Here is a 106,074-nt window from a genome sequence, read left to right on the forward strand (position 1 = left end):
GATTTGTTGGCTTTGGGGCAATCCTTCTTAAATTTGTTCAAAAGCGATGGGGGTAGTTTTTCTTCTTTTTCACACATTGATAACTACTACTGCTTCGCTTTTATTCATTTTGTCTAGCATTCAGGCCGCAGATACTTCTGAGTGACTATTTGTCCATCAAGTTCTGTCATAAGTGGGTGTTTTCAGTTTCCGTTTATGGGATATCCAGAAGCAATTTACTTCTTTTTGAGAAATCAGGACGTCAATACCAAAGATGCAGATAAAGTAGATCGTTCCAGATTCAAATTTGCTTTTTTATCAGGAATAAAGATTTCAAATATGGTTCCATGACTCGGTTGTGAAGTAATTTTCATCTCCCCTTTCAGGCTATCAACCAGATGTTTTACCAGGGCCAACCCAAAGCCATAGCCCTGCTCACCTTGTGTACCATTGGTCGAAACGCCTTCTCCCTCCAGAATGGATTGGACTTTATCCGCTGGCATGCCGATACCTGTATCCTGGACTGTAAAATGCAGCATATTCACTTCTGATCCTGATTTTACATTCAAACCTACACTTACGTTGCCTCCTGTTGGCGTAAATTTCATAGAGTTGGAAATTAAATTGCCAATGATCTGTAACAACTTGTTTTTAGGAAACGGAATGACTTCGGTCTCATGATGGGTAGTGACCACAAAGTTGATACCTTTATTAACTGCCTGTGGTGTATACAACTTTTCCAGTTTATCTTTTAAGGTAAGCTGATTAAATTGATGTGCTTCAACGCTTGCCTGATTTCTCCTTGCTGTTTCTGTACTCAATATTTCATTTGCCAGCTCCAGAATAGAATTTCCACTTTTATGAATTATTGAAATAAAATTCAGTACAGTTGCCAGTGTGTTTTTATCACCCTGTTCACAAATGATCCCAGCCAGCCCTATAATTCCCCCGATAGGTCCCCGAATGTCATGCGCTACCCGTAGTTTACTTTCGACAGCTTCATTCATAGTTGCCTGCAACGTATGAATGAGTTTATATGTCTGCAAACGGTTAACAATCTCACCTGCAATAATTTTTAGCATTTCTATTTTTTCAGGAGAGAGAGGTTTGGTTTCTTTATCCAATACACACAATGATCCAATATGGTTACCCATTGCTGTCTTCAGCGGAATCCCCAGGTAATACCGTAGTCCCAGTTCACCAGACACATATCCTTTATCTTTGAAACGATCATCAGCAGATAGATCTTTGATTTCGAGCTTTTCCTCTTCCAGCAAGGTATACTGACAGACAACCTCCTGACGAGGAAGTTGCTCAACTGCCAGCCCATGATTGGCAATAGTCCAGGAAGTATAACTATCAATCAGATTGATGAGTGAAATATGTGTACCTGCTACCTTGGCAGCCAAAGTTGTCAGTTCTTTAAACTGATTCTGAAGACTACTATAATCCAGATCCAATTCTGAAAGCTCAATGATTCTTTCCATTTCATTGGCGGGTACAGGAGGCTGTGCAGAGTGCATCATGTATAGCGGAGATTTTAGTGTGGATGAATGCTGAACACAGATTGCAGGCAGAATGTAGCTATTTGAATAGTAAATATACTACTAACCAGTTGTTTAGCTTTATAAGAAGTGCCCAATTTATTACAGAAGTATTGACATAACTACTTTATGTAGTTTTTTTGAGTTGCTGGAAAGTTAATCTGATAGGTTTAGTCCTGCAGACTTTTACTAAGGAACTTATTTTTGAAGCACGACACCACAATGGGAACATGATGTAAATAAAAATATCATACAGCATGATCATTATCTTTACTAATTTCAAAATACATTTAAGAAAACTTTTTATTTGTACAGGAAAAAAATCACTTAAAATGAAAATACCTATGTATCGTATCCTCTGTTTGTTAAGCATACTCTTTACTTCGGTAGCCTTTGCACAAAAGGCTGCTCCACAGGAAAAAAGACGACCCAATGTAATATTCATTCTCTCAGATGATCATGCCTATCAGGCCATTAGTGCCTATGGAAGCAAGCTAGCCCAGACGCCTAGCATTGATCGTATAGCCAGTCAGGGAGCCATTCTATATAACAATGTAGTGACCAATTCGATCTGTGGTCCAAGTCGAGCCGTTCTGTTGACAGGAAAACACAGCCATATAAACGGGTATAAACTCAATGAGAAACAGTTTGATGTCAACCAGCCTGTGTTCTCAGAGCAACTCCAGCAGAATGGTTATCAAACAGCATGGATCGGAAAGATGCACCTAGGTGCATTACCCAATGGTTTTGATTACCTGAATGTACTACCGGGGCAAGGCCAGTACTACAATCCGGATTTTATCAATTCAAAAAACGAAAAGGTAAAATATACTGGCTATGTAACAGATATTATTACACAGCTTTCAGAGGAATGGCTTAACAAACGGGATACAGTTAAACCGTTCTTCCTCGTAGTAGGCCATAAGGCTACACATCGTGAGTGGTTACCTGCTATCGAAGATCTGGGATATTATGACAATGTAAACTTTCCTTTGCCTCCAACCTTTTACGATGAGTATATAGGTCGTATTGCGGCACAAAAACAGGATATGACTATCGATAAAACCATGCGGTTAAAAGAGGATCTGAAGGTGCATGCAGACTATGACTCTGAAACGGGGTACAATCCCTATAATGGCTTCACCCCTGAACAGAAGACGGCCTTTTATAACTACTATGAAAAGAAGGTCAGCAAAGAGTTTGATGAGAAAAATCTGAGTGGCAAAGCCCTTGTAGAATGGAAATATCAACGCTACATGCAAGACTACCTGGCTACAGCCCGATCCCTGGACCGAAACATTGGAAAGCTACTCGACTATCTGGACCAACATGGTTTAGCAGAGAATACAGTAGTAATCTATGCCTCTGATCAGGGTTTTTATCTGGGCGAACATGGATGGTTTGACAAACGGTTTATTTATGAGCAATCGCTGAAAACCCCTTTTGTCATTCGTTATCCGGGTGTGATCAAACCAGGGACAAAAGTAGATGCAGTTGTATCTAATCTTGACTGGGCACCTACTCTGCTTAACGTGACAGGAACTTCTGTTCCAGCTCAGATGCAGGGACAATCTTTTCTACCTCTGTTAAAAGGACAAAAAACCTCTTGGAAGAGTGCAGCTTATTATCATTATTATGAATACCCCATGCCACACAATGTACCACCTCATTTTGGTATTCGTACTGAGCAATATACGTTAGCCAGATTCTATGGACCTGACAATGCCTGGGAACTGTATGATATTAAGAAAGACCCACAAAACCTGAATAACTTGTATGGGAAGAAGGGGTATGAAAAGATTATCTCAACGCTGAAAGCTCAACTCAAAAAAGAAATTGTTCAGGCCAAAGACAATGAAGCGTTAAAGATACTGGATGGAGATATTAATGAATGATTGAGGATTGGTTGCACTAGCTCGGACAGATACATTGAAAAGAAGATGGCATCGATCCGTATGGCAATATGGTGGACTACCAGAAACCGGAAAAAAATCGGGTAGAACCTGCGTCTTTTGTAAACACCTTTCGTCTATCCGGTAAAATACATTTAACCATGAACGAAAAGGTATCACTCATTACAGGAGCCAACTCAGGTATAGGCCTGGCTCTGACCAAAAAAATACTAACCGAGCAGGGAAAGGTCATTGCCCTGATCCGTTCTTCCTTTCCGACCGACGACTCGGTGCTCACTCAGGCCATCGCTCATGGAAGGATTACCATTTATCAGGCCAATCTGAGTGATTTTGCAAGCCTGAAAGCGGCCTTAAAGGCCATTAAGCAGCACAAACCTGCCCTGGACGTCATCTTCAACAATGCGGGCGTGAGTACAGCCACGCTCGAATTCTCCCCGCAAGGGCGCGAGCTGCAGTTTGAAGTAAACACCGTGGTACCCTATATTCTGCTGATGGAGCTGAAAGAATGCCTGTCGGCAAACGGAAGCAGGAAGGTGATCAATACCTCTTCAAATGCAGCCTTGTATGTAAAGAAGTTTCGGGTAGAGGAGCTGGATCGGCCCAACCACTTTAAGAAGCTCTTCGGACCGTATGCTGCCAGCAAGTTGGCACTTACGCTCTGGACCCGGGAGGTGGCTTCCTGGTTAAGCACAGAAGGAATCAGAATTGCCAGTGTAGACCCCGGTGGCAATCAAAGCAAAATGACGGCCAGCACCAGCATGCCGCTGGTGTTACGCTTGGTGGCAAAGTTCATGTTCTCTCCTGCCAGTACAGGTGCGCAACGTTTGCAGGATGCCGCACGCCAGCTGTCAGATGCTGAAACAGGTGCCTTTTTCATAAAAGGCAAGCCAGCCTCCTATCGCTTTCAGGAACAGGGAAATGCGCTGCTGAGTAAGCTTCATGCCATTTATAGGCAGGAGTATTTGTAATTAAGTACTTAACCATAAATAGTTTATATTAAAAAAGTATCTTTGTCCTTATGGGACGGGTCAATACACCACAACTCAATAAATTACAACGAGAAGAACTAGAGTTATTATTTAACACTAGTTCCAATGCCTCTTTTCGGAGAAGATGTCAATTAATTCTGCTCAAAGCTCAAGGACGAGATTGAAAAGATGTAGGGCAAATTGTAGGGATGAGTCATATCAGTGTGAATAGCTGGTTAAAACGTTATAAAAAAGAGGGTATCACAGGATTGCAAATTAAGGAAGGACGAGGTCGTAAATCTCTGATTGATAAAGAAACAGACCAGGAAGCAATCTTAACCATTGTTCAAGGGGAACGTCAACGTTTACAAATAGCCAAAGCCGAATGGGAAGCACTTAGTGGAAAAACAGTGAGCAAAACTACTTTTCGCCGTTTTTTAAAAGCATTGGCGGAACCTACAAGCGTATCCGAAAACGATGCAAGCAAACCGTAGATCCAGACTTGTATGCCTGTAAAAAAGCCTATCTGACAGAATTGGAAAAACTCTCTGAACAAAAAATGATTGATCTTTACTATGGGGATGAATCCAGTGTGAGTAGTGAGGGATATGTACCGTATGGTTGGCAATTCAAAGAGGAAAAAGTGAGTGTGCCTAGCTGTAAAGGATATAAAATCAATCTTTTTGGTTTGATCACACGTGATAATCAATGGCAATGGGCAACTACAGAGAAAACCATAGATAGCCACTTTATTATTGAGCAACTCGATCGATTTTCATTCTCTTTGGCCAAGGAAACCTTTCTAGTTTTAGATAATGCACGTATTCATAGTTGTCAGTTGGTCAAAGAGCAACTCAAGCAAAGAGCAACTCAAGGTGTGGCAAAGCAGAGGTTTATTTATTTTCTTTTTACCTCCTTATTGCCCTCAGTTAAATCTAGCGGAAATCGTGTGGAGAAAATTGAAAACCCAATGGATAAAGCCAAATGATTACAGGCACAAAGACTCACTTTTTTATGCAGTAAATCGATGTATGACCAACATTGGAAAGGAGCTTAAAATACAGTTTTCTCCTTTTAATATAAACTAATTGTGTACAACTACTTAAATACAATTCTACTATACTTATTCGATTATTATTGATTCAGTACTCATATTGAAACCAAAAGGAAAAGAACTCGCCAATTTGTTCAACTACTGGCGAGTTCTCTTTTTGAGTAGCATCGGAAAGCCAGAGTACTGGATGTGAAAGGTTGTGTCTGTTAATAGGTAATTCCTGCCATCCTTTTTTATAGTTGCTACCAATTTTATAGTTGCTACCAATCGGCAATGGTTATCGTATTAAAGATCTGTGGTTTATATTTGCCTCTTCCTAAGAGGTAAGCGTCCAAGCCAAGCCATAGTTGTTAGTTAGCCTAAATATAATATTCTGGTTGTGGTTAAGAAAGATTGTCTAGCTCGGATGCATACGCTTAACTTACTATATTTACCTGGCTTTGATCTTTAGTTATAGATACCTCAGGTCGTTGCAAATGGGTTCAAATCCTCAATTTTTATGTACCGTTCTATAATCCTGTTATTCGTGAGTGGTTTCGTCGGAGTCTGTGTAAATGCACAACTGCCTTCTCCAGCACAAGTACGACCACGTATTGTAATTACAGCCGATCCCGAACTGGATGACAATAACTCTCTTATTCGCCTTCTACTATATAGTAGTGACCTGCAAATTGAAGGTCTTATTTATGCAAGCAGTGGATATCATTGGAAAGGTGATGGCAAGGGAACAAAATGGTTCGTACCTGGAAGAGAATATACGCGTTTTGGTTTGAATCTATGCCCCTGTGAATCGTGGCGATGGGCTGATAATGAACGATTTATTCATGAGGCTGTTGATGCGTATGAGAAAGTATATCCAAACCTGAAAGTGCATAACCCCAATTATCCGATCCCATTGGAATTAAAGGCAAAAATCAGGTATGGAAATATTGAGTTTGACGGAGATATTTCCAAAGATTCTCCTGGTTCTGATCTGATTAAATCGTTGATACTGGATGATAAGCCTGGACAACTGTTTATTACAGCCTGGGGTGGACAAAGTACCATCGCGCGAGCACTCAAATCCATTCAGGAGCAATACGAGTATACAACTGAATGGGATGCAATCCGAAAGAAGATTTTCAAAAAGGTAGTGCTGCTTCCTTCAGGTGACCAGGACGATACCTATGCACTTTATATCAAACCTAACTGGCCTGGCATTGAATATAGGCAGTTTAGAAGTGGTCCTAATTATGGCTATGGCGCGCAGTTGGGAGCTAAGAAAGAAAATGCACTCTACATGACTTCCGCCTGGATGAAGGAAAATGTATCTGCTCGTGGACTCTTTGGTGCGTTGTATAGGGTTTGGGGAGATGGGAAACAGATGGTTAAAGATGATAAGCTGGATTATTTTGGTGTAGCAGGTCATACTAACGAACAACTAAAGAAAATGGGATATGTTGTATGGATGCCTGTTCAGGAAAAAGGGTCATGGCTAGGTGAAGGAGATACTTTTACATTTATGAATATGCTGGCGAATGGGCTTCGTGCCTATGAGTTAGGTTCGTACGGTGGCTGGAGTGGACGTCAGGCTACTGAAGAGGAGTTAAAGAACTCTTCCTTTCCGGTTGCGGATACATCTGCTCAAGTTATGGCAACAATGCTTGGGACTCTATCTGACCAGTCTGGTAAAAGTCTGAATGGAGCGAGCTACCCGAATTTCTTCCCTGCAGCTCAGCAGGATTTTGCAGCACGTCTTAAGTGGTCAATAACACCGAAATATACCAATGCAAATCATGAACCTGTTGTCAAGATTGAAGGACCTCTTACTATATTGGCCGGAGCAGGGGAAAAAATAAGACTAAATGGTGCAGTTTCTGATCCAGATGGAAATGTTGTTTCTATCAAATGGTGGCAGTTTCAGGTAGGAAGTTATCCCAATTCTGTTGCCATTTCTAATCCAGCATCACAACAAATTGAAGTGACAATTCCTAAAGATGCCATTCCCGGACAAACCATCCATCTGATCTTTGAAGCAACAGACAACGGTACTCCTGCTCTGACAAGATATCAGCGGGTAATTATTATAGTAAGGAATAAGTAAAGAGCAATAGCTCGTAGGAAAATAGAGATTGGGTGAACTGATTAAGGTCAAAACGTTTACTGAGGATGGTTACCAATCACGAAGACTCTACTTATTGCGGTGGTACCACTCCAATGCTTTTACACTGCTGCCACACATCTGCATACTACACCATTTTCGTTTGCCATTTTTGGTAGTGTCTATGAATAACCAACCACATTTCGGACAACTTTTCAGTTTCTCTGATTCATTTTTTAGCAATAACTCATAGGCGTCATATACAATAGGTGCCAATAGTATTCTGAAATCTGCTTTTGGAAATTTCCATTCTCTCTTTATCACATCTGGATATGATTCTAGAACTATATAAGGCATATAGTTCTGCAACATTGTATTCAGAAAAGACACATGTGAAGAACTGATCTTTTTGTGGTTGCTTCTACGTGACAGCAGAGTGTATAATGCTTGTCTGAATGCTTTCACTTCTTTGAGAAACAAGTTGGCCTCATCCGTTTCTGCTCTTGCAGATAATCTTTTATACTCTTTCTTCTCAATAATATCCGTTCGTAAGCACCAGTGAACAAGATCATTCAGGGTCTCTACATAATCTTTCTTTGACTCTTCTGTCCAGGTGCTTACAGTGTTTACAAAGTCAAGACAGAGCCTTCCACCACAAAGAATTATTTCATCTGTTAAATTATTTTTTACCATCTATTTTTATTTGAGTAGTAAAGTTATAATTTTACCATCTAAGATTATTTTAAGAGTAAAGTTAATGAAATAGAAATGTCTAATATGCTATTGATCAGAAATATTTTGTGGTTGATCTATTTTATCTTGTCCAACTATCTTTTATGTCTACAAACAGTGATTCTTTACATAAAGGTAAAAAGCTGAGTAGTATAGAGTGCCCTTCCAATCTGGGATTGGCGAGATCTTCCTATGCCAGAGAGCCAGCGGTAAGGAGGCTTCCGGAATGGTTAAAGAAATGGGGCATTCATGCTGCTATTCATCCAGATAAAACTCTCAGAGTTGAGACTCCGGAATATGAAACCATACTTGATCCTGTAACAAATGTGCTTAACGCCGATAAGATCATTAGTTATGCCATCAAACAAAGCGAGGTAATGGCAAATGAGATAGACTCCGAATCTTTTCAGCTTATATTGGGCGGCGACTGTAGCCTGCTGATTGTCAGTGCTATTTCCTTTAAGAAAAAGGGTAGCTTTGGGCTGTTTTATCTGGATGGGCATACAGACTATAGTACACCTGCCCAGTCACAATCACATGCTGCTGCTGGAATGGATCTGGCCATTGTATGTGGCATTGGACATCCAAAACTTACCAATATTTTCAATCTGCGTCCTTATATAGAGGAAAAGAATGTCTTTTGTGTATGTAACAGAGAGCATGATATAGAGGATGAAAAGCTTATTACTAACTCACAGATACACTATGTCCCCTTGGGACGGTTAAGAAAAACAGGTATACGACAAACTATTGTGCAGTTTATTGAAATGATAGAAACAAATAAGCTGGATGGCTTTTATATACACTTTGATGTAGATGTGTTGAATGATAACATAATGCCAGCTGTTGATAGTCGGCAGGCAGATGGACTCTCATTCCGGGAACTACAGCAATTGCTACTGCCTTTACTGACAAGTCCCAAAATGTATGGTATGCAAATTACCATTCTTGATCCTGATCCTGACCCGGGTGCACAGTACACAAAGGCATTTATAAGTAATATCTCTCCCCTTATTCTTAAAGTAAAGCAATGAAGACACTATGTATAAATATGGCTATATCAGGCTTTCTGCTATTGTTGAATTGTGTGATTTGTCTGGGACAAAAGAATGATGCTACCTATACCTACTTTAACCTGCCAGCACCTAAAGATATCCCTATTGTATTTGCCAGTGGTATTATCTCCACTCAGCACAACGAGTATAATAGTACTTTTTCACCAGATGGCAATGCTTTTTTATATACAATTGCCAACAACACCTTTTATAATAGGTTCTATACAATTTTCATCTGTAGGAAAGTAAAAGAAAAATGGTCTTCTCCGGAAATTGCTTCTTTTTCAGGGCAATATAGCGATGCTGATCCGTTCTTTACTCCTGATGGCAAAGGAGTTTATTTTATCTCAACACGACCTGTTACAGGAAAAACTGTTAGAACCGATTTTGATATCTGGTATGTTGGCTATCAGAACGGAACCTTTGGCGAACCTCAACATCTGGATAATCAGATTAACTCATCCAATGATGAATTATATCCCTCTGTTTCTGCAAGAGGAAACCTGTATTTCGCTACTAAAAATGAAAACACTGGCTATGATCTGATGATTGCTCGTTATGAGGATGGGCAGTTCCGAAAACCAGTAGGAGTAAGTGATTCAATCAATACAGACAAAACAGAATTTGATGCTTTTGTTGCACCTGATGAGTCCTATATTATCTATACTTCTATGGGAGGTAAGGATAATATAGGAAGTGGAGATCTGTATATTAGTTTTCGTAAAGGTAACTATTGGACAACTGGTAAAAGCCTCGGAAATAAGCTGAATTCTGTACATATGGATCAATGCCCTATGGTCTCTCCTGATGGGAAATTTTTATTTTTTACCAGTTTCAGAGATTCGCAACCCTATCACTTTAAGAAGCCGGTTTCAACTACTGCCTATCTGAAAATCCTTGATTCTCCTTTAAACGGCCTTGGAAATATATTCTGGGTGGACTTGCATAATATTATAGATAACCTGTAAAAAGGATGGGATGATTACCTATAAGGTAATTTGTACTTTGTTCGTTACTTTTGCTGTATATTTCATTTTTATAGTTATATGAGTAGCAAAAACGAAGGTAACCAGTAAGATAAGATCTTCAAAGAGAACCTGGAATCTGTTACTCTGGCACTCATTGAAAAAGTACTTCACATACAGGTGTCTTCTTATGAACGCCTTCCACAGGAACTACAACGTACAGTAGAAAGAAGGCCTGATCAACTCCTGAAAATTACAGACAAACAAGGCTATACTTTCTTGTTGCAGCTTGAATTCCAACTGGTAGATGAAGAGGGTATGGTGTATCGGATGTTGGAATACAGAGGTATGCTCTCCCGAAAATATGAACTGTCAGTAAAACAGTATGTGATCTTTCTTTCCGATCAGCAACCCAAGATGCAGACCCGTATTGAAGAACCCGATCTGTCTTATGCGTTTCGGTTAGTCCAATTTTCTACTATTGACTATGAGTTGTTTCTCTCTTCCGAGAAAGGAGATGAAGTGGTGTTTGCTATATTGGGTAAGTTTGGTAATACCCATCCGGAAGAGGCAGTTGCCCGGATTGTAGAGCGAATAAACCAGACTTCAGTTTCTAAAAGTGAACTACAACGTCACTTGCAACAATTACGTATATTAGCTAACTTGCGTAAACTAACGCCTTTTATAGAAATCATGATTGACTCGATTACTCCATACATCAAAAAAGACGACGATTTCCTTTTTAGAGAAGGGAAGATAGAAGGAATGGAACAAAAAACACGAGAAACTATTCTGAAATTGCTGAAAGATGGGGTGTTGACCACTCAGCAACTGGCTTCTTATTTTGATGTGACCGAAGAGTTTGTAGAAGAGTTGCGGAAGAGTCTTTCTCAATAAGCGGGTTTTATCATCAGAAAGATACCTGGTCTGGACATTCGTTCAGACCTTTTTTGTTGTAAAGGGATACATAACTGAAGTACTGAAAGAAGATTGGACTTTGGGTGAGCCATTTGAAACTCTACGCCAAAGTCAAATCTGAAGTCAAATCAAATAATGAAGATCTTCTTAACTCATCTTGTTTGGTAGTTAGGGTAACGGGAAAAATACTGAAGATAGCTCACACATTACTTATATATAGGTCTTTCCGTCTTCATATAGAAGATATAATAATAATATCCTTTGTGAGAACTGATAAAATAGTCCGGATTTAAAAAGGCTTACAGTCTACTATACCGCGAGAAGTAGTAATGATGCTGGAACAGATAGAGAAGTAGGCAAAAGAATATAACTTGCCTGTGTCAGACAGAGAATAAGCTGTCTGCATGATTACTGCTAAATAATTCATTGTTTTTTGTTAATTTATCTTTACCAATAAGGTCAGGACGTAGCACTGTTTCCGGGTGGTCAGAAAGTTGCTGGAAGTTCTGCGAGCCTGTTCTCTCCCTTCCTCTATATAAATTAACTAATTAATCGGTGGTGCTTAATTAGTAAGATGATGCAAATGTAGAGACTAATTTTTGATTTCCAAATTATATCTCTACTTTTTCTGTAGAGATTTAGAAAAAAATTTTTGATGTAAAAAGGAAGTGTTTTTAATAGGATATATAAGTGAAAATAGATAATGTTTAGTTTATTTTAATTTGTAATTATTTGATTGTCAATTGTTTTTGTAAATAATGTGTACTTTTAGTGTAGATGATTTCTAGTGGGATACATACTTGTAAAAAAGTAGTATATTACATATATCCTTATTAAATTATGGTATCTCTATAAAAAAAGTAGAGAATTGTTTGGATTTGTTTCTAGCGGCTTTAACTTTGTATCACAAATTTGTTAATCGTCAACTACTATCAGCTAGTAATGACTATAGATCCAATGTATGAAAAATAGCCATACAGCGCTTCCAATGACTTGTTGATCCATTCTTAGAGAGATTTTATCTCTCCGACAAGTAATATACACGAAAAAAATATCGGGCTGCTTCTTACACTATTTGAAGTATTTTCTGCTCTTCAGGAGATGCTGCATATAGTTGTTGGGTTTGTATTGACTATAGAATCAGTTCGATTCAGAAAACAACAGAATTACTTTCGCTGAAAAGGAGAGGTTATATACTTAAAAAACAACATCTTATGGAGTCTATTTACAGCGATACCTAGAAATGATACTTACAATACTTTAAAGAGATCGTGCTCTCATTAAAGAAATATATTATACAAAATTTCCCATGATACAAAGAAACTGGTAAGACGCGAATCTTACCAGCCTGAGCGAAGATCAGTATCGTAACGCCAATCACTCACTGATCCTCTGTTGGTTTTGGTCATGGGATACCCCTTAACCTTATAAACCGCTTAAAGATATGAAAACTTTTACAAGTAGTTTTCTGTGCGAAAAGCTATTTTCTAAAATTACACCCTCTCTTTTTATTGTCACCCTGCTAGGTGCCAATACTCTTCATGCCGAACCTAGTAGATCTGGCTCTTCTTTTTCTGTGAAAGCTTCTGCTTATCAAGCAGTTCCTATTGAAGGAAAAGTTACAGATGAAAAGGGCAACGGCCTTCCAGGTATCACCATCCTTGTTAAGGGTACTACCAGTGGTACAACTACTGATGCAGATGGTAAGTTTGCGCTTGCTGTGCCAGATGAGAATGCTGTATTGGTTCTATCCTATATTGGATATAGAACAAAAGAAGTGTCTGTGGGCAAGCAGAAAAACTTGTCTATTGCACTGGAACCCGATACCAAACAACTTAGTGAGATTGTCATTGTGGGGTATGGTACTCAGGAACGTAAAAATCTGATTGGCTCTGTAACCAAGGTAAACCCGGCCGAAACCAAGAGTATCCCCACGGGTAGTTTTGATGCCCAGTTGCAGGGACAAGCTGCTGGTTTGCAGATTAACTCCAACACAGGCGTGCCTGGTGATGGAATCTTTATACGAGTACGGGGTACTACTTCCATTAATGCAGGCAACGATCCGTTATATGTGGTGGATGGAGTATTTATAAACAATACCAGTTTGCAAACGGTCAATACCGGAGGTAGAGCTACTTCGCCTATTGCCGATATCAACCCTGCCGATATCGAAAGTATTGAAGTTTTGAAAGACGCCTCTGCTACCGCTATTTATGGTTCTCGTGGGGCTAATGGTGTTGTCATTGTAACAACCAAACGCGGGAATTACAATGCAAAGCCACAATTGAACTTCAACCACTCACAGGGTTGGGCCTGGGCTCCTGAAAACAGATTATGGAAACTGACTACAGGTCCTCAGCATGCCGAACTGATCAATGAATACTGGATTAATTCAGGTATCGATAATCCTGCACTAAAGCAAACATATGAAAATCGTCCTTTCCGGCCTAAGTCAGAAGGTGGACGAGGTTTGCCAGAAGAACAAAACACCTACGACCGACTACATGAACTTTTCCGTACAGGACGTGTCGCAAACTATGATCTGTCTTTAAACGGAGGCTCAAAAGCCACAAAATATTATATAGGAGGTGGTTATACCCGCCAAGAAGCGAACATTAAACCCATCTATTTTGAAAGAGCCAGTTTTAAAGTAAATCTGGATCAGCAGATCAATGATAAAGTCCAGATTGGAGTGAGCAATACCCTTTCACGTTCATTCCGGAATCAGGCACGTGCAGGAGATGGTCCTCAGGGTGGATTGCTTCAATCGGCATTACATACCCCTACATATCTGCCTGAATACAACGAAGATGGTACACCTGCCAGATGGGCTGGATTTGATAACCTGAAAGTATTGCTGGATAATTATGATGTAAATACTGTCAGCTTACGTTACATTGGCAATTTGTATGCAGATATAGAACTTCTGCCTGGACTAAAGTTGCACAGCAGCTTTGGTATTGACTATAATCACTATGATGAGTCTGAATACTGGAACGACAAAACACAGTTAGGGGCTTCTCCAACCAATGGCCTGGCTACTTCGTCCCTGACACAAAACAGTACGTGGCTTAATGAGCAAACTCTTTCCTACCGGAAATCCTTTGGTACACAACATACCTTTGGAGCCTTTATCGGAAATTCACTGCAGAGCAATGTGCAAAACAATACGGCCGCTCAGGGTAGCGGCTTTCCAAGCAACTCGTATAAACAGATTTCTTCAGCTTCTACACGTACTTCATCACAAAGCTGGACAAAAAGTACACTGGCCTCCTTCTTTGGGCGGGTAGATTACAACTATGCCAGTAAATACTTTATCGAATTGAGTGTACGTGCTGACGGTTCTTCCCGCTTTGGGGCCAATAACCGTTGGGGATATTTCCCTGCAATTGGAGCAGCTTGGAGAATCAAAGAAGAAAGTTTCCTGAAGGATATTGAGTTTATCAGCGATCTGAAATTGCGTGGGAGCTATGGCATTACTGGTAACCAAAACGGCATCAGCAACTTTGCTGCAAGAGGCCTATGGTCAGGGGAAGGTGGGTATCCGGATAACACTACAGGTGGAGATCTGGCCGGAACTGCCCCTCAACAGTTAGGAAATCCAAACCTGAGATGGGAAAAAACACGTCAGTTCAATGCCGGTCTGGATTTGGGCTTACTGAATGGACGTATTGGAGTAGAATTCAATGTGTACTCCAAGTATACAACGGATGTGTTACTGGAAGAGCCTGTTCGTGCTATTACGGGCTTTAACTCCTACTACAGTAATATCGGTGAAATCAGCAATAAGGGATATGAACTGGCAATTACCAGTGAAAACATTCGCAAAGGAGATTTCAGCTGGAGAACTTCCTTTAATATATCCGGAAACGTAAATAAGATTGAAAAACTGCCTGTACCAATCAATATGTATAACCGTAACTGGGTACGTATGGAACAAGGACATTCTATGTATTCTTTCTGGCTTTACAAACAGGAATATGTAGATACACAAACAGGACAAGCTGTATTTCAAGATGTAAACACGGATGGTAGTATCACCGCATCTGATCGTCAGATTATAGGAAATGCAGTACCTAAGTTTTTCGGAGGATTATCTAATACTATTACCTACAAAGGATTTGATGCAGGAATTATCTTCTCCTATCAATATGGGAATAAGGTATTCAATCTGAACCGTTTCTTTGGTGAAGGCGGTGGAACCCGTGATGCAAACCGGGTATTGTTTGCCAGTCAGCTAAAACGCTGGCAGAAGCCGGGTGATGTAACAGATGTGCCACGTCTGACCAGTGTAGGCAATAACTATAAGCTGGAACAAAACAGCCGCTTTCTGGAAGATGGTTCGTTCCTGAAGCTTTCTACAGTTACATTAGGATATACACTGCCTAAAGAATTGACAACCCGTGTCAGAATTGAGAAACTGAGATTCTATGTAACTGGTAGTAACCTGTTTATCGTCACAAAATACACAGGTGCTGATCCGGAATCTAATGTTACCAGCAGCCAGACTGTGCAAGGTCTCGACTTAGGAACTCCTCCTCAGCCACGTTCTATCCAGGTAGGAGTAAATGTTACGCTATAAACCTTAATTCTTGTTGCAAAACAGTAATTACCTATGAAGATTAACCATACCTTTCGATATATTCTGCTCATCGCATTCTCTCTGTCATTGAATAGTTGCAAGGATTTTCTGGATGTGCAGCCTCAAAGTTCTGTTTCAGACGATCAGACCATTGTAGATGAAGCTTCTGCCAAAACTGCCACACGGGGTATGTACCGTCAACTGGCCAGTGATAGTTATTATGGCTCACTCTTTCAATCTATTGGATACCTGTCTGGTGATAATATTGTTTGGACAGGTTCGCAATCCATTATCCAGGATTTTATTAACCATGATGTGAAATCTGATAATGGAAACATTGCCACTGTGTGGTCCGGAATTTATGAAACCATTAACCGGGCCAATCATATTATTGCCAAAGTACCTCTTGTAACGGATGATTCTTTTACAGAAGCAGAACGAAATGCTTTGTTGGGAGAGGCGTATTTTGTGAGAGGGCTATGCTATTTTGATCTCGCCAGAACCTGGGGTGGTGTACAGATCGTATTAACGCCTACTGTTTCAGCTACAGATAAAAATGGGATCAAACGTAGTTCCCTTGCTGACACCTATGCACAGGTATTGGCTGACCTTACTAAGGCAGAAACACTGCTGACCAATACTACCAACCGTTACCGGGCTACACAAAAGACAGCCAGAGCATTACTGGCACGTTATTACCTCTACCAGGAAAATTGGGCTCAGGCAGAAGCGTATGCTGATAAAGTAATAGGGGATACCGATTACGAACTGGTTAAGCCTTATAGTGCATTTTTCAGCAACCAGGCTGTGGCTACAAAAGAGTCTGTTTTTGAACTAGCTTATAGCTCGACCTATACCAATGGCCATCGTACCTACTGGCAGCCGCCTGCCAATGGAGGAACACGTCAATGGGCGCCCAATACTACCTTTATCTCTTTGGTAAGTGATGAAAATGTGGGAGGAAACCGCAGTGCTCTGATTGCCAAAACCACTGCTGGACTATGGTATGGCAATATGTATTACCGAAGTCCTGCCACAGATCCTGCATTTGTGATTCGTATTGCTGAATTATATCTAATCCGTTCAGAGGCGCGTGCCCATCAGGATAAATTAGCGGATGCTCTGGATGATCTGAACGCTATTCGTGACCGGGCAGGTCTTTCGGATAGCCCTGCTCAGACACAGGAGGAAATTCTGCTGGCGATTGAGAACGAACGTCGTCTGGAGTTTGCCTTTGAACCACATCGTTGGTTTGATCTGGTACGTACCCATCGGGTTGAAGCGGTGTTGGGGGTAACTAATACCAATAAATATGTACTCCCTATTCCTATCACGGAAGTTACAGTAGATGAATCCCTGGAGCAGAATACAGGGTATTGATTCTGCCTGTTTTTATCTAATGTCAAGACTTTAAAATTGATAGATTATGTCAGTCATAAACGTAACCTACCTGTCTCCTGATTTAGAGACAGACACATCCTGGACAAAAGCAGAGAAAGTTCTGTTCCGTTTCTTTTTCATTTACTTCTTTTTGCAGATAGTACCATTGGACTGGAAATTTTACAGAGACTTATTTGCTGTCAACTGGTTTGATCTACACTATCGGGATATATTTTATCTGTCCCGGTATACACCCCGTTTGTTTGCTGATAGTCCTAGTTTTGCGGATTGGGGTGTCATAGCGCTGGTGGCCTTGGCCGGAACGCTGGTATGGGGTTTTCTGGATACCAAACGTGAAGAGTATACTAGTTGGCAATATGCATTGCGGGTATTGTTGCGCTACCGGCTGGCAGCAGGTGTGATAGGCTACGGCTTTATCAAACTGTTTCCTTTGCAATCTCCTTACCCTTCACTAAGTAATCTGAATACCTACTATGGTGATTTCACAGACTGGAAACTGTTTTCGCTGAGTCTGGGAATTGTTCCATCCTATGAATCCTTTCTGGGAGGAGTGGAGATTCTGGCTGGGTTGTTATTGCTTAACAGAAAAACGACTACGGTTGCTACACTGATTATTTTACCATTCACAGGAAACGTTTTTATGTCCAATCTGGCATATTCAGGTGGTGAATATGTATATAGCTTCTTTCTGATTACCATTGCGTTATTTCTGTTATCGTTTGATATCAAGCGATTATTTACCCTACTCACTCTTGAAAAACCAACTTTTCCCAATCGTTACCACCCTGTTTTTGAAGGCAAGTGGAAAGTCATACGGATAGTTCTAAAGAGTGCATTCATTTTTCTGTTTGTATTTCTGTATGGATTTAAGAGTTATGCCGGATATCAGACAGGGTCATATCAGTATCCACAGAAAGCAGGTTTGTCACATGCCAGTGGTTTATACAATGTACGTACATTCCGGATCAACAGTAAAGAGCTTCCGTATTCTAAAAAAGATCCGGTTCGGTGGCAGGATGTGGTATTTGAGAAATGGGCTACTATCAGTGTTCGTCTTAACCAGCCTGTGTCCTTAGCACCTGAGAAAAGAACTGAAGAGTTGTATGAAAAGGACGAAGATCGTCAGTATGAGCTGGCAGGAACGACTGGCAGGACATACTATAGCTATCAGCTGGATACTACTCAGCATCTGCTGTATCTCAAAAACCGCAACAAAGACAAGCCTAATGACACGCTGATCCTTCACTATAGCAGACCTGATAGTACACAAATTATTTTGTCAGGTTTGACTCAGAGCAAGGATACACTCTATGTAGTGCTGGACAAGATTCAGAAAAAATACCTGCTGGAAGAGGTGCAACGCCAGGGAAGACAAAAGGCTTTGAAGTTATAAGAGGTGGTCTAGATTATTATTAAAGAAGCGAAAAGGGCAAAAGTTACGGGCTGAAAAATGGGTGAAATCGCAGCACATGTTTTTAGTTCTTCAAGAACTTAATTAAAACCTGACTTTGAAGCCTTTAATAATAGTCTGAGACTATCTCCTAAACAATCCTTTGACTAATGTAGCTACTTTAAAATACGTAAAAACATGTCTAAAACGGAAACTGTTCACGAAAATGTTGTTCTGGATACTTCTTCTCCGACAGAGGTAAATTCGGGCTTGAATACTATTTCCAACTGGAAGGAGTATCAAAAAATTGCTTTTCGTATTGCCTTCATCTTTTTTGTCAGCATTTCCATTCCAAACAATGCGGAGTGGTATGACCATGTGATTCATATTGATTGGACCAATTTGCATTATCGGGACTTGTATGACATAGCCCGCTTTGGTTCAGGGATCAATTTCTTTGGAAACAAAATTTTTGGAAGCCAGCTCAACGGCTATGCCAACTGGGTTATCACACTACTGGTCTCAATTGGGGTAGGTGCTATCTGGACAGTGGTAGACCGATACAGAAAGCCACAGCCAAAAGAATATAATAATCTGTATTACTGGCTTCGTGCCATTGTACGATACCGGGCAGGTATTGGTATCATTGGATTTGGTTTTACCAAATTGCTTCCTGTTCAGATGCCTTATCCATCTGTGGGGCTACTGAATACAAATTTTGGTGACCTTACAGCACAAAAAATCTACTGGCTTTCTATCGGGATTGTTCCCTGGTATCAGGTGTTTGCAGGGGTAGTAGAAGTGTTGGCGGGAGCATTGTTGTTTTTCAGAGGAACTACCACCTTCGGCGCTATCCTGTTATTTGGTGCATTGGGAGATATTGTGTTTGTGAACTTTGCTTATGATGGAGGGGTGCATGTGTATAGTTCCTATTTCGTTCTTCTGTCAGGCTTCTTGTTAGTTCAGGATATTCCAAGACTCTATAACCTACTGATTTTGGAGCGGCTCACTATCCCTGTCAATTATTATCCATCATTTTCTCAAAAATGGCAGAAGTATACCCGGGCTGCAATAAAAGTAGGGGTATTTTATGTGTTTCTGATTTTGTTGTTCTATCTGCAATATGTAAACTTCAAATACGATCCGTATAAACAACCTTCAACCAAAGGTGTAACAGCTCTTCGCGGTTTGTACAATGTAACGGAATTTAAAGTAAATAATCAAACTATTCCATATTCTCCTCTGGACACAGTACGCTGGCAACAGGCTACTTTTGAAAATTGGACAACATTGACCTTCAGAGTAAATAAGCCAACAGCACTGGATTTATCCAATGGTGGAGGTGATCCCCAACGAGACATTAACCGCACGTTTGAACTGACAGGTGTAGGTGGAGGACAACACGCGTTTCATTATTATGCAGATACGGTAGATCATGTGCTTTACCTTCAGGATAAATACAAAGCTATTCCGGATCGACGCAATCGGGTTGCAGGGGTCGGTGGTGATGGTGGAACGGAGAAAAATCTGAATGGAGGAATAGATAAGCCATTGACAGAAGGTGCTTCAACAGAAAAAGCTTCTCTGGACCCCAACTGGATAAGTCCCGAAGCTTGGAAGCATATTGGCGATGAAGTAAAAATGATTGATCCCAAAGCTGCTTCTACTCGTAGAGATCGGGAATTTGCAACCGCAAAGAAAAACGAGAAACGTAACCGGATGATTCTCCATTACGAGACTACAGATGGGAATCGGGTAATTCTGAAAGGAATCGATCAGCATAAAGACTCAATTTATGTGGTACTGGATAAGGTAAACCGATCCTATGCCTTACCTTCCAGTACACTAGAAGCTGGAAAGTATAAGTAATTTCAATATCCAGTAAGATACATCTTCATAGGAGGATAAATGAGGGACTTGAATCAACGGATTTAGTCAACATAATCGGACTTTCTGTTTCTTTTGGAGATAGAAAGTCTACTTTCTTTTTTAGGGTTTCTTAGCAATCTGCAGTTGTGAGTAAGTATACATATATTGTTTTTGTAGCCTCTCTTTGTTTAGGGCTGGTGCACTGGGCATGTAGCAGACCGGGTGTACAGACAGCAGCACATACGGCTGTTAATACAGAAAGGGCCAAAGATTCTGTTACAATGGATTCCGTTCACTGGCCAGAAAGCTTTTCTCTGGGGCATGTGGCCACCGAGGCTGAGATACAAGCATGGGATATCGATGTGCGTCCTGATGGAAAAGGCCTGCCTGCCGGATCAGGGAATTTCGTAGATGGACAGCAATTATATACTGCAAAATGTGCCGTCTGCCATGGAAAAACAGGCAAGGAAGGCCCAAACAATCAACTGGTTGGAGGTACAGACGTGAAAGAAAAAACCATTGGTAACTATTGGCCTTATTCTACTACCCTGTTTGATTATATACGTCGGGCTATGCCATTTAATCAGCCTGGTTCCTTATCAGATAAAGAAGTGTATAGTTTGACAGCCTTTTTGCTGGCAGCCAATCGGATCATTGACTCAACAACTGTACTCAACGCCGAAACATTACCCAAAATTCAAATGCCTGCTCAGAAATACTTCGTGCCTGATGACCGTAAGGGAGGAGCCGAAGTGCGATAGATTCTTATTTTCCTGGCATTAAAAACTCTATGAATAGACCCTATGGATGACAAATCATCAGATAAATCACTATTCTCCCAAAAAATCAAACGCCGTTCGCTGCTTGGGGGAGCGGCAACAGCTGCTGTAGTGTTTGTTCAGACTGCCTTTGGAAAAACAATTCAAAAGGCCATTCCGGAATCCGTTTTTAAGCCTGAAGATGATCCTACCAAACAACTGGGGCCTTTCCCCAGCGAGCTAGGTGGACGATCTGCTTTTGAGAAGCCTGTTCGTAAACCATCCGATATTTCGTCCCGGTCCCCATTGCAGGATTTCTATGGGACTATTACGCCCTCTGACCTTCACTTTGAAAGACATCATGCCGGCATTCCAACCATCGATCCGGGCAAACACAAACTGCTTATTCATGGTATGGTAGAGAAGCCACTTGTCTTCACTGTGGCTGATCTGAAGCGTTTTCCATCCATATCACGGATTGCCTTTCTGGAGTGTTCCGGAAATTTCCGCACTGGAAAAGAGACTATGACTCCACAGGAGATCTGTGGATTAACCAGCCAGAGTGAATGGACAGGTGTAAAGCTTTCAACATTATTCAGAGAAGTGGGTGTAAAGCCCGGAGCGACTTGGTTTCTGGCCGAAGGTTCAGACGCCGCTGTAATGACACGTAGCGTTCCTGTCAAAAAAGGGTGGGATGACGCTATTATTGCCTATGCACAGAATGGGGAAGCATTGCGACCAGAACAAGGCTATCCGATTCGCTTATTTTTGCCAGGATGGGAGGGCAATGCTAATGTAAAATGGCTTCGCCGGATAGAACTTTCGGATCAACCCTATATGACCCGGGAAGAAACTTCCCGTTACACAGAAACAATTCGGGACGGAAAAATACGTATGTTTAGCTTTGATATGGATGCCCGGTCAATCATAACCTTTCCCTCCTATCCTCAACATATTGAGAAAGGTTGGCTGGAGATCAGAGGGATTGCATGGTCTGGACGGGGTAAAGTGTTATATGTAGAAGTGAGTACAGATGCTGGAAAATCCTGGCATCGGGCAACCCTTCAGGAGCCCATATTGGACAAAGCCCATACTGCCTTTCGGTATCTGTGGCAATGGAAAGGAGAGTCGACAGAGATTTTGAGTCGTGTTACAGACGAAACTGGCTACACACAACCTACCCTGAAGCAGTTGATTGATGCCAGAGGTACAGACATGGGTGGATATCACCTGAACCCTGTGACAGCATGGGTGATCAAATCAGATGGAAGTGTGGTATTTAAACCTGAAAAGTTACGGTGAGAAGTGAAAAAAGCTTCCAGAATAAAACGTATAGAACCCGGAAATAAATGGCACATTATGAATATGATGCAGTAGTAGTAGGTTCAGGACCCAACGGGCTTGCTGCAGGGATAGCCTTGCAACAGGCAGGACTTTCAGTACTGCTGATAGAAGGACAGAAAACGATAGGAGGGGGCTTACGTACTTCGGAATTGACGCTACCAGGATTTAAACACGATGTTTGCTCGGCCATTCATCCTATGGCTGCCGGATCACCCTTTTTTCAAAGTCTCCCATTAACTGAACATGGGCTGGAGTATATTCAGCCACCTGTAGCGGCAGCGCATCCATTTGACGATGGCACAGCCGCTATTCTAACTTCATCAATCGATAAAACAGCTGAGTTATTGGGAAAGGATAGACTCCCTTATTTACGATTGATTGAACCTTTACTCAATGATTGGCCCAAGATGGCAGCAGATGTACTGGGGCCTTTGCAATTTCCAACATATCCAATTAAAATGGCTGAGTTTGGATTGAAAGCATTGCCTTCTGCCAGTCGCCTGTCGAACTATTTTTCTACAGAAAAAGCTAAAGGGCTATGGGCAGGAATGGCTGCCCACTCGATACAGCCACTATCTCATATGACAACCTCTGCCATTGGGCTGGTTCTGATGACAGCTGGACATTTGTATGGATGGCCTCTACCCAAAGGTGGGTCCCAATCGATTGCCAATGCGCTGGCTTCGTATTTTGTTTCGCTGGGCGGTAAGATAGAAACGGATCAGTGGATACATTCCTTGACGCAACTCCCTTCCAGTCGGGCCATTCTTTTTGATCTGACCCCCAGACAACTACTTAAAATTGCCGGAGATCAGTTTTCTCCACTGTACCGCTGGCAACTTAACAATTATAAATATGGCATGGGAGTATTTAAAGTAGACTGGGCGTTGGATGGACCTGTTCCTTTTAAAGCGGCAGAGTGCAGGCAGGCAGGAACCCTACATCTGGGAAACACTTTTCATGAAATCGCCTTGTCTGAAAAAGAAATTTGGAGTGGCAAGCATCCGAAAGCTCCTTATGTGTTACTAGCCCAACAAAGTATTTTTGACCCTTCACGCGCACCCGAAGGAAAGCACACTCTATGGGGTTATTGCCATGTACCTCATGGCTCTACAGTAGATATGACTGATGCAATTGAGAATCAGGTTGAGCGGTTTGCCCCAGGTTTCAAAGACCGTATTCTAGCCCGGCATACTATGAATACGATACAAATGGAATTGTACAATCCAAATTATATAGGTGGAGACATTAATGGTGGAGTGATTGATTTGACTCAATTATACACACGACCCGCTTTGCGTCTTTCTCCCTGTAAAACATCAGCTAAAGGCATTTATATCTGCTCTTCTTCAACTCCTCCTGGTGGAGGAGTGCATGGCATGTGTGGATATTACGCGGCCAAAAGCGCTCTGAAAGATATCTTTAAAACACCTATTATGCCTCTAAAGCCTTTTTTGAATTAAAATACATTTATAAAAATATAGCAACCTGATTTCGATGTCTCAAGTTACTCAAACTCTTCCTGAAAAAACACGATTTACCTTTACCGAAGACTGGACGGTAGTCGTACTTGGTATAAGCATTATTGCTTTGGCGTTGGCAGGATTGCCTTTGCCTGTTCCTGCCTATTCCTGGAGCAACGGGCAGGAGTTGTTTTCTAAAGTTCTTACCTCTGCCAACCTGCTTACAATTGTTATACAATTTGTACTGGTAATTGCTGTTGCAGTTCTTGGTGCTGTATTACTTAATAAGCCCTTGAAATCTTTGCTGGTGGTGTTTCCTGTAGTGTATGGAATCACTGTTCTGGCTTTGATTATTGCGGGAAACAGTCAGGTTAAGGCATGGAATCTGGAAGCGGTTATTTTTAGTCTTACACTGGGGCTTTTGATCGGTAATATTGTTACATTACCTGAGTGGTTTCGTTCAGCCTTAGGCGCAGAAATGTTTGTGAAAATTGGACTGGTATTGTTGGGGACTAGTGTTGTCTTCTCTGATATCTTGAAAGCTGGTGCATTGGGATTGGTTCAGGCATTGGTAGTTGTTGTATCTGTCTGGTATTTTGCTTATTGGCTATGTAAAAAGCTGAAGATAGATGACGAAATGAGTCTGATGATATCCAGTGCAGTTTCTATTTGCGGAGTTTCTGCTGCAATTGCTACTGCAGGAGCAATCAAAGGTGATACACGGAAACTTTCTTATGTCATTTCGCTGGTACTGGTGACTGCCATTCCAATGATGGTTGGCATGCCTTACCTAGCAAATTACTTGGGACTATCACAGGAAGTAACAGGAGCCTGGCTTGGAGGAAGTATTGATACAACTGGCGCTGTAGTAGCATCTGGTACGCTGGTAGGAGAAACAGCCTTAAAAATAAGTACTATCGTCAAATTCTCTCAAAATGTGTTGCTGGGAATTGCTGCCTTTGCCATAAGTATATACTGGACATATACTCAGAAAAACACCGAAGAAGCACGTTCTGAAAAACCTACCCTTGCCGTGATCTGGGAACGGTTTCCTAAGTTTGTATTAGGCTTTGTAGGGGCTTCTCTGGTATTCTCTTTTTTATTAAGTCCAGCTGCAGTTAGTAGTGTAAAAGATGGCCTAAAGAATATTCAAACTTTATGGTTCGTACTTGCTTTTACCAGCATTGGATTAGAAACCCGTTTTTCAGACCTGATCAATGCCAGCAACCGCAAGCCTTTGTATGCTTTCCTGACTGCTCAGACATTTAACATTATAGTTACCTTATTGATTGCTTATTTGCTGTTTCGTTAGATTTAGTGAATGTAGATTTAATAAATAATTTCTTCTTGTCCCTCTTAAAAATAGTCTAAAATAGAGTTATACCTGTTTGTGAAAAAAAATAGCTATCCAGCAGACCTTTGGAATCTCCTGAAGATCCTTCTGGAAAGAAAAATTATATATAGCTCACTGTTGATTGCGCATAGTTTGTTCAAGTAGTCTGTTGAGCATAACTATGTGCATACAACATGTCAAATTGGCTGGCTTGTTGTTGCGAATAAAAAAGTTTTTGTCTGGAGTTCACCGCAAAATTCCCCAAGTGCTGAACAAACCACAATATCTCGTCCTAAAATAAGTTTACAAAGATACAACTTTCGTGTACCCATATGGAGATGTATCTCCCAAATAAGCCCAACCTACTGAAGTCCCGTCCTTCTTTCCTGTGAAGCTGTTTTACTTGCCAATAAGGCCAGAAATAGGCTTTGCGAGTGATACCAGCTACTAAACAAATCTATCCCAATGTGCTACTTCCGGGATTTTTATTAGAAATCAATTGCTGTTAAAGAAAATACATAGTTTATTGTATGAATGCAGGCTGATCAGATATAAGATAACTGAATCTATATGCTCAACGATTCTGCAGGATGCCAACAAAATAATTGATAGTTTAACCTAATTGTTTCTCTAGAGAGGTTAAAAGATCTGTTACCTATAAAAATGAAATGATTATAGAATTTTGATCAAACAAAAATGACTGCCTTTAAGAAACACTTTTATCTTCCTGTTACCTTACTTCTTGTTTCCTGTTTAAAGCCACTCAGTACTGATGTGATTACGATTGATGCCCAAACAGGAAAACAAAAAGCAAAACAAATAAAAGAGACTTCCTCCATTCAGTTGGCTGAGGGACTAAAAATTGATCTTTGGGCTTCAGACACTTTGTCACCCGATCCGGTTTCCCTGGAAATAGACCACTTAGGCAGGGCCTACATTACGCGCACTATTCGCCAGAAAAATTCGGAATTTGACATTCGCGGGCATCGCGATTGGATGACACCCTCTATCAGCTTTCAAACAGTAGAAGATCGTAGAGCTTTTCTTCGAAAAACGTTTGCCCCTGAAAATTCCCAACAGAACACCTGGCTCAAAGATCTGAATGAAGACGGAAGTCACGACTGGAAAGATTTAACAGTTGAAAAAGATGAGATTTGGCGGGTGGAAGATAAAGATGGCGATGGAATTGCCGAAAGGGCAACAAAGGTTTTTGTAGGGCCAAGTGAAGAGGTTACTGATGTTGGTGGTGGTGTTTTGGTTAGAGAAAAAGATGCATTCTGGTGTAGTGGACCTGATATGTGGCGTTTGGAAGATAAAAATGGAGATGGCGTTTATGAGACAAAACAATCAATCAGTCATGGGTATGCAGTACATATTGGTTTTGGCGGTCATGGTATGTCAGGAGCTATTCAAGGTCCGGATGGCAAAATTTACTGGCAGATAGGCGATATAGGTGCTAATATTACAGATAAATCGGGGCAAAAACATGAATATCCCAATGAAGGAATAATGGTTCGTTCCAATCCGGATGGGAGTGACTTTGAGGTTGTAGCACATGGTATTCGCAACGATCACGAATTTGTCTTTGATGCATTGGGTAACATTATTTCGTCAGACAATGACGGGGATCATCCAGGGGAAAGCGAGCGGCTGGTACATATTGTAGAGGGTGGCGATTCCGGATGGCGCTCTAACTGGCAGTATGGCAAATACACTGATCCGCGCAATAATAATTATAATGTATGGATGAAGGAAAAATTATATACACCTCGCTGGGAAGGTCAGGCAGCTTATATACTTCCTCCCATTCAGAATTTTCACAATGGGCCTACAGGAATGGTTTTCAATCCGGGAACGGCATTGGGGAAAGAATGGACAAATAAATTTTTCCTGGTTGAATTTGTCGGTACCCCCACTGGTTCACACATCTGGTCGTTTGGATTAAAACCTAAAGGTGCTTCTTTTGTTTTGGATGGTGATAAAAAACTCACTACAGGTATCTTGCCTACAGGTATTCGTTTCGGAACGGATGGTGCTTTGTATGCAGCTGATTGGGTAACCGGATGGGATACCAAAAATTACGGCAGAATATGGAAGATTGATGTGGATAAGAATAAAAATGATCTTGAAGCTGAACGTAAGGAGACAAAACGATTGATGGCATTGAATTATACTAAGCAATCTGAGGCACAGTTAACATCACTTTTGTCTTATGCGGACATGCGGATTCGTCAGAAAGCACAATTTGAATTAGTAGCAAGAGGTGCTAAAGGTCTAGAGATTTTCAAAAAACTGATTCATCAACAAGATAATCAGTTTGCCAGAATCCATGCTATCTGGGGCATTGGACAACTGTCTCAAAAAGATAGAGAAACTGCCTCTATTCTCTCAGATTTACTAAAAGATACAGACCAGGAAATCATCGCACAAGCTGCTAAAGTGATTGGAGATGTACGTTATCAGGGCGCTAACCAAACGTTGATTTCTATGGTGAATCATTCAAATCCAAGAGTGAAGTTTTTTGCCACTCAGGCACTCGGGCGGGTAAAGGATAAAAACGCCGTTTCAGCCATCTTGAAAATGATTGAGCAAAACAATGATGAAGATGTTTATCTGCGTCATGTGGGTGTACTGGCATTAAGTCGGATAGGGGATGTTGAGTCAGTTATCAATTTAAAATCAAATTCAAGTAAAGCTCTTCGCTTGGCAGCAGTGTTGATTCTGCGAAAGTGGAGAAACCCTGAAATCGCCAGTTTTTTGAAAGAAGACGATGAATATCTGGTTACAGAAGTTGCAAGAGCTATTAATGATGATTTATCCATTGCTGATGCCTTACCTGCTTTAGCACAAATGGTGCAACAAACAAAGTTCACCAATGAACCTTTACTACGTAGAGCTATCAATGCTTGTTTACGGGTGGGTGGTGAAAAAGAATTGGATATGTTGATTGCTTTTGCCGGACGCACAGATGTTTCGGATGATTTACGGGCAGAAGCACTATCAGTGATTGGAACATGGGCTAATCCATCTGTACTGGACCGTGTGGATGGGCGTTATCGTGGTGAGCTAAAGCGTAACGCGACTATGGTCACTACCAAAATTAAGGATAAGATGGGAGATTTTCTGAAAAGTACTAATCCAACCATTTTGGTTTCTTCGATTGAACTTCTGTCTGAGTTGAATATTTCTGCTTATAATACTCAGCTTGTTTCCCTTTTGAAAGAGTCAGATAAACCGGAAGTGCGAGCAGCATCCATTATAGCTCTGGCTGATTTGAATTATGCGGGCATTGAACAGGTGATAAAATTAGGAATGGAAGACAAAGAGGGTGCTGTACGAACTTCGGCTATTAGTCTACTTACTAAGTTAAAAACCAGTAAAGAAAATTTACCTTCCATTGTCAATCCTATTTTTGAGAAGGGTAGTTTTCGGGAACAGCAACAGATGTTGAAAGTATTGGGAGAAATGCCTGTCGATAATACAAGAGTTGTATTTGAGGATTTGATTCACCGAATGGTAACAGAAAAACTGTCTGCCAATGTAAAACTGGATCTAATAGAATCAGTTGAAGGCACAAAAGATGAAAGTCTTATCCAAAAGCTTGAGCCACTAAAAGGGAAAGGATCTGAAACGGAACAATTTAAAGAAGCACTGTTGGGAGGCGATAGTCGACAAGGTAGGAATATTTTCTTGTATAACTCAGCCGCTCAGTGTATTCGTTGCCACTCCATTGGTGGGGAAGGAGGCTCAGTAGGTCCCAATTTGCAAGGGATTGGTAAAACATTAAGTCGTGAGCAAATTCTGCAAGCAATGATAGAGCCAAGTGCGCGTATTGCACCAGGATATGGCAATATTGCATTAACCATGACAGATGGACAAGAAGTGACAGGAGTACTTATGAAAGAAAGCGAAGAGGAACTTATCTTAAAAACTTCGGCTGCAGAGCCTTTGAAAGTACCTCTCTCCCGGATTAAGAGCCGAGAGAATTACCCATCTGGTATGCCTCCAATGGGAACGATTCTGTCTAAACGTGAAATCAGAGATTTAGTAGAGTTTCTATCCAATATGAAGTCAAATTGATCTGTTCTGTCGGCTTTTCTGTTTTTTAGTGTTATGTCTAATCCTGTTGACGCATTTTCAGAGAGCAAAGTGGCTATTTTATATCAGGCCCAACAGCCTCCTGTCAAAGATGGTATTATCAAACCAATGAAGACAGGAGGATATGCTGATAGTGGTGCTGATATTGCTTACGCTCTGTTACAAGAAGAAATCCATGTGGTTACTCCTGTCTCTTCTCCTAATCCCAGGAACGATCTGGATTGGGTATTTCCAGATACAGAAATAGGTATCTTGAATGCATTGGCAAAAGGGGCAACGGTTCTCTGGCTAAATACGGTTTTATATGCATGTCACCCGATAGAAAAATTTGCTGATCAGAACTTGTTTGTGGTGGGACAGATTCCAGAGAACGTAGAAAAGTATGATGATAAGATAGTCACAAACCATTTACTGAAACAAAATGGTCTACCTGTACCTGATTCAGTAATCATTACTATTGACAACCGGGATCAGGTGATAGTACCATTTTCGTTTCCTGTAGTAGCTAAACCAATCAGAGGCAGAGGGAGTCAGGGAGTATCAGTACTACATAACTGGCATACATTGACTGAAACATTGAATTTGTTGTTTGAGGAAGGACAATATGGAACAGCTTTGTACCTGGAAGAATTCTTGCCAGGACAGGAAGTTACCATTACGGTTATGCCTCCAGGTAAGTACTTTGATAAAGGCCAGGAGATAGAGTATCCTGGTTACTGGAGTCTGCCTGCTGTAAAAAGATTCAATCACGAATCAGGAATTGCACCCTACAATGGTACAGTGGCTGTGACTAATAATAGCATTGTATTAACAGAAGAAGAATTGCAGACGAAAAAGATACAAACACTTTACCTTCAATGTGAGAAAGCCGCTGCCTTGGTAGAAGCAAAGGCTCCTATCCGAATTGATTGTCGGGCAGATAAAAATGGGCAGTATTTCCTCTTTGATCTAAATATGAAACCCAACATGACAGGTGTAGCCCGAGCACACAGGCAAGATCAGGATAGTCTGAGTGCCCTGGCAGCCCGAAAGATAGGTTGGGAATTTACGGATTTACTTATCAATATGTTGAATCAACGATGGAGCTTATAAAGGACCCTGTTTGTTGTGTTAGTTCATGTAGATAAACAGTTGTGTGCACTTTCATTTAAACTAATTGTAGCTAGATATGCTAGAAAGAGTTTATTTATTGGTTACTTTCGCGCAATTATTCACCTGTCTGTAGTTGTATGAGTAGTAAAAAAGAAGGGAACCAGTACGATAAGATATTTAAGGAGAATTTAGAGTCTGTTACTCTGGCACTGATTGAGAAGGTGCTTCAGATTCAAGTGGCCTCTTACGAGAAAATGCCACAGGAACTACAACGCACAGTAGAAAGAAGGCCTGACCAATTGCTGAAAATTACCGACAAGCAAGGGTACACTTTCTTATTACAGCTTGAATTCCAACTGGTAGATGAAGCTGCTATGGTATATCGGATGCTGGAATACAGAGGTATGCTCTCCCGAAAATATGAATTGCCTGTTAAACAGTATGTAATCTTTCTTTCCGATCCGCAACCGAAGATGCCGACTCATATTGAAGAACCCGATCTTTCCTATGCGTTTCGGTTAGTTCAGTTTTCGACCATTGACTATAAGTTGTTTCTCTCTTCTGAAAAAGGAGATGAGGTCGTATTTGCTATATTGGGTAAGTTTGGCGATACTCATCCGGAAGAGGCAGTTGCTCTTATTGTAGAACGCATAAACCAGACTTCGACAAGCAAAAGTGAACTGCAACGTCACTTGCAACAATTACGTATATTAGCTAACTTGCGTAAACTAACACCTTTTATAGAAATCATGATTGACTCGATTACTCCATACATCAAAAAAGACGATGATTTCCTTTTTAGAGAAGGAAAACTGGAAGGAAAACTGGAAGGAAAGCTGGAAGGAAAGCGAGAAGCCATTCTAAAATTGCTGAAGGACGGAGTATTGACCACTCCGCAACTGGCTTCTTATTTTGATGTGACAGAAGAATTTGTAGAAGAGTTGCGGAAGACTCTCACTAAGTGAGCTGTTTTTTATTCACAAAAATATCGTTGGTCTGGACATTGGTTCAGACCTCTTTTATTTATACTATTTGCTACAGAAATACACTGCTTGAACGGTCACAAAGAAGTATATTAGTCAACCTGAAATCTAGGAAATATATAAATACATAATCTCTACAGAAAAAGTAGGGATATAATTTGGAAATCAAAAATTAGTCTCTACATTTGCATCATCTTACTAATTAAGCACCACCAATTAATTAGTTAATTTATACAGAGGAAGGGAGAGAACAGGCTCGCAGAACTTCCAGCAACTTTCTGACCACCGGAAACAGTGCTACTTCCTGACCTTATTGGTAAAGATAAATTAACAAGACGATGAAACAACTCCTATTCTCAGCATTTGTGAGACGTCTGTTGCACACAACAGGGATGTACTATTTCTTAGTTGAGCCTATGGATTATATCATAGCAAGCCACTATGAAGATAGTGAGTGTTGTTGACAGAAATTTCTATCTGCCATTAGTTATAATCACAAACGTATACTGCCTGCTTTGTCGAGCTGCCTTTTTTGGTAGAGTGGAAATATCATGTCTTTACAATAGAAAATAAGTAACCAATCAACAACTACCTATAACCAATGCTTCCAGAACCCCTGGATTGAGAGATATTCAGGGCTACTGCAAGTTTTATCTTTTGATTTACCACTAAACCAACAGTAATTATGAAACGTATTTCCTTTTTATTCCTTGCTATTATCGCTTCTGCTTTAGTATCCTTTATCGGAAAAGAAATTTCTAAGGGAGAAACAACGCTGAAAGTAGATACACAAGCCAGTAAGCTGGTTTGGACAGGCAAAAAATTTACTGGCCAGCATACAGGCAACATTGCATTGACCAGTGGCAATCTGATTGTAACAGATGGCAAGCTGAAAGGTGGAACTTTTGAAATTGATACTCGAACAATTACTGTTACCGATATTACAGATAGTGAACAAAACGCCAAACTGGTAAAACATTTAAAAGGTGATGACTTTTTTGGCGTAGAGAAATTTCCAAAAGCTACTCTGACAATCACTTCTGCTACCCCAAAGGGAGGAGATGCCTACGACCTTTCCGGGAAACTGACCATCAAAGGTGTAACTAACACAGTTAACTTCCCAGCTGTAGTGAAGATTGAAAAAGACAAAGCTACCGCAACTGCCAAAATAGTAGTAAACCGTACTAAATATGATATTAAGTATGGCTCTAAGTCTTTCTTCCCCAACATTGGAGACAAGTTTATCTACGATGATTTTGAACTGGATGTAAACATTGTTGCTGCCGGACAATCTACTGCTACTGCAAAAGCGAAATAAAACAGCTTTTAGCCTCTAAAGTAAAGTGTAAAAGTATAATTATAGTTAAAGTGTGAATGTAAGAAAGGGAATTAACCAATCTGATTTGACTTTGGGTATGGGCTTTGCCATTGCCTGCCCAAAGTCCAATCTTTCATACCTGTCACTAAAGTACAGCAACCATACAACTCTATACAGTATTGATGAAATTTTACTTCTTACTAGTTCTGCTGGTTTCCTCTGCCGTATTGGCTCAGCGTGTGAGACAGGAAGAGCATCATGCTCATTCGGGTGGAGGAGATCATAATCATCTGGCACATATACAAGCTTATCGACAGGAAACTGTATATGTTCATAATCTTCCTGCCCCGCATTTACTCAAAGGAGTTGGATCTTCTAATCTCAAAATAAAAACCTCTTCTGCACAGGCACAGGCTTATTTTAGTCAAGGGGTTGCTTTATTGCACTGCTTCTGGGATTTTGAGGCCTATCGTGCATTTAAAGAAGCTATTCGGCTTGATTCTGCCGCTCTGATGCCTTACTGGGGTTTGTACAGTGCCATCGGTGCTATTGAAGGAGATGACTTTACAGCCGATAAATTATTGGCTATTCAACAATTGAAAAAGCTAAAAGAAACAGCTTCTGAACATGAGAAGCTATATGCGGATGCAATATTGGCAAGAGATGAAGAACAAGATGGAAGTAAGAAAGAATACCAAAAGAAGCTGGAACTGATCATTCACAAATATCCGCAAGATATAGATGCCAAGTTGTTTCTGGCATTAAGCAAAATGGGAGGGTACGATGCGGCTATGAATCCACGTGAAGGACAGCTATATGCTGAATACCTGTTGCGTGATCTGCTGAAAAATTACCCTGACAATGCGGCTGCTCATCACTACTGGATACATCTGATGGAAAACTGCTGTCCGGAACAGGCGCTGGAGAGTTCTGTCAAGTTACCCACTTTGGCACCTGCCTCAGGACATATGGTGCATATGCCAGGGCATGTGTATTATAAGTTGGGTGACTACAAAAAAGCGTATGATGCCTTTGCTGCTTCGCTGGCTGTCGACTCTGTCTATATGAAAGAGCAGGGAATTGCGGAAGTAGATGCCTGGAATTATATCCATAACATCAACTATCTTTTATCTAACTGTGCCGAAGATGGACGGTATGCAACTGCACTAGTATATGCAGAAAAACTGAAAAACATGCCTGCTACCAAAGAACGCAAACGAAAATACGAAGGCCGTTTTTTTTATCAGGGGATAATTGCACCTGCCAAGATGGAACTGTGCTTTGGATTTTACAAGAAGGCTGCGGATCGTCTGTCTGCTATTCGGCTCGATCAGGATAGTTTATATACAACCAAAGCCATAGCCTACAAAGATGCTCTGTATTACTTTGCTTCAGGAATGCATGCGGTAAAAAGCAACAAAATCGCTGATGCCAGAAAGTATGCAGATGCATTGGATGCTTCGTTATGGCGCAACAGTCACCAATTGCACTCTGATGATATTATCAATACCCGTAGGCTAAATGATCTGAATGTAGCTTCTCTTGAATTACAGGGTGTAATTAAAAGTGCAGAAAATAACTATAATGAAGCTGTTGTCTTACTGGAAAAAGCAAAACAGAAAGAGGATGACCTGGGATATAGTGAACCCCCGTCTTATGCACGTCCGGTATTGATCAGTCTGGCCGAAACACATCTGAAAGCTCGTCAGTATGATAAGGCGATTAAGGCTTACGAACAACTGCTCGAAAGACACCCTAATACAGCCAATGGATTATGGGGATTATACAAAGTTTACAAACAAAAAGGTGATTCAGTAAATACCAAAAAATATGCTGCATTGCTTGCACAGGTAGTGCAATACGGCGACAAAACTCTATACCCTTTATAAACAAACCATTCCCGACTATATAATGAACCCTGAAAGAATCTGTACACTTCTGATAGCCCTTTTTCTGAGTTTATACACATTTGCACAACCCACAAAAGTAATTGTAAGAGCCAAAGCAAAAGATGCCAAATTTATTGGAACAGGCATAGGAGGAGCCTATATTGTTATTCGAAATGACTTAACCGGAGAGATACTGGCAAAAGGATTAACAACGGGTGCATCAGGAAACACGGACTTGATTATGAAGACTCCCTATACTCGTAATCTTCCTCTCACAGATGAAAAGACAGCTAAATTTGAGACATTGATCGATATCAAAGAACCAACGTTTGTGACGATTGAAGCTATTGCGCCTGTAAACCGTAAATCTGCGGCTGTAACCGCTAGTACACAACTATGGCTTATACCCGGAAAAGCAATAGATGGGGAAGGAGTTGTATTAGAGATTCCAGGTTTTATTCTGGACATTCTGGAACCACAGACACACCAGGTAATTCAGATTGCATCGTTAAAAAATAATCAGGTAAAGATCAAAATCAATCTTGTAATGATGTGTGGCTGTGTGATCAACAAAGGAGGAATATGGAATGCAGATAACATTGATGTAAAAGCTTTGGTGAAGAAAGACGGTACTCCTCAGAATGAAGTGGTACTGAAAAGTATCCAGGATAATATTTTCGAGGGATTGCTTCCTGTTTCAGACAAAGGGAATTATGAGATACAGGTTTATGCCTATGACAAAGTAACCAAAAACACAGGGGTAGATAAGATCAACTTTGTCATTCAATAGATGTAAAGTCCGTTAGAGCCACCTGACAACAATATACTTATCGTTCAACCTAAACAAGACTAGAACCATGAATGTATCAAAAAGTTATTTGCCATTTGTTTTACTTTCTCTGATTCTTGTAGCGTTCAAAGGAGAAGCTCCTTATGAAGCAGAGATTAAAGAATGGCACCAGAAGCGTATTGAGAGTTTGAAGAAAGAAGACGGATGGCTGAATTTAGCTGGATTATACTGGCTGGAAGAAGGCGAAAATACATTTGGTGGAGATGCCTCTAATGCGATAGTATTTCCTAAAGATCGTAGTAACGCCTTTTTAGGAAAATTTATTCTGAAAGAAGGCAAGGTAACACTAATCGCCAACAAAGATGCTCAGATTTTTGAAGGAGAACAGCCTGTAAGCGAACAACAGATATTTCCTTCTGAAAGTCCGAAAGTATTGAAGCATAAGTCACTGCGCTGGTTTGTGATTCAGCGTGGAAACAAATATGCTGTGCGGTTACGCGACCTGGAAAGTCCGGCTTTAAAGAATTTTAAAGGAATCAATACCTACCCTGTTGATCAGAAATGGAAACTAAAAGCCAGATTTGTACCTACAGTTGGTAAGAAGATCTCGATTGTAGATATAACAGGCAGAACATATGAGCAGGAATCTCCTGGCCAGCTGGTGTTTACAGTTCAAGGTAAAGAATATACCCTGGATGCTGTCGGTACAAAAGAACGTCTGCACTTTATCTTTGCAGATAAGACCAATGGAGATGAGACTTATGGCGGAGGTCGTTTTCTGGATGCTCCCGGCCCTGATGCGGATGGATATACTTGGCTTGATTTTAATAAAGCCTACAATCCTCCCTGTGCATTTTCTCCCTATGCTACCTGTCCGACTCCTCCCAAACAAAACAGGCTGACAGCTTCTATTCTGGCTGGTGAGAAAACCTACGGAGACCATCAGTAACAACTACTTCATCCACCAACACTGTGCTTGTGTAACCAATTTCTGTTTCTACACAGAAATTGGTACTGGCACAGGATAAATCCCCAGTAACCTTTATCGATTTGATTTTTCCGTCTGAAATTCAGATGGCAGGTCTTGCTTTATCTATATCTAACCTTTTATGAAAAAAACATATACACACATTCGCTGGTTAGCAGCCTCAGATCGTACCAGAATAGTAGTAAGTGCGCTAGGGAGCCTATTGCTTCTTACCCATTCTGCAGAGGCTAAATACGCTACATTGACAGAAAAGTCTTCTATACACACAAGTCTTATCTATTCTGTACTGGCAGATCATACAATAACCGGGAGCATAAAAGACAAACAGACTGGGGATCCATTACCTGGAGTATCTGTAGTAATTAAAGGGACTACTCAGGGAACGGTATCAGACAAAGACGGAAAGTTTAGCTTGTCTGTTCCTGATAATGCCATTCTTATTTTTTCTTTCATAGGTTATACTGCTCTTGAACGAAACGTAGGAACTGAGAACACGCTGACAATTGAACTTACTCAGGACACGCACCAGTTGACCGAAGTACGTGTAGTTGGATATGGAACCCAGACCAAGGCTGAGTTTACAGGATCGGCAGCCCGTGTCACAGGTGAGGCTATCAAAGATGTACCTGTACAAAGTTTTGATCAGGCCTTATCCGGAAGAGCAGCCGGAGTAAGTATTGCGGCTCCTAATGGTGTACTTAATAATCCTCCAGTGATTCGGGTACGGGGAGTAAACTCCATTTCTCTAAGTTCTTACCCGCTTGTGGTAGTCGATGGGACTCCGATTAATACAGGCAATGTTTCTTCCAGTACTGCTGTTCCCAATAATCCATTGGGAGATATCAACCCGGCTGATATCGAATCCATTGATGTACTGAAAGATGCTGCTTCTACTTCTATCTATGGATCGAGGGCCGCAGCAGGTGTATTGCTTATCACAACCAAACGGGGTAAGTCAGGTAAACCACGTATTAGTTACGAAGCCTGGGGTGGTGTATCCAATGTAGTACGTTTACCTAAGCTACTGAATGCCGAACAATATATCGCCATTAAAAATGAAGCTGTACTGAACGCTAAGATTCTGGGTGGAAATGAGAACAATGATAAAGTTGCCTCTGCCTTGTTTTTTGAGAATAAAAATGAGGATGGATCGCCAATCGATACTCGCTGGTATGACTATATCTATCGGATCGGTGTATCGCAAAACCACAATGTAAGTGTGTCTGGTGGTACTAAGTCTACTACCTACTATTTCTCTGCCAACTATACTAATCAGAAAGGATTTTTGGAAGCGAATGAGTTTAAACGTAAGTCCATACGGTTTAATATAGACCAGGAGGTGAATTCATGGCTTAAACTGAAAGGAAGCGTTTCCTATAATACATCCTATAATGAATCACCTTATGCAGGATCATTGCCTGGTTCAAATTTCTTTCTGGTTGGGGTCGCTCGTCTGGCTATTGCACTACCTCCTAATGTACCAGCATTTAATCCGGACGGTTCATACAACATCAGTAAGACCAATCTCAATACGATTGGTATGGGCAACAACCAGGTGGTAAGTAATTTTGGGAATCCGGTTGCGTTGCTGGAACTGAATAGATATACCTCTGAGAATGACCGGATCATTGGCTCTTTTGGGGCAACTGCCAAGTTGCTGAAAAACCTGGATTTCACTACTTCTTATGCAATAGATCGTTTGCGTACTGAAAATGTGAGCTTTGATAGCCCTACACAGGGAAATGGATATGCCAGTAAAGGGGCCGTGAGTAATGTATCAGCAGTACGTGATAACTGGAACTGGACCAATACGCTGACTTATGCAGAGACATTTGGAGGAAAACATTCACTGTCAGTGTTGGCAGGATATGATGTGCAAAAATTTACTAACTCATCCTGGGGAGCGACCCGTACTCAGGTATCAGACGCTTTTTTTGACAATTATCAGGGCAACTGGGGTGCTATCTCTGCTTCTGATAATGATCTCAGCGAACGTGCGTATCTGTCGTTCTTCTCTCGTTTGACTTACGACTGGAACAAGAGATATTTTGTTACCGTCAATTTCAGACGTGATGGAAACTCTGCTTTAGGTAGTGGTAAGAAGTATGGAAACTTTGGTGGGGTATCAGCTGGCTGGGCATTGTCTGAAGAAGCATTTTACAAAAATACTCCTTTTGCCGCTGTGTTAAGTAATGTAAAACTACGGGCTAGTTGGGGGAGAGTAGGTAACGGAAACCTAAGTAATGCCTTTAGTGCACTGGAGTTGTATAGTGGATCATTGTATGGAAGTGCTCCTACCTGGGCTCTTTCCCAGGCAGGTAATCAGAACTTAGGTTGGGAAACCAGTGACCAGACTAACATCGGTGCAGATCTGGGATTCTGGAATGATCGTCTTCAACTGGAACTTACCTATTTCAATAATAATGTAAACGGATTGATTCTAAGTGCGCCACAGGCTGTGTCCAAAGGAATACCAGGTGGGGCTATTCTAAGTAATGTCGGATCTATGTACAACCGGGGAATCGAGGTAGGTATCAATGCTACCATCATCCGGAAAGGAGATTTTACCTGGAATGCTGCTCTGAATTATACCAATCTGCGTAATGAAGTGACGGCTCTGGCAGATGGAAATACAGACATTGTGGGTACTACCCACGTATCCTATGAAACCACCAACATCACTCGTGTAGGGCATTCAGTAGGTAGTTTGTATGGTGCCAAAACAGCAGGGGTGAATCCTGAAAACGGACGCAGAATTTTTATCAATAAAAAAGGAGAGAAAGTGCAGTATAGTCAGGTAGTAGCACCTGGTCAAAGTCAGTGGACCTATCTGGATGGGACTAAAGCATCCGCTATTACCGGAGCAGATTATTATCTGATTGGCAATGCGCTTCCTAAGTGGTATGGAGGTCTAAGTAATACATTTACCTATAAGAACTTTGATCTGAGTATAAACTTTACCTTCTCAGGTGGAAACCTGATCATGAATGGTACCAGAGCTACCCTGCTTGATCAGAGAGCTTACAATAACTCAACGGAAATTCTGAAACGCTGGCAAAAGCCAGGTGATATTACAGATATACCACGATTGGTGTATAATGATCAGACTTCCAGTGGCTCTTCGTTCCCTGTATCTACCAATGCAGAAAAAGCAGATTTCCTACGTCTCCAAAATGCCTCAATAGGATATCGTTTACCAGATGTCTTATTTACAAAAACAGGTATTAGTGGTATTCGGGTATATGCACAGGGCTCCAATCTGTTTCTGCTTACTCCCTATAAAGGTACCGATCCGGAATCGTCTGTTAATGGAAATTCCAATACAACGCCTGGTGTAGAAAAGAATTCCGTAGGACAAGCAAGATCCTTCACCTTAGGTCTGAATGTAAGCTTTTAATTTAACTTTTAGTCACAATGAAAATTCAATATAACCATACCTTTATCCGTCGCTTTGTCGTTTTGGCTGGTCTCGGCTTTGCCTTATTGACCACAGCCTGTGATGAAAAGGAACTACTTAATCCTGCTTCCCAGACATCTATCACTGGAGCCAATGCTTTTGATACTCCGGACAGAATACTTGGTCTAGTCAATGGCATTTACAAGTCTGTAAAAAGCGGAAACTTTTATGGAGGCAATTACCTGATTTATAGTGAAGCGCGTGGAGACGAATTTATTAACCGTACCAGCAATACTTTTACTGCCTATGAAGCATGGAATCAGACATTGAACTCTGGTTCCAACTTTGTAGCAGGATTCTGGACAGCCGCCTATACGGCAATTAATAATGCAAATATTGTCATTCATGGTCTGGAGGAGCATCCAAATGTAGTAAGTGAAGCCCTTACCAAACAGTATACAGCGGAGGCTAAGTTTCTGCGTGCATTGAGTTACTTCAGTCTGGTTACCTTGTATGCACGTCCCTACAATGAAAACCAGGGCTCTACACCCGGACTGCCCTTACGATTACTGGCTGAAACGACCAATGCGAATAACGACCTGAAGCGAAGCTCGGTAGCAGAGGTTTATGCACAGATCATTAAGGATCTAAATGAGGCAGAGGCAGATCTTCCATTGAATTATTCAACATCATTACTCAACACTACCCGTGCTCACCGGAATACGGCCATTGCCTTAAAAACTAGAGTGTATCTGAATATTGGCAACTATGAAAAGGTAGTGGAAGAAGCGCAAAAGATTGTATCTGCCAGTGCGCCCTTTACAGCTACTACCGGAGTGGCACATCAGTTACAGAACATTGTTGAGATCTTTACAACAAACTATACTTCTACAGAGTCTATTTTGTCTGTACCGATGACCGAACTGGATAATGTAACCGGGCAATCTTCGTTTCCCTATGTCTTCAATTCCAATTCGGAGTACAATCTAAATCCGGAGGGAATCTGGGGAGATACGGAATGGAAGTCGACAGATCTCAGACGTACATTTTCACGTACTGCATCTGGTGTACAGTTTCTGACTAAATATAACAAACCTTCGCCATTCCTGGACTATCTTCCGATTATCCGGTATGCGGAAGTATTGCTTAATTATGCGGAAGCTGCTGCTTATACAGGAGATCTGGAAAAATCAGCTAGCCTGTTAAAGGCAGTTCGTAATCGGTCTGATGCTACGTATACTTTTCCTGAGAGTACTATAGGATCAAAAGAAGCGTTGATTGAGACGATCTGGAAAGAACGGAGAATTGAATTATTGGGAGAAGGGTTCCGGTCAAATGATTTGTTGCGCAATCTATTACCTTTACCTGCCAAGTCAAGTAGTTCCAATAGTGCGCCAGAGGTACTTCCATCCCAAACTAATTACATTTTTCCATTGCCAAATATCGAAATTACTACCAATAAACTATTACTTGAAGAATAACTGTCAGTAATCTGTTGTCGGGATACAATCAATCCCATTACCCTAACCGAAAGTGATTTATTGAATGCCGGATATCTGTTTATGTATGGATATCCGGCTTTTTTTATACATTTCTTTATGCAGATGCTGCATAAATAGCTGTTTTAAGCTGCATTGGCTATCTGGATAGCAAGAAAGGGTGTTTTTCCCATACTATATCCGGGAAAACACCCTTTACTCCATTATCGGAAATAAGTTGATTTGTATTATGAAAAATTAACTCGTTTCCAATGAACTATATTTTTAGAGTAAAATGTAACTATTGTGAATCACTGCTCCAGGTCATGGAGGATTCTCTAGGTATTTCAGAAAAAGCAGAATTAGAGAAAGGGTATTGTTGCGAATGTGGGGAAACCGTAGCAGAATTTATTACGGATGGTTTTATATTCGTTTCTCTTGTGAAGAAGGGAAGTCAGCTCGAATATATACAAAGTTGAAAGGTACGGCTAAGAGTAAGAATCTTATCCGATGGACTATGACACTTTATTCAAAATGTTGCTTGTTTTGGTGAAATGGGCAAAAAGCATTTGTTAGTTGATATTTTGGATATTTCAGTCTCTGGAGTAGATCATTTGAGAGTATCGGTTAGTTACGATAAATATGTTTCTTGAATTGCTTCTACCTTATATATGAGTCTGGTTTTACAGCAGTACTAAAAGCTATATGAATATGCAATAGTAGCAGTAAAGCTATCAGTGGTATTCTTACCGGAAATTTTTCTGTTTTGCCATATCGTATTTGCATTGAGATTGTGCTTTTTATAGAAAGCATAGGCAGCATTCCAGCGGAGATTTAAAACTTTCCCCTGGGTGTCACTTTCATTGATACTCACATTATAGGCTGACGAAATACCTGTAGTGATCTTTTTTTGATAAACTTTTGCCCGAATACCTAATGTTGGACCTAAAATGACAGAATTTGTACTGTTAATATAATTATAGGTAGCATTAAATGCAGTTTGAATACTAATTGCCTGTGGTACAAATATCAGATTGTATGCAGTGCTTAGGTTGTAGAATTGAGATAAATTTCCGGGCTTAATAATATCACCTTGCTTATCTGCGGCCTGCTGAAAACTCATATTTACATTCAGATTATGCTTTCTGATGTCAGACTTGCCAAAATTATAATTAGAGTTCAGAGACATATTTTGAGAAAGCTGTGTAAAGTTCAGTGTGTCCAGATTATCATAAGGTGTCTGGCCATTTATATAATCAAACTGTGACTTCAGATTCAAATAGGTTTGAAAGCTGGAATAGGAAAAAGAAGAATTTAGTTTTTCATTAGGTGTATAACTAACATTTGCCGAACTCACAAACCGTTTGGAAGTCTGCTCCTGGTTTTTGTTCAGATCATCGCGCTGGGCGCCCCAACTTAAGGCAACCGTAATTTTGTCTTTTAGAAAAGGTCTTGCATAATTTAATGTAACATTCTCATAGTCATTATTAAAGTAATAGGCTCCAAGTGTTGCATAATCAGGATCAATACGTTCATATCTGATACCCATCGTGTTTTTAAGTAATTGATAGGTAAGTTCACCCTTCAATGCAGTATAGGATTGAGTAGATGTACGTCTGGAAAATAGGTTGTTAATAAAGGAACTGCCCTCCTGAGGGGAACGAATATCCCTGGTAAGCAGACTAAGTGCATATTCTCCTGTCAAACTCAGATTGGGGATTAATTTCAATCCTCCTTCCCAGCTCATTGCTACATTTCCTTTGGGTAGAATATTTAAACTGTCTGGTTTCCATTTTAATGAGCTTACATCATCTTTGGCGCTAAAGAAAGTCATTCCTGCATAGTACCCAGCCTGATCATAGCGTATTTTAGCGCTATACCCCATACGTTGGTAGGCTGCAGGTACAAGTCGGTTGGCTGAGTCATATTCTACAGCTTTCTGGAGCCTCCCTGCCATGGCACTGAATTTCCATTTGCCTTCCGGAGTCAGATCAATACCAATTCCTCTGAACATATGTCCATTGAATGTATAGGGTGAGAAGTTCATAGAAACATCTCCAATATGCCCTGTTACCCATTTGTATGTTGGATGTATACTTAAACGGTTGGGTAAGGTAGGATAGGTAAAGTTATTGCCAAGGTTGGTAATATTAAATGTAAAAGGCAGGTTTACCTGATTGTATATATTTAAATTAATATTACCACTCAGAAAATATGTGAAGGGCTGTCTTCCCTGGCCATCATTGCCGGTATACAATACACTACTAGCCGATATTCCTCCTCCTAGTCTAAAAGGTTTTTGAGAAAATGTGTTTTTTATGTTGTTTAAATCCATTTGCTGGGCATAGCCTGACAGAGGACTCAGCAAAAAAACAATTCCAGTGAACAAAATCAGTTGGGTAAACACCTTTTCCGGATACAGGGTAATCATTTTATTCTTCGTTTTTATCCAGTTCATGGATGCTTACTTATTCGATATTGTTTTTAGTTGGACTTTTGGACTTTGATATCCGCAAGAATGTATGACTGTGCTCCATTTGCGATAAATGACTTGATTTTGATAGCTCCTTTGCGTCCATCCTGTGTTTCAAATAGTACAATATAGGGAGAAGAGGCATTAGTAAAGAACGCTGTCCCACTATCATTGACTTTAATAGCCAATTCCTTCAGAGGAGTATCCGTAGTCATTGTATCAAAATCGGATACTGTAAATTTTAGGGGGCTTTTCTCAATTGTATTCACAAAGGCTGTATGAGTGGCTCCCGGAATATCAGGAAAGGTAAAACCAGCGGCAGAGTCAGGGGACACAAACCTGCAGTAACTATACGAAGAATTTATTCCAAAAAAAGCCAGGTCAATCCACTTTCCATTCTCAGGGGTAATTTCATTTCTGGTAAAAACTTTCCGAAGCTTTGTTGAATACAAGCAACCAATGGTGTTCTGAGCTGCACTCACACCCAACCTGACATCTTTCATGGTGTACAGATTAGTATTAGCTTTTACCTGAATAGTGTGTTGTACAACCTGAGTTTGTTTGTCATTATTTGCTTCCAGAGTTATCGTATATTCTCCTGGTGAATCAAAATGAATGGAAGTATGTTGGCTGCTACTATTCGCAATAATTCCACCCGTGCTTTTCCAGTTATACTGAAGTCCACTCCGGGTCTGATTTTCAAGGGTTGCAGTAAGTGGAGCTTCATAGTCTTCATCTTCAAATACTGGAACAATAGTGAATTCCGTTTGTAAACTTTCCTTCAGATTGATTTTTTTTGAGTAGGAAAATGTTTCTCTGCCGTTAGTAACTCTTAATGTGATAACATGATCACCGGGTTGATCAAAATATACAAGAGGAGGATCTCCAGCATTGGAGGTAGCAGGGATTCCACCTTCGAAAGTCCACTCATATGTCGAAGCTCCCCGACTCTTATTCCTAATCTTCACATTTGCTGGTGCAAAATCATTCACTTCTATCTGTGTTTCAAAATTTACTACAACTGCTGAATCCAATTGCAATACAAGTTCTTTAATCTGATGCTGTGTATCATTCCAGGCCTCAAGCCTGATGGTATACGTTCCTGCATTCGGATAGATAATGCGTCCAGGTTGTTTTTCAGTAGAAGTAGCAGGAGATGCACCTTCAAATGTCCATTTATAAAAGTCTGCTCCGACAGTTTTATTTGTCAGAGTAAGTTCCACCGGGACTGTGTAACTTTTTGCCGTAATGGTATACTCAAAATCTGCATTTACTGGTATTTCCTGTTCATGAAAGCATGAAAACAGACTTATGGGTATCAGTAAAATATATAACAGAAAGAAAATTTTCTTTATCATGCTGTCTGTTAAAGAAGATAACCTATCTTCAAAAATCTATGCAAGATATTCAAGTAGCATCTATAGAATCCTTAAAAACGACTCCTGTTATTACGTAGTAAAGAATTGTGTCAAATTTGATGAAAATAGTTGTTGTTTTTTCTCTTGTTTTTGTATGAAATATCAGAGATGATCAATTAGTAAGTAAAAAAAAGCTCGAAAATTATTTTTAATGGGGTTACTATAGTTATTTAATGAGCTTTCTAATGATAGTCAAAAGAAATTCAGATAGTAAGAAAAGTACTCCATTGTTACCTAAATAAAGAGATTTCTTTCATCTCCCTTATGCAAAAGATCCAGCAATGTGATTTCAATAAGTATACTGTAACTCAAGGCCTGATAGATAAGTATCCTAATTATGTTCAAAGTGGTAATCCATTGTTGAGTGATTGGAAAACTAAATGTGTTATAATCAAAACAGCAATGTGTTCCTAAAGTCAAATTTTACATGTTGTTCAAAGTCAAAGAATTCTAGTCTATTCTGATAAATCACTACTGTATTCCATCCAGGTGCAAAGTGCTGTTTTAATTCACCTTCATTGGCTAGTTGATAAATATCCTCAAATCGTTTAATCAGGTAAGGGGCTTCTTCATATGTTAGATTCTGCACAAGAAGCGAAAACTGTTTTATTCCGTGTTTTGTCGTTACTTCGATTTGTAAAGGAAGAATATGACCATTTACAAATGGCATGATGATCACCGCTTTCTCCCATTCCTGTCCAGGAAGTAAGGCGTCTGTTATTTTAATATCTGATTCAGAATAAAGAAAAGAAAAAGCAGCCCGCAGATCTTTCATCCGAAAGTCAATATGGGCCTGCTGATCCCAGATAAACTCACTCTCATAACGTCCATCTGGGTAAATGGTGATGGTTCCCTTGTTCCACCTGGTATTTGGATTAGATTTGGATGATTCACGATTATTTGCAAGAATTTTTGCAATGGTTTGGTCATTATCAAATCCTCTGCCTGAACTGCCTTCTTTGGTATTAAGTGGTTGAGGATCAGGGGTTTCTTTCAGGTAGTAGAACAGGCCAATACCTCCTGCTACATTTATAATATAGCTTGCTTTTACCCACTGCTTATTCGAAATCGGATATTTTTGATAGGAACTTATTGCACTTGCAATCAATAGATCCATATCATTTTTTGATATCATAGAGTTAGTTATATAGATAGCCTGTGAGTTGTCCAGGTAATGACTCGGCCATTGCTTTTACATCTTCCCACCTTATTTGTTTTACCTTGTTCCATGTGTTGGATATGACATCTTTGTCAGTGGCTATATCAAGGCCAAACTGAATGAATTGCAGCTTTTCGGTTACCTCATCGACTTAAATATAGAGGTACGGAGTTTATCTTGGATCACAGCAAAAGCACTATTACAAATAAATAGCATAATCTGTTGGCTACGCTAGTAGGAAAAGAGGAAGTAAGGAAAGAAATATTACTCTCGTTCAAAGCTGTATAAGGTGCTTTTATTATCCTGTACATAAATCTGATCTTGGTTAGCTTTTATATTTACCAAGTTCAGTCCTTTTCCTTTTTCGAATAATACCTGTGACCATATAATTTTCTGACTAACGGTATCAAACACTCCAACTTGTCTGAGCGGATTCATCGGATAGTCATTTTGATTGCCGATAAAATAGATTAGTCCATTCTGATACACACTGCTTAGCCGAAACCACTGGCTGGAATCAATACCAGTACCTTGCCGAAATGTCTGATGCAATATACTGTTTCTATTGTTTAAGTCGATTTCAATAAAATAACAGCTTTCCAGAAAGTATATTTTCCTTTTTTCTGAATCCAGATGAGGTTGAAACAGCTGAACCTGATTGGAGTCTAAAAAGTCATTAAAGGGATAAAAATGCCAGTTTATTGCTCCCGTTTCTATATCAATTTCCAGTAGTTGGTTACCATGGCACCAACAATACAACTTAGCATCGAAAATATCTAAGAATTGACTTGTTTGTCCACTGTAATTCTGATTGGCAAAATTATACTTACATTTTTTACCTATGTCTATTTGCCAGAGTATTTTTCCTGTGTTTAAATCAAAAGAGATTAATACATTGTTTTTAGAATAGCCAAAACAAATCTCATTATACATATAACCTACTCCTATAGGACCTGTTTTAAACTTTCGAATCAACTCTTGTTTTTCAATATCAAATAGGCCTATATTCCATACCCAACTACCTTCATCATTATCAAAATACATATCATACGAACATATAGCTCTATTTTCGAATAAGCTTTTTATGGCTATTGGATATATTGGTTTGATGACTCGTTTATTAAAAACATCAAATAGCAGCTGTTCTCCACTTAAATTATTAAATTGAATAAAGGGCTTTTTATATTCAATAAGTTGAGGTTCCACATCCTCTAGTATTTTTTCACCATCCTGATATAAGGTATTTTCTTTACAAATGAATAATGATTTATCAAACAGATAAAAAGAGGATATTGGAGTTATAGTTTTTTCAAGCTTATACATTTACTTTACATTAATAAAATTAAACAGTCGGTTATCTAATTTATCTACCCATGAAGTAAATTCTCTCTGTGCTATATTTTTAGTAAATCCAGGCGGACGAGATGTTAATGGCCACAAATTATTTTGAAGTTCCTGATTATTCCATATGAGATTAAACATCGCATAGTTATTTTTCTTATAGATCTCTTTAAACTTTTCCTTGACTTTTGTCTGAGTTATCTCATTACGTTGCTTGAAATAATAGCGAATCTGATCAAAGCTATTAACATTTTTCAGATACTGTTCAAACTGAGAAATAAAACTGGAAGAAGACGTTAAACTGGCAACTGTACTATAGTTTTTGGTCTCTACAAATAAATTGTCAAATTTGATATCTGTTCTGAGGTTGGATTCTTCTGCATCATCTGTATTTTCATCTAATCGCTCTTCAAATCCGATAACCGTTAAGCCTGCCAAAGGCTGGCCACTTTGTAATAAAGACATTCCATATAATCCTCCTTTTATTTTACTGCTGCTCTGCAGGGTCTCATGCAAATAAGCCCCTACATTACTCGTCTGTGCATGTGTGTCAACAAACCATCCCAGATTATCCAGTTCTTCTTTCAAGGTAGCTACTCCACCCCCTGTTTCTATTGCTCTGGAATGCTTCCACAAAAACTGGGTTACCACTTCATCTGCATTCAAGTAACGCTTGGCAGAAGATTCCTGATTGCCTGTCTTAATAGGCAGCATTCGGGCCAGGAAAGTTACATCATTAAAAGGCGCTTTCTGATGAAGAGTTGAAATTTTCTCAAGCAGAATAATATCTCTTTTTCGATCTGGCTTATTTGTTAAGACTTTCGCCTCATCTATTAATTCCCAAGAGTTAACATTGTTCGCAGTTAGCTTTTCTAAGTTTTCAGCCAATAAGCTACAGTTTCCTTCACAACTGGAAAGATCCTCCTTATTTAATACATCGAGGGCAAACAGATTGATCTGAATGCTTGTCAGATCCTTATACATTTCATCGGCAATGGCAATGAGTTGTTGATCTGTCTGTTTCTTTTGGGCACACATGGCTTTGATCGCAGCTTTAACAGTTGGATTGTTTCCAGCTTTATTTAACACCTGCATGAATTTTTCACATACGATTATATCCCTTTTCTCACCAAGCTCACACTTATCCTGCTTCTCTTTGGTAGGCTCATCTGTAGGCAAAGGGAACGGCACAGGAATAGGATATTGGCCAGGATCTTTGTCTGAATCTGTTTTTGGTGTTTGCTTGGGTTTTACCTGTGCATCCAGGTCTGGGGTAGTAGAACCATCTACCGTTGGGGCATCCTCCAGTGATCCAGGCTTGGGTTTGGAATCGGGTAGTTTTCCTCCTTCTGTGATAGTATAAAATAAAAAAGATCTCCTGGAAGTATTGTGAACTTACTTGTAGGAGACCTTCTAAATTACTATGGTTTTATCTCTGATTAAGCGTTAGGCTTGTCTCTCAACTCAAATCTCTCAACTCAAAATGTACATGCTCTTCGAAGTTGAATCTGTCTTGCCGATCCTGATATATTATTACCGTATTCCATCCAGGTGCAAAGTGCTGTTTTAATTCACCTTCATTGGCTAGCTGATAAATATCCTCAAAACTTTTGATCAGGTAAGGGGCTTCCTGGTATGACAAATTCTGTACTGGGACTGAAAACTGTTTTATTCCTTGTTCGGTTGTTACTTCGATTTGTAAAGGAAGAATATGACCATTTACAAACAGTATGGTGATCACAGCTTTTTCCCATTCTTGCTCTGGAATCATGAGATCCGTGATCTTGATATCCGATTCAGAATAAATGAACGAGAAAGCAGTAGCCATATCCAGTAGTAGAAAGTCGATGTGTGCCTGCTGATCCCAGATAAACTCACTCTCATAACGGCCATCTGGGTAAATGGTGATGATTCCTTTGTTGTTTTGTTGCTTTTTCTCAAATAATAACTTTAAAAGAAGATTAATCTCCTCACCAATAGGAGCATTCTCATTTAGAGTTATTTGTTTATTGTTATGGTAATAAAATGTTTGAAAACTAAATGAGGTTATTTCTGAAAACTCATATTTTGATATAATAACTTTAGCAATATCAAATTCGTTGTAGTGCTTAATAACTTTACTTACGATATTAGTTTCTACCTGTTGAATGGTCATTTTATTCGTATTTAAGGATTAGGAATCTGTCTATTTTCTGGTTGATTGTTCCCATACTGAAATCTCACATCAAATCGAAAAGGCCTTTTAGAAGTACCATTGAACTGAGGTCTTATTTGTACTTGTACTGATTGTGCTCCTACAGGAGGATTGTTATTAGGTCTACCTGTAAGCACTTGATCCCATTCATCTTCCATTCGTTTCCAAGCACCATTTCTGTTCGTTGGTCCATCTTGAGCATGATAGTTAATCAGTTCGACAGGTCCATTAAAGCGTGCTCCGACCATATGACCACCGTTGTCTCCAGTTTTTCCATCTCTATGAGATGAGCTATTGCCCAACCCTTGTAACCTCTCATCTCTTGGATAATTAGATTTAGGAGGGGGTAATCTTTGCAGGTTAGCTTCGATCATACTCACTCTTCCATACTGGTCAATGGTATAGATTACATAGTTACTGACAAGATAGGTAGCTCCATGAAGCAGTTCGATTATATTCAGAATCTGATTGCGTTGACCGCTAGCCGTTGTTATTCCTGTACCCCCAACAGCTTCAATTCGCTTATTATCCAGTAAGGTAGCCCATAACTTCCCACCAGCATCTGTTACACTTACATTCGTTGTCCCATTCACAGTGATTGTATACTGAGGCACTTCCTTAATAGTACGCAAATATTCATAATTTTTTCTGAAATCCGATCCATATAATTTCTTCCAGGCTCTGACAATATCTGCATTCAATCTGGAAACATTTTTGCTCAGTGCTTCACTATCATCTGCAAAGTAACCATTCACATCCTGTAAGAATACTTTTACTTCTGGGTTGCTATAGGAAAGAAGCAGCCCTGCCATTTCCCGTAAGACCTCATCGGACAGGGTAATAGTAGCACAAAGTTTATTGACAGCTTCTTCTGCTTTGCCTGGGAGCATCTGTGCCTGTACAGCCTTGTCTCTAACCTGCTCATAGAGCTGGCAAATATCCTCGGATCGGGTAGTACATAGCTGACAGTTACTATTGCGAGGCTGAAGACCCACAATGGGAAGAACAGGTGTAGGATTGGGATTCGGGTTTGGCGTTGGATTGGGTGTAGTAGCCGGAGTGTTGGCAGGTGGATTTTGGGTAGTCGTATTCGTGCCTTGTCCACTACCTGTAGGATTACTGCCTCCCGGTGTGTGATTGGGGTCTGATCCAGGCTTGGGTTTAGAATCGGGTAGTTTTCCTCCTTCTCTAAACTTTTTGCCTAACTGATCTCCTGTCAGATCACCTGCCAGATCATCGGCTTGTTTAAAGTTAAAGACCAGCAGCAGCCACAGAGAACTACAACTAAAAGGGTAACATTTTTTGTTACCCTTTTAAGGAAAGAAAAGAAATATTACTCTCGTTCAAAGATATGGAGTGTTCCTTCGCTGTCAAGTACATACAATTTATTTTCAGATACTTGTGGTGCCTGATTCAGACTCCAAAACCTGCTTTGCTGGTCTGTACCCAGATTCTGATACCATTCCACTTGTAGACTTGCTCTGTTCAATACTCCTACTAGTTGGGTAAAGCCACTACTTCGGCCCTGATTTGCTGTAAAATACACATACTCTTCTGTGAATGTATGAGTCATGCCAAAGTTCCAGTCTGTATCTGCATGGCCTGTAGTGAAGTTTTTTATCCGATGGATCTGAAGTTTTGCCAGATCAAATTCCAGATAATAACGGGTGGCCAGAAAACAAACCAAACCCTGTTTCTCATCCAGATATCCATTGGTAAAGCCAGCATTGGTTAACTCCGGATGGGTTTGTTCTATTTCGACATTAGCTACGATCTGTCCATTGGAGAGCAAAATACCTAGTAATCGTCTGCTTTCCAGGTATAACCAGAGTATGTCATTCCAGATACCAAGTACCTGCCGAATGCTACCCATAACCTCTCCTTTCTCTGCAAATATGTAGCTGCAATAATCACTTAAATCTACCTCCCATTCGTATTCGCCATTTATAAGGGAAAGAGATCGTAACAATTGCCCCTTATTATGAATTTGCAAATATTGATTTCTAAACCTATACCCAGAACCTTTATATCTATGCGGAAGCTCATATAAGATTTTAAACGGATTTAACTGATTTAGAACATATCGGCTTGAATATGCACCTACTCCCTCTCTTATACGATCTTTTGAAGTCAAAAAAGTATTATTCCAATAACTTGTTCCATTAAAAATTGCAGGAATAGTTATCTTTTTTTGTGTTTCAATTTCAATCAAATCAGTAAATTCTTCATGATTCAGGCATAAAAAATTATCAAAATAAAAGTATCCCCAATTATCTTTATCTATTAACCTGTTGTTATCAAAATATAATTCTCTGTCATTACTTTTAAGTTTATAGGAAAGTAAGTTTTTATTTACTTTGAAAGTATCTACAGCTTCTATTTTTCCTCTAAGTATGTAGTTCATTTTACATTAATAAATTTGTAAAAGTTATTATTGACATCAGATACAATTTCTATAAAATCCAATAAAGCAGCATCTTTATATTGAATTTCACTATAATTAGGATCATAATCAGTTCTTGGAAATAAGCTTGCTCTCAAACCATTATTACCCCAGATAGTGTTAAATACAGTTACTCCCTGTGGCTTCAATTGCAGATTATTTGGATTAGAATCATCAACCATCATGGTTCGAAACTGACTTTTGATATCATTCACATTGGGTATTTTCTTTTTATCAAACACATACTCCAGGCTACCTCCTTGCATATCAACCACTTCTGGTTGACTCAGATAGGCAATAAACTGATCAAAATCTTTCCAGCTACCACTGCCAATACCTGTTAAATCATTTAACCCATAGTTCTCCGTATAGCTCTTGTATTCGATATACCCCTTATTTCCCTGCCTTTTCAGATCATACCGCTTTGTGCTTCCACTCAACCCCTGATCCAGATGCTCTATATCTGCCAGTGTTAAAGAACGTGTACGAATATCTGATATCATGTGATTCACCCCTGACTTAGCTACAAATCCCCAATTACCTGTACTCGGATGCAAAAACGTGTTTGTACTCAACAGATTATAGGCATCGGTCAGGCCTGCATCATACAAACCTATCATGTATTGGGCATTTAGCCAAACAATGGCCAGGGTAGGAATGCCATAGGTTGCTCCATTACCACATGTCTGACAATCAGCTATAGAGTACCGTTTCAGAAAAACCTGTAGCTTTTCCTGGGGTGTGCCTGTAATGGTTTCTCCTGTTCCACTGGCATTGACGATTTCAAACAAGTGTTCTACCTGTGTTTGTTCTGTGGTCTGCATTTTGAGAATGACCTGCAAGGTTTCAAAATCATTTCGGGGTTTTTCACCTGCCGGTTTCAATGCATCATATTCTGCCTTCCAGGCTTGTACCAGATTGGCATTTAGTAGGTCAACATTCTCACACAGATAGTTTTTTCCACCACAGGCAACAGGTGTAATGTCTGTTAAAAATATAGTAGCTACCTCTGCCGGATACTCATTGAGCTTTTGGGCCACTAATTGCAGCATAGTATCATCTTCTATTTTCTGACAGAGTTTCTCCACACCTGCTCTATGTTGTGTTTTAGTTAACAAGGTTTGGAGTTGCTTACAGGTAGCTTCAGAAAGAGGCACTTTTCGGTTAGTACACACCTGACACTTGTCCTGCTTCTCTTTGGTAGGCTCATCTGTAGGCAAAGGGAACGGCACCGGAATAGGATGTTGGCCAGGATCTTTGTCTGGATCTGTTTTTGGAGTTTGCTTGGGTTTTACCTGTGCATCCAAGTCTGGGCTAGCAGAACCATCTACCGTTGGGGCATCCTCCAGTGATCCAGGCTTGGGTTTGGAATCGGGTAGTTTTCCTCCTTCTGTGATAGTATAAAATAAAAAAGATCTCCTGGAAGTATTGTGAACTTACTTGTAGGAGACCTTGTAAATTACTATGGTTTTATCTCTGATTAAGAGTTGGGCTTGTCTCTCAACTCAAATCTCTCAACTCAAAATGTACATGCTCTTCGAAGTTGAATCTGTCTTTCCGATCCTGATATATTATTACTGTATTCCATCCAGGTGCAAAGTGCTGTTTTAATTCACCTTCATTGGCTAGCTGATAAATATCCTCAAAACTTTTGATCAGGTAAGGGGCTTCCTGGTATGACAAATTCTGTACTGGGACTGAAAACTGTTTTATTCCTTGTTCGGTTGTTACTTCGATTTGTAAAGGAAGAATATGACCATTTACAAACAGTATGGTGATCACAGCTTTTTCCCATTCTTGCTCTGGAATCATGAGATCCGTGATCTTGATATCCGATTCAGAATAAATGAACGAGAAAGCGGTAGCCATATCCAGTAGTAGAAAGTCGATGTGTGCCTGCTGATCCCAGATAAACTCACTCTCATAACGGCCATCTGGGTAAATGGTGATGGTGGCAGTGTTCCATTTTTGTAATTCCTGATTTAAACACTTCTGATAATATTCTTTTATTAGCTTATCTGCTTTTCGCATTGATTCAGGTGCAGTACGTCTGGGCTGTTCCCGATTCTTCTCATCTTTATAAAACTGAGGACGAATCTCCTGACTAGCAGAGTCAAATATTTTCAGAAATCCATTGTTTGCACTCATATTCCAATGAGCTATTACCTTACTCCATTCATATCCACTTAGATACTCAAGTATCCCTTCTGAATAAAGTTGTGAAGCTTCTTGTTGTTCTTTCATCTTATGGATTATCAATAGTTTTAAATAAATCTCCATTTGGTTGTATGGATGCCCGAACTCCATTGTAGAAGTACTCAACTCTAAACTGATAAGGCCTTTTAGATGTACTACTAAAATCAGCTGTAATTTGAACCTGAACAGATCTGGGATTAGTTGTATTTGTCAGCACTTGATCCCATTCATCTTCCATTCGTTTCCAAGCACCATTTCTGTTCGTTGGTCCATCTTGAGCATGATAGTTAATCAGTTCGACAGGTCCATTAAAGCGTGCTCCGATCATATGACCACCGTTGTCTCCAGTTTTTCCATCTCTATGAGATGAACTATTGCCTAACCCTTGTAACCTCTCATCTCTTGGATAATTAGATTTAGGAGGGGGTAATCTTTGCAGGTTAGCTTCGATCATACTCACTCTTCCATACTGGTCAATGGTATAGATTACATAGTTACTGACAAGATAGGTAGCTCCATGAATCAGTTCGATTATATTCAGAATCTGATTGCGTTGACCGCTAGCCGTTGTTATTCCAGTTCCCCCAACAGCTTCAATACGCTTATTATCCAGTAAAGTAGCCCATAACTTACCACTGGCATCTCTCACACTTACATTCGTTGTCCCATTCACAGTGATTGTATACTGAGATACTTCCTTAATGGTACGCAAATATTCATAATTTTTTCTAAAATCCGATCCATACAGTTTTTTCCAGGCTCTGAGAAGATCTGCATCCAATTTAGAAATGTTTTTGCTCAATGCTTCGCTATTATCTGCAAAGTAACCATTAACATCCTGTAAGAAGACTTTTACTTCTGTATTACTATAGGAAACAGAAAGCAGCAGGCCAGCCATTTCCCGTAAGACATCATCGGAAAGAGTAATAGTAGCACAGAGTTTATTAACCGCTTCTTCAGCCTTAGCTGGGAGCATCTGTGCCAGTATGGCTTTGTCTTTGACCTGTTCATAGAGCTCACAAATATCTTTTGAACGGCTAGTACACACCTGACAGTTGCCATTGCGAGGCTGAAGACCCACAATGGGAAGAACAGGTGTAGGATTAGGATTCGGGTTTGGCGTTGGATTGGGTGTAGTAGCCGGAGTGTTGGCAGGTGGATTTTGGGTAGTCGTATTCGTGCCTTGTCCACTACCTGTAGGATTACTGCCTCCCGGTGTGTGATTGGGGTCTGATCCAGGCTTGGGTTTAGAATCGGGTAGTTTTCCGCCTTCTCTGAACTTTTTGCCTAACTGATCGCCTGCCAGATCATCCGCTTTTCGGAAGTTGGCAAGCGTGGTTGGACCACCCCAAAGCAGACTGGCTACCACCACCACATGTTGTCCACCCTGATGCCAGGCCACACTACCCCCTTGCTTGTAATTGTCATAGCCTGTGAGCTGTCCAGGCAATGACTCGGCCATTGCTTTTGCGTCTTCCCACCTTATTTGTTTTACCTTGTTCCAGGTGTTGGAGATGACATCCTTGTCGGTGGCTATATCAAGGCCAAACTGAATAAACTGCAGCTTTTCAGTTACTTCATCAACCACCCCATCGGTCACACCAGCTGCCATAGCTGGTACACGAATCGGTGATTCGGTAAAGCCAGCTTCCGTCTCATGCCAGTATTTTTTAGGCAGAGCAGCCTCTTCGTACAGGTTCTCACCCAGTTCAACTACTTCCGGCAGAAATCCCCACAGGTCTGACTTATCAATCTTCATCTGCTCACCAGTTTCAACCGTTTTCTCAAACTTTTCTCCTTTTAGACTCCCTGCAGGCGATCCAGTGCCTTTGTTTTGATTCTGAGCTTGCTGTAACTCCTTCTCCAGACGCTTTCTGACCTCTTCTTCCAGTTGTTGCTGAGAAACATCTCCCAGCTTTGGATTTTCCTGTAATTTTTTGCCATAGCCAAAATCTTTCAGCGTCAGCTTGCCATTACATAACTGAATAGTGATTACATTCTTACCCTGTGTATTCTGCGTTCCATCTGCAGTAACGGTATGTTTGTTTTTGCCATTACAGTCGGTGAAGGTATAGGCCGTGTTCGGATATTTCTGAAGTTTTTTACCAAGTGATTCGGTCAGTCCTTTCATAAACTGATCGAGTTCACTTACCTCAGATTGTGGTTTAGGTTGCGGTTTGGCCTGTGAACCAGCCACATTCTGGGAATTATCCTTAGACTGCCCACAGGATGGCGTTACATATAGCTTTCCTGTTAGTGTAAGTTCTTTCACTTCTACCTGTTTCTCATACTTGCCGTCCTTATCAGCATGATAGGCAAGAGTAGGCAGAGGCTGGGCAAGTTTTCCTTTTTGCAGTGTTAACTCAATCAAACCTTTGTCTGGTCTTGACTGGGTGATCACATAAACCTCCTGCACATTGTTCTTCTGAATTTTGGCTTGCTCCTGACTTTGGCCATAATAGACACGCGGATTGGCTTCATCTACATATCCTTTGAAACCATACATACCCCCACTGTTCCAGGCTGCCTTAAGTGCATAGATCCTGGTGCCCACACGAAACCGCTTGAGGAACTGTGTATGTTCAAGATAATTGCCATCATCACAAAGGTGAAGTATAGTAGCTCCTTTGGGTAAGGTAATTGCATAGCCACTTGCACTCAGAAAGGTGTAATCTTCTGGTAGAGGTATCCCTTTTTCGGCTGTGGCAATGGCACTTTTCTCATCTTTTTCAAAGGCAGAGACGACCATAGCCGGATCATTCATAATGTCCCACTGCCACTTGGCCAGGTGCATACCATTGGCATAGTCCATCACATTTTGGGTCTGCTCCTGCTCATAGCCTCCATAGTGTTTGTCAAAGGTGTGATATAGCTTCCATCGCCCGTGTCCAAGCTCATGGGCAACGGTTTGCGGCTCTACCTTGTTTTCAATTTCAGAGGTAAACAGATAACCAAACTGAGCACCTCTGGGCATAAACCCAACTGCTTCCCGCTGATTGATTTTCTCGGCTCCAGTGGCTTTGAGGAAAAACAGATAACTGGCGGCTGGATCAAATTCATCCGCCCGATCCTGCTTGTATTGATTATTCAGCGCCTTCATGTCGTCATTGTAAGTCGACAATCCTGTACTACCTGACATGAGCCGTTCTACGCCTGTATACAAATAGTCTTTATCTACTTCCACATGCCAGGTAACACCAACAGGTCCATAGGTACTGTCTAGCGCCTGTTTGATTCCCTGCTCATCAATACGGGTACCGTTGACAGGAACCAGCACCACTTTATGGGTCTGAAGGTTGTAACTGACAATGCTTAACTTGCCTAATGTCCAGTATTTATTATTGGCAGTTGCATATAATGCATAAAGTTCCTGGGCATCCCCGGACGGACCACCTACAACCTGTATGGTATAGGTTTTGGTAGATGGGTCATATTCTGATTTAAACTCGGTACCGGTAGGGGTTTTAAAGATAACTTTGGTTGGATCAATAGTTTTGTCCTTGATTTCAATCGTGGCACTGACTACATCACTTTTAGTAACAGGTACTAATTTCCAGGGAACATAATAGTTGGTATAGAGCTTTTGGTATTTCTCACGAATCAATGCTACTTTATCGTAATACTCCAGCCAGGTATCAAAGGCATAATACCCTTTTCCCTTATTGAAGGTAACAATGGCTTTGTCTCCATTTAATTGGGTAGGATCGAAGCTCCCATCAGCCAGAGCTGCTCCGGCTTTGCCAACATACGTGGCTTTGGCTACAGTTGACTCTTTTCCGCTCGCATCAGTCTCGGTCACTTTTTCCACCTGATACACATTTCCGTCCTTGTCTTTAACGGTCATCGGAAACACTACCACCTTATTGCCTTCATTGCCCTGTCCTTCTTTGTCTGCACTCATAACCGTATGTGGCTCTCCACTGGCATCGGTCACGACCAGTTCGCCTTCATCGTTCAGGCTAAATGCCTCAACACCCGGAATCGAAAAGTCAAATGTGTAGTCAATCTGGCTGAGACCGGTTTTCACAGTACCAACATCAAACCCACCTTCAAACACATCATCGATATTGGCGATTTGGCCTTCATTTTTGTCATACCGGGCTTCAATGTACCCATTGGTCATCTGTCGGTCGGTATTAACTGTAATACTGGTAAAGGTTACCGCAATTTTTGCATCATTGAGCCACGGAATGATAGTCCATCCTTCACCACTGAAGACACCTCCGCCACCCGATACACGGGTAAGTGTTACCGGGAAGTCATTGGCCATAATGACCTCTCCTGTCTTCAATTCTTTGATTGGTTGCTGATTACTCAGATTCACAGCTGGCATAATACCACACTGGGCCAGACGGGAACTATCTGCCTGAGGCAATGCAATAGTCATTACAGGACCATACACTGGCTGTCCCGCCATACAGGAACTAGCTACGCGATATTCATATGTCCCACCATTTTCCAATCCATACAGCGTAATACGCGGTTCAACAGAAGTCTGCTCCTTCCATTCTGAAGGATTATTTTCACGCTTAATGCGGTAGCTTACTGTAAATCCAATGTATTCCGGAGCCGTATTCCACTCCAGATTTAGTCGTTTGCGTTCGGCTGTTGCCGTTATCACAGCTGGTGGTGCACAATTATCCTGTAGGAGAAAGGTGCGAACCTCACTATATCCATCATTCTGAAACAGGTTGACAGCATCTATTCCTTCACGTGCCTGGGCACGTACACACCAAGCATATCTTTTACCTGGTAGTAGGGGAGGCAGCAGAGCATTGTAGAGCAATGATGTACCCCGAACGGTTTCCCGGTGGATTTCTGGAGAATAAGGGAAGGCAGCCTGGGGCGTCATACCATTGTCCCATAGTTCCTTCAGGATAAACTCATACTCCACATAGGTTAGTCCCTGATGGCGCGGTGTCCATTGAAACATCATATTCAATGGATCACGGAAGGCAATACTTTCATTGTTCTGAGGTAAACTCAGTAGGGGAGGCTTCTGACTGGTAATAAATGCACGTGCACACGTAGATACAGACAGAGGTTGATTGGTATAGGCTTCTATGGCCTGAAAACAGAACTCAACCATTCCTTCCGGGAGCTTTCCATCTGTCAGATAGCCCTGGGTAATCAAATTCTGTGGCTGAAAATAGGGAGCCAGGTCATCAAGTGTAAGGCGAACAGGGGAACCTGACTCCACTATAAGTGGCTGTATAAAAGCCTGCTCATTGGTTTGGATACGCAGACCTCCGGCAGCGGTGATCGTCATGCGCAGGCGAACTGTGAGCGTAGGCTTCAACTGATCGCGGTTGACTAGTGTAACGGTCAGTTTTTCACGTGTACCACTATAATAATCACTCAGATACAGACTATGAGGCGGTAACAGGTGTGTGTTTACCTGTACTGGATAGGTAGTTTGCGCCACTACAGGGATCACACACTGAAACAACAGGAAAATAAAAAGCCTGTAATGATAAAAAGCCTTACGCATCTGTTTATTTACTAATTATTTTAAATGTTGCCAGTGCCTGTGGTGTAACCAGTTGTAACAGGTATATACCTGTTTGGATAGCAGGAGTTTCTTCAAACACCGTTTCACTGAAAGATTGATTTCGGATATCTTTTTGTGCAATAACCTGACCCTGGCTGGAATAGAGAACCAATGTAAAATCGGCCTTTTCCTTAAGTTCTACAGTGGCGGTAAACTTTCCGTTACTCGGATTGGGGCTTACCATAAACTGCTTGATATAAGGTTCATCAGGTGTCTGGTAATCTGTCAGCTCACTTTTATCCACAGCACGCACGGTCTTGTAGACAATCTTCTCACAGGCGCCCTTAAAACTGCGTAGACCAATCTGGTATTCGCCAAACTGATCAAACTGTATTTCCAGATAGGGCTGCTGTTGGTCCAGTATTTCTGTGCCTGAAGGAACAATCCACTCAATGCGGTCAGGAGCGGGATAGCTGATATTGGAAATGTGTACCCGTTCTCCTTTAGGTACTCTGGTGGCAACAACAAAATCAGCTGCAATTTCAGTATCATCCCGGCTAATTTTTATGGTATCTTCATTCGTACATCCTTTGCTGTCTGTTACGATCAGTGTATAGGTGCCTGCTGCTATCAACTGAACCGTGGCCGTGTTCGCAAAGGATACTCCATCTTTCATCCATTGATAGCGGGCATTCGGATCATTAATTGTACCATTGAGTTCGAGGATCTGATCTTTACATAATACCCGATCAGGTCCTAGTTTAACTGGTAACAGATCTGGTTGCAACAGAGAGTAACTTTTTATCAGAAAGCAGCCATTGGCATCTGTCACCTTTACTTCATACTCACCCTGACCCAGATTCTGAGCAGATGCGGTTTGTACTCCATGTTTCCACTGATATTGATAGGGAACTTTGCCACCTGTTACCATTAAAGAGATAGAGCCATTGTGGTCACTGAAACAGGTGGGTTGTACCACAGATGCGTCCACTTTCAGTCCATCAGGAACTGTTATCTGTGTTTGGCCTATGGCCGTACAACCCCGTGAGTCGGTAACTACAACAGAATACCATCCATCAGTAAGATCTTTTATAGTACTTGTAGTTTGCTCTGTACTCCAGGCATAGCGATAAGGGGGAGTTCCACCCTGGGGAATAGCGGTAGCAATACCATTCGCATCTCCATTACAAAGTAACTCAGAGGCGGTAAAGTTTATTTTCAGTACATCCGGCTGTACCAGATGAAAATCTGATGACCAGGCGATAATGCCATTTCGATCTGTCACCCTTACCCGATATACTGCGGTTGGGCGTTCTAATGCCATACTATCAGATTCTCCAAAAGCAGTTAGTGAATTATTGTCAACTACAAACCACTCATACTGATAAGGATAATGTGTCTGATTGCTTGCATAAGGCCTTCCGCCTGTAGCCTGTGCAACCAACTCTCCATCTGAGTATCCATTACAGGACACAAAGTGCTGCTCTGTAATGCTTACTTTTAATAAAGGTGGTTCATCAACCTGGATAGTTACTGTCTGATAGCAACCACTCTGGTTCGTTTCCGTTTGTGGGGAAGCCAATGCATAATTGGTATCCTGAACACGCACATAATAGGTTCCTTTACCTAGATTGGATAAAGTGCTGACCTGACTATTGCCTTCAGTTTGTGTAGCATCGGCTGTTAATGGGTTTCCATCTGAATCAGTCCAGTAGAAAGTATAAGGCATGGTACCTCCTTGTGCCCGAATCGTTATATGACCGTTTTTCAATCCATACCCTAGCGGCTCCACATTTTCTTCAACGGTTATTGCTACTCTCTCTGCCGGCTCCGCAATCGTACGTTCATACATAATTACCTGTCCGCTTCCATTTTGTGGATCACATCCATTGCTATCCTGAACTTTGATAGTATAAGTACCTGCCTTCAACTGATAAAAGCTGTTTCCGAAAGATTCTGTAAGAGTAATCGTTTGGATAACCTGGCCATTCTGAAGCAGAAATGCAGTATAGTTTCCTGTTCCTCCCAGAGCAGTTATCGCAATAACGCCATCTTCCCCGCTAAAACAATGGGCAGCAGCCTCTGTGGCGGTAAAAGTAATGGGTTTACGGACAGGAACTGTAACCAACTTTGTATGTACTATCGGATCTTCTGCATAGGTAGGTCTGCCATTAAAGCTTCCGTTAAGGGTTAATCGCTGATCTGTCAATGATTCCAGATCCTGTATAGTTACTTTATTATCTGCAGATAACTGATCAATATTGAGAGGCCCTCTCTGCATGCCATCCAGTGAAAATGTGATAGTCTCATTGGCATAAAGGCTTCTGTTAAAGACAACTGTCAGCTTTCCGTCTGTTGTATAAGAACAAGAGGGAGGGGTAGATTCTACCGAGACAATTTCAGGAGCCGACAATAAAGGAATCAATGTCATTGCCGTTGAATAATTCCCACATCCATAATCAATCCGCACTTTTACGTTTTTTGACTGCAACAATACATCATTCACGAAATCAATAGCTGGCAGATCATTTCCTGAAAAGGTTAATATGTTATTGGAGTATAGGTTTGCAGGAAAGTTCTGCCATGTGCCATTTCCAATCTGATACTGCCATCCATATACAGCATCTGGAAACCCCTGTGTAGCCTTTATCTGGATGCGATGGGCTTGGGGTAGCAATAGTTTGTCTCCATAGGTTTGCTTTTGCCCTATCCGATCAAAATAGTACAGATTGATAGCCTTTGGATGAATATAAAGCTCTAACTCACTGTTCCATTCAGGAATTATATTGGTAAAGGTTCTTCGATAACATGCCGTATACGAAATAGCATTAGAACTATTACCTGATACTCCTTTACAATTAAACGCATTATGCCATTGTCGTTCTCCATAGATGCGGAGTGTGGTTAATCTTTTATTTGCCGCTACTGGAATGGATTTGAAGATAGTTCTGTAGGGACTAGTTAAGGGAAGTACATTCTCCATCCAGATAGGGCTTGTAGCCGCACTTCCGTTATTATAGGTTGTATATATATCAAATCGGTTAGTACATCTGTCGTCATAGTTGCTTCCCCAAATCTTGATCGTAAAATCCATTGCATACTCACCTGTTTCCACATCCTGAGCATACAGAGCAGTAACCCAGACAAAGGCCAATGCCCACAAAACAATTCGTCTCATTTTTAAGTATATTACCTGATCAGAAAATCAATTTTGTACATTTACTTTTGCTACAGCGCCTGTCTTTCCACTGGCAAGAACAGTTCGGATCACATACTCATACTGCACATCTGGCTTCACATCTATATCCTGTATCTGCGTTTCAAAGGATTTGGTCACTTTCCATAATGAAAGCCCTTTTCCTGCCTCTCCCTTATACAGCTCAAATGCTTTGGCCTCCTTTACATCATGTTTCCAGCTTAAGAGTATACTTTGGTCTTTTCTATTTCGTTTTCCTGTAAAACTTGTGATCTTACCCATTTGTGAAGCCTGACCACGGGCTCGTATAGTTATGATTGGTGAAGGCTCTGACGACAGCCCATTTTTTGTAACCGCTTTGATAGTGTAACCATACAACCGATCCATTTCGGCGGTCTCATCGGTATAGCTTTGCACATTTGTGTCAGTGACTGTATAGATGAGTGTATTTTCTTTTGAACCTTTTTCTTGTCGATAGAGCTGTAGGGTCGCAATATTCTCTTCCTGACCAGTGACCCACTCCAGTTGTACACCTTTGTCGGTAAGTTTATAACTGGTAATGATAGGAGGAGAAGGAGGTACTATATCTGGTTTTTGAAGTGCTGATACTGCCGATTTCTCTGATTGGTTGTAACGTTTGTCTACAGCTGTAATGGCATAGTATACTTTGCTATTCAGGTTACGTACCTGAAGTGTATCTGTAAAGTGATTGTCCCGAATGGCTACATCTGTCAGTGGTATTAATTCTTCTTCTTTGGTTTGGCCCCGATAAATCCGATAGCCCAGCAGATCTTTTTCCTGATTAGGTGTCCACGACAAACGAACCACGCCAAGGCTATCTACAGTTCCTTGTAATCCTATCGGACTGGCAGGTGGTATAGAATCTATAGGCTGGACCAGGACTGGGAATGAAAGAATGGGTTCTCCTTCTGTGGGTATAGCCGCAATTACAAAATAGTTGGTAACATTCAACTGATTGTAGGTAAGATTTCGGATACTGGGTGTAATATTGGTCAGTACTGGTACAAAAGGTCCTTTGTTGTTATCGGCATACTGTAATTCAAATCTTTGAATATGTTCATTCCCACGTTCATCAAATTCCCAGTTAATGTCTACTCCTCCCTGGAGATTAGGTACGGCCCGCTGGATATGTGGCACATAAGCCACTGTATTTTTGCCTTCTCCACTTACAACTATAGAAGCCGGACCTTCTTCACTAAAAGTGGTCACTCCAATGATCCGGTAATAAGTGGTTAGGCTATTATTGGTAAGGGTATCCATATAATACATCCGGTCATTGGGTTTTCCATCCTTACCGTTCATATTGGCAAAGGGAGTATTGGAAAGGCGTGAGAATGTTTTACCATCTGTAGATTTCTCAATAAAGTAAGAGTTGTACACATGTCCGAGTATCTTGTAGTTCCAGGCTAGTATTACATTTTTATTGCCAAATACGGTGGCCAGATCCTGGGGCTGTGGTAACGGCTGGTAATCAGTTAGCCCCACATATACTGACCCCATCTGAACAGGTTTCATCTTTCCGGTAATTACAGGAATGATCCGATACAAATACCGCTCATTGGATTTTACCGTTTTATCTTCCCACCCCCAGCCTGCCAGTACAGCTGCGGGATACGATAGGTCCGCTGCATACATAGATACCAGATACCTTTGCTCTAACTCCTGAGCCATAGACATCATCTTCATTACTCCTCTGGCATCATCTCCGGAAAGCTGAAAGTTTTGCCCATACAGTGCCTGAGCAATAATAGCTGCATAGTTATTCTGAGTAGCAAGGGTCTGCCATTTATCCAGCGGCTGTGGCTTTACTGGCTCTGGTGTAAGCAATGTTTTCTCGGCTTGTGGTAAAATCTGTCCATTCCGAACTACCGTATACCGTTCGATCCGAAATCCGGCACGATTGGTCTGTTTCCATGCTAATGGAGAATTGACTGCCCATCTCAACTGAATAGCGTCTTTCTTTACATTGGCCCGGACACTAACCTGTAAGCTATCCTGAGCCAGGGCAGAAAAGCAGCCAGCCAGGGTTATAAGCATATACAGGAAATATTTTAACTGAAATCTGTTCATCACTGCTGGTATTATAAAAGCGTAACTGTCTGTTTTGCACTCCCTAAAACAGTCAGGTGGTTCGTTCAGGGAGTACATTGATCAGACCTACTTAAGATTATTTATATAGTCAAAATTGGCTGATGTTCCTTTTGTACCATCAGGTAAGATATACTGAAATTTTACCGTGTATGTGCCCTGCGTAAATGAAGGACATACCCCATTTACGATATTGGAAAACTGAGAAAGCCCATTGGTGTTGATGTAGCGGTTTACCAATTGGTTTTGTAGATCATAGAAGTCTCTCTGATAGACCTGGAACAGGGCATAGGTATATGGAAAATATCTGCTGGCATAGCCTGTATACTTATCATTTTCTACTTCAGTGAGATATCTGGCCAACAGATCTATTGCTTTTGCAGGAGGTACTCCGTACATAGAAGGATCTCGATGTGTTAGAGTGACTATTCCTGCCAGTGGATAATTCTTATACAGTAATGGATACATTATACTCTGATAATAAGTATCTGTTAGTGTTGAAGCTCCTTCTATCAAAGGTCTTCCTGCTGTATACTCACTTCCTCTAAGCTCTATGGGTTCAAATGGCTCTGTAACCGTTAATTCGTATGCGAGGTTGATAACCGTTGAAGACACTCGTTCCCAGGTAGACGCCTTTTGAGGATTGCCTTCCATCTTCTGGGAAAAGGTCGTATATCGGCTTGTCGCAAATGAATAGTCCAGGAGACTTTGTCCGATATCGCTACGTATTACATTGTTTGCCTGGGCATTGGCGACTGTAATATCATCAGTAGCACCTCCAATAGCCTGACGCTGATCTACTGACTCTGTTGTCTGTCCGCTTCCTTCTTTCGCCAGGGTCACTACACTCACCGAATAAGCTTGCTGTGTGACTAGTTCAGGCATCTGATAGGTAAGCTGATTGTTACCTGGGTTATAGGTAAAAGCAACAGTTTGTTTAGTTCCATCAGACTTTGTGACATGAATTTCATGTTTATAATCTGGTGAGAAGAGGTAGCTTTGTCCACGCTTTAATTGTACAATTCCACCTTTCGATTCATCTTTCAGAAAGAATTTCTGATCTATCACAGGATACGCGAACTCTACGTTTTGCAAAGGAATCGCTGTAGGAGCAGTTCCTGTTTTAAAGGCTACTTCCATCGTCTCTTCTGCCTTCTGGCCTGAGGTATATACAACCACCCAGCGACCATTCTGTAATTGTTCAAAGCCTACTTTGACAACCGCTTTCAGAGGTTTATTTGGAGGTAATACTTCATGAGAAAGGAAAGAAACCCCATCTTTATTATCAGTCCATAAAAGCTTTCCGTTTATGGCTTGTCCTGCATCCTGCACTGTAAACGAAGTAAGTTGAATCCGGTAGGTTTTGGGGCCCTGGTCATCTTCCACATCAAAAGGAACACCCACTCTCATATTGAAGGCTGCCTGAGGTGCAGCAAACACATCTACTGCGTCAGAATTATTTTTAGGTGTCAGATCACTGATCATGCGCATGTCCAGCGGACTTCCTCCTGGGACTACCAGTTCGCATTCTTCGCCAAGCGTAATTTTAAAACGACATTTTCCTCTCACCAGTCCCCCTAGTAGATCGAACTGTACCCCTAAATACCCTTTTACAAAAGTAGGATTAGGCAACTTAGCCTGCATTAACGCCGCTGCAGATCCCTTGATAATCGGTATTTTTGTTTTCAGGAACCATAAGTTTACTTTTACACCCAGTTCTCCCTGCAGGTACACATATGATTGGCCGTTTGCATACCAACCGTCAATGCCGATCTTACCGCTACGTCCCTGACATTGCATATCCTGGTAGTCTTTCAACATAATGTCGAAGCCTAGTCCAGCCTGAAAATTAGCATATAGAATCAGAAACGAAAGATCGCCTGTTGCTACTTTTAAGCTGGACCCAAACGCAAACCCTTTGCCATCTCCTAATGCATTCAGGTCTCGCATGTAATCCAGTTCCGCCATATCTACGCCTAGAATATCAGCTACTTCTTTTGGAGGAGGTGGCGAACCTGGGATACGAGATCCCAGCATCAGGTAAGAACCTGTCTCTACGCTAATACCTCCAATACCCATTTTGAGTCCTAAACGGTCAGTAGGTGTACCCATGTGTACATACCATTCTTTAGGGTCAATATGCAGTACAGCCCAACCGGCGCGGTTACCGGAAGCGGTACCCCGGATAATGCCTCCTGCTGCGTTTACATATAAATCAAAGGTAGCATGGAGAGAACTTTGAGTAAAATCATACTGAATACCCATTGCAGCTGAGAATCCTGCCTGACCTGGAGTTTCCGAAGGTTGAAATACATTTGTTGCTGCTTTATTGGGTTCATATTGCTTCAATGTTTCGAGCGACTTGGCTAGAGCCGTGTTATCCCCAACAAATTTTTTCTCCAGTTCAGCCACTTTCTTAAATTTGTCACCAACAAAGTTTTCTATGTTTTCAACACCGGGTATTTTTCCTACAAATTTGGCAAATCCATAGAAACCAATAAAGTTGATACCACCCGACTTGTTGAACGCAATTTCAAATGAAGCTTCACCATTAATGGCCGCGTCGTTGGCGACATTAAACAACACAGCCGCTTTCGCTCCAATACCAGAATTTTCATCCGGAACATATTTACAACCTGTAGGGGAGGACAGCAGATCAGCACCATCACGTTTCATTCGGTAAGAGACCCCACCACCGAATCCGTTTAGATTTAAAGGTGGAAATACAGGTATACCTGAACCAAACTTAACCCTTCCATCCACAAACCAGTATCTGAAATCTTTGCGACCAAACATGGCCCGGGCATTGATGTTACAACCTTTTAATACCTTATCAAATGTTAGTTCTACATTACCGGCAAAGCCATCTCCATAGGTAGGATCGTCTCTTAAAATACTAAGTTCTGCCTTAAGATTGAAGGTTTCAGCCACTTTTGCGTTAATGGCAATATTGCTAATATTCAGTTTCTTATACTTCCATTGCTGAGTCGACTGTGCCTCATTTCCTTCCTGCTTTTCATTCATTGCTCCTATCAGTTCGAGACGTGTACTGCCAGCAAACATATTATCACTTAATGTAAGCTTAATATCAAAACCAAGTGCTACCTCTTTTTCGCTTACCCTTAGTCCAATCCGATCAACGGAAATTGGGAAGTTCATCATCTTTAACTCCCCCTTGTATCCGAAATACTCAGCAGTAAACCGGGGTGCATCTGTTTTTAAATGGAGACTGCGAAATTCAATGCCCTTAAAATCAGCAACTTTTTTTCCTGATGAGTCTTGTGGGTTTCCTCCATCCAGACGGGCGGCCAGATTCAGACTGCCATGAAGCATGGCTTCTGGTTTAAACTTTCCATCTACTACTTGTAAGGCTACATAGGAATTGGGAAGCAGTTGTGCCTCTGCTTTGAAAACATCAAACTTGAATCCGCTGACTGGTTTAACTTTTAGTAAATACTCATTATCAGCTGTAATAATGGCATCATATCCTAATGTTGAATTTTCAGAGACAGGCAGGCCTATCATACCAGAAAACCCTGCCTCTGTTAAGCGATTAGCTTCCAGAGCAAGAGAAAATCTATCAACAGAGAACTGCCAGCCTGACGCACTTCCTTCTTTAAGAGGCAGAATATTAGTAGCTGCAAAAGTGCCACTGATACCATTATTATCAATCAGCATATTTTTGGCTCCAAACGAAACTCGTTCTTTGCCTCTCTTCGAAAATTGTTTAGGAAGGGTGACAACTAAATCACGAACAAAAATTCCTCGCCATAATGTGGGATTACCCGGAATCATGTAATTGAGTTCATATCCCTGTGGATACACAATAGAAGGATCATTGCGGAGGTCACTGAAATCAAATATAGCCTCACCTAACATAAAGGTAAAGTCGTTTAATCCTTTGATTTCGAAAGGAGGTAGAGAAATACCAACCAAAAGATCATTCCAATCCTTTACAACTGTTTTGAAAGATCCTTTTACACGTCCTGAGATGGGTTCTCCTTTTTCATTTACAGGTGTCAGTATGCTTTCCGGAAATTCAACATCTGCAGAAATACCCATCTCCTTAAATCCCTGGCAATCTACTGATACATAGGTAAGTTCTTTTGCTCTTCCTGTCTGGATATCAAAGCCACCTTTCAATGTAAGAGCAGCCGTACTGCCATTGATAGGTATAGAAATATCTCCCATCAAAACCAGAGAAGCATCACCAATAATATCTCCATTATGAGAGAGCTTTATTCCCTGTGCTCCAAAGAATAAAGGCTTCGATTCCTGAGGTATTTTGACCTTTGCAAATAGAGTGAGTTCACTATAGTTAGTTTCCCAACGGATATCACTGACTGCAATGGTTACCTGGATATTGCTAATGGTTTGTTTAATACCCATTGGCAATGTATTCATATCAGCATAGGAGAGCGACTCTGTGAAATTGTTGGATTGATCTAGCCTGGCAAAAGTCTCAACAGCTTTTCGATAATTCTCAGGTGATGATGGATTTGAGTTCTGTGAAAGCGGATCTGGGGTCTGAGATTTTACGATGTTTCCAATCGTAAAAAAACTACATGCCAGGCAGCAAAATATAATACTCTTTACCGTTCTGGTAAGCGTTTCAAATGGGCAAAAAATGCTTGCGGACATCAATGGAAAATTTCAATACAACTACAAAGAAGCAGGTTTTATTGCTTGAAAAGCTTATATGAATTGCTGTTTCTACTACTTGCGTAAGAATTGGTTAGTAATAGTTCTATTTCTGGTTATTCATGACTGATAGATCTTATTTTGAGGAATTTTGCGGTATAAAGGCTTTAGTACGATTTATTTTTAGGTGTTATTGGTTTATAGAAATAAACAGGTTGAATACTAATAATACATCTGAACTTACTCTTTTGCTAACCGAAGAATGTTGTTGGTGATTTGCCTATACAAAAGGATACATTTTTTGGAGGTGAGTAGAAACTGAATTCAATACTGTTGTTTTCAAGTATGAATTATTCAAATAGCCTATCTGTGGTTTAAATAAAAAAAAGTATCAGACTTGTTACCGAGGATAAAAGTTTTGATGTATTTGTGGCAAAGACAAAAATTGTTTAAAGTTGGATTAACTTAATTCACTAAACTAAGCTTTAGAGCTGACAGAATTATTCAATAACACGTTATCAGAAGACTTGATGCAATTCCACTAAATCGCCAAATTTACTTATTCTTGTTTAAACAAATTAGATGAAGCACTAAAAGTGTAGTTCCAGAAGGTAGGTGTTATCAGTTATTGTTTATTCAAATGCAACACAACATAATCATCAAAGCCAGAAAAAAGATTTCAAAAATCAATCTGATATTTTTTTTAAGTTAGTTGGGCAACTCGGCTACTCACATTTACTTAAGTAAAGTCAAATTCGTTTAGTAAAAGTTATTGTTTTATTTGTATCAGTTTTGTTTACATTTTTTCCTTTTTATGAATCAAAGATTAACATATATAGTTCTACTTTTATCAATCTTTGTACTAACTTGTTGTACTAAAGGAATTCCAGAGCAATCCATAGAGGGCGCAATAGCACAACAACTGGCAACAGAAGAAAAAACAGTAGTATCTTATACTGTTACAAAACAAAAAAAGGCGATAGGCGAAAACGGAGATGCCTGGTTGATATATTGGGAGGGAAAAGTGAAAGATCACAATGGAAAGGTGAATCACAGAAAAGATTCCCTGTTTTTCTATCAGACGGTTGATGGATTATGGGTAGGTCATACCATAAAGTAAGTTCTATTAAATAGCAAAGGATTATTCTGTTTTGCAGATAATAAACCCTTACATTCTACTATCTGTTTAATTATATACTTGTTTTTGCGTTTTCTGACAGGTTGTCTGTCTATTTCGTTGTAATTAGCTATGGAAAATGTTTTCTCATTGTTGATTCTTGAAGATAACCCGGATGAACGGTTTCTGCTTTCCCGCTTGCTTGACCGTCATTTTCCTCAATGGTATTATTATTTTGTAGAAGACGAAAAAGAATTATTACTTTTTCTTAGTGAGGGTATACCCGTTTCTGTATTGCTACTTGATATTCATCTTCCCGGTAAAGATGGTTTGCAAATCTTAAAAGATCTGAGAAAGATAGAAGCCTACCGGTTGATTCCGGTAGTGGGGTTTTCAAATAATGCTTCTATGGAAGCTGCCTATCAACTGGTCATTGGTGGTGCTACAACGTTATTCCAAAAGCCTGTTGTGCCAGAAGAAACAATAAGTTTGTTACGAACTCTTCCTGCCTTTGCTGCTAAGGTACATTAGTAGATTTTTTTTCAATGTTTTAGACCCTTTCTTTGCTATTTCCGAAAACGATACAGATAAGGTGCTTTGTTAGCAGCTCCTGTGAACTTCTTTTCCAAGCGGTCCAGTACATCAAGTTCCAGCATCTTCTTTTGAAAATTATTGCGGGCAAAAGGTTTGTCATAAATGGTTTCATAAAGCTCCTGTAAATCTTTCATAGTAAAGATTTCAGGAAGAAGTGTGAACCCGATCAATTTCTGATCCAGACTAAGGCGTAAAGATTGGAGGGCGTTGTCAACAATCTGATTATGATCCATAATCAGAGATGGCAATTCGTTGATAGTATACCATTCAATGGATTGGTCAATCTCACTTTTCTGTGGAACTACCTGATGAATGTCAACCAGTGCATAATACCCAATGGAGATAAACCTTCGTGTAATCCATTCCAGTTCCTTTCGGTTAAATGATTCTGCCCCTTGTTGCTCCTGATTTAACCCAACAATTTGCTCAAAGAATGGCATGTTGTTTCTACCCAGATCTCCAAAGACACGAAATTGTTCCAGGTAAATATCTTTAAGGCCTGTGCGTGCCTGCAGAATTCGTCGCGCAGCCTGGTCTATACTTTCATTTTGCAGAATAAATCCACCAGGTAAAGATGAAAAATCTCCCTTTAAGGCTAGTTTAGGCACTAACACTTTGAGTTGTTTTTTCTGATAACCAAAAATAACACAATCAATTGAAACTTGTTGAATGTAATCCTGTCCATTGAGAAACTGCATACTATAGTATGGTGGTATAAGATCAAACTTCAAATATATTTATTTCCTGTGGCTATCTGGTCAAAAGCCTGTAGAATGTGTTTCTATTGTCATACAAATCTGCTTCTCATAAAATCTCGCTATTCAATCTGTCAAAGTCAGAGATGTATAACGTATATCTCTAGAGTAAATGTAAAATATAATCTTACAAATATAGAATTGTAAAAATATTATTGTCTAATTTTTAGACAATAATATTTTGATTGATTACTTTTGCTATACACCTGTTAAACCCCTATCCTTCATGAAAGCAAAATATCTCCTGTTTAGCCCTATACTAATAGGTATATGGTTTCTGATTCTCTCTTCTTTTAGGCCAGCAACTACACTGAATGTGCTTGTGTTTAGTAAAACAACTGCTTTTCGGCACCAGTCAATAGACGCTGGAAAAGCAGCACTAGCAAAAATGGCGAAAGAAAAAGGCTTTGGTGTGAGTTTTACCGAAGATGCCACTCAATTTTCAGAGCGTAATCTCAAAAAGTACAATACGGTTATTTTTCTTAATACCACAGGAGATATTTTGAATGCCGAACAGCAAAGTGCATTTGAAAGATACATTCAGGCTGGAGGTGGTTATGTGGGTATTCATGCGGCTACAGATACCGAATATGACTGGCCCTGGTATGGACAATTGGCAGGAGCCTACTTCTTAGACCATCCGATGACTCCAAGTAATGTACAGAAAGGGAAATTTAGTGTAGTCAAAAAAAATCACTGGGCTACGCAAGGTATGCCTGATACATTCGAGCGAAGTGATGAGTTTTATAGCTTTAAAAATATCTCACCAAAGATCAATGTTGTGTTGAAGATTGATGAAAAGAGTTATATCGGTGGTAAGAATGGAAATGACCACCCAATGAGCTGGTATCAGGAGTTTGATGGAGGGCGTTCATTTTATACGGCAATGGGACATACGGATGAAACTTTCTCTGAGCCTCTCTTTTTGAATCATCTTTGGGCAGGTATTTATTATACTACTGGGGGTGATGCACCCAAACCATTAGACTTTACCAAATCTCGTCCGGAAGAGAATCGTTTTACAAAAGTAGTCTTGGCAGAGAAACTGGACGAACCTATGGAGCTTACACTATTAGATAAGGATCGTATCCTATTTATTCAACGTAAAGGTGAAGTCCGACTTTACAACAACAAGACAAAAGAACTTAAAACCATTGCGACCATTCCTGTTAGTACCAAATATGTAAGCAAGGAAGGAAAAGAATCTGTAGCAGAAGACGGCTTGCTGGGGCTAAACAAAGATCCCAACTTTGCTCAAAACCATTGGATTTATCTATACTATTCCACACCTGAAGCCTCTAAAAATATTTTGACCCGGTATGAAATGCGTGGGAACGAACTGGCAATGGAAACGAAAAAGGTGTTATTGGAAGTGCCTACCCAACGGGAAGAATGTTGTCATACAGGAGGATCTATTGCCTGGGATAAGGCAGGAAACCTATATTTATCTACAGGTGATAACACAAATCCACATGGTTCCAATGGATTTAGCCCAAGTGATGAACGCGAAGGGAGAAGCGCCTGGGATGCACAAAAATCATCAGCAAATACCAATGACCTGCGGGGCAAAATCATTCGCATTAAGCCTCAGCCAGATGGCAGTTATACTATTCCGGAAGGTAACCTTTTTGCCAAAGGCACTGCACAAACCCGTCCGGAGATCTATACAATGGGACATCGGAACCCATTCCGCATTTCTGTTGATCAGCATACTGGGTTCCTTTACTGGGGAGAGGTGGGTCCGGATGCGGCCAATGGTGATTCGACCAGAGGACCTGCCGGGCATGATGAAGTAGGACAGGCACGCAAAGCAGGAAATTACGGGTGGCCACATTTTGTAGGAGATAACAAAGCCTATTTCAAATATGATTTTGTAAACAACAAATCCTTGGAGAAATGGGACTCTGCCGCACCTACCAACAATTCACCAAATAATACCGGATTAAAGGTATTGCCTCCTGCTCAGAAAGCTTTTGTTTGGTATCCTTATGGTGAATCCAAAGAGTTTCCGCTGGTAGGTAGTGGGGGTAGAAATGCGATGGCCGGCCCGGTGTTTTATTCCGAAGATTTTAAAAATGCTCCTCATGCCTTTCCAAAATATTATGATGGCAAATTTCTTGAATATGAATGGATGAGAGGCTGGATTATGGCTGTCACTATGGACAAGAATGGAGACCTTGTCTCTATGGAGCGTTTTATGCCCAGCTATAAATTTTCTAATCCAATGGATATGGAATTTGCAGAAAATGGAGACTTATATATGCTTGAATACGGTAGTGGCTGGTTCACTGCTAATGACGATGCCCGTTTGATCCGGATAGAGTACAATGGTGGAAACCGTAAACCTCAGATTCAAATGGTTGCCAATCAGATGGGTGGTGCTGCACCATTTAATCTAAAGCTTTCTTCCAAAGGCACATCTGATGCTGATGGAGATCTATTGACCTATTCCTGGAAAGTGACTTCCAAAGACGGCTTCACAAAGCTCATTACTACGCCTAATGCCAGTTTGACTCTTACCAAGATGGGTAGCTACAAAGCTACACTTACAGTGAATGACGGCAAAGGAGGAGTAAGCACGCAGTCAATGGAAATCACAGTGGGTAATGAACCGCCTGTGTTGAGTCTGGAAATGCCTAAAAGCAATACCTCATTTTATACTGCCAATAAGCCATTCCCTTATGAGATTAAAGTAAAAGATAAAGAAGATGGAACCCTCGAAAAGGGAATAGACCCTTCACAGGTTGCCGTAACCATCGATTATCTTCCTGAAGGATATGATAAAATAGCCATTGCACAGGGACACCGCTCTGCTGACGCCAGCGCTCTCTTTGCCTCTGGTAAAAAACTTATCGATGCCAGTGACTGTATGGCTTGCCACAGCAAGGATAAAAAATCAATCGGACCAACGTATAAAGCGGTTTCTCTTAAATACAAAGATGATAAAACGGCCTTAGAGAAGCTGACAAAGAAAGTAATCTCCGGAGGAAGTGGAGTTTGGGGTGAGACCGCAATGGCAGGTCACCCACAACTGTCTACGGGTGATGCTTCGGAGATGGTGAAATACATTTTAAGCCTTTCCAACGAGACTTCCAAAGAAAAAACTTTACCGGTGAAAGGTTCCTATGTAGCAAAACTACCTCCTGCTGACAAAGGAAAAGGTGTATATATTGTACGTGCTGCTTATGAAGATCAGGGAGCAAATGGACAGCCTTCACTGAAATCCGAACAGTCTTTTATATTGCGGAATTCCAGGGTGGATGCCCATGGATTTGATCAGTATGAGAATGTCAATAAAATGGCTTACGGGGGAAACAACCTGGCTATTCCTGCCAAGTCTGGTGCGTATATGGTAATGAAACAAATTGATCTGAATGGTTTGTCTGAATTACAGATATTCGCTGTTGCGCCAAAACCTCAATTGAATGCTGCAGGTGGAAAAGCTGAGTTGCGTATTGGCAGTCCAACTGGAAAACTTATTAGTGAGTCACAGTTTCTGGAAGCGACAGACAAAATGGATTTTAATCCAACAGTTCTACACCTTCCAATCAAGTTGGATGCATCTATAAATACGCCTCAGGATATCTATGTTGTATTTATAAATCCTAAATCCGGAGGACAGTCAATGATGGTTGTTATGGGATTGGAGTTTAAACTGGCAGGAGAACAGGGGAGTGCTGAAGAGGCTGCCGTGCCTGCGAAAGCTACAGACAAAACCAGTACGGATTTCTTTGTAGGACAGTGGGAGGCTACCTTTATAGGAACTCCTAATGGAGATGCCTCTATGATAATGGATCTCGTTCGAAAAGATGGAAAGCTAACTGGTAATATTACTCCCAAAAATGCAGATGGAAAGCCAGTGCCATTAGACAAAATAGAAGAGTCAGCCGATAAGATAGTGGTGTATTTTAGTACTTCCGGTTATGATGTCAATGTAAGCTTTGAAAAGGTAGATAATGATAACCTGGCGGGTTCTCTGATGGGGATGTTTAAATCCAAAGCAGTCCGAATAAAGTAGTCAGGAAAGTATTGTAAAATACTCTAAATGTTTTCAGAGAGGCGATGATATCTATCGCCTCTCTTTCTTTTAATACCAGTCTACTAATTTCCAATAGTATTTTGGAAATTAGCTAGAGTGTAACGTCTTTAATTGATGCGATTGTTGGTAGAATATATAGCCACAAGTTATCCCGAATTTTCTCAAAAAGAATTCACCTATCTTTGCAAAAATTCTTGTCTGCGTATAATTCACCGCAAAACTTTTTTAGCCAAGACTGGGCAGTCTGTCCGCTCAATGAACAAATGGCGTTTAATTCACAGCAGTTTCGTCTTTGATCATAACTCCAATCACTTTCTATTTTGATCGGAGTTTCGATCATTTTTTCAACTGCGCATAACTCACCGCAAAAACAAAAAGTGATCGGAATTCACCGCAAGTAAACAACTGCCGTGAATTCAGCGCATGAATAAAGTTTACATTTAGTACAAGTTGTTCAGGCAGACAAGTCTCTGAACTGCTTATGTACATTTCTGCAAGGAAATTACTTAACAACTTTTAGAAGAGTTATTTCAAGTAATACTCTTGTTTGTAAAACTACATTTGTCCATCTATCTTATGGAAAAATAGTAGATATCAAATACTAAGGATGCCATGTCTGAAATACCAGCTTTACAAAATCCTACCCATATAAAAGAAGAAGATAAATTTCGCCTTTATCGCAAAGTGCCTCTATTCTCATCAGATGCCAGTTATGAAGAACTGTTCCGGTTAAAATCCTGGAATGCCTATCTGAATGGATGCCTGACTCTGGGGGATGGTAAATACTTGATACTAAATGGAGACTTTAAAGGTGAAGTCTGGAAATATAGTTCGGAGCCAGAAGGGGAGTACGCTCCAAGTAAATACCGGGAGTGCTTTACACCTGTTAGCGCCACACGTCCTCATTTGTTAGAAATTATTAGTGAGTACTTAACCGGAAACGTATAAATTATGTGAGTATAAATTGTATTTTTTAAATCTGGAGAGCATCTAGATTACTTTTATGCAACGAAGTGTATAAATAATCTGATAAAATGTCTCAAATAACTGAACTCTAATCTCAAGTGTCCTGTTCCCTTAATAAGGATTGAAAGATATACTTACAGACCCTAACTTAATTGTTAGTTGCTGACATCCAATAATTTGCTCTCAATCTTTCAGTACTAAGGAAAAGTATAATTTACTTTGTAAGTGCAAAGCGCCATTATTTGAAATATTCAAACCATACATTATCTGCTACTGGTTTTGCTAGGCTAGTAGCAGTTTTGTTATAATTAAGATCAAATGAAAAAAAGTTTATTCCCTCTTTTACTTGGAGGGCTCGGTATTGGAACTACCGAGTTTGTCATGATGGGGCTTTTGCCTGATGTTGCCACTGATCTGGATATTAGTATACCTGTTGCAGGCCACCTGATATCTTCTTACGCACTGGGAGTGGTAGTGGGTGCTCCTTTGTTGGTTATGATGACTAGCAATCAACCTCCAAAGAAAATATTGCTTTCATTGATGCTTATTTTCACCGTATTCAATGCGTTTTCTGCTTTTGCACCTGGACATATAGCTTTGCTGGTAAGTCGTTTTTTTGCTGGTTTGCCACATGGTGCTTTTTTTGGAGTAGGAGCTGTGGTAGCTAGTCGTTTGGCCGACAAAGGCAAACAGGCTCAGGCCATCGCTATGATGTTTGCCGGTTTGACCATTGCAAACCTGGCCGTTGTACCCATAGGTACCTGGATAGGGCACAATTTATCCTGGCGCTATACCTTTGGATTGGTCTCTTTTATTGGATTAGTTACCATTTTATTTATTAAATATTGGCTTCCGGAACTTCCTGTCTCACGGACAGGAGATACCCGTTCCGAATTACAGTTGTTTAAAAGTCGTGAAGCCTGGCTTGTTATTCTGATAACAGCTATTGGTACCGGAGGCCTTTTTACATGGATAAGCTACATTGCCCCTCTTATGACTAAGATTTCACATTTCTCTGAAGATAGTGTATCCTGGATCATGATTCTGGCAGGCTTTGGAATGGTTGTTGGGAATGTCATTGGTGGGAAACTCGCAGATAGATTTCATCCAGTAAAAGCTTGTGCGGGTTTGCTGGTAGCTATGGCTACAACCTTAGTGGCTATTTACTTTTTCTCTGAGATCCAATGGATTTCTCTGGTCTTAACTTTTATAGCAGGAGCATTATCAATAGCTTTGGCAGCTCCTATACAAATCTTAATGATCCATACATCCAAAGGGGCAGAGATGTTGGGTGCTGCTGTTACTCAGGCCGCCTTTAACATTGGCAACGCATTGGGTGCATATTTGGGAGGATTACCAATTGCTGCTGGATTAGGGTATAATACTCCTGTACTGGTTGGTATGGTAATGGCTCTTGTTGGGGTTTCTTTTTCAATTGTGTTGATTAGAGTTCAAAAAGAAGAGATAGTTGCTTCACAAATAGCCGACTTGCAGGAAGTAAACAGTTGATGGTTCATTGTATTGTTAGTAATACGAGCATATAAATAAATACAAAAGAGGTTCGGATGTTTATTCGAACCTCTTTTGTTTACATACTTTAGTAGTTGGCTAAAGATTTAAATAATTACCCCAAACTCTGCCTTTACTTTGTCCATGACCACATGCGTATAAAACTGTTTTACATTCGGGTTGTCCATCAGATATGTTTTAGAAAATAGTTCATATTCCTTCATATCTTTGGTATTTACTATAATGACAAAATCATAAGCCCCTGTGACATAATAACAGTGTCTTACCAGCTTGCATTCAGACATTAATTCTTTGAAACTATCAATTACACTGGAATTGCCTAAATACAAGGTAACATCCACTACACAAGTAATAAAACTATCTACTACAGACGGTGAAATGATTGATATGTCTGCTTCTATAATCTTATCCTCTCGCAGCCTTTTTAATCGTCTTTGTACAGCACTAGTGCTAAGATTCACTATATGACCCAATTCTTCCGCTGTGACTCTGTTATTTTGCTGAAGCTGATTGAGTATCTTTTTGTCAAATTCATCCAGGTCTTGCATAATTTACCCTTTTTTGATGGTAAACTTACTTGTTTTGTGCATACTCATAGCGTTATTTACCCAGAAAATGCAAAGTTCCTATCGTAGTTTTGTAGCAATAATGTAAACCACAAGAAATATATAAACTATGAAACTTCTATGCAGTGTCTTCACATTTATTATTATCTTCTACTGTCAGATAGCTGTTAGCCAGCATGTAAAAAATAACGGGACTGATATAAACCCTATCGATACTATCATTAAGAATAAAATGGGTGAATCAGGAATTGTTGGGCTTAGTGCTGCGATTATCATAGATAAAAAGCTGATATGGATGAAAGGCTATGGCTATGCAGATAAAGATAATAAGGTGCCTTTTACGCCTAATACGATTATGAATATTGCTTCTATAAGCAAAACCTTTACAGGTGTTTGTTTGCTAAAAGCTGTTGAAGACAAAAAGTTATCTCTTGACGAAGACATAAATACATATCTTCCTTTTAAAGTTATCAATCCCTTTTTTCCGGATGAAAAGATAACATTGAGGAATCTGGCAACTCATACATCTTCTATTATGGATAGGGAATCTGTATATGACAGTACCTACCATTATGGAGGGGATTCTCCTGAACCTTTGGGTGAGTTTCTGAGAAGTTATTTTGACCCTACCGGAAAACGTTATACTATGGACAACTTTCTGAATAAGAAACCCGGTTCATACCGGGAGTATTCAAATATCGCTGCCGGATTAGCTGGCTACATTGTTGAGATTGTAACAGGTAAGAAGTTAAATGAGTATAGCCGACAATATATTTTCAAGCCATTAAAGATGGACAATACAGGCTGGTTTTTGTCAGAGGTTAAGTTGGAGAATCACTCAAGATTATACGATAAACAAGGGGATACCCTTAAGACTATTCCGTTGTATGGGTGCACAACCTATCCGGATGGTGGGGTACGCACTTCTGTTTCGGAGCTATCAAGATTTTTTATTGCTTTACTCAGTGATGGCGAATACAAAGGAAAGCGGATTTTGAAAAAAGAATCTGTTGAAGAGATGCAAAGATATCAGTTCACCGATTCCAATAAACCGGAAAATATAAATCCCTCCAAACTGAATTCCGGAATTTTCTGGGCTACTAAACAAAGTGGTACTAAAATCGGACATAGTGGAACAGATCCAGGTGTAAAAACAGAGATGCTTTCAGATCTTTCAAAAAAAGTAGCAGTAATACTATTTACGAATACCACACTTACTGAAAAAGACATGCTTACGTATTATTATGCCATTTACAATGAACTTTGTAAGTATGGCATACAATTAAAAGATGCTAAAAGCTCTGCAACTCCATAATTTCTCTAATTACGTTATGCAGTAATAAGAGTGGTGTTTTACAAATGAGGCTGCTGCCTATCTCTACAGTCCCAGATTCATGGCTGCGTTATATTTCTTGATATCTTCAATACGGGTATACCGACGTATCATTACCTGGGTTTTATGTTTGGTTTGTCGCATAATGGAACCATCATCTGCTCCATTTTCTTTCGCAATAGATACGAAAGACGCCCGAAGGGAGTGCGGAGAAAAGCGTTTTCCCAGGTGTTTCTGGATCACATCATAGATATTATCATCCGGTATTCGTTTCTCTGTAGGATGATCACCTTTGCGAAATGAAACAAACAAGGGACCTGTCTGTCGGTTCAGCGACTGTATCCATTTCTGAAGTGTACGAATAGGGCAAACGCTAGGATCTGGAGAATAAAAGATAGCTTTTTCTTCATAGTCACCTAACTGATTGGTTTTACTTCGTTTCAGTGAAACAATCAGGCAATCTGTACGAAAATCAAGATCTTCAATATTCAGTGACGTCAGTTCAGAACGGCGACAGGCAGAGGCGAACCCAAGTAGTAAAATGGATTTATCACGAAGGGTAAGTAATACAGAATCGTCCAGCTGGGTAACTACCTGTTTAAAAGCTGCCAGTGTAAAAGCCGGCGCTTGTTTTTGACGGATTCCTTTCTTCCGTCGGATGCCATACATCAGTGTCCGGAAGGATTTCTGATAGGCCACATACTCATAACCCTTCAATTCATGTAATTTGGCAATGGCAGAAAGTTTACGTTCGATGGTAGATACTTTTTTCTCTTCAGCCAGAAAAGTTACATAAGCAGCTAGTGTTTCAACCGCCACAGGTAAATGTGTTACACCCTGTGATTGGCACCACTGTTCAAATGCTTTGACATCACTCTTATACGCACGTGTCGTATTGGTGGCACCTTCCAAACCAAGCCTGAGATAATCAGCTGTTTTCTCTGCCCATTCTCCAGAAATATTCTCAAAGCTGTTAATTGTATCAATTACTTTTTGTTCAGAAGTTTTGGTAACAGATATATTTTTTGATTTTCCCATATGTCTATTAGTGTATCAGAGCCTGAAATAACGGAAGATAATAATAGTTGATTCATGTTATTTATCAAATGTACTATATGATTTAACTATTTCTATGAAGGCTATTTTTAAATTTTCAGAAAGCTCTTGTGTGAAAGCGGTTTGCTTTTGTTACTCGGTTGAGGAAAGGCTAGCTCCAAACTTTTTGTTTTTAGTGTCTAGTACCAGAATATATTTCAGAAAAAGTGCATTGCCTGTCATTCCGCCAATACCCATCTTCTTCATTTGCATAACCTGTGCATTGCTAACACCGTCCATATAGGTTACAGTATGGAGTGGCAATTTATTTCCAGCTATTTCTATACTGTCTTTTGTAGGTAGGGTATTGGCCGTCAAAATCTTCTCCCATGACTTTACCTGATATTGAACTGGTGTGGAGTTGGGAACAGAAAGCGATAAACTTGTTTCTTTATCTGTTAGGAGTGGATAGGCACTTGAACCGGTATCGAAATACAGAATAGTCTTTTTGTTTTTTAACAGAGCTGGTAACAAAATGCGTTTCCCTACAAAAATAAAATCAGATAAACTAAGGCCTGAAGCAATCGTTGTGGGAATACCATTACCAATAAAAATCTTTTTTGCAGGATAGTCAATTACCAGGGTCTTATTCTCAAAGACGTCAACTCCAATGGTTCCTATAATCTCTATACTATTCTTTTCTTTCCAGTGGATGGATGTTTTATCAAATTGTCTGATGGTTATTTCTTTTGCCAGTATTTTCTGCCCACCTATTCGAAATGAGAAGTTTGTTAGTTTATCTGCTGAGTCTTTTATCTGTACAGATTTAGGATATCTGGCCTGTATAGCTTTTAGTTTATTGGTATAAAATAGTGAATAAGGAGAGCCTGAATCAAACTGCATATAAAACAATTTATCACAGTGTGGGAGGTGCACAGGAATTAGCAAGGCAGTATAAGATTGTGGCTTTGACTGAAGTGTATCTGTATACCACTGAAAGTCCATTTGATAATCTTCAGCAGGTAGTATCAGTGTATTGGTAGGTGTTTGGGGTATCTGCTGAGCCAGACATACAGATACAAAGGAGTTTATGAAGTAAATGATCGTGAGTATACTGGCTCTCAGAAGTATAGTAATTTGCATATGACTTGATGGTTTATCAGATGCAAAACTACGAAGGAGGCTAATAGACGTCTACAGACATTTACACGTCATTTCCACGAAATTAGGCAATAACAGATGTTTTTGAGGAATATGAGGATGCTAAATTAAGTTTTTGTATCCGGAAAATTTGTACAAGAATAATAATAGCATTCAGTATATAACAGATGAAAAACGTCCATATAAAATCGAGCACGTAAGGACTGGCTGTGTATTTAACCTGAAGGAAGTTAAATAGAAATGTTAGTAAAAGCAGTGCATGAAAAGATATGACCCAATAAATCTGATTGAGAATTACTTTTCTGGCAAAACGAATGATGGCAGGATGTGGCTCCTTTTGTTTCTTTAAAAGAAATGATGGTACAAGAAAATGTACAAACGGGATAATCAGATAGGCAAAGCAGGAAAGACAAAGTAATCGTAGAAAATGTTTGCTCTCTTCTATGTTGGAGGAGTCCCCTTCATGCAGATCTTCTATGGGTTTTTGTGCTGGAGAATTGATTTCCAGTAATTCTTCATAGGGTATTTCCAACACAGTAGCAATGGCTTTTAGCGTGTAATTGCGGGGGATATTTTCGCCACTTTCGATACGCTGAATAGTTCGGGCTGTAACTTTTGTTAAGGAAGATAGCTCTTCCTGGGTTAGTCCTTTGCTTTTTCGGGCATTACTGATTTTGTGATGTAGGGTCATTCTAGGTTTATTTTGTTTCTTTCAGATATAAGTAGAATAGAATTTTATAATAGATGCTCACAGTTAGTTACTCTCCTATTTTCCATTTCGCTAACTAGGCTTATAAACAAAATAGCCATACTAGAAACATACTAGATATATAACCAATCGTAAGTGAAATGTTTCTGTTTCTATATGTATCATATTCTTCATGAATAGCCTGGACTGGGAAAGCTCAACTCAGAATCCATATTGACACTAAATTTATGTAACTCCCATACCAATCCAAAGCTTACTCCCTAATCTGTTCTTTAAATTGCTCTCTGCTTGAACCCAATGTATTTGTTTGCTGCTGACGCATCTGGTTCATAAAAATGAACTTAAAAGCTTTTCTCTATTGGTTTCGAAACATGGTCTAGATAGACATTTCGTCTAAATGTGACAACATGTCAGACTGAAAGATCTTAGCAATCAGGTTGTTACAATATAGAGTCTGATAATTAAATATTATCGGGTTCTATTTATCGCGATTTTCTAAACGTACCAAAGGAATTTGAAAGGCTTGAGAATCGTGTATTTGAAAACTATCTATACATTGGTTTGCTACAGTCGATTCTGGAGCCTTTCATTTGTGAACTTGTAGCATCTAATTTTTTCAAATTAGATGGCTTAGAGAGAAGGGGTTGGTTCAAACGTACTTTCATTGCTGTAAACTTAAAGGAAAACTTATTTCTTCCTGTCCTCCTGAAAAGTTCTTATCCTCACTGTCCTTCTGTAAGAATCTTGTGACAAATAGAGCTGCGTTTGGTTTATGAGAGCGAAATATACTCCAGTTGGAAAGGCCGCCGGTCTTGCGACGAGTTCCTTAAGGAGGACAGAGAGGTTGTTTTCTTAGCAGAAGGACAAAAAAGAGAAAAAAGTTAGGACCACATTGAACGGACATTCGAATTAAATCGAATGTAATGAACAATCTATCTAATATAAAACAAAGCCTACACTTCTAAAAGTATAGGCTTTGCTTACGATTTCAATCAAAATCACATCAAAAGTCTCAAATGACTCATTCTACTACTGTTTCTCTGTAACTTTTTGTTGCTCAGCCCACTCTTCCAATAGTGTGATTGCCTTATACAATACACCTGCTGATCCGCGGAAGGTGCCTGAACCCTCGGGTTTGTTTTGAGGAGTATACCATTCATAAAAGCCCTTATTTTTGACGGCCCTGTCAGCCATAGGTTTTAGCTGTTGTACTGCCTCTTCAATAAATCCATAGCGCACCAGTTGCTGAATCATTCTACCTCCAAACCAGTCCCAGTCGCCTCCGTTCTGATAGCCATAGGGATACATTCCTTTGTTTTTGAAATACCCTTGCGGATAGGGAGGATAGATTGTAAGTCCGATGGTTTTCGCTCCACTGGCTTTTACGTTTTCGATCATGTGTTGAAGGGAAGCTTTGATTTCATCTTTGGATAGCAGGTCGGCTTCTATCGCAATAGCTGTTCCTCCATGATAGTAAATACTATCTTCATTAAACTCTTTCGGAAATGGGGAGGACGTGAGATAAATATGTGGTTTGAATTTTTGCTTCTTCGCATCCCAGAGATGTTTCCTGCAGTTAGCTGCGATAGACTGACGGACAGTTTTCCAGCGTTGTTGTTTTTGTGGTAACAGGTGAATCAGATTGTCCAGGGCAATGATAAACATGGCATTGTCATAGATGTCAAGGGTATAGTGAGTCTGATCGGTAATAAATACACCCCAGTCATGTTCCGGTTGCACATCGCCCCAGTCCACTGTAGTGGCTCCATACAAAAGTCCATGTGTTGTATCCAGGCGGTGAGTCAGAAGATAATCCATCGCTGCTTCCAACCGGTCTGCAACGGTTTTGTCTCCAATTTTTGCAGTAAGAAACGTAGTATCTTTGGTAACGGTTATGAATTTATATACAGCCTGAACCAGCGAAGATTCCTGATCGGTCTCTACCGTATTTTTATGTCCGGCATAACGGGGTTCCAGATCGGAATAGATATAATCGTAGCCTCCTGCTGCTTTTTGTCTTGGAATGAATCCATCTACGATATTGCCATCTTTGCCCTGAAGCCGGAAAAACACTTCCAGATTTTCACGCAAAGCCTGTTGAGGGGATACTTTTGCGGATAGCTCAATAAAGGTGTTGTAGTCCCGTATCCACACCTCTCCATATCCGTCTCCGGCATTGAATCCGGTTTTGACTATATCCAGCGACTGCTTTTTCACTGTCGCATACGATGGATTGGCTAGGATGGAATCTGCAAGGGAATGAGTTGGAGATTGCTTTGATTGGCACGAACTAAGCAATCCAATCCCAATAAGAACCAGTAATAATATATTTTTAGACATAAGAATGTAAAGAGTAGTTAAAATTATTCAGCAACTGGCGGTGGTATAATGCCCCAGCTTTTATTGGGTTGTGGTCCCATTTCCAGTACCAGGCTTCCTCCTTTGAGGAGTTCACTGGCTGGAAACCAGCAGGCGTTTAGTTCTTTGCCATTCAGTACAGCTTTTTGAACAAACTTGTTGGTTCGGGACGCATTGTGTGCTTCAATGGTAAACGATTTTCCCCGGCCATACTGACTGCCTAAGTCAATCACTACTTTGGAATAGAGAGGGCTGCCAATTTCATAGATAGGATCAATCCGGCAACCACCATCTGTCTGGAACAATCCCAGTGCAGCCATGATAAACCAGGCGCTCATCTGACCCTGATCCTCATCTCCCAGATAGGCATTGGAAACTCCTGATCCATAATAACGATCTATTATAGAACGGCTCCACTGTTGGGTAAGCCACGGTTGTTTTACCCAGTTAAACAAAAACGCAAAATGCATCGACTGCTGATTGCCTTGTATAACCGGATAGTCCCAGTACTGATCTCCAGGTGCATTAAACCGGAGCTTTTCACTTTCTGTAAAGCCCCAGTTGAGCCTTTTGATAAATTCGTCCTGTCCGATGATCTTAGCCAGTGCAGGCACATTCTGAGGAACAAAGAACGTGAGCTGCCATGCATTGCCTTCGACGTAATGCTCATTTGCGCCAGATTTAAAGGGATCAAAGTTTGCCTGCCAGTTACCATCCGAACCTCTCAGGTGGGCATACCCTGTTTTGGGATTGATGGCATTTTGCCACCAGCTGGCGCGATCTGAAAACTGCTTATAGGGAGCTTGCTGACCGAGTGATTTGGCAAATTGTGCCACACAATAGTCATCAAAGGCGTATTCCAGTGAGTTTGAAAAACGTCCCTTATCGTAGGGAACAAACTTGTGGGTAAGATAGGGTTGCAGGTCTGCATTACCAGCTAACCCGTTTCCTACCTTTTCAGGCAGGGTAGTTTGCGTTTTAATGGTTGCAGCCAACGCCTTATTAACATCATAGTCCCGAATACCCATCTGGTAGGCACTGACCACAAGTGGAATTTCGTGTTCGGCAACCATCACCGGAATATATTCCATTCCTGCAGGTCCTTTCGCCAGCCAACCATTGGCATCGTACATTGCCAGCTGGGATTTAACCCATCGGGATGACCATTCCGGGGTAACCAGATTCCAGAACTGGTTCAGGTTCCAGAATGTATTCCAGAAGGCATCACAACCCAAGGCTACATCTTTTGGATTGGAAAACTGGCGAACTTTCTCTGTTGCATCTACCCACTGGCCATTGACATCACTCCAGGTATTGCGGCTACAGAGAGCACGATACATATTGGTATAAAACCGAACCTTTTCTCTTCTGTCGCTGGTGCTGATCTGAAGACGGGATAACAGTTCATTCCAGGTTTTCACCTGAGCCTGACGCACTGCATTAAAGTCCCATCCAAATGGCTTGACTACCTCGGTTTCCAGATTGAGCCGGGCATTTTCCAGGCTGACCAGTGAAAGAGCCGAACGAACCTGTACAACTTTGTTTTGCTCGGTGTCAAATTCGGCATAAGCTCCTGCATGGGCAGGTTTTATGCGATGGATCTGATTGGTGTTTTGTATCGAATCATTGATCCATGTACCTAGTTGTCGTATCGGTTGATCAAACTCAATGACAAAATAAATGGTATACTCCTGATCCACTCCTCCAGACCAGGCATCAGGTGTTTTCTGCTTGCTGAATCCTTCTAGGGTGTGATCATTTTTCTGTTTCACTTCCAGTTCTTCAATATGATAGGTATACTCAGCCGGAATCTGAAAGTCGACCATCACCCGAGAATCTTTCCGGTTAGGGAAGGTATAGCGCTGAAATCCGCAACGAGTTGTAGCGGTTAGTTCGGCCTGAATGTCATAATCAGTCAGATGAACTTTGTAATAACCCAAAGGGGCTTGTTCGGATGCTTTATCCATACGGGATCGATAGCCTTGTCCCGGATGTTGGGGATCGCCTACCTGTGTTTTGAGCGGACCATTGACTGGCATAATGCCAATAGCTGCCATTGTCCATTCATGAATGTGGCTAAACGAGCCAATGCTTTCAATGCTCGGGTCATAGCCTGCCTGCCATCCGGCGGGTTGATTATCAGGACTGAGCTTTACCATGCTGAAAGGCATCCAGGGGCCGGGAGCTATCATCCAGCGGGAATGGGCTGATCCCATCTGTGTGTCAACATAGTCTGCCGGAGTGATTAGGAGTTGTGCTGAACGTGCTACTTTACCTTTTAGTAGTGTTTTGCCATCCAGCTTTATTTCATACTCACTTTGTTTGTTTTGTGTCACCGCAGGCATAGGTGCTTCCAGTTGGTAACGTCCTGTCTCAATGGTCTCTTCCTGTATTTTTACCTTATCCAGCCATACACTCAGACGGGGTTTGCCTGACAGATGTTCCAGATCTATCAGCAGAGGCTGATGTGGTTTGCCGTCTTTTTCAATCTGATAGGCGGCAGGTTGTATCGTGCGGACAAACACCTGAGAGGGTTGGGTTATCTTTACATTTTGTGGCCCTTCCAGTCGTATCTGGTCAAACAATAACCAGGAGCCTTGCAGAATGGCTAAGGTGATTTCGTTGCCTGATTGAAGCCATTCGGTACGAAAAGGTACTTCCAGTGTATATTTTTTTGCACGAACCAGATTGCCTGTCAAGGAGGAATCCCCACCACCAGCAGGAAGCTGATATGTAGTAGCATGCCCATTGATACTAACCTTGAAAAGGGGAGGATTAGTAGCTGCATTGTCAAGCAGATTCAGAATCAGTTTCCAGTTACCAGTAGCAGGCTTCTGGTCGATCCCAAACAGAATACTAAGTTGCTGATACCGCACACCGGAAGTAGGACCTGTGCCACCCCATGCATCTGCCGGACCAGGCAGCGCATAGGGCCAGTCAGTAGCAGGAGAGGAGCGACCAATCAGATAGTAACGGTCTTCCCATCCAAAATCCTGGTTGAGAAATTGACTGAAACGGGAGGGTGCCAGCGCAAACTCAGTTCCCTTGCCATCCTGAGAGCCAATCTGCCAGATTACATGGGACTGTCCCCACACGTTCAGTAGTGGAAGGCAGAGAAATATCAGATAAAAAAGCCATTTCCTTCTGGCATACGAGAAGTGTTCAGCTATAGTCATTGTGGTTAATGAGTGGTAACAGATGGATGATAGTTTTCTCAGAGAAACTTACGTTTTAGGGTATCGGATTTCTCACATACGCTTTCATTGTTGCATACATGGATGAATTCCCAATAGGACGAATGGTATATTCTCCCACAGCAGCAGGGACAACAAACGTTTCTGCATAATGAACCTCAAACGGAGCAAATGCCTGTGTTGGACTTTCCACCAGTACCTGATCGCCTTCTACCAGATTCAGTACATGGACAGTACCTTGTGTATGGTGGGATACCTTAGTCGTAAACCAGTGTCTTCGTGTTTCGATAAATTCCAGTGCATGTAGTCCGGTACGTTCTTCTTTCCAGCCTTCGCCACTAGCTAGTACTTCAATCTGATCCAGAAGCTGCTGGGCTGTCCAGTGTTGATCTCGTTCCCATTGAATCACCTTGCGTCCGTGTTCGATGTGAATTGGCCGCGGTTTGCCATCGAGTCCCATTCTTCCCCAGTCCCAAAGCTTGAAAGTAAAGATATACGGAGTGGCACTGATTTCAAGTACCATGCTGTTTTTGCCAGAACAATGGATGGTCCCTGCCGGGATCAAGGCATGATCGTGTTTTTTGACAGGCCACTTGTTTACATATTCATCGGCATCAAACGGATTACCAGAATGTTGTGCTTCCTCTAAGGCGGAAATCATCCGGTCAGGGTCAACCCCTTCTTTTACCCCAAGATAGACAAAGGCATCGGGTTTGGCATCCAGAAAGTAATAGCTTTCATCCTGCGTATAAGGCATTGAAAAGTGTTCGTGAATATATTCCCGGGTAGGATGGACCTGAAGACTTAGGTTGCCTCCATCCATGGTATCGAGCATGTCAAACCGGATTGGAAACTCCTCTCCAAAAACAGCATGTACATGCTCTCCAAGTAAAGCTTGGGCATGCAGAAAAACCAGATTGATAGCAGGTGTTTCCAGTGAGATGTCTCCAAAAGCCAGAAGCAGGCTGTTTTCCTCCGGTACACAGTCAAAACCCCAGGCAAAGTTAACTACAGAGCTATCCAGACCCATCACCTCTTTCATCCACTGCCCTCCCCATGGACCCGGATCAAAGAACGGTACAGGGCGAAAGGGTTGTTGTACCAACTGTGAAAGACCTTCTAAATACGTTGCCCCGGATACCATTTTCGGAATCTCTGCCTGTGTGGTATCCAGGTAGTAATCCAGGCGATTAAATAGTGCCTTTTTGTGCAGATCGAGTACCCGCCAGTCAATGAAGTAACTTTGTTTATACAATCGGGAAAATGCTTCCTGAGCATTGTCTACTCCCAGGTTGCTTACCTTCTTTTGCCGCATCCGCAGTTGGATCTCCCAGCGTGGCATATCCAGATACAGCAACAGATCTGGTTGTGGCACTAAATACGAAGCTCCCTCTCCATACACAATTACCAGTCCTGTCCGGATAGCCTGAATTTGTGCCTGAATAGCTGATACTTTCTCTTCCTCAAAGAAATCCTTGATTGTTAGATTGGTAATTCTACCAAACACAGGGTCATCGGTTAAGTCCGGATAGACCATTTGCCTGCATTGCTCTACGGATTTAAAGGCATCCGTACTTTTAAAAAAGGCAGTATGTGGCAAAGACCGAAAGGCGCTTTCTGCTTCTGTATTATTGACACCCTGATAGGTATCCACAACAAGGATCACCCGTTGTTTTTGCAGTGCCTCCAACTGATTGGTGAGTGCAGCTAAAATAGCAGGCCAGCCAATAATAACCTGTTGAGAATCTGCAGAGACAGTTGTTTTAGGAAATTTATCGTAATGAGATGACATAACGCCAAAAGATTAATGAGTATAGCTGGTTAGTAAATAGTCCATTCCTAGCAAAGCCGCAAACTCAATCTGTTCTGCAGCGACAATGGAGACATTATTGTTTTTACTCCAGCTGTGTTTTTGCTCCATGTGTTTTACATAAGGGATTATGATTTCACTGTTATGCATGATGCCACCGCCAACAATCACTTTTTCAGGATCATAGGCATGAATCAGATTGATAATCCCCAGTGCCCAGGCCTTCAGGCTATGATGCACTAGTTTATTGGCAAGTGAATCGCCTATTTTAGCTTGTTGAAACAAGGTTTGGAAGTTTATCTCTTCCTGTCTGGCTAATGTACTGGATGGGAAAACCGGCGAACTTTCGACCAGATCCTTTAGTGCCCAACCAGAACTTTCGGTTTCCAGACAACCAATATTTCCACAGTTGCACACACGACCATCCAGGTTAATGGTCATATGTCCACCCAGATTGCCCGCCAGGTAATTTCTGCCCCGGACCAGCCGTCCATCCATGATAACGGCTGACCCAAACCCAGTACCCAAGGTAATCAGCACCAAATCATTGGATGATTTGCCTGCTCCATATTGCCACTCTCCTACCAGGGCTGCCCGTGCATCATTCTCAATAGCCAGAGGGATATTCCAGTGGGTTACAGCCCAGTCTGTAAGATCGATATCTTTGGCATTGGGATATTTGACATAGTCAGACAGAATACGTTTGTTTGGACTGTCTACAATACCCGGAAAGGCAATGCCTATCCCATAGGGTACTATGGATGTCTGACGAATCAGATCATTGATTACCGGTACCAGTTCGTTGAGAATGCTTTCGAGACTGGCACGGGAGGAGGCGGGTTGTTTGTGAACCGTTACGATTTTTCCCTGGTGCACAATACCAATCTTAAGGGTAGTGCCTCCCATGTCAATGGTTATCGCTGCTTTGGAATTTGGTGTCATGGACAAAAAAATAGGTAGCTACAATTACTTCCACTGTTGTTCTATCTCTTCCAGTGTCAGATTCTTTGTTTCAGGAATGTTTTTCAATGTGAATAAGAAGAGCACAATAGAATTGCCCATAAAGATCCAGAACAGATAAGCTCCTCCTACACTATCCAGCAGGATAGGAGTAAATTGTGTAATAAGAAGCACTCCTACCCATACCATGCCTGTAGCGACAGACATCGCCACGCCCCGTGTTTGGGTAGGGAAAATCTCTGAAATAATAATCCAGGGAATGGGTCCGAGTGAAGAGGCAAAACAGGCGATATAGGCCAATATGGCAATCAACAACCAGGGGCCTGAAAGAAGAGAGAAGTAAAAGCAGTACCCAACTACTCCCAGGCAGATTGTCATACCTGCCACACCCCAGAGGAGCAGTTTTCTACGTCCCTGCCAGTCGACCAGCCAGAGGGCCACAATGGTAAAGATGGTATTGATAATGCCAATCAGAAAGGTTTGCATGAAGGCTGAGTCAGCCGAAAAGCCTATGCGTTTGAAAATTTCCGGGGCAAAATAGATGATGGCATTGATTCCGGTAATCTGAGAAAACAAGGCCAGCACAACGCCGATACTCAGGGCTTTCCGAAGTCCGGGTGCAAACAAGTCGCTAAATGTTCCTGTCTTTTTCTCCAGAGACTCCCGGATTTGTTCACGGATAGACTCTGCCTGTTGTGTACCATTGACGGCCTTGAGAATGTCTAGTGCCTGTCCGATCTTACCCTGCTTGATAAGCCAGCGTGGACTTTCCGGAACAAAGAACAAGAGTATGCCAAACAGAATGGCCGGAATCGTTTCAGACCCTAGCATGATCCGCCAGCCGGTTTGTGTATTCCATGCCTGATCACCCATAGCCGCAATCTGCATGTTTACATAGTAAATCAGGTTAATTCCAATCACGATGGCAAGCTGATACAAGGTTACCAGTCTGCCTCGTATATGAGGAGGGGCAATTTCGGCAATATATAATGGCGAAAGCATAGAGGCTGCTCCAATGGCTATCCCACCTACAAAGCGGGCCAGAATAAAGAGAGACAGACTGTTGGGCAATGCCGTTGCAATCCCTGAAATGGTAAATAGAAATGCTGTCAGCAGCAGAGCTTTTTTACGGCCAAACTGATCACTCAGATAGCCTGCGAAAGCTACACCCGCCACACATCCCCAGATGGCACTACTGGCTACCCAGCCAACCATGGTGGGCGAAAGATCAAACCGGGCTTGTAAAAAACCGATAGCACCCGCGATTACAGCTGTATCATATCCGAAGAGCAGTCCGCCAAGAGCTGCTACCAGACATACTCTGAGAACAAAAAGAGAATTAGCCATTGTGCAATAATTCCTGATAAGTATAGTCAGTACCTGAGAGCCTTCTATTCAGACTTTGTCAGGTTTGTGTTGAGTTGTAAAGATGGAGGGGTTTTTCAGAAAAGAACCTGCATTTTGCGTTTATAAGCTGTCCGATTGCGAATGGATTATTTGAATAGGAAATGGGAGAATGAAAAGAATGTTTTTTATTATTTTAGATTTGATTGCTATTTCAGATTCCCAATCTTTCACTTTTTTTTCCTACCTATATTTGTTCATATCCCTTGCATTCTTCTTCTATTGACCTCTGCTTACTTGCTTCCAGATTTGGTTTATAGTCCAGAACATATCTCTCCCTACCACCTGTTACTTTTTTTGCTTGCCCAAAAATAGGGGCACCAAATGAGAATTTGGTGAGCCAGCCTGTGTGTTTGCAAAAAAAGGGCACTTTCTGCCGAACCTCCCCCGCACAAAGCCGTGGGCTTTCCTCGCGGCAGAAAGATGGCCAACGCACAGATACAACCTTTCGCGTTGCAAGAAATCATAGCTCTATTTGTACCATTTAAAAAAGATAAGTGTATATCACTTCTACTACACTCAGACAGCACATGATACAAAGAAAATAGTGGTCACTTCAATCATGGAAGGTCGTATAGGTGCGTTGGGTTTCCTTTTCCCGCGAGGTTGGCCCTTGGCCTGTGGGTGGGAGGATCGGGAAAAGGTGCCCTTTTTTGCTTCGTTTTTTGGGCAAGCAAAAAATGAAGAAGCTTGTGGAAGAGAAAAGTAAGTGACAATAGACAAACTCTGGGAGAGCAAATAAATGAAGTGGCCAGTGGAAGAGATAATAATCAAATTCAGGTAAAGCAAACAAAAAGAGTGATGTAAGGGATAATAAATAAACTTAGGGAGGAAGCAAACAAAATGGATACAAATAATCAAACTAGATGCAAGGTAAAACCCTCACAGGGTACTAGTGTAAAGGAACCGCATTACCAGACTGGTATTTCTTTCGATACTCAAGAGGACTATACCCTGTAGCCTGCCTGAAATAGCGGGTGATATTATCTGGATTTTCAAAATCCATTTCATAGGCAATCTGCTGAATCGTCAGCGTTGACTCAGAGAGTAGATACTTAATCCGGTTAATACGGACCAGGCGAATCTGATCAAGAATGGACGTATTAAGCTGGGACTTGAATTTCTTTTCCAGAATCCGTCGGGAGTGGTGGGTTACGGCAATTACATCTTCCACCCGAATATTTTTAAAAGGCGCATTCTCACCAATGAAGGACAGGGCTAACCGAATCTGAGGATCGTCGATAGCCAGTGAACTGGTTGATTGACGGACTACTACCGTCTTGGGAGGAATGATAAAATCTGCTACCGGAGGGTGGTTGGTATCCAGCCAGTGCAACATACCTTCTGCTACCTGATATCCTGCCTGAAATGCATTCTGGTCTATGCTGGATAGGGTCGGTTGCATCATCTCACAAAGCAACTGGTCATCGTCTACTCCCAGAAGAGCCAGCTCATCGGGTATACTCAGATTGACTTTTCGGGCTGCTTCCAGTAAGTGGATGTTGAGTTCATCTGTAGCCGAAAAGACAGCACACGGTTTGGGGAGTTGCTGTGCCCATTGGCCAAGATTAGATGGCAGATCCTCCCAGCTCATTTGCTGGCTATCAAACAGGAACGTTTCGGCTTGGAGTGAGCAGGCTTGCAGGGATTGTATAAATGCTTGTTGCCGCTCTATAGACCATTGAAACTCTTTGAATCCTACGAAGGCCAGGTGTTTGTATCCTTTCTCCACAAAATAGCGGGCTGCGAGTTCACCTATCGCTTTGTTATCTGCCCACAGATTGATGCAATCGGGATAGGTTTGGGTATGAGGAGAAATAATAAGAGGAACCTGAAAAGATTGTAACTGATCCATTCCGGCAGTTTCCCGTGCTATGATTCCATCTGGATGCCAGTGTTGCAGGCGGGTCCACAGCTTATCCGAGTCGGCTGGCTGGATATAGGTAGGTGAATAAAAGAAGAAAGTAAACTTGTCGTATAGTTTATTAAAATGCGTGATGCCTTTGAGAACATCTCTGTCGTAGGCTCTGGACGTATCTAACAGTACAGCGATTCGATAACGTTGGGGTGTCAAGGTCTCCGTATTTTTCTTCTTTTCTGCTGTAAGTATAGAAAGAATTATTCAATTCTCTGAAAAAAAGGAGATTTGTGGAGTTGAAACCATAATCTGATGGCCTTTCCAGTTTCTTTGTTTTACAGATTCTCATGCGACTATTTCAAATTTGAATAGTATTTTGTAAATACGTCAACAGATAAATGCTGTAAACGTACAAACCTCTTGCTATAAGAGGATGAAACGTATACTATTACCGGCAACCAGACAATCTTGATGAAACTGACTAAACGACATGTGAAATTTACTTCAGACTGGTTTAGCTATTGGGTATTTTGCTATTCTAAGTCTCTTTATTGTGGTATGCTGACTCGTCGATCATTTGTATACACCTTCGCCTTATTTATTTTTTCTGTTAGAGGCATTATGGGTCAGCCTGGACCTGTTCACTTTCTGACAATTAAACAATTTTGTGATTCTAAGGGAGAAATAATCTTCTTTTTTGCCATACCAAATGAAAAAGGATACAAAAATGTAAATCATTCTATTCTTAGTACAAAAGGTTATTCACTTAAGGCATATCGCTTGATGAGAAAACAATCAAAATCTGCTATTATACATGATGTGGAAAGAAAAAAGATAAAAAAACATATTTTATATGGGAGACAAAACGACATCTGGTTTGATATTCTGAAACAATACAAGGAGTATATGAGAAGTGACACAGTATTAGCCAGAAAATTTGCCAACTATAGTAAACTTGCCACTTACCTGGAGACTCGTGCTTACCAGCATGCCCGTGATACCGTATTAAAAATCCAAGCTCCAGACAATCTAAAAACATGTAGCACAATAAACGATCTATATACTTTCCTGCTATCTGAAGAGCTTCAATCCCTAAACTTCGTATATGGAAGATCTCTATTTACACTTCTGCTTGAGTTCAAAAATAGCCATACAAAAGAAGTCATGTATCTGCTGATAAAAGATATATATAGAAACGAGATAGATGAAGTGTGTTTCCAGCCTGGATATTATGTGATTAACGCTCGTAAAATTAGTAAAGAAAATATCACCCCCACCGATTGGCAGAAGATACGAGTTAGAGAAGATATGAAAGGAATAAGTGAAAAGCGTATGACAAAACGTTATATGAGATATTTATATTAAATTATCTTCCGTCTCACTTTTTCATACCCTCTCAGAGTGACCTGTGTAGTTATATTTTCCATATGTTCTTAAAATACCGTTCATAGTTACCCGGATCTCTCCTCTCGATGGTATGTGCTGGAATCACAAACCTATAAAACCACCTGCTCTACTGTTTTGCCAAATCGATGGATTTGATTGTTTACTTTTTTGTGATAATATTCACCTGAAAGTCATATTGACACTAAACGCAAGCTTAAGTTACTTGTTAGGTAGGAGAGCTGTGAGGCTTTCTATAGTAATAAAACAATACTTCAGCATTTCTATACCACACAGCTATGAGCTTATTTTCTGGATTTGAAACAGATTTTAAAATTACTAATGTCTTCCCTCAAGGGAGAGTACTTCTGTATATTCTTGTTGGATATGGCCTGTGCCAGACTATTTTTTACTTCTCTACTGGATTTTGGCAATCCATAAACGCCTATGCCGGGCTTGGACTTACTTTTGCCATTGCCATTTCAACCATGCTTTCTGAAACCAGGCTCCGCATTGTACTCTTTTTATCTTTAAGTACACTGCTTTACTTCCTAATGGTGCGGCTGGCCTTAGTACAAGCCTATTTCTCTGCAAACCTTTTTTTTGTGGTTCTGGCCTCTGTTAGTGGGGCTATTTTAGAAACACTCCTTTTCTGTACCTTATTTCAGTGTTTAGGCTATCTTAGCTATCTTGACATTTTTTTTGTTCTGCTATGTGCTGCGCTGGCAATTTATGTTCTGACATTTGTCACTTTTCCGGGTAAAGAAGAGTTTGTGGGGATATTAATCTGGCAACTGGCTGTGGGATATATATTTACCAGGATCTATACCAGAAAGATAGCTACCCAAAAGCCTTCTGAGCATCCATGAATAAGAAGTTATCTCCTGCAAGGCTCCTCTTTATCCTGGCTTTTTTTGCATGTGCAGCAATCGTATATGTATGGATCGTTTTTTCAAACACGGAAGCAGAAATTCTGGCTGGCAACATCCGATATAGCCATGAATGTGGATGGATTACACAGGATCATGCTATTCCGGATGGCCCAAGACAGTTGTTAAGAACTATTTATCAGCAAAACGCAACCCGAAAAGACAGTTTTGACATCACCTACAGGCAGACTATGAAGTATTCCTTTTTAGGAAAAAGGCTGATTGCCGAAGCTGCCTCCACCTATCGTTTGGCAACAGGAATGAGCAAAGAACAAACAGACGCTGCTACACTTTTGATCCTCATGGATGTGTCAGAGCAGTTTGAGGATATGCAGGGTAGCTTTCCTTATAAGCTCATCAGTGAAGGATCTTCCTTCCGGAAAGGAGATCTCACGGGCAATTTGCTTGCCTACTACAAAGCCCTCTATTCGGAACCGCCAGATACTGTAACTTCTTCACTTACCTGGCAGGCTCCAGATGCTGCACTACACCGATGGCAACATGAGTCTTCACAAAAACAGGAGAGGTTTATTCCTATACAAAAAGATAGTCTCTCCCGGTGTTTTCTGTGGAGTTTAGTAGCTCAGGCACAGAGCTTGAACCTATCTCCCAAGCTTATAAACCGGAAAAGAGATCTTTATTTTGAGTAGATAGGGTAATGTGTTTTGATTAACGACTAACTCGGATACGTTTTTATTCAGTTAATACTAGAACTCAGTGTGTTAAAAATGGTTAAGAATTCTTTGGGTTTGTGGTGGTTAACTACCTTGCAGAGGCATTCATATTTCAGTTTCTATGAGAATACTATACTGGCTTCCACTTCTGTTACCCTTTACCGCTTTTGCTCAACTGGGAGTGTGTAACCTGGATAGTCTGGTTGAAAAACATCCCTACCGAAGGGAAATCGAAAAGCAGGTTCTCCTTAAGTCCCGTTCGTTCAAAGACTCAGCCATGGCTTATGGCAATAAATTGTATAACTATAGAGAAAAACATTATTATACCACTCTGGCAGAAGCTCGTAGGGAATCGGATAGCTTAAATGCCATTCAGGAAAGGATGCAACAGTTTATGGATAGCATTTCAAATGAAATTCCCGCATTTCGCCAACGAAAAATAAACCAACTACGGGCCGATATTCGTCTGGATTGTTATACCTATGCCAGTTATCGGGGCATCTTTTTATTTCAGCAGAAAGGAGTAGTATATACCAGTCCGGATGTAAAAGACTATACGAATGAGTTAGTGAATTTTCTGCAGGATAAGTATTTGTATACTCTTGTTAACGGTCGTCTGCAACGGATGGGAGTTCCGTAACTATTTGATCTGTATGAAGGCTAGTATTCGTACTATAATTGCCATGACGAGAGTAACTAGCGACTCATTAGTGATTTGTATAAACGTTAATGAGTTGGTTCTTTGAAGTATTTACTCCAAAGAACCGGATTGTAAAATCAATTTTATTGGCAGGTTATATTGTAAGTAGTGGTGAAAAGGGTGGTCTGACCATTTAATGTATATTTCCAAACCTTCTTTGTAGGATATCCCTGATCGTTATATTCATACTCATATACATTTGATAAATCTTCTTCGAGTGTGTTATCCGGAAAAGTGGAGTCATACCTAATATCCTTTGTGATGTTATGTATGTTTCCACCATACAAGCTAGCAGGATGCCCTTTAGGAGTAGGTGTTAAAATATTTTGTATATTTTTTTTAGTATCATATTCATATACACTATAAGAACGCAACTGATTATTGTAATGATGCTCTCTTCTTACTAATTCCCCGTCGGCATTGTAGTGATAGATATCCTTATTACCATCTCCCGAAGACCTGGATATGACTAATCCCTGCTCATCTGTTTCAAAAGTATATTTATCAATTTTAACTGGAAATGAATCTGTTTCCCGATATTGAATAGATGAAGTTAACTTTCCATTTGTATATTGGCTCAGAACTGAATCTCTATAGCTACTGGTACTACCATCCGTAAAAACATTCTTTCCTTTCCATACAAAACGTAGTATTTGACCATCCGTATTATAGCTGTATTCGTTTGTATACTGACTGGAAGCTGATTCAAAGACAGTATTGAACCTGGAGAGTTTACCTTGTGCGTAGGTATAGGTAATTACCTCAAGACTTTCGTTTTTGCCTTCCGTAACTGTTTTTTGCTCGGTTAGAAAGCCTTCCGAATTATATGTATATGTGGTAACTGCAATAGAACCGGCTGAATATGTACTATGTATCTTTATCAGCAAGCCCTGGCTGTTATACTCATATTTGCTGGTAGTTGTGTCTGTGGAACCATTCGGGTTTAGTGTGATAGATTGGGTGTCATTAATCCGGCAGGTTTTATCAGCAATAGGAGTTGGATCAGTGTCCGGTTGACAGGAGGAAATCAGTAAAAGACTTGCAAATAGGTAGGGAAGCAATTGTTTTAACATAGTGATGTAAAAAGATAACAGATGATATGGTTAGCTAGTGGCGAATATAAGAGTAAAATCTGACAAAGAAATTCTACACTTATCGTCTTATTTAGTTAATTCAGGTCTATAGCATAGGTAATATGATACTGTAAAGAAAATAGGAAAGTAGGAATACTTTGTTCTTTGAAACTAATTTTAGAAAGTGTGTGGTTCTACTTTTCCTTCCATTCTCTTGCGTATTTTTGGACAAACTGCTACCAACAATGAAAAAAGACCAAATTGACAGGGACATTAAAGCAGGTAAGTTGTCTAGTAAAGAGTTTCAACTGGATACGTTCAGAGCGGTCATTGTGCTAAGTTGGCTTTTTGTACTTACAGTGGCGGCTGTAGCTATTGTTGTATGGGATTGGCTTCATTCTAAACAGACAGCTTATCAGACAATGTATTCACAAGCTTGGCTGGAAGCTTACTCATGAGAATACCTATGTCCTGGTTGCCTATACCAGTGTGTGGTCTCGCTTGCTGGAGCAACAGATTGTAGTATTGCTTGAAGATGAGCATATTCATGTGAATGTAAAGCATATTGGGACTTCACGAGGCAGGTTTCCGTATCTGTTTGGCTTAAATCAAAGACGAATCAATCAATTTATGGAAAAAATAAAGGAAAAGCATCTATGATATAGTAACACGCATTGGAAAAATGAAAAAAATATACATTTTGTTTGGGTTGCTCATGCTTGTGTCCTGTAAACCATTGGAGAGTCGGATTGTAGGAAGATATTGGCACTATGCAGACTTTGAATTTCATACTAAAATTACGCTGCATCCAGACCATCGGTTTGTATTTGAGGGGCAGGAGGGATTACAATTTCTGAAAACTCAGGGAAGCTGGGAAGTAAAAGGGCGTCAATTGATTTTAAACTCTGATCCGGAGTTGTTTCTTTCCAGAGAATCTACAGTAGTAGAACAGGGTAACAGTGCAACCAAAACTTTTTCTGTGAGAGTTCTTGACCAGGATGCGGCTGCACTGCCGGGAGCCTCTATTCAGATGACTCATCAGGGACAGATAACAGGCAGGGCTGGCGACACTAGTGGAGAAGGTCTTTTTCCATTGGCTGATTATGATAGTTTACAGGTCAGTTTTATAGGGTATAAAGAGCTGACGGTGAAACTTCCCGATACGACGATTAACTCCATTACCGTACAATTAGCACTGGATGATCTGCAAGGGTCAGTCAAGTTTAAGAATGAAAAGTGGCAGGTGAAATCTGGGAGCTTATTTGATCCCAGATTCAAAAGCAGAAAGTGGAAGAATAGGTATAAGAAAGTAAACTAATGGTATTTGGACTCGAATATTCCACGCAAGTCAGGCTTTAGCTTATCCTGATCAACACCTTGAACCAATACAGGGTCCAAAATACCATCTAAAGAAATACTATGTACTTTTCTCTCAGAGACCAAGCGTAACTCTTTTTGTCACAGGATTCTTTCAGAAGGACAGAAAGGAAGAAGAGTGTTGGAAGGATAAGAAAGAGAGTTATTCTTTTTGTGGGGCCTTTATTTGCAAAATCCTTTTCCAGAAAAGATATGCGACTTTATAAGCACAGCCCTAGTTACAGGCCAGACTACCTATTCTTTGATTTTAACCATTAATGCTTTGACTTTGACTATTCTGTCTCACTACGAAAGAATACTTTTGTAATCAAAAACAATTATAGGTTAACTCGGTGTCTCCCGACTCTACCTTAACGGATTTATTTCTGGAATGCAAGTCGGAGGAATCTATGAGAGTCATTTCTGCCATCAGTGCTTGTAATCGGTTGAGTATTTCTGCTGCTATTGACTGTGTGATTGCTTTGCCTGTAAGCGATGAAGCAAACCAGGTAGGCGGGCAAACTATTGGAGCCATTAGGGAAATGGTATAACTTTATAACCTTGACAGATAGTTAGTATGGAAAAAGTGGAATCGCTGGAAGCCTTCTATCGGCAAAAGTTAGGGTTCTGGCCAAGCGAAAATGTACATAGCATCGGACATTTTAATGTCTTTGGGATGGAAGATTATTCAGGGCCCAAACCTCCTTATCCGATGCCATACAGTCGGAAGGATTTTTTTAAAATAGCCCTTATTTATGGACCCAATACAGTAGACTATGTGGATCAGACTTTTCATGTGCAACACAACATGTTGATGTTTGCCAATCCCTTGGTTCCCTACCGATGGACACCTGCTGATGAAAAGCCCAGGGGGGTATTTTGCCTGTTTACAGATACGTTCTTTAAAGGACATGGAAGCCTGAAGGAGTATCCTTTGTATCAGCCGGGTGGTACACCTATTTTAGACCTTACCAATGAAGAAGCTGCTACTGTCAGAGCTATTTTTGATAAGATGTTTGAAGAGATACGTTCAGATTTTAGCTTTAAATACGATGTGTTACGCACATTAACACTTGAACTTATCTTCACTGCCTTAAAACTGAGGCCTGCCCTGTCGGAGGTAGTTAAAACTGGCCAGTCCAATGCCTCCGAAAGGATAGCTACTCTCTTTCTGGAATTGCTGGAAAGGCAGTTTCCGATTGAAAGTCCTCTACAGCAGATACATCTTAAGTTTCCGGGAGAATTTGCGGAACAGTTGCATGTACATAGTAATCACTTAAACAAAGCACTCAAGGAGATTACCGGAAAAACCACCAGCCAGCTTATTTCTGAACGGATTGCGACAGAGGCAAGGGCGTTATTAAAGCATACAAACTGGAATATTGCAGAAATTTCCTGGTGTCTGGGATTTGAAGATCCGTCTAACTTTATCAAATTTTTTAAGAAAAATACTACGACTACTCCTAAGCATTTTCGGGAATAGATATACATTCGGAAATTACTCTTTTTGCTTGCGTGTATTCAGAGCTGGTTTAAAGTTCCTTTCTTCACTCTTCCTGTAGCCTCTTCATTTTTTGCTTGCTTGTAACCAAAGTTGGTCTATAGTCCAGAACATTTCTCTCCCTACCACCTGTTACTTTTTTTGCTTGCCCAAAAATAGGGGTACCAAATGAGAATTTGGTGAGCCAGCCTGTGTGTTTGCAAAAAAAGGGCACTTTTTGCCGAACCTCCCCCCGCACAAAGCCATGGGCTTTCCTCGCGGCAAAAAGAAGGCCAGCGCACAGCTACAACCTTTCGCGTTTAAAGGCAACCTTGCTCTCTTTGTAAGTCCTTGATTTCTGTCGTTGGTGTTATAATCAACCTGGAGAAGAAAGAAAAAACACTCTTCCTGTTCTTCCGAAAAGCTCGGCTTTCCTCCTTGTCCTTCTGAAAGAATCTCTTCTTGAAATGATTACCCTCTGTCCTTCTCGAAGAATCTTTTGACAAATAGAGTGATCTCTGGTTTCTAGGCGAAGATTACCTCCAAAAGTAAAGGCCGCTGGTCTTGTTACAAGATTCTTTCTGAAGGACAGGAAGGGATGAACCTTCTAAGAAGACAAAGGTGTGCTGATTGGCAACGTGTCACGCATTGGTGTGAATCGACCTGCTTGGGGCAAACCCTATATGTGAATTTCCGACCTGTAGGGGCAGGGCTTGCCCTGCCCAGATTCCCCGCCGAATGATTGGGATTTATCCGAACCGACGCCTGGCTCTCTTTGTCCCAACGCAACGGACGTTGCTTTCAAATTGGGTCCGAACGGACGTTCGAACCAGCGCTTTTATTTTCGAACCAGTTCCATTTTCCCTGAAAACCTCATTTCCAGAAAAGCTATAAGACAGGATAAGGACAAGAGGTCGTTTAGGGACGGATTTAGCTAGTAACTGACCTGTTTTTTGTTGAACAAGGCTGGTGTTTAAACAGCCTGTATGTCATTGGATAGAGCCTCTTCACCGAACTTTTACTTTACTACAAATGGGGTGTTTGATATATACCATTTTTGGTTTGATTCAACCCATTCCAGGTCATGACGCGCCTGTACCTTTGTAGGGTAAACATTAACTGGTAAACACATGAAAAGTTACATTTTGAAATCAAATGGTGGAATTGAAAACCTGGTTGAAAGTTCGGATAGCATTCCTGACTTACAGCCTGACGAAGTGCTTATCAAAACGAAAGCGATTGGATTAAATCCCATTGATAGTGCAGTGAGGCAGTATCCTCACATGCTGGAGATGATTACCCAGCCCAATATTCCCGATAAAGTAATATTGGGCTGGGACGTGACCGGGGTAATCGAGAAAGTGGGATCACAGGTTACAGCCTTTCGGGAAGGGGATGCCGTATATGGCTTGCTCAATATGCCCGGTCTGGGACGTACCAATGCAACCTATGTGGCTGCCTCCTCAACGCATATTGCCTTAAAACCAGCCGAACTCACCTTTGCTCAGGCGGCAGCTGTACCGATGGCTGCGCTTACAGCGTATCAGGCAGTGCTACAGGCACAGATTACACCAGGAGAGCGAGTTTTAGTGCATGGCGCTTCCGGTGGGGTGGGGCATTTTGCTGTCCAGATAGCCAAACAACTGGGAGCCTGTGTGATAGGAACCAGTTCTGCAAAAAATAAAGCATTTGTTGAAAGCCTGGGTGTAGATGAATGGATTGACTACCAGGCCAGACCTTTTGAAGAGGTAGTTGCCAAAGTAGATGTCGTGATAGATACTGTCAATTCGGTTGAGCACATATGCAGGTCTATCAGCGTGCTTACTACAGGAGGGCGTCTGGTTTACCTGCAACCGCATTTTGAAAGCCAACTGGAGGATGCACTGGCAAAAGCCAGCGTACGTGGATACGGGATCTTTGTCAATTCTTCCGGTGAGAACCTGACTAAAATTTCCGAACTGATTGAAAAGGGCTTTGTCAGGCCTCATGTATCTCAGGAATTTTCATTCAGCCAATTGCCGCAGGCGCATCTTGCTCTGGAAGCTGGACAGACACCTGGGAAAATTGTTGTCAGAGTTGATTAATCATCCCATATACTTATCAACTATATATAATTAAACACTAAAATTACTATGAAAGACTATCAAACAGAAGGCCTGGTACGAGGTATTAGTCCTGAAGAACGCAATACCATCCATTCCTTTTATAATCTATTTGCAACAAGAGATTTTACGCTGCTGGATCAGATTCTGGCTACTGACTGGGAAGATATTCCATTAGCTCCCGGACAGCAGGCAGGGGCAGCAGGATTCAAAGATCTGGTCCTGCATTTTACAGCTATGTTTCCTGATATCATGATTACCATTCTGGATATTGTGGGTGCAGAAGGGAAAGTGGGAGTAAGAGCCCAACTGTCATTTACCCATACGCATGAATTTATGGGCATGCAGGCATCTAACAAAAAGGTTGTCATTGCGCTGCATGAATTTCATTATCTGGAAAAAGGAAAGATTGTAAAAACATGGCATCTGGAAGACTGGATGAGCATGTTATTTCAAACAGGCTCATGGCCTGTCCAGTAGCTTATACGATATACAACGATCTGAAAAGTAAAGTAGCCCTGATAATCAGGGCTACCAAAGGCATAGGCTTCAAAGGCAGATTTGAATTAGGTTCTTGAAGAACTAAAGATACATGTGCTGCGATTTTGCCCATTTTGAGGAGGGTAGCTAGTGGTCTTATCGTGTCCCATAACCTTTCCAGAAATGGAGGTTTAAAGAGAGAGCACTGGTTCGAATAGAAAGACGCTGGTTCGAACGTCCGTTCGGACCCAATTTGAAAGCAACGTCCGTTGCGTTGGGACAAATTGAGCCAAGTCCAGGTTTGTGATACTACTCAAACAGGGCTTTACCCACCAATGCGTATGCGCCCGACCAAGTACATATTGAAATGCGGTAAAATAGGTTTTAGCTTTGAAACATGAATAGTTTAGAAGCCAAACGAGAAAAAATGCTGTCGCTGGTAGAAGCCTGGCGAAGTAGTGGTCAA

At 40.9% G+C, this 106,074-nt stretch carries 75 protein-coding genes and 2 riboswitches; of the genes, 46 read left to right on the forward strand and 29 right to left on the reverse strand.

Annotated elements, in window-relative coordinates:
• Nucleotides 1-233: 233 nt before the first annotated feature.
• A complete protein-coding gene (locus QNI15_RS31920) occupies nucleotides 234-1,505 on the reverse strand; it encodes a GAF domain-containing sensor histidine kinase (RefSeq protein WP_314035810.1) in 1,272 nt (423 codons plus the stop codon).
• A 362-nt stretch (nucleotides 1,506-1,867) separates the two neighbouring features.
• On the opposite strand from QNI15_RS31920, the gene QNI15_RS31925 reads away from it, so the two are divergent.
• The 6 genes from QNI15_RS31925 (at nucleotide 1,868) to QNI15_RS31945 (ending at nucleotide 7,541) form a co-directional block, all read left to right on the forward strand.
• Nucleotides 1,868-3,418: a sulfatase family protein gene (locus QNI15_RS31925; protein WP_314035812.1), complete on the forward strand. Its 1,551-nt coding sequence runs from the start codon at nucleotides 1,868-1,870 to the stop codon at nucleotides 3,416-3,418.
• A 158-nt stretch (nucleotides 3,419-3,576) separates the two neighbouring features.
• A complete protein-coding gene (locus QNI15_RS31930) occupies nucleotides 3,577-4,404 on the forward strand; it encodes an SDR family NAD(P)-dependent oxidoreductase (RefSeq protein WP_314002726.1) in 828 nt (275 codons plus the stop codon).
• 209 nt (nucleotides 4,405-4,613) lie between these two features.
• Nucleotides 4,614-4,898, forward strand: a complete 285-nt coding sequence (locus QNI15_RS31935) for a helix-turn-helix domain-containing protein (RefSeq protein ID WP_314035814.1) — start codon at nucleotides 4,614-4,616, stop codon at nucleotides 4,896-4,898.
• Nucleotides 4,899-4,939: 41 nt separating this feature from the next.
• Nucleotides 4,940-5,392, forward strand: coding sequence for a transposase (locus tag QNI15_RS31940; protein ID WP_314002724.1), 453 nt, complete (start codon nucleotides 4,940-4,942; stop codon nucleotides 5,390-5,392).
• On the forward strand, nucleotides 5,304-5,492 hold the full coding sequence (locus QNI15_RS39040) for a transposase (protein ID WP_390902233.1): 189 nt from the start codon (nucleotides 5,304-5,306) through the stop codon (nucleotides 5,490-5,492). The genes QNI15_RS31940 and QNI15_RS39040 overlap by 89 nt, the downstream gene beginning before the upstream one ends.
• 465 nt (nucleotides 5,493-5,957) lie before the next feature.
• The gene (locus QNI15_RS31945; protein ID WP_314035816.1) at nucleotides 5,958-7,541 is read left to right on the forward strand and encodes a nucleoside hydrolase-like domain-containing protein; all 1,584 of its coding nucleotides are present in this window, start codon (nucleotides 5,958-5,960) and stop codon (nucleotides 7,539-7,541) included.
• 87 nt (nucleotides 7,542-7,628) lie between these two features.
• On the opposite strand, the gene QNI15_RS31950 is transcribed toward QNI15_RS31945, so the two are convergent.
• The gene (locus tag QNI15_RS31950) at nucleotides 7,629-8,231 is read right to left on the reverse strand and encodes a CGNR zinc finger domain-containing protein (RefSeq protein WP_314035818.1); all 603 of its coding nucleotides are present in this window, start codon (nucleotides 8,229-8,231) and stop codon (nucleotides 7,629-7,631) included.
• Between the two features lie 143 nt (nucleotides 8,232-8,374).
• Between QNI15_RS31950 and QNI15_RS31955 the strand changes: the two genes are divergently transcribed.
• From QNI15_RS31955 to QNI15_RS31965, 3 genes are all read left to right on the forward strand, one after another.
• Nucleotides 8,375-9,304, forward strand: a complete 930-nt coding sequence (locus tag QNI15_RS31955; protein WP_314035820.1) for an arginase family protein — start codon at nucleotides 8,375-8,377, stop codon at nucleotides 9,302-9,304.
• On the forward strand, nucleotides 9,301-10,293 hold the full coding sequence (locus tag QNI15_RS31960) for a hypothetical protein (RefSeq protein ID WP_314002715.1): 993 nt from the start codon (nucleotides 9,301-9,303) through the stop codon (nucleotides 10,291-10,293). The genes QNI15_RS31955 and QNI15_RS31960 overlap by 4 nt, the downstream gene beginning before the upstream one ends.
• Before the next feature lie 177 nt (nucleotides 10,294-10,470).
• The gene (locus QNI15_RS31965; RefSeq protein ID WP_314002713.1) at nucleotides 10,471-11,187 is read left to right on the forward strand and encodes a hypothetical protein; all 717 of its coding nucleotides are present in this window, start codon (nucleotides 10,471-10,473) and stop codon (nucleotides 11,185-11,187) included.
• Between the two features lie 310 nt (nucleotides 11,188-11,497).
• On the opposite strand, the gene QNI15_RS31970 is transcribed toward QNI15_RS31965, so the two are convergent.
• On the reverse strand, nucleotides 11,498-11,635 hold the full coding sequence (locus QNI15_RS31970; RefSeq protein ID WP_314002711.1) for a hypothetical protein: 138 nt from the start codon (nucleotides 11,633-11,635) through the stop codon (nucleotides 11,498-11,500).
• A gap of 11 nt (nucleotides 11,636-11,646) precedes the next feature.
• Nucleotides 11,647-11,750, reverse strand: a riboswitch (SAM riboswitch).
• 902 nt (nucleotides 11,751-12,652) lie between these two features.
• Here QNI15_RS31970 and QNI15_RS31975 point away from each other — a divergent pair.
• From QNI15_RS31975 to QNI15_RS32060, 18 genes are all read left to right on the forward strand, one after another.
• Nucleotides 12,653-15,790 (forward strand): SusC/RagA family TonB-linked outer membrane protein, encoded by a 3,138-nt coding sequence (locus QNI15_RS31975; protein WP_314035822.1) that lies wholly within the window; start codon nucleotides 12,653-12,655, stop codon nucleotides 15,788-15,790.
• 33 nt (nucleotides 15,791-15,823) lie between these two features.
• Nucleotides 15,824-17,170 carry a RagB/SusD family nutrient uptake outer membrane protein gene (locus QNI15_RS31980; RefSeq protein WP_314002706.1) on the forward strand — a complete coding sequence of 449 codons (1,347 nt, stop codon included), beginning with the start codon at nucleotides 15,824-15,826 and terminating at the stop codon, nucleotides 17,168-17,170.
• Nucleotides 17,171-17,216: 46 nt separating this feature from the next.
• Nucleotides 17,217-18,584 carry a DoxX family protein gene (locus QNI15_RS31985; protein ID WP_314035824.1) on the forward strand — a complete coding sequence of 456 codons (1,368 nt, stop codon included), beginning with the start codon at nucleotides 17,217-17,219 and terminating at the stop codon, nucleotides 18,582-18,584.
• A gap of 195 nt (nucleotides 18,585-18,779) precedes the next feature.
• On the forward strand, nucleotides 18,780-20,450 hold the full coding sequence (locus QNI15_RS31990) for a hypothetical protein (protein ID WP_314035826.1): 1,671 nt from the start codon (nucleotides 18,780-18,782) through the stop codon (nucleotides 20,448-20,450).
• 146 nt (nucleotides 20,451-20,596) lie between these two features.
• The gene (locus tag QNI15_RS31995) at nucleotides 20,597-21,211 is read left to right on the forward strand and encodes a c-type cytochrome (RefSeq protein WP_314035828.1); all 615 of its coding nucleotides are present in this window, start codon (nucleotides 20,597-20,599) and stop codon (nucleotides 21,209-21,211) included.
• A 42-nt stretch (nucleotides 21,212-21,253) separates the two neighbouring features.
• On the forward strand, nucleotides 21,254-22,510 hold the full coding sequence (soxC, locus tag QNI15_RS32000) for a sulfite dehydrogenase (RefSeq protein WP_314035830.1): 1,257 nt from the start codon (nucleotides 21,254-21,256) through the stop codon (nucleotides 22,508-22,510).
• 47 nt (nucleotides 22,511-22,557) lie between these two features.
• Complete coding sequence (locus tag QNI15_RS32005; protein ID WP_314035832.1) at nucleotides 22,558-24,015, forward strand: phytoene desaturase family protein; 1,458 nt, start codon at nucleotides 22,558-22,560, stop codon at nucleotides 24,013-24,015.
• 34 nt (nucleotides 24,016-24,049) lie between these two features.
• Entirely contained in the window at nucleotides 24,050-25,327 is a 1,278-nt protein-coding gene (locus QNI15_RS32010; protein WP_313989707.1) for a YeiH family protein, read from the forward strand.
• Nucleotides 25,328-26,044: 717 nt separating this feature from the next.
• Nucleotides 26,045-29,428 carry a HEAT repeat domain-containing protein gene (locus QNI15_RS32015; RefSeq protein WP_314035834.1) on the forward strand — a complete coding sequence of 1,128 codons (3,384 nt, stop codon included), beginning with the start codon at nucleotides 26,045-26,047 and terminating at the stop codon, nucleotides 29,426-29,428.
• A 33-nt stretch (nucleotides 29,429-29,461) separates the two neighbouring features.
• On the forward strand, nucleotides 29,462-30,538 hold the full coding sequence (locus QNI15_RS32020; protein ID WP_314035836.1) for an ATP-grasp domain-containing protein: 1,077 nt from the start codon (nucleotides 29,462-29,464) through the stop codon (nucleotides 30,536-30,538).
• Nucleotides 30,539-30,675: 137 nt separating this feature from the next.
• Nucleotides 30,676-31,503, forward strand: coding sequence for a hypothetical protein (locus QNI15_RS32025; protein WP_314035838.1), 828 nt, complete (start codon nucleotides 30,676-30,678; stop codon nucleotides 31,501-31,503).
• A 244-nt stretch (nucleotides 31,504-31,747) separates the two neighbouring features.
• Nucleotides 31,748-31,850: riboswitch (SAM riboswitch) on the forward strand.
• 356 nt (nucleotides 31,851-32,206) lie between these two features.
• Nucleotides 32,207-32,839 carry a YceI family protein gene (locus QNI15_RS32030; RefSeq protein WP_314002688.1) on the forward strand — a complete coding sequence of 211 codons (633 nt, stop codon included), beginning with the start codon at nucleotides 32,207-32,209 and terminating at the stop codon, nucleotides 32,837-32,839.
• A gap of 182 nt (nucleotides 32,840-33,021) precedes the next feature.
• On the forward strand, nucleotides 33,022-34,728 hold the full coding sequence (locus QNI15_RS32035) for a tetratricopeptide repeat protein (protein ID WP_314035840.1): 1,707 nt from the start codon (nucleotides 33,022-33,024) through the stop codon (nucleotides 34,726-34,728).
• 22 nt (nucleotides 34,729-34,750) lie between these two features.
• Nucleotides 34,751-35,518, forward strand: a complete 768-nt coding sequence (locus QNI15_RS32040) for a hypothetical protein (protein ID WP_314035841.1) — start codon at nucleotides 34,751-34,753, stop codon at nucleotides 35,516-35,518.
• 67 nt (nucleotides 35,519-35,585) lie between these two features.
• Nucleotides 35,586-36,467 (forward strand): DUF1684 domain-containing protein, encoded by an 882-nt coding sequence (locus QNI15_RS32045; protein ID WP_314035843.1) that lies wholly within the window; start codon nucleotides 35,586-35,588, stop codon nucleotides 36,465-36,467.
• Between the two features lie 160 nt (nucleotides 36,468-36,627).
• Entirely contained in the window at nucleotides 36,628-39,903 is a 3,276-nt protein-coding gene (locus QNI15_RS32050; RefSeq protein WP_314035845.1) for a SusC/RagA family TonB-linked outer membrane protein, read from the forward strand.
• A gap of 17 nt (nucleotides 39,904-39,920) precedes the next feature.
• On the forward strand, nucleotides 39,921-41,384 hold the full coding sequence (locus tag QNI15_RS32055) for a RagB/SusD family nutrient uptake outer membrane protein (protein ID WP_314035847.1): 1,464 nt from the start codon (nucleotides 39,921-39,923) through the stop codon (nucleotides 41,382-41,384).
• Nucleotides 41,385-41,707: 323 nt separating this feature from the next.
• Nucleotides 41,708-41,860, forward strand: coding sequence for a hypothetical protein (locus tag QNI15_RS32060; RefSeq protein ID WP_314002679.1), 153 nt, complete (start codon nucleotides 41,708-41,710; stop codon nucleotides 41,858-41,860).
• Nucleotides 41,861-42,075: 215 nt separating this feature from the next.
• Here QNI15_RS32060 and QNI15_RS32065 read toward each other — a convergent pair whose 3' ends face one another.
• The 5 genes from QNI15_RS32065 to QNI15_RS32085 all read right to left on the reverse strand — a co-directional run bounded on the left by QNI15_RS32065 (nucleotide 42,076) and on the right by QNI15_RS32085 (nucleotide 48,867).
• Entirely contained in the window at nucleotides 42,076-43,839 is a 1,764-nt protein-coding gene (locus QNI15_RS32065; RefSeq protein WP_314035849.1) for a hypothetical protein, read from the reverse strand.
• Between the two features lie 26 nt (nucleotides 43,840-43,865).
• Nucleotides 43,866-45,212, reverse strand: coding sequence for a PKD domain-containing protein (locus QNI15_RS32070; RefSeq protein ID WP_314002675.1), 1,347 nt, complete (start codon nucleotides 45,210-45,212; stop codon nucleotides 43,866-43,868).
• 451 nt (nucleotides 45,213-45,663) lie between these two features.
• Nucleotides 45,664-46,407: a hypothetical protein gene (locus QNI15_RS32075; RefSeq protein ID WP_314035851.1), complete on the reverse strand. Its 744-nt coding sequence runs from the start codon at nucleotides 46,405-46,407 to the stop codon at nucleotides 45,664-45,666.
• 288 nt (nucleotides 46,408-46,695) lie between these two features.
• Complete coding sequence (locus tag QNI15_RS32080; RefSeq protein WP_314035853.1) at nucleotides 46,696-47,637, reverse strand: outer membrane protein assembly factor BamB family protein; 942 nt, start codon at nucleotides 47,635-47,637, stop codon at nucleotides 46,696-46,698.
• A gap of 117 nt (nucleotides 47,638-47,754) precedes the next feature.
• A complete protein-coding gene (locus QNI15_RS32085) occupies nucleotides 47,755-48,867 on the reverse strand; it encodes a hypothetical protein (RefSeq protein ID WP_314035855.1) in 1,113 nt (370 codons plus the stop codon).
• Here QNI15_RS32085 and QNI15_RS32090 point away from each other — a divergent pair.
• The gene (locus tag QNI15_RS32090) at nucleotides 48,866-49,135 is read left to right on the forward strand and encodes a hypothetical protein (protein ID WP_314035857.1); all 270 of its coding nucleotides are present in this window, start codon (nucleotides 48,866-48,868) and stop codon (nucleotides 49,133-49,135) included. The genes QNI15_RS32085 and QNI15_RS32090 overlap by 2 nt on opposite strands.
• Nucleotides 49,136-49,231: 96 nt before the next feature.
• On the opposite strand, the gene QNI15_RS32095 is transcribed toward QNI15_RS32090, so the two are convergent.
• Both QNI15_RS32095 and QNI15_RS32100 read right to left on the reverse strand, forming a co-directional pair.
• Entirely contained in the window at nucleotides 49,232-49,927 is a 696-nt protein-coding gene (locus tag QNI15_RS32095) for a hypothetical protein (RefSeq protein WP_314002660.1), read from the reverse strand.
• An 11-nt stretch (nucleotides 49,928-49,938) separates the two neighbouring features.
• Nucleotides 49,939-50,961 (reverse strand): DNA/RNA non-specific endonuclease, encoded by a 1,023-nt coding sequence (locus QNI15_RS32100; RefSeq protein WP_314035859.1) that lies wholly within the window; start codon nucleotides 50,959-50,961, stop codon nucleotides 49,939-49,941.
• Between the two features lies 1 nt (nucleotide 50,962).
• On the opposite strand from QNI15_RS32100, the gene QNI15_RS32105 reads away from it, so the two are divergent.
• On the forward strand, nucleotides 50,963-51,103 hold the full coding sequence (locus QNI15_RS32105) for a hypothetical protein (protein ID WP_314035861.1): 141 nt from the start codon (nucleotides 50,963-50,965) through the stop codon (nucleotides 51,101-51,103).
• 196 nt (nucleotides 51,104-51,299) lie between these two features.
• Here the strand turns inward: QNI15_RS32105 and QNI15_RS32110 are convergent, their stop codons facing one another.
• The 7 genes from QNI15_RS32110 to QNI15_RS32140 all read right to left on the reverse strand — a co-directional run bounded on the left by QNI15_RS32110 (nucleotide 51,300) and on the right by QNI15_RS32140 (nucleotide 70,042).
• Nucleotides 51,300-52,370 (reverse strand): hypothetical protein, encoded by a 1,071-nt coding sequence (locus tag QNI15_RS32110; protein ID WP_314035863.1) that lies wholly within the window; start codon nucleotides 52,368-52,370, stop codon nucleotides 51,300-51,302.
• Complete coding sequence (locus QNI15_RS32115; protein WP_314035865.1) at nucleotides 52,367-53,716, reverse strand: hypothetical protein; 1,350 nt, start codon at nucleotides 53,714-53,716, stop codon at nucleotides 52,367-52,369. Before QNI15_RS32115 ends, QNI15_RS32110 begins: the two co-directional genes overlap by 4 nt.
• Nucleotides 53,717-53,909: 193 nt before the next feature.
• Entirely contained in the window at nucleotides 53,910-54,653 is a 744-nt protein-coding gene (locus QNI15_RS32120; RefSeq protein ID WP_314035867.1) for a hypothetical protein, read from the reverse strand.
• Nucleotide 54,654: 1 nt separating this feature from the next.
• Nucleotides 54,655-60,096 (reverse strand): DNA/RNA non-specific endonuclease, encoded by a 5,442-nt coding sequence (locus QNI15_RS32125; RefSeq protein ID WP_314035869.1) that lies wholly within the window; start codon nucleotides 60,094-60,096, stop codon nucleotides 54,655-54,657.
• A gap of 4 nt (nucleotides 60,097-60,100) precedes the next feature.
• The gene (locus tag QNI15_RS32130; RefSeq protein WP_314035871.1) at nucleotides 60,101-63,274 is read right to left on the reverse strand and encodes a T9SS type A sorting domain-containing protein; all 3,174 of its coding nucleotides are present in this window, start codon (nucleotides 63,272-63,274) and stop codon (nucleotides 60,101-60,103) included.
• 27 nt (nucleotides 63,275-63,301) lie between these two features.
• Nucleotides 63,302-65,350, reverse strand: coding sequence for a fibronectin type III domain-containing protein (locus QNI15_RS32135; RefSeq protein ID WP_314035873.1), 2,049 nt, complete (start codon nucleotides 65,348-65,350; stop codon nucleotides 63,302-63,304).
• A 120-nt stretch (nucleotides 65,351-65,470) separates the two neighbouring features.
• Nucleotides 65,471-70,042 (reverse strand): hypothetical protein, encoded by a 4,572-nt coding sequence (locus QNI15_RS32140; protein WP_314035875.1) that lies wholly within the window; start codon nucleotides 70,040-70,042, stop codon nucleotides 65,471-65,473.
• An 814-nt stretch (nucleotides 70,043-70,856) separates the two neighbouring features.
• Here QNI15_RS32140 and QNI15_RS32145 point away from each other — a divergent pair.
• Nucleotides 70,857-71,162 carry a hypothetical protein gene (locus tag QNI15_RS32145; RefSeq protein WP_314002649.1) on the forward strand — a complete coding sequence of 102 codons (306 nt, stop codon included), beginning with the start codon at nucleotides 70,857-70,859 and terminating at the stop codon, nucleotides 71,160-71,162.
• Between the two features lie 129 nt (nucleotides 71,163-71,291).
• Nucleotides 71,292-71,690, forward strand: coding sequence for a response regulator (locus QNI15_RS32150; RefSeq protein WP_313989729.1), 399 nt, complete (start codon nucleotides 71,292-71,294; stop codon nucleotides 71,688-71,690).
• A 35-nt stretch (nucleotides 71,691-71,725) separates the two neighbouring features.
• On the opposite strand, the gene QNI15_RS32155 is transcribed toward QNI15_RS32150, so the two are convergent.
• A complete protein-coding gene (locus tag QNI15_RS32155) occupies nucleotides 71,726-72,451 on the reverse strand; it encodes an NUDIX hydrolase (protein ID WP_314035877.1) in 726 nt (241 codons plus the stop codon).
• 283 nt (nucleotides 72,452-72,734) lie between these two features.
• Between QNI15_RS32155 and QNI15_RS32160 the strand changes: the two genes are divergently transcribed.
• The 3 genes from QNI15_RS32160 to QNI15_RS32170 all read left to right on the forward strand — a co-directional run bounded on the left by QNI15_RS32160 (nucleotide 72,735) and on the right by QNI15_RS32170 (nucleotide 79,022).
• Nucleotides 72,735-76,526: a ThuA domain-containing protein gene (locus QNI15_RS32160; protein WP_314035879.1), complete on the forward strand. Its 3,792-nt coding sequence runs from the start codon at nucleotides 72,735-72,737 to the stop codon at nucleotides 76,524-76,526.
• Between the two features lie 633 nt (nucleotides 76,527-77,159).
• Entirely contained in the window at nucleotides 77,160-77,495 is a 336-nt protein-coding gene (locus QNI15_RS32165; RefSeq protein ID WP_314002644.1) for a hypothetical protein, read from the forward strand.
• 336 nt (nucleotides 77,496-77,831) lie between these two features.
• Nucleotides 77,832-79,022: an MFS transporter gene (locus QNI15_RS32170; RefSeq protein WP_314002642.1), complete on the forward strand. Its 1,191-nt coding sequence runs from the start codon at nucleotides 77,832-77,834 to the stop codon at nucleotides 79,020-79,022.
• Between the two features lie 107 nt (nucleotides 79,023-79,129).
• On the opposite strand, the gene QNI15_RS32175 is transcribed toward QNI15_RS32170, so the two are convergent.
• On the reverse strand, nucleotides 79,130-79,591 hold the full coding sequence (locus QNI15_RS32175; protein ID WP_314035881.1) for an Lrp/AsnC family transcriptional regulator: 462 nt from the start codon (nucleotides 79,589-79,591) through the stop codon (nucleotides 79,130-79,132).
• 127 nt (nucleotides 79,592-79,718) lie between these two features.
• On the opposite strand from QNI15_RS32175, the gene QNI15_RS32180 reads away from it, so the two are divergent.
• The gene (locus tag QNI15_RS32180) at nucleotides 79,719-80,924 is read left to right on the forward strand and encodes a serine hydrolase domain-containing protein (RefSeq protein WP_314035883.1); all 1,206 of its coding nucleotides are present in this window, start codon (nucleotides 79,719-79,721) and stop codon (nucleotides 80,922-80,924) included.
• 63 nt (nucleotides 80,925-80,987) lie between these two features.
• Here the strand turns inward: QNI15_RS32180 and QNI15_RS32185 are convergent, their stop codons facing one another.
• The 9 genes from QNI15_RS32185 to QNI15_RS32225 form a co-directional block, all read right to left on the reverse strand.
• Nucleotides 80,988-81,980, reverse strand: coding sequence for a site-specific integrase (locus QNI15_RS32185; protein ID WP_314002635.1), 993 nt, complete (start codon nucleotides 81,978-81,980; stop codon nucleotides 80,988-80,990).
• A 150-nt stretch (nucleotides 81,981-82,130) separates the two neighbouring features.
• Nucleotides 82,131-83,120: a hypothetical protein gene (locus QNI15_RS32190; RefSeq protein ID WP_314002633.1), complete on the reverse strand. Its 990-nt coding sequence runs from the start codon at nucleotides 83,118-83,120 to the stop codon at nucleotides 82,131-82,133.
• 82 nt (nucleotides 83,121-83,202) lie between these two features.
• Nucleotides 83,203-83,829, reverse strand: coding sequence for a helix-turn-helix domain-containing protein (locus tag QNI15_RS32195; protein ID WP_314002631.1), 627 nt, complete (start codon nucleotides 83,827-83,829; stop codon nucleotides 83,203-83,205).
• Nucleotides 83,830-84,876: 1,047 nt separating this feature from the next.
• Complete coding sequence (locus QNI15_RS32200) at nucleotides 84,877-86,187, reverse strand: amylo-alpha-1,6-glucosidase (protein WP_314035885.1); 1,311 nt, start codon at nucleotides 86,185-86,187, stop codon at nucleotides 84,877-84,879.
• 23 nt (nucleotides 86,188-86,210) lie between these two features.
• The gene (locus QNI15_RS32205; protein ID WP_314035887.1) at nucleotides 86,211-89,381 is read right to left on the reverse strand and encodes a GH92 family glycosyl hydrolase; all 3,171 of its coding nucleotides are present in this window, start codon (nucleotides 89,379-89,381) and stop codon (nucleotides 86,211-86,213) included.
• A gap of 55 nt (nucleotides 89,382-89,436) precedes the next feature.
• A complete protein-coding gene (locus QNI15_RS32210) occupies nucleotides 89,437-91,191 on the reverse strand; it encodes a class I mannose-6-phosphate isomerase (protein WP_314035889.1) in 1,755 nt (584 codons plus the stop codon).
• 12 nt (nucleotides 91,192-91,203) lie between these two features.
• Complete coding sequence (locus QNI15_RS32215; RefSeq protein ID WP_314002624.1) at nucleotides 91,204-92,151, reverse strand: ROK family protein; 948 nt, start codon at nucleotides 92,149-92,151, stop codon at nucleotides 91,204-91,206.
• A gap of 24 nt (nucleotides 92,152-92,175) precedes the next feature.
• Nucleotides 92,176-93,516, reverse strand: coding sequence for a sugar porter family MFS transporter (locus QNI15_RS32220; RefSeq protein ID WP_314002622.1), 1,341 nt, complete (start codon nucleotides 93,514-93,516; stop codon nucleotides 92,176-92,178).
• 949 nt (nucleotides 93,517-94,465) lie between these two features.
• A complete protein-coding gene (locus QNI15_RS32225; protein WP_314002618.1) occupies nucleotides 94,466-95,647 on the reverse strand; it encodes a XylR family transcriptional regulator in 1,182 nt (393 codons plus the stop codon).
• A 255-nt stretch (nucleotides 95,648-95,902) separates the two neighbouring features.
• Here QNI15_RS32225 and QNI15_RS32230 point away from each other — a divergent pair, with 255 nt between their 5' ends.
• The 4 genes from QNI15_RS32230 (at nucleotide 95,903) to QNI15_RS32245 (ending at nucleotide 99,057) form a co-directional block, all read left to right on the forward strand.
• Nucleotides 95,903-96,796, forward strand: coding sequence for a hypothetical protein (locus QNI15_RS32230; protein ID WP_314035891.1), 894 nt, complete (start codon nucleotides 95,903-95,905; stop codon nucleotides 96,794-96,796).
• A 317-nt stretch (nucleotides 96,797-97,113) separates the two neighbouring features.
• A complete protein-coding gene (locus QNI15_RS32235) occupies nucleotides 97,114-97,683 on the forward strand; it encodes a hypothetical protein (protein WP_314002612.1) in 570 nt (189 codons plus the stop codon).
• The gene (locus QNI15_RS32240; RefSeq protein ID WP_314035893.1) at nucleotides 97,680-98,393 is read left to right on the forward strand and encodes a hypothetical protein; all 714 of its coding nucleotides are present in this window, start codon (nucleotides 97,680-97,682) and stop codon (nucleotides 98,391-98,393) included. Before QNI15_RS32235 ends, QNI15_RS32240 begins: the two co-directional genes overlap by 4 nt.
• A 145-nt stretch (nucleotides 98,394-98,538) precedes the next feature.
• The gene (locus QNI15_RS32245; protein ID WP_314035895.1) at nucleotides 98,539-99,057 is read left to right on the forward strand and encodes a hypothetical protein; all 519 of its coding nucleotides are present in this window, start codon (nucleotides 98,539-98,541) and stop codon (nucleotides 99,055-99,057) included.
• A 143-nt stretch (nucleotides 99,058-99,200) separates the two neighbouring features.
• Here QNI15_RS32245 and QNI15_RS32250 read toward each other — a convergent pair whose 3' ends face one another.
• Nucleotides 99,201-100,190: a hypothetical protein gene (locus QNI15_RS32250; RefSeq protein WP_314035897.1), complete on the reverse strand. Its 990-nt coding sequence runs from the start codon at nucleotides 100,188-100,190 to the stop codon at nucleotides 99,201-99,203.
• Nucleotides 100,191-100,435: 245 nt separating this feature from the next.
• Between QNI15_RS32250 and QNI15_RS32255 the strand changes: the two genes are divergently transcribed.
• The 7 genes from QNI15_RS32255 to QNI15_RS32285 all read left to right on the forward strand — a co-directional run bounded on the left by QNI15_RS32255 (nucleotide 100,436) and on the right by QNI15_RS32285 (nucleotide 105,608).
• Nucleotides 100,436-100,648 carry a hypothetical protein gene (locus QNI15_RS32255; RefSeq protein WP_314035899.1) on the forward strand — a complete coding sequence of 71 codons (213 nt, stop codon included), beginning with the start codon at nucleotides 100,436-100,438 and terminating at the stop codon, nucleotides 100,646-100,648.
• Nucleotides 100,649-100,679: 31 nt separating this feature from the next.
• On the forward strand, nucleotides 100,680-100,850 hold the full coding sequence (locus tag QNI15_RS32260; RefSeq protein ID WP_314035901.1) for a hypothetical protein: 171 nt from the start codon (nucleotides 100,680-100,682) through the stop codon (nucleotides 100,848-100,850).
• 22 nt (nucleotides 100,851-100,872) lie between these two features.
• Complete coding sequence (locus QNI15_RS32265; protein WP_314035903.1) at nucleotides 100,873-101,508, forward strand: carboxypeptidase-like regulatory domain-containing protein; 636 nt, start codon at nucleotides 100,873-100,875, stop codon at nucleotides 101,506-101,508.
• A gap of 448 nt (nucleotides 101,509-101,956) precedes the next feature.
• Nucleotides 101,957-102,097: a hypothetical protein gene (locus QNI15_RS32270; protein ID WP_314035905.1), complete on the forward strand. Its 141-nt coding sequence runs from the start codon at nucleotides 101,957-101,959 to the stop codon at nucleotides 102,095-102,097.
• A 26-nt stretch (nucleotides 102,098-102,123) separates the two neighbouring features.
• Complete coding sequence (locus tag QNI15_RS32275) at nucleotides 102,124-103,029, forward strand: helix-turn-helix domain-containing protein (RefSeq protein ID WP_314035907.1); 906 nt, start codon at nucleotides 102,124-102,126, stop codon at nucleotides 103,027-103,029.
• 1,127 nt (nucleotides 103,030-104,156) lie between these two features.
• A complete protein-coding gene (locus QNI15_RS32280) occupies nucleotides 104,157-105,110 on the forward strand; it encodes an NADP-dependent oxidoreductase (protein ID WP_314035909.1) in 954 nt (317 codons plus the stop codon).
• A 48-nt stretch (nucleotides 105,111-105,158) separates the two neighbouring features.
• Nucleotides 105,159-105,608, forward strand: a complete 450-nt coding sequence (locus QNI15_RS32285; protein ID WP_314035911.1) for an ester cyclase — start codon at nucleotides 105,159-105,161, stop codon at nucleotides 105,606-105,608.
• Nucleotides 105,609-106,074 lie beyond the last annotated feature (466 nt).

This window comes from Xanthocytophaga flava, assembly GCF_030068545.1.
GTDB classification, from domain to species: Bacteria; Bacteroidota; Bacteroidia; order Cytophagales; family 172606-1; genus Xanthocytophaga; species Xanthocytophaga flava.

Excerpts from the sequence above, each read along its gene's own strand:
- QNI15_RS31920 (WP_314035810.1), bottom strand. The coding sequence starts at position 1,505 with ATGATGCACTCTGCACAGCCTCCTGTACCCGCCAATGAAATGGAAAGA.
- QNI15_RS31925 (WP_314035812.1), top strand. The coding sequence starts at position 1,868 with ATGTATCGTATCCTCTGTTTGTTAAGCATACTCTTTACTTCGGTAGCC.
- QNI15_RS31930 (WP_314002726.1), top strand. The coding sequence starts at position 3,577 with ATGAACGAAAAGGTATCACTCATTACAGGAGCCAACTCAGGTATAGGC.
- QNI15_RS31935 (WP_314035814.1), top strand. The coding sequence starts at position 4,614 with ATGAGTCATATCAGTGTGAATAGCTGGTTAAAACGTTATAAAAAAGAG.
- QNI15_RS31945 (WP_314035816.1), top strand. The coding sequence starts at position 5,958 with ATGTACCGTTCTATAATCCTGTTATTCGTGAGTGGTTTCGTCGGAGTC.
- QNI15_RS31950 (WP_314035818.1), bottom strand. The coding sequence starts at position 8,231 with ATGGTAAAAAATAATTTAACAGATGAAATAATTCTTTGTGGTGGAAGG.
- QNI15_RS31955 (WP_314035820.1), top strand. The coding sequence starts at position 8,375 with ATGTCTACAAACAGTGATTCTTTACATAAAGGTAAAAAGCTGAGTAGT.
- QNI15_RS31960 (WP_314002715.1), top strand. The coding sequence starts at position 9,301 with ATGAAGACACTATGTATAAATATGGCTATATCAGGCTTTCTGCTATTG.
- QNI15_RS31970 (WP_314002711.1), bottom strand. The coding sequence starts at position 11,635 with ATGAATTATTTAGCAGTAATCATGCAGACAGCTTATTCTCTGTCTGAC.
- QNI15_RS31975 (WP_314035822.1), top strand. The coding sequence starts at position 12,653 with ATGAAAACTTTTACAAGTAGTTTTCTGTGCGAAAAGCTATTTTCTAAA.
- QNI15_RS31980 (WP_314002706.1), top strand. The coding sequence starts at position 15,824 with ATGAAGATTAACCATACCTTTCGATATATTCTGCTCATCGCATTCTCT.
- QNI15_RS31985 (WP_314035824.1), top strand. The coding sequence starts at position 17,217 with ATGTCAGTCATAAACGTAACCTACCTGTCTCCTGATTTAGAGACAGAC.
- QNI15_RS31990 (WP_314035826.1), top strand. The coding sequence starts at position 18,780 with ATGTCTAAAACGGAAACTGTTCACGAAAATGTTGTTCTGGATACTTCT.
- soxC (WP_314035830.1), top strand. The coding sequence starts at position 21,254 with ATGGATGACAAATCATCAGATAAATCACTATTCTCCCAAAAAATCAAA.
- QNI15_RS32005 (WP_314035832.1), top strand. The coding sequence starts at position 22,558 with ATGGCACATTATGAATATGATGCAGTAGTAGTAGGTTCAGGACCCAAC.
- QNI15_RS32010 (WP_313989707.1), top strand. The coding sequence starts at position 24,050 with ATGTCTCAAGTTACTCAAACTCTTCCTGAAAAAACACGATTTACCTTT.
- QNI15_RS32015 (WP_314035834.1), top strand. The coding sequence starts at position 26,045 with ATGACTGCCTTTAAGAAACACTTTTATCTTCCTGTTACCTTACTTCTT.
- QNI15_RS32020 (WP_314035836.1), top strand. The coding sequence starts at position 29,462 with ATGTCTAATCCTGTTGACGCATTTTCAGAGAGCAAAGTGGCTATTTTA.
- QNI15_RS32025 (WP_314035838.1), top strand. The coding sequence starts at position 30,676 with ATGAGTAGTAAAAAAGAAGGGAACCAGTACGATAAGATATTTAAGGAG.
- QNI15_RS32030 (WP_314002688.1), top strand. The coding sequence starts at position 32,207 with ATGAAACGTATTTCCTTTTTATTCCTTGCTATTATCGCTTCTGCTTTA.
- QNI15_RS32035 (WP_314035840.1), top strand. The coding sequence starts at position 33,022 with ATGAAATTTTACTTCTTACTAGTTCTGCTGGTTTCCTCTGCCGTATTG.
- QNI15_RS32040 (WP_314035841.1), top strand. The coding sequence starts at position 34,751 with ATGAACCCTGAAAGAATCTGTACACTTCTGATAGCCCTTTTTCTGAGT.
- QNI15_RS32045 (WP_314035843.1), top strand. The coding sequence starts at position 35,586 with ATGAATGTATCAAAAAGTTATTTGCCATTTGTTTTACTTTCTCTGATT.
- QNI15_RS32050 (WP_314035845.1), top strand. The coding sequence starts at position 36,628 with ATGAAAAAAACATATACACACATTCGCTGGTTAGCAGCCTCAGATCGT.
- QNI15_RS32055 (WP_314035847.1), top strand. The coding sequence starts at position 39,921 with ATGAAAATTCAATATAACCATACCTTTATCCGTCGCTTTGTCGTTTTG.
- QNI15_RS32060 (WP_314002679.1), top strand. The coding sequence starts at position 41,708 with ATGGAGGATTCTCTAGGTATTTCAGAAAAAGCAGAATTAGAGAAAGGG.
- QNI15_RS32065 (WP_314035849.1), bottom strand. The coding sequence starts at position 43,839 with ATGAACTGGATAAAAACGAAGAATAAAATGATTACCCTGTATCCGGAA.
- QNI15_RS32070 (WP_314002675.1), bottom strand. The coding sequence starts at position 45,212 with ATGATAAAGAAAATTTTCTTTCTGTTATATATTTTACTGATACCCATA.
- QNI15_RS32075 (WP_314035851.1), bottom strand. The coding sequence starts at position 46,407 with ATGATATCAAAAAATGATATGGATCTATTGATTGCAAGTGCAATAAGT.
- QNI15_RS32090 (WP_314035857.1), top strand. The coding sequence starts at position 48,866 with ATGAATTTTTCACATACGATTATATCCCTTTTCTCACCAAGCTCACAC.
- QNI15_RS32085 (WP_314035855.1), bottom strand. The coding sequence starts at position 48,867 with ATGCAGGTGTTAAATAAAGCTGGAAACAATCCAACTGTTAAAGCTGCG.
- QNI15_RS32095 (WP_314002660.1), bottom strand. The coding sequence starts at position 49,927 with ATGACCATTCAACAGGTAGAAACTAATATCGTAAGTAAAGTTATTAAG.
- QNI15_RS32105 (WP_314035861.1), top strand. The coding sequence starts at position 50,963 with ATGGGAAGAACAGGTGTAGGATTGGGATTCGGGTTTGGCGTTGGATTG.
- QNI15_RS32110 (WP_314035863.1), bottom strand. The coding sequence starts at position 52,370 with ATGAACTACATACTTAGAGGAAAAATAGAAGCTGTAGATACTTTCAAA.
- QNI15_RS32120 (WP_314035867.1), bottom strand. The coding sequence starts at position 54,653 with ATGAAAGAACAACAAGAAGCTTCACAACTTTATTCAGAAGGGATACTT.
- QNI15_RS32125 (WP_314035869.1), bottom strand. The coding sequence starts at position 60,096 with ATGCGTAAGGCTTTTTATCATTACAGGCTTTTTATTTTCCTGTTGTTT.
- QNI15_RS32130 (WP_314035871.1), bottom strand. The coding sequence starts at position 63,274 with ATGAGACGAATTGTTTTGTGGGCATTGGCCTTTGTCTGGGTTACTGCT.
- QNI15_RS32135 (WP_314035873.1), bottom strand. The coding sequence starts at position 65,350 with ATGCTTATAACCCTGGCTGGCTGCTTTTCTGCCCTGGCTCAGGATAGC.
- QNI15_RS32140 (WP_314035875.1), bottom strand. The coding sequence starts at position 70,042 with ATGTCCGCAAGCATTTTTTGCCCATTTGAAACGCTTACCAGAACGGTA.
- QNI15_RS32145 (WP_314002649.1), top strand. The coding sequence starts at position 70,857 with ATGAATCAAAGATTAACATATATAGTTCTACTTTTATCAATCTTTGTA.
- QNI15_RS32150 (WP_313989729.1), top strand. The coding sequence starts at position 71,292 with ATGGAAAATGTTTTCTCATTGTTGATTCTTGAAGATAACCCGGATGAA.
- QNI15_RS32155 (WP_314035877.1), bottom strand. The coding sequence starts at position 72,451 with ATGCAGTTTCTCAATGGACAGGATTACATTCAACAAGTTTCAATTGAT.
- QNI15_RS32160 (WP_314035879.1), top strand. The coding sequence starts at position 72,735 with ATGAAAGCAAAATATCTCCTGTTTAGCCCTATACTAATAGGTATATGG.
- QNI15_RS32165 (WP_314002644.1), top strand. The coding sequence starts at position 77,160 with ATGTCTGAAATACCAGCTTTACAAAATCCTACCCATATAAAAGAAGAA.
- QNI15_RS32170 (WP_314002642.1), top strand. The coding sequence starts at position 77,832 with ATGAAAAAAAGTTTATTCCCTCTTTTACTTGGAGGGCTCGGTATTGGA.
- QNI15_RS32175 (WP_314035881.1), bottom strand. The coding sequence starts at position 79,591 with ATGCAAGACCTGGATGAATTTGACAAAAAGATACTCAATCAGCTTCAG.
- QNI15_RS32180 (WP_314035883.1), top strand. The coding sequence starts at position 79,719 with ATGAAACTTCTATGCAGTGTCTTCACATTTATTATTATCTTCTACTGT.
- QNI15_RS32185 (WP_314002635.1), bottom strand. The coding sequence starts at position 81,980 with ATGGGAAAATCAAAAAATATATCTGTTACCAAAACTTCTGAACAAAAA.
- QNI15_RS32190 (WP_314002633.1), bottom strand. The coding sequence starts at position 83,120 with ATGCAAATTACTATACTTCTGAGAGCCAGTATACTCACGATCATTTAC.
- QNI15_RS32195 (WP_314002631.1), bottom strand. The coding sequence starts at position 83,829 with ATGACCCTACATCACAAAATCAGTAATGCCCGAAAAAGCAAAGGACTA.
- QNI15_RS32200 (WP_314035885.1), bottom strand. The coding sequence starts at position 86,187 with ATGTCTAAAAATATATTATTACTGGTTCTTATTGGGATTGGATTGCTT.
- QNI15_RS32205 (WP_314035887.1), bottom strand. The coding sequence starts at position 89,381 with ATGACTATAGCTGAACACTTCTCGTATGCCAGAAGGAAATGGCTTTTT.
- QNI15_RS32210 (WP_314035889.1), bottom strand. The coding sequence starts at position 91,191 with ATGTCATCTCATTACGATAAATTTCCTAAAACAACTGTCTCTGCAGAT.
- QNI15_RS32215 (WP_314002624.1), bottom strand. The coding sequence starts at position 92,151 with ATGACACCAAATTCCAAAGCAGCGATAACCATTGACATGGGAGGCACT.
- QNI15_RS32220 (WP_314002622.1), bottom strand. The coding sequence starts at position 93,516 with ATGGCTAATTCTCTTTTTGTTCTCAGAGTATGTCTGGTAGCAGCTCTT.
- QNI15_RS32230 (WP_314035891.1), top strand. The coding sequence starts at position 95,903 with ATGAAACTGACTAAACGACATGTGAAATTTACTTCAGACTGGTTTAGC.
- QNI15_RS32235 (WP_314002612.1), top strand. The coding sequence starts at position 97,114 with ATGAGCTTATTTTCTGGATTTGAAACAGATTTTAAAATTACTAATGTC.
- QNI15_RS32240 (WP_314035893.1), top strand. The coding sequence starts at position 97,680 with ATGAATAAGAAGTTATCTCCTGCAAGGCTCCTCTTTATCCTGGCTTTT.
- QNI15_RS32245 (WP_314035895.1), top strand. The coding sequence starts at position 98,539 with ATGAGAATACTATACTGGCTTCCACTTCTGTTACCCTTTACCGCTTTT.
- QNI15_RS32250 (WP_314035897.1), bottom strand. The coding sequence starts at position 100,190 with ATGTTAAAACAATTGCTTCCCTACCTATTTGCAAGTCTTTTACTGATT.
- QNI15_RS32255 (WP_314035899.1), top strand. The coding sequence starts at position 100,436 with ATGAAAAAAGACCAAATTGACAGGGACATTAAAGCAGGTAAGTTGTCT.
- QNI15_RS32265 (WP_314035903.1), top strand. The coding sequence starts at position 100,873 with ATGAAAAAAATATACATTTTGTTTGGGTTGCTCATGCTTGTGTCCTGT.
- QNI15_RS32270 (WP_314035905.1), top strand. The coding sequence starts at position 101,957 with ATGAGAGTCATTTCTGCCATCAGTGCTTGTAATCGGTTGAGTATTTCT.
- QNI15_RS32275 (WP_314035907.1), top strand. The coding sequence starts at position 102,124 with ATGGAAAAAGTGGAATCGCTGGAAGCCTTCTATCGGCAAAAGTTAGGG.
- QNI15_RS32280 (WP_314035909.1), top strand. The coding sequence starts at position 104,157 with ATGAAAAGTTACATTTTGAAATCAAATGGTGGAATTGAAAACCTGGTT.
- QNI15_RS32285 (WP_314035911.1), top strand. The coding sequence starts at position 105,159 with ATGAAAGACTATCAAACAGAAGGCCTGGTACGAGGTATTAGTCCTGAA.